Annotated in this window: 110 protein-coding genes and 1 pseudogene (2 of these 111 running past the window's edge); 65 read left to right on the top strand and 46 right to left on the bottom strand. The window is 70.9% G+C overall.

Going from position 1 to position 112,465, the window contains the following annotated elements:
• Positions 1-351 carry the 5' portion of a PAC2 family protein gene (locus ABZU43_RS19580; protein ID WP_030332815.1) on the bottom strand. Its footprint begins 519 nt before the window's first position, so only the first 351 of its 870 coding nucleotides appear in the window; the start codon lies at positions 349-351; the stop codon falls past the left edge of the window.
• Positions 352-612: 261 nt separating this feature from the next.
• On the opposite strand from ABZU43_RS19580, the gene metH reads away from it, so the two are divergent.
• Positions 613-4,128, top strand: a complete 3,516-nt coding sequence (gene metH / locus ABZU43_RS19585) for a methionine synthase (protein ID WP_355007910.1) — start codon at positions 613-615, stop codon at positions 4,126-4,128.
• A 272-nt stretch (positions 4,129-4,400) separates the two neighbouring features.
• On the top strand, positions 4,401-5,027 hold the full coding sequence (locus tag ABZU43_RS19590) for a DUF2625 family protein (protein WP_355007911.1): 627 nt from the start codon (positions 4,401-4,403) through the stop codon (positions 5,025-5,027).
• Positions 5,028-6,252: 1,225 nt separating this feature from the next.
• Here the strand turns inward: ABZU43_RS19590 and ABZU43_RS19595 are convergent.
• On the bottom strand, positions 6,253-6,786 hold the full coding sequence (locus ABZU43_RS19595) for an SUKH-4 family immunity protein (protein WP_355007912.1): 534 nt from the start codon (positions 6,784-6,786) through the stop codon (positions 6,253-6,255).
• 200 nt (positions 6,787-6,986) lie between these two features.
• Here ABZU43_RS19595 and ABZU43_RS19600 point away from each other — a divergent pair, with 200 nt between their 5' ends.
• The gene (locus ABZU43_RS19600) at positions 6,987-7,469 is read left to right on the top strand and encodes a hypothetical protein (protein WP_355008029.1); all 483 of its coding nucleotides are present in this window, start codon (positions 6,987-6,989) and stop codon (positions 7,467-7,469) included.
• Between the two features lie 209 nt (positions 7,470-7,678).
• Here the strand turns inward: ABZU43_RS19600 and ABZU43_RS19605 are convergent, their stop codons facing one another.
• Positions 7,679-8,071, bottom strand: coding sequence for a VOC family protein (locus tag ABZU43_RS19605; RefSeq protein WP_355007913.1), 393 nt, complete (start codon positions 8,069-8,071; stop codon positions 7,679-7,681).
• A gap of 678 nt (positions 8,072-8,749) precedes the next feature.
• Here ABZU43_RS19605 and ABZU43_RS19610 point away from each other — a divergent pair.
• A complete protein-coding gene (locus tag ABZU43_RS19610) occupies positions 8,750-9,502 on the top strand; it encodes an MBL fold metallo-hydrolase (RefSeq protein WP_355007914.1) in 753 nt (250 codons plus the stop codon).
• 5 nt (positions 9,503-9,507) lie between these two features.
• Here the strand turns inward: ABZU43_RS19610 and ABZU43_RS19615 are convergent, their stop codons facing one another.
• Positions 9,508-10,404 carry an aminoglycoside phosphotransferase family protein gene (locus tag ABZU43_RS19615; RefSeq protein ID WP_355007915.1) on the bottom strand — a complete coding sequence of 299 codons (897 nt, stop codon included), beginning with the start codon at positions 10,402-10,404 and terminating at the stop codon, positions 9,508-9,510.
• A gap of 130 nt (positions 10,405-10,534) precedes the next feature.
• On the opposite strand from ABZU43_RS19615, the gene ABZU43_RS19620 reads away from it, so the two are divergent.
• Complete coding sequence (locus ABZU43_RS19620) at positions 10,535-10,975, top strand: VOC family protein (RefSeq protein ID WP_355007916.1); 441 nt, start codon at positions 10,535-10,537, stop codon at positions 10,973-10,975.
• A gap of 14 nt (positions 10,976-10,989) precedes the next feature.
• Here ABZU43_RS19620 and ABZU43_RS19625 read toward each other — a convergent pair whose 3' ends face one another.
• Positions 10,990-11,709 carry an SDR family oxidoreductase gene (locus ABZU43_RS19625; protein WP_355007917.1) on the bottom strand — a complete coding sequence of 240 codons (720 nt, stop codon included), beginning with the start codon at positions 11,707-11,709 and terminating at the stop codon, positions 10,990-10,992.
• Positions 11,710-11,878: 169 nt separating this feature from the next.
• On the opposite strand from ABZU43_RS19625, the gene ABZU43_RS19630 reads away from it, so the two are divergent.
• Positions 11,879-12,793, top strand: a complete 915-nt coding sequence (locus ABZU43_RS19630; protein ID WP_355007918.1) for a LysR substrate-binding domain-containing protein — start codon at positions 11,879-11,881, stop codon at positions 12,791-12,793.
• Here the strand turns inward: ABZU43_RS19630 and ABZU43_RS19635 are convergent.
• Entirely contained in the window at positions 12,761-13,678 is a 918-nt protein-coding gene (locus ABZU43_RS19635) for an NAD(P)-dependent oxidoreductase (protein WP_355007919.1), read from the bottom strand. The two genes, ABZU43_RS19630 and ABZU43_RS19635, sit on opposite strands and share 33 nt — an antisense overlap.
• Positions 13,679-14,022: 344 nt before the next feature.
• On the opposite strand from ABZU43_RS19635, the gene ABZU43_RS19640 reads away from it, so the two are divergent.
• Both ABZU43_RS19640 and ABZU43_RS19645 read left to right on the top strand, forming a co-directional pair.
• Positions 14,023-14,607: a hypothetical protein gene (locus tag ABZU43_RS19640; RefSeq protein ID WP_355007920.1), complete on the top strand. Its 585-nt coding sequence runs from the start codon at positions 14,023-14,025 to the stop codon at positions 14,605-14,607.
• Between the two features lie 29 nt (positions 14,608-14,636).
• Positions 14,637-15,581, top strand: coding sequence for an acyltransferase domain-containing protein (locus ABZU43_RS19645; protein WP_355007921.1), 945 nt, complete (start codon positions 14,637-14,639; stop codon positions 15,579-15,581).
• On the opposite strand, the gene ABZU43_RS19650 is transcribed toward ABZU43_RS19645, so the two are convergent.
• Positions 15,578-15,964, bottom strand: coding sequence for a nuclear transport factor 2 family protein (locus ABZU43_RS19650; protein WP_355007922.1), 387 nt, complete (start codon positions 15,962-15,964; stop codon positions 15,578-15,580). The genes ABZU43_RS19645 and ABZU43_RS19650 overlap by 4 nt on opposite strands.
• Before the next feature lie 80 nt (positions 15,965-16,044).
• Here ABZU43_RS19650 and ABZU43_RS19655 point away from each other — a divergent pair, with 80 nt between their 5' ends.
• Positions 16,045-16,812 (top strand): helix-turn-helix transcriptional regulator, encoded by a 768-nt coding sequence (locus ABZU43_RS19655; protein ID WP_355007923.1) that lies wholly within the window; start codon positions 16,045-16,047, stop codon positions 16,810-16,812.
• A 50-nt stretch (positions 16,813-16,862) separates the two neighbouring features.
• Here the strand turns inward: ABZU43_RS19655 and ABZU43_RS19660 are convergent, their stop codons facing one another.
• The gene (locus tag ABZU43_RS19660; RefSeq protein WP_355007924.1) at positions 16,863-19,700 is read right to left on the bottom strand and encodes a PQQ-dependent sugar dehydrogenase; all 2,838 of its coding nucleotides are present in this window, start codon (positions 19,698-19,700) and stop codon (positions 16,863-16,865) included.
• A gap of 88 nt (positions 19,701-19,788) precedes the next feature.
• On the bottom strand, positions 19,789-20,976 hold the full coding sequence (locus ABZU43_RS19665; RefSeq protein WP_355007925.1) for a ThuA domain-containing protein: 1,188 nt from the start codon (positions 20,974-20,976) through the stop codon (positions 19,789-19,791).
• A gap of 304 nt (positions 20,977-21,280) precedes the next feature.
• Here ABZU43_RS19665 and ABZU43_RS19670 point away from each other — a divergent pair, with 304 nt between their 5' ends.
• Positions 21,281-21,439 carry a hypothetical protein gene (locus tag ABZU43_RS19670; RefSeq protein WP_355007926.1) on the top strand — a complete coding sequence of 53 codons (159 nt, stop codon included), beginning with the start codon at positions 21,281-21,283 and terminating at the stop codon, positions 21,437-21,439.
• 42 nt (positions 21,440-21,481) lie between these two features.
• Here ABZU43_RS19670 and ABZU43_RS19675 read toward each other — a convergent pair whose 3' ends face one another.
• From ABZU43_RS19675 to ABZU43_RS19685, 3 genes are all read right to left on the bottom strand, one after another.
• Positions 21,482-22,195, bottom strand: coding sequence for an alpha/beta hydrolase (locus ABZU43_RS19675; protein WP_355007927.1), 714 nt, complete (start codon positions 22,193-22,195; stop codon positions 21,482-21,484).
• 103 nt (positions 22,196-22,298) lie between these two features.
• Positions 22,299-23,114 (bottom strand): type II CAAX endopeptidase family protein, encoded by an 816-nt coding sequence (locus ABZU43_RS19680; protein WP_355007928.1) that lies wholly within the window; start codon positions 23,112-23,114, stop codon positions 22,299-22,301.
• Between the two features lie 37 nt (positions 23,115-23,151).
• Positions 23,152-23,895 (bottom strand): methyltransferase domain-containing protein, encoded by a 744-nt coding sequence (locus ABZU43_RS19685; RefSeq protein WP_355007929.1) that lies wholly within the window; start codon positions 23,893-23,895, stop codon positions 23,152-23,154.
• 62 nt (positions 23,896-23,957) lie between these two features.
• Here ABZU43_RS19685 and mug point away from each other — a divergent pair, with 62 nt between their 5' ends.
• Positions 23,958-24,527 (top strand): G/U mismatch-specific DNA glycosylase, encoded by a 570-nt coding sequence (mug, locus tag ABZU43_RS19690; RefSeq protein WP_355007930.1) that lies wholly within the window; start codon positions 23,958-23,960, stop codon positions 24,525-24,527.
• On the opposite strand, the gene ABZU43_RS19695 is transcribed toward mug, so the two are convergent.
• The gene (locus tag ABZU43_RS19695; protein ID WP_355007931.1) at positions 24,524-25,027 is read right to left on the bottom strand and encodes an SRPBCC family protein; all 504 of its coding nucleotides are present in this window, start codon (positions 25,025-25,027) and stop codon (positions 24,524-24,526) included. The two genes, mug and ABZU43_RS19695, sit on opposite strands and share 4 nt — an antisense overlap.
• Entirely contained in the window at positions 25,024-25,386 is a 363-nt protein-coding gene (locus tag ABZU43_RS19700; RefSeq protein WP_355007932.1) for a metalloregulator ArsR/SmtB family transcription factor, read from the bottom strand. The genes ABZU43_RS19695 and ABZU43_RS19700 overlap by 4 nt, the downstream gene beginning before the upstream one ends.
• Before the next feature lie 112 nt (positions 25,387-25,498).
• Between ABZU43_RS19700 and ABZU43_RS19705 the strand changes: the two genes are divergently transcribed.
• Positions 25,499-26,599, top strand: a complete 1,101-nt coding sequence (locus tag ABZU43_RS19705) for an ionic transporter y4hA (RefSeq protein WP_112673580.1) — start codon at positions 25,499-25,501, stop codon at positions 26,597-26,599.
• A gap of 137 nt (positions 26,600-26,736) precedes the next feature.
• Here ABZU43_RS19705 and ABZU43_RS19710 read toward each other — a convergent pair whose 3' ends face one another.
• Positions 26,737-27,993, bottom strand: a complete 1,257-nt coding sequence (locus tag ABZU43_RS19710) for a sigma-70 family RNA polymerase sigma factor (protein WP_355007933.1) — start codon at positions 27,991-27,993, stop codon at positions 26,737-26,739.
• A 3-nt stretch (positions 27,994-27,996) separates the two neighbouring features.
• Positions 27,997-28,389, bottom strand: a complete 393-nt coding sequence (locus tag ABZU43_RS19715; protein ID WP_238680394.1) for a YciI family protein — start codon at positions 28,387-28,389, stop codon at positions 27,997-27,999.
• Positions 28,390-28,590: 201 nt separating this feature from the next.
• Here ABZU43_RS19715 and ABZU43_RS19720 point away from each other — a divergent pair, with 201 nt between their 5' ends.
• On the top strand, positions 28,591-28,794 hold the full coding sequence (locus ABZU43_RS19720; RefSeq protein ID WP_355007934.1) for a hypothetical protein: 204 nt from the start codon (positions 28,591-28,593) through the stop codon (positions 28,792-28,794).
• Positions 28,795-28,800: 6 nt separating this feature from the next.
• On the opposite strand, the gene ABZU43_RS19725 is transcribed toward ABZU43_RS19720, so the two are convergent.
• A complete protein-coding gene (locus ABZU43_RS19725; RefSeq protein ID WP_355007935.1) occupies positions 28,801-29,166 on the bottom strand; it encodes a hypothetical protein in 366 nt (121 codons plus the stop codon).
• 318 nt (positions 29,167-29,484) lie between these two features.
• Between ABZU43_RS19725 and ABZU43_RS19730 the strand changes: the two genes are divergently transcribed.
• Together ABZU43_RS19730 and ABZU43_RS19735 are read left to right on the top strand one after the other, a co-directional pair.
• Positions 29,485-30,228 (top strand): neutral zinc metallopeptidase, encoded by a 744-nt coding sequence (locus ABZU43_RS19730; protein WP_355007936.1) that lies wholly within the window; start codon positions 29,485-29,487, stop codon positions 30,226-30,228.
• A 121-nt stretch (positions 30,229-30,349) separates the two neighbouring features.
• The gene (locus tag ABZU43_RS19735) at positions 30,350-31,000 is read left to right on the top strand and encodes an HAD family phosphatase (protein ID WP_355008030.1); all 651 of its coding nucleotides are present in this window, start codon (positions 30,350-30,352) and stop codon (positions 30,998-31,000) included.
• 59 nt (positions 31,001-31,059) lie between these two features.
• Here the strand turns inward: ABZU43_RS19735 and ABZU43_RS19740 are convergent, their stop codons facing one another.
• From ABZU43_RS19740 to ABZU43_RS19755, 4 genes are all read right to left on the bottom strand, one after another.
• Positions 31,060-33,615 carry an FtsX-like permease family protein gene (locus ABZU43_RS19740; RefSeq protein ID WP_355007937.1) on the bottom strand — a complete coding sequence of 852 codons (2,556 nt, stop codon included), beginning with the start codon at positions 33,613-33,615 and terminating at the stop codon, positions 31,060-31,062.
• Positions 33,615-34,382 carry an ABC transporter ATP-binding protein gene (locus tag ABZU43_RS19745; RefSeq protein ID WP_030332873.1) on the bottom strand — a complete coding sequence of 256 codons (768 nt, stop codon included), beginning with the start codon at positions 34,380-34,382 and terminating at the stop codon, positions 33,615-33,617. The genes ABZU43_RS19740 and ABZU43_RS19745 overlap by 1 nt, the downstream gene beginning before the upstream one ends.
• Positions 34,383-34,733: 351 nt before the next feature.
• Entirely contained in the window at positions 34,734-35,420 is a 687-nt protein-coding gene (locus ABZU43_RS19750) for a response regulator transcription factor (protein ID WP_355007938.1), read from the bottom strand.
• A 370-nt stretch (positions 35,421-35,790) separates the two neighbouring features.
• A complete protein-coding gene (locus ABZU43_RS19755; protein ID WP_355007939.1) occupies positions 35,791-36,708 on the bottom strand; it encodes a PD-(D/E)XK nuclease family protein in 918 nt (305 codons plus the stop codon).
• 77 nt (positions 36,709-36,785) lie between these two features.
• Here ABZU43_RS19755 and ABZU43_RS19760 point away from each other — a divergent pair, with 77 nt between their 5' ends.
• Genes ABZU43_RS19760 through ABZU43_RS19770 form a run of 3 tightly spaced genes read left to right on the top strand, consistent with a single transcriptional unit; the run spans position 36,786 to position 39,557 of the window.
• The gene (locus ABZU43_RS19760; RefSeq protein ID WP_355007940.1) at positions 36,786-37,940 is read left to right on the top strand and encodes a site-2 protease family protein; all 1,155 of its coding nucleotides are present in this window, start codon (positions 36,786-36,788) and stop codon (positions 37,938-37,940) included.
• Between the two features lie 44 nt (positions 37,941-37,984).
• Positions 37,985-38,938 carry a tRNA (adenine-N1)-methyltransferase gene (locus tag ABZU43_RS19765; protein WP_355008031.1) on the top strand — a complete coding sequence of 318 codons (954 nt, stop codon included), beginning with the start codon at positions 37,985-37,987 and terminating at the stop codon, positions 38,936-38,938.
• Positions 38,939-38,984: 46 nt separating this feature from the next.
• Complete coding sequence (locus ABZU43_RS19770) at positions 38,985-39,557, top strand: hypothetical protein (RefSeq protein ID WP_355007941.1); 573 nt, start codon at positions 38,985-38,987, stop codon at positions 39,555-39,557.
• Between the two features lie 49 nt (positions 39,558-39,606).
• Here the strand turns inward: ABZU43_RS19770 and ABZU43_RS19775 are convergent, their stop codons facing one another.
• Entirely contained in the window at positions 39,607-39,900 is a 294-nt protein-coding gene (locus ABZU43_RS19775) for a ferredoxin (protein WP_266242041.1), read from the bottom strand.
• 178 nt (positions 39,901-40,078) lie between these two features.
• Between ABZU43_RS19775 and arc the strand changes: the two genes are divergently transcribed.
• Positions 40,079-41,863, top strand: coding sequence for a proteasome ATPase (gene arc / locus ABZU43_RS19780; RefSeq protein ID WP_030332887.1), 1,785 nt, complete (start codon positions 40,079-40,081; stop codon positions 41,861-41,863).
• Positions 41,864-41,927: 64 nt separating this feature from the next.
• Here the strand turns inward: arc and ABZU43_RS19785 are convergent, their stop codons facing one another.
• Positions 41,928-42,332 (bottom strand): GtrA family protein, encoded by a 405-nt coding sequence (locus ABZU43_RS19785; RefSeq protein WP_355007942.1) that lies wholly within the window; start codon positions 42,330-42,332, stop codon positions 41,928-41,930.
• Positions 42,333-42,452: 120 nt separating this feature from the next.
• Between ABZU43_RS19785 and ABZU43_RS19790 the strand changes: the two genes are divergently transcribed.
• From ABZU43_RS19790 to prcA, 8 genes are all read left to right on the top strand, one after another.
• Positions 42,453-44,060: a DUF2142 domain-containing protein gene (locus ABZU43_RS19790; protein ID WP_355007943.1), complete on the top strand. Its 1,608-nt coding sequence runs from the start codon at positions 42,453-42,455 to the stop codon at positions 44,058-44,060.
• Positions 44,061-44,097: 37 nt separating this feature from the next.
• Complete coding sequence (gene dop / locus ABZU43_RS19795) at positions 44,098-45,615, top strand: depupylase/deamidase Dop (RefSeq protein WP_355007944.1); 1,518 nt, start codon at positions 44,098-44,100, stop codon at positions 45,613-45,615.
• A 113-nt stretch (positions 45,616-45,728) separates the two neighbouring features.
• The gene (locus tag ABZU43_RS19800) at positions 45,729-46,289 is read left to right on the top strand and encodes an acyltransferase (protein ID WP_355007945.1); all 561 of its coding nucleotides are present in this window, start codon (positions 45,729-45,731) and stop codon (positions 46,287-46,289) included.
• Between the two features lie 3 nt (positions 46,290-46,292).
• The gene (locus tag ABZU43_RS19805; protein WP_355007946.1) at positions 46,293-46,967 is read left to right on the top strand and encodes a hypothetical protein; all 675 of its coding nucleotides are present in this window, start codon (positions 46,293-46,295) and stop codon (positions 46,965-46,967) included.
• 108 nt (positions 46,968-47,075) lie between these two features.
• Entirely contained in the window at positions 47,076-47,291 is a 216-nt protein-coding gene (locus tag ABZU43_RS19810) for a ubiquitin-like protein Pup (RefSeq protein ID WP_030332902.1), read from the top strand.
• 6 nt (positions 47,292-47,297) lie between these two features.
• The gene (locus ABZU43_RS19815) at positions 47,298-47,969 is read left to right on the top strand and encodes an endonuclease VII domain-containing protein (protein WP_355007947.1); all 672 of its coding nucleotides are present in this window, start codon (positions 47,298-47,300) and stop codon (positions 47,967-47,969) included.
• The gene (gene prcB, locus ABZU43_RS19820; protein WP_355007948.1) at positions 47,888-48,727 is read left to right on the top strand and encodes a proteasome subunit beta; all 840 of its coding nucleotides are present in this window, start codon (positions 47,888-47,890) and stop codon (positions 48,725-48,727) included. Before ABZU43_RS19815 ends, prcB begins: the two co-directional genes overlap by 82 nt.
• Positions 48,728-48,785: 58 nt before the next feature.
• Positions 48,786-49,625: a proteasome subunit alpha gene (gene prcA / locus ABZU43_RS19825; RefSeq protein ID WP_355007949.1), complete on the top strand. Its 840-nt coding sequence runs from the start codon at positions 48,786-48,788 to the stop codon at positions 49,623-49,625.
• A gap of 49 nt (positions 49,626-49,674) precedes the next feature.
• Here the strand turns inward: prcA and ABZU43_RS19830 are convergent, their stop codons facing one another.
• Genes ABZU43_RS19830 through rfbB form a run of 6 tightly spaced genes read right to left on the bottom strand, consistent with a single transcriptional unit; the run spans position 49,675 to position 54,954 of the window.
• Entirely contained in the window at positions 49,675-50,703 is a 1,029-nt protein-coding gene (locus ABZU43_RS19830; protein WP_355007950.1) for a glycosyltransferase family 2 protein, read from the bottom strand.
• The gene (locus ABZU43_RS19835) at positions 50,700-52,010 is read right to left on the bottom strand and encodes a polysaccharide biosynthesis protein (RefSeq protein ID WP_355007951.1); all 1,311 of its coding nucleotides are present in this window, start codon (positions 52,008-52,010) and stop codon (positions 50,700-50,702) included. The genes ABZU43_RS19830 and ABZU43_RS19835 overlap by 4 nt, the downstream gene beginning before the upstream one ends.
• Positions 52,007-52,708: a glycosyltransferase family 2 protein gene (locus ABZU43_RS19840; RefSeq protein ID WP_355007952.1), complete on the bottom strand. Its 702-nt coding sequence runs from the start codon at positions 52,706-52,708 to the stop codon at positions 52,007-52,009. The genes ABZU43_RS19835 and ABZU43_RS19840 overlap by 4 nt, the downstream gene beginning before the upstream one ends.
• Positions 52,701-53,072 carry a DUF2304 domain-containing protein gene (locus tag ABZU43_RS19845; RefSeq protein WP_112587313.1) on the bottom strand — a complete coding sequence of 124 codons (372 nt, stop codon included), beginning with the start codon at positions 53,070-53,072 and terminating at the stop codon, positions 52,701-52,703. The genes ABZU43_RS19840 and ABZU43_RS19845 overlap by 8 nt, the downstream gene beginning before the upstream one ends.
• Entirely contained in the window at positions 53,069-53,956 is an 888-nt protein-coding gene (rfbD, locus tag ABZU43_RS19850) for a dTDP-4-dehydrorhamnose reductase (RefSeq protein ID WP_355007953.1), read from the bottom strand. Before rfbD ends, ABZU43_RS19845 begins: the two co-directional genes overlap by 4 nt.
• Complete coding sequence (gene rfbB, locus ABZU43_RS19855; RefSeq protein WP_355007954.1) at positions 53,953-54,954, bottom strand: dTDP-glucose 4,6-dehydratase; 1,002 nt, start codon at positions 54,952-54,954, stop codon at positions 53,953-53,955. Before rfbB ends, rfbD begins: the two co-directional genes overlap by 4 nt.
• Before the next feature lie 85 nt (positions 54,955-55,039).
• On the opposite strand from rfbB, the gene rfbA reads away from it, so the two are divergent.
• From rfbA to ABZU43_RS19875, 4 genes are all read left to right on the top strand, one after another.
• On the top strand, positions 55,040-55,930 hold the full coding sequence (rfbA, locus tag ABZU43_RS19860) for a glucose-1-phosphate thymidylyltransferase RfbA (RefSeq protein ID WP_355007955.1): 891 nt from the start codon (positions 55,040-55,042) through the stop codon (positions 55,928-55,930).
• A complete protein-coding gene (gene rfbC / locus ABZU43_RS19865) occupies positions 55,927-56,550 on the top strand; it encodes a dTDP-4-dehydrorhamnose 3,5-epimerase (RefSeq protein ID WP_355007956.1) in 624 nt (207 codons plus the stop codon). The genes rfbA and rfbC overlap by 4 nt, the downstream gene beginning before the upstream one ends.
• 68 nt (positions 56,551-56,618) lie before the next feature.
• Positions 56,619-57,977, top strand: coding sequence for a Pup--protein ligase (pafA, locus tag ABZU43_RS19870; RefSeq protein WP_210781723.1), 1,359 nt, complete (start codon positions 56,619-56,621; stop codon positions 57,975-57,977).
• A 79-nt stretch (positions 57,978-58,056) separates the two neighbouring features.
• Entirely contained in the window at positions 58,057-58,251 is a 195-nt protein-coding gene (locus ABZU43_RS19875; RefSeq protein WP_355007957.1) for a hypothetical protein, read from the top strand.
• Between the two features lie 102 nt (positions 58,252-58,353).
• Here the strand turns inward: ABZU43_RS19875 and ABZU43_RS19880 are convergent, their stop codons facing one another.
• Both ABZU43_RS19880 and ABZU43_RS19885 read right to left on the bottom strand, forming a co-directional pair.
• Positions 58,354-59,439: a DUF3866 family protein gene (locus ABZU43_RS19880; RefSeq protein WP_355007958.1), complete on the bottom strand. Its 1,086-nt coding sequence runs from the start codon at positions 59,437-59,439 to the stop codon at positions 58,354-58,356.
• Positions 59,440-59,488: 49 nt separating this feature from the next.
• Positions 59,489-60,493, bottom strand: coding sequence for a cation diffusion facilitator family transporter (locus ABZU43_RS19885; protein ID WP_355007959.1), 1,005 nt, complete (start codon positions 60,491-60,493; stop codon positions 59,489-59,491).
• A gap of 117 nt (positions 60,494-60,610) precedes the next feature.
• Here ABZU43_RS19885 and ABZU43_RS19890 point away from each other — a divergent pair, with 117 nt between their 5' ends.
• The 6 genes from ABZU43_RS19890 to ABZU43_RS19915 all read left to right on the top strand — a co-directional run bounded on the left by ABZU43_RS19890 (position 60,611) and on the right by ABZU43_RS19915 (position 65,460).
• Positions 60,611-61,609 (top strand): WYL domain-containing protein, encoded by a 999-nt coding sequence (locus ABZU43_RS19890; RefSeq protein WP_355007960.1) that lies wholly within the window; start codon positions 60,611-60,613, stop codon positions 61,607-61,609.
• The gene (locus ABZU43_RS19895) at positions 61,606-62,655 is read left to right on the top strand and encodes a YafY family protein (RefSeq protein WP_355007961.1); all 1,050 of its coding nucleotides are present in this window, start codon (positions 61,606-61,608) and stop codon (positions 62,653-62,655) included. Before ABZU43_RS19890 ends, ABZU43_RS19895 begins: the two co-directional genes overlap by 4 nt.
• A gap of 10 nt (positions 62,656-62,665) precedes the next feature.
• A complete protein-coding gene (locus ABZU43_RS19900) occupies positions 62,666-62,911 on the top strand; it encodes a hypothetical protein (protein ID WP_355007962.1) in 246 nt (81 codons plus the stop codon).
• Positions 62,912-63,070: 159 nt separating this feature from the next.
• The gene (tatA, locus tag ABZU43_RS19905) at positions 63,071-63,385 is read left to right on the top strand and encodes a Sec-independent protein translocase subunit TatA (protein WP_124776013.1); all 315 of its coding nucleotides are present in this window, start codon (positions 63,071-63,073) and stop codon (positions 63,383-63,385) included.
• Positions 63,386-63,403: 18 nt separating this feature from the next.
• Positions 63,404-64,354: a twin-arginine translocase subunit TatC gene (gene tatC / locus ABZU43_RS19910; protein WP_355007963.1), complete on the top strand. Its 951-nt coding sequence runs from the start codon at positions 63,404-63,406 to the stop codon at positions 64,352-64,354.
• Between the two features lie 164 nt (positions 64,355-64,518).
• Positions 64,519-65,460 (top strand): diacylglycerol kinase, encoded by a 942-nt coding sequence (locus tag ABZU43_RS19915; RefSeq protein ID WP_355008032.1) that lies wholly within the window; start codon positions 64,519-64,521, stop codon positions 65,458-65,460.
• On the opposite strand, the gene ABZU43_RS19920 is transcribed toward ABZU43_RS19915, so the two are convergent.
• Positions 65,423-66,340 carry an EamA family transporter gene (locus tag ABZU43_RS19920; protein ID WP_355007964.1) on the bottom strand — a complete coding sequence of 306 codons (918 nt, stop codon included), beginning with the start codon at positions 66,338-66,340 and terminating at the stop codon, positions 65,423-65,425. The two genes, ABZU43_RS19915 and ABZU43_RS19920, sit on opposite strands and share 38 nt — an antisense overlap.
• Before the next feature lie 100 nt (positions 66,341-66,440).
• On the opposite strand from ABZU43_RS19920, the gene ABZU43_RS19925 reads away from it, so the two are divergent.
• Positions 66,441-66,749: a hypothetical protein gene (locus ABZU43_RS19925; protein WP_355007965.1), complete on the top strand. Its 309-nt coding sequence runs from the start codon at positions 66,441-66,443 to the stop codon at positions 66,747-66,749.
• Between the two features lie 95 nt (positions 66,750-66,844).
• Here ABZU43_RS19925 and ABZU43_RS19930 read toward each other — a convergent pair whose 3' ends face one another.
• On the bottom strand, positions 66,845-67,603 hold the full coding sequence (locus ABZU43_RS19930) for an HAD-IA family hydrolase (protein ID WP_355007966.1): 759 nt from the start codon (positions 67,601-67,603) through the stop codon (positions 66,845-66,847).
• Positions 67,604-67,689: 86 nt separating this feature from the next.
• Between ABZU43_RS19930 and ABZU43_RS19935 the strand changes: the two genes are divergently transcribed.
• Complete coding sequence (locus ABZU43_RS19935; RefSeq protein WP_355007967.1) at positions 67,690-70,491, top strand: DEAD/DEAH box helicase; 2,802 nt, start codon at positions 67,690-67,692, stop codon at positions 70,489-70,491.
• Between the two features lie 165 nt (positions 70,492-70,656).
• Entirely contained in the window at positions 70,657-71,541 is an 885-nt protein-coding gene (locus ABZU43_RS19940) for an MHYT domain-containing protein (RefSeq protein WP_355007968.1), read from the top strand.
• A 76-nt stretch (positions 71,542-71,617) separates the two neighbouring features.
• Here ABZU43_RS19940 and ABZU43_RS19945 read toward each other — a convergent pair whose 3' ends face one another.
• From ABZU43_RS19945 to ABZU43_RS19955, 3 genes are all read right to left on the bottom strand, one after another.
• A complete protein-coding gene (locus ABZU43_RS19945) occupies positions 71,618-72,505 on the bottom strand; it encodes an endonuclease/exonuclease/phosphatase family protein (RefSeq protein ID WP_355007969.1) in 888 nt (295 codons plus the stop codon).
• 135 nt (positions 72,506-72,640) lie between these two features.
• Positions 72,641-73,579, bottom strand: coding sequence for a superoxide dismutase (locus ABZU43_RS19950; RefSeq protein ID WP_355007970.1), 939 nt, complete (start codon positions 73,577-73,579; stop codon positions 72,641-72,643).
• A 160-nt stretch (positions 73,580-73,739) separates the two neighbouring features.
• Positions 73,740-76,073 (bottom strand): beta-L-arabinofuranosidase domain-containing protein, encoded by a 2,334-nt coding sequence (locus ABZU43_RS19955; RefSeq protein ID WP_355007971.1) that lies wholly within the window; start codon positions 76,071-76,073, stop codon positions 73,740-73,742.
• Between the two features lie 685 nt (positions 76,074-76,758).
• Between ABZU43_RS19955 and ABZU43_RS19960 the strand changes: the two genes are divergently transcribed.
• Both ABZU43_RS19960 and ABZU43_RS19965 read left to right on the top strand, forming a co-directional pair.
• A complete protein-coding gene (locus tag ABZU43_RS19960; RefSeq protein ID WP_355008033.1) occupies positions 76,759-78,534 on the top strand; it encodes a family 43 glycosylhydrolase in 1,776 nt (591 codons plus the stop codon).
• A 340-nt stretch (positions 78,535-78,874) separates the two neighbouring features.
• Entirely contained in the window at positions 78,875-80,260 is a 1,386-nt protein-coding gene (locus tag ABZU43_RS19965) for an endo-1,4-beta-xylanase (protein ID WP_355007972.1), read from the top strand.
• Positions 80,261-80,354: 94 nt separating this feature from the next.
• On the opposite strand, the gene ABZU43_RS19970 is transcribed toward ABZU43_RS19965, so the two are convergent.
• The 3 genes from ABZU43_RS19970 to ABZU43_RS19980 form a co-directional block, all read right to left on the bottom strand.
• The gene (locus ABZU43_RS19970; RefSeq protein WP_355007973.1) at positions 80,355-83,228 is read right to left on the bottom strand and encodes a glycosyl hydrolase; all 2,874 of its coding nucleotides are present in this window, start codon (positions 83,226-83,228) and stop codon (positions 80,355-80,357) included.
• A 157-nt stretch (positions 83,229-83,385) separates the two neighbouring features.
• Positions 83,386-83,760, bottom strand: coding sequence for an MmcQ/YjbR family DNA-binding protein (locus ABZU43_RS19975; RefSeq protein ID WP_355007974.1), 375 nt, complete (start codon positions 83,758-83,760; stop codon positions 83,386-83,388).
• Between the two features lie 40 nt (positions 83,761-83,800).
• Positions 83,801-84,496: a DUF1223 domain-containing protein gene (locus ABZU43_RS19980; protein ID WP_355007975.1), complete on the bottom strand. Its 696-nt coding sequence runs from the start codon at positions 84,494-84,496 to the stop codon at positions 83,801-83,803.
• Positions 84,497-84,652: 156 nt separating this feature from the next.
• On the opposite strand from ABZU43_RS19980, the gene ABZU43_RS19985 reads away from it, so the two are divergent.
• Positions 84,653-84,955 (top strand): GNAT family N-acetyltransferase, encoded by a 303-nt coding sequence (locus ABZU43_RS19985; protein ID WP_355007976.1) that lies wholly within the window; start codon positions 84,653-84,655, stop codon positions 84,953-84,955.
• A 9-nt stretch (positions 84,956-84,964) separates the two neighbouring features.
• Here the strand turns inward: ABZU43_RS19985 and ABZU43_RS19990 are convergent, their stop codons facing one another.
• On the bottom strand, positions 84,965-85,555 hold the full coding sequence (locus ABZU43_RS19990; protein ID WP_355007977.1) for a TetR/AcrR family transcriptional regulator: 591 nt from the start codon (positions 85,553-85,555) through the stop codon (positions 84,965-84,967).
• 122 nt (positions 85,556-85,677) lie between these two features.
• Between ABZU43_RS19990 and ABZU43_RS19995 the strand changes: the two genes are divergently transcribed.
• Positions 85,678-86,394 (top strand): isocitrate lyase/phosphoenolpyruvate mutase family protein, encoded by a 717-nt coding sequence (locus ABZU43_RS19995; protein ID WP_355007978.1) that lies wholly within the window; start codon positions 85,678-85,680, stop codon positions 86,392-86,394.
• 136 nt (positions 86,395-86,530) lie between these two features.
• Here the strand turns inward: ABZU43_RS19995 and ABZU43_RS20000 are convergent, their stop codons facing one another.
• From ABZU43_RS20000 to ABZU43_RS20020, 5 genes and pseudogenes are all read right to left on the bottom strand, one after another.
• The gene (locus ABZU43_RS20000; RefSeq protein WP_355007979.1) at positions 86,531-87,310 is read right to left on the bottom strand and encodes an SDR family oxidoreductase; all 780 of its coding nucleotides are present in this window, start codon (positions 87,308-87,310) and stop codon (positions 86,531-86,533) included.
• Between the two features lie 189 nt (positions 87,311-87,499).
• Complete coding sequence (locus ABZU43_RS20005; RefSeq protein ID WP_355007980.1) at positions 87,500-88,573, bottom strand: hypothetical protein; 1,074 nt, start codon at positions 88,571-88,573, stop codon at positions 87,500-87,502.
• Positions 88,574-88,898: 325 nt separating this feature from the next.
• Positions 88,899-90,248, bottom strand: coding sequence for an NAD(P)/FAD-dependent oxidoreductase (locus ABZU43_RS20010; RefSeq protein ID WP_355007981.1), 1,350 nt, complete (start codon positions 90,246-90,248; stop codon positions 88,899-88,901).
• 121 nt (positions 90,249-90,369) lie between these two features.
• Positions 90,370-90,690, bottom strand: a pseudogene (locus tag ABZU43_RS20015) (TcmI family type II polyketide cyclase); the annotation flags it as partial.
• A gap of 129 nt (positions 90,691-90,819) precedes the next feature.
• Positions 90,820-91,617, bottom strand: a complete 798-nt coding sequence (locus tag ABZU43_RS20020) for a BTAD domain-containing putative transcriptional regulator (RefSeq protein ID WP_355007982.1) — start codon at positions 91,615-91,617, stop codon at positions 90,820-90,822.
• 423 nt (positions 91,618-92,040) lie between these two features.
• On the opposite strand from ABZU43_RS20020, the gene ABZU43_RS20025 reads away from it, so the two are divergent.
• From ABZU43_RS20025 to ABZU43_RS20075, 11 genes are all read left to right on the top strand, one after another.
• The gene (locus ABZU43_RS20025; RefSeq protein WP_355007983.1) at positions 92,041-92,379 is read left to right on the top strand and encodes a TcmI family type II polyketide cyclase; all 339 of its coding nucleotides are present in this window, start codon (positions 92,041-92,043) and stop codon (positions 92,377-92,379) included.
• A complete protein-coding gene (locus tag ABZU43_RS20030; protein ID WP_355007984.1) occupies positions 92,376-94,124 on the top strand; it encodes an acetyl-CoA carboxylase carboxyltransferase subunit alpha in 1,749 nt (582 codons plus the stop codon). Before ABZU43_RS20025 ends, ABZU43_RS20030 begins: the two co-directional genes overlap by 4 nt.
• Positions 94,121-94,651 carry a biotin/lipoyl-containing protein gene (locus tag ABZU43_RS20035; protein ID WP_355007985.1) on the top strand — a complete coding sequence of 177 codons (531 nt, stop codon included), beginning with the start codon at positions 94,121-94,123 and terminating at the stop codon, positions 94,649-94,651. Before ABZU43_RS20030 ends, ABZU43_RS20035 begins: the two co-directional genes overlap by 4 nt.
• Before the next feature lie 19 nt (positions 94,652-94,670).
• Entirely contained in the window at positions 94,671-96,101 is a 1,431-nt protein-coding gene (locus ABZU43_RS20040; protein ID WP_355007986.1) for an acetyl-CoA carboxylase biotin carboxylase subunit, read from the top strand.
• On the top strand, positions 96,098-96,853 hold the full coding sequence (locus tag ABZU43_RS20045) for an SRPBCC family protein (RefSeq protein ID WP_355007987.1): 756 nt from the start codon (positions 96,098-96,100) through the stop codon (positions 96,851-96,853). Before ABZU43_RS20040 ends, ABZU43_RS20045 begins: the two co-directional genes overlap by 4 nt.
• Positions 96,846-97,241 carry a cupin domain-containing protein gene (locus ABZU43_RS20050; protein WP_355007988.1) on the top strand — a complete coding sequence of 132 codons (396 nt, stop codon included), beginning with the start codon at positions 96,846-96,848 and terminating at the stop codon, positions 97,239-97,241. The genes ABZU43_RS20045 and ABZU43_RS20050 overlap by 8 nt, the downstream gene beginning before the upstream one ends.
• On the top strand, positions 97,238-98,512 hold the full coding sequence (locus ABZU43_RS20055) for a beta-ketoacyl-[acyl-carrier-protein] synthase family protein (RefSeq protein ID WP_355007989.1): 1,275 nt from the start codon (positions 97,238-97,240) through the stop codon (positions 98,510-98,512). Before ABZU43_RS20050 ends, ABZU43_RS20055 begins: the two co-directional genes overlap by 4 nt.
• A gap of 156 nt (positions 98,513-98,668) precedes the next feature.
• Complete coding sequence (locus ABZU43_RS20060) at positions 98,669-99,943, top strand: beta-ketoacyl synthase N-terminal-like domain-containing protein (protein ID WP_355007990.1); 1,275 nt, start codon at positions 98,669-98,671, stop codon at positions 99,941-99,943.
• Positions 99,940-100,257 (top strand): antibiotic biosynthesis monooxygenase family protein, encoded by a 318-nt coding sequence (locus tag ABZU43_RS20065; RefSeq protein ID WP_355007991.1) that lies wholly within the window; start codon positions 99,940-99,942, stop codon positions 100,255-100,257. Before ABZU43_RS20060 ends, ABZU43_RS20065 begins: the two co-directional genes overlap by 4 nt.
• A 237-nt stretch (positions 100,258-100,494) precedes the next feature.
• Positions 100,495-101,322, top strand: coding sequence for a M55 family metallopeptidase (locus tag ABZU43_RS20070; protein ID WP_355007992.1), 828 nt, complete (start codon positions 100,495-100,497; stop codon positions 101,320-101,322).
• A 325-nt stretch (positions 101,323-101,647) separates the two neighbouring features.
• A complete protein-coding gene (locus tag ABZU43_RS20075) occupies positions 101,648-102,997 on the top strand; it encodes a class I adenylate-forming enzyme family protein (RefSeq protein ID WP_355007993.1) in 1,350 nt (449 codons plus the stop codon).
• Here ABZU43_RS20075 and ABZU43_RS20080 read toward each other — a convergent pair.
• Positions 102,925-103,611 (bottom strand): 4'-phosphopantetheinyl transferase superfamily protein, encoded by a 687-nt coding sequence (locus ABZU43_RS20080; RefSeq protein WP_355007994.1) that lies wholly within the window; start codon positions 103,609-103,611, stop codon positions 102,925-102,927. The genes ABZU43_RS20075 and ABZU43_RS20080 overlap by 73 nt on opposite strands.
• A 15-nt stretch (positions 103,612-103,626) precedes the next feature.
• Between ABZU43_RS20080 and ABZU43_RS20085 the strand changes: the two genes are divergently transcribed.
• The 10 genes from ABZU43_RS20085 to ABZU43_RS20130 all read left to right on the top strand — a co-directional run.
• Positions 103,627-103,893, top strand: coding sequence for an acyl carrier protein (locus ABZU43_RS20085; RefSeq protein ID WP_355007995.1), 267 nt, complete (start codon positions 103,627-103,629; stop codon positions 103,891-103,893).
• Positions 103,893-104,138, top strand: coding sequence for an acyl carrier protein (locus ABZU43_RS20090; RefSeq protein WP_355007996.1), 246 nt, complete (start codon positions 103,893-103,895; stop codon positions 104,136-104,138). Before ABZU43_RS20085 ends, ABZU43_RS20090 begins: the two co-directional genes overlap by 1 nt.
• Positions 104,131-105,234 (top strand): beta-ketoacyl synthase N-terminal-like domain-containing protein, encoded by a 1,104-nt coding sequence (locus tag ABZU43_RS20095; RefSeq protein ID WP_355007997.1) that lies wholly within the window; start codon positions 104,131-104,133, stop codon positions 105,232-105,234. The genes ABZU43_RS20090 and ABZU43_RS20095 overlap by 8 nt, the downstream gene beginning before the upstream one ends.
• 152 nt (positions 105,235-105,386) lie before the next feature.
• The gene (locus tag ABZU43_RS20100) at positions 105,387-105,833 is read left to right on the top strand and encodes a beta-ketoacyl synthase chain length factor (protein WP_355007998.1); all 447 of its coding nucleotides are present in this window, start codon (positions 105,387-105,389) and stop codon (positions 105,831-105,833) included.
• Entirely contained in the window at positions 105,830-107,446 is a 1,617-nt protein-coding gene (locus tag ABZU43_RS20105) for a class I adenylate-forming enzyme family protein (RefSeq protein WP_355007999.1), read from the top strand. Before ABZU43_RS20100 ends, ABZU43_RS20105 begins: the two co-directional genes overlap by 4 nt.
• Positions 107,443-108,681 carry a beta-ketoacyl-[acyl-carrier-protein] synthase family protein gene (locus ABZU43_RS20110; protein ID WP_355008000.1) on the top strand — a complete coding sequence of 413 codons (1,239 nt, stop codon included), beginning with the start codon at positions 107,443-107,445 and terminating at the stop codon, positions 108,679-108,681. The genes ABZU43_RS20105 and ABZU43_RS20110 overlap by 4 nt, the downstream gene beginning before the upstream one ends.
• Before the next feature lie 75 nt (positions 108,682-108,756).
• A complete protein-coding gene (hppD, locus tag ABZU43_RS20115) occupies positions 108,757-109,848 on the top strand; it encodes a 4-hydroxyphenylpyruvate dioxygenase (RefSeq protein WP_355008001.1) in 1,092 nt (363 codons plus the stop codon).
• A 55-nt stretch (positions 109,849-109,903) separates the two neighbouring features.
• Complete coding sequence (locus ABZU43_RS20120; protein WP_355008002.1) at positions 109,904-110,833, top strand: phytanoyl-CoA dioxygenase family protein; 930 nt, start codon at positions 109,904-109,906, stop codon at positions 110,831-110,833.
• Position 110,834: 1 nt separating this feature from the next.
• The gene (locus ABZU43_RS20125; RefSeq protein WP_355008003.1) at positions 110,835-111,626 is read left to right on the top strand and encodes a DUF3050 domain-containing protein; all 792 of its coding nucleotides are present in this window, start codon (positions 110,835-110,837) and stop codon (positions 111,624-111,626) included.
• Positions 111,623-112,465 carry the 5' portion of a thiamine pyrophosphate-dependent dehydrogenase E1 component subunit alpha gene (locus ABZU43_RS20130; protein WP_355008004.1) on the top strand. Its footprint extends 129 nt past the window's final position, so only the first 843 of its 972 coding nucleotides appear in the window; its start codon is at positions 111,623-111,625; its stop codon lies off the right edge, out of view. Before ABZU43_RS20125 ends, ABZU43_RS20130 begins: the two co-directional genes overlap by 4 nt.

Here is a 112,465-nt window from a genome sequence, read left to right on the forward strand (position 1 = left end):
GCTGTGGCAGATCTCCAGCACCTGCTCGCAGAACGTCCGCCAGCGCATGCTCGGCTCGATGCCGCGGATCAGCACCACGTCACGGTCGGTGCCCTCCGGGCTGGCCACCATGAACCGGGTCGTCGGCCACTCCACCCGCCGGGTCTCCCCGTCGGCCATGGTGATGGTGGGCCGGCTGACCTGGAAGTCGTAGAAGTCCTCCGGATCCAGCTCGGCGATCTGCCGGGCGTTCCAGACCTGCTCCAGGTGCTCGACCGCGGCGGTGGACGCGTCGGCGGCGTCATTCCAGCCCTCGAACGCGGCGATCGCCACCGGGGACCGCAGCACCGGCAGTCCGTCGAACTCGGTCACGCCGTCACCTCACCCTGCTCGTCGCGGCTGGCGCCGGGACCGCGCCCGGTCGTCATACCGTGTGGCACGGTGGCGTCCCTGTTGTCCTTCACGTCCGCCAGCCTACGTGCAGGGCGAGGGTGCGGCCCGTCGGCCGCGCCGGTCAGCCGCTCCGGCAGCAGGTCATACCCGAACGAACCAGACAGCGTGATCCCCGTGACACAATAGGGGATAGCACGTGGATGGTCGTGGAGTCCGGCGGAATCGCACTAACCTGAACGGGTGCGGACTTCATTGATGGATGTGCTGGCTGATCGCATTCTCATCGCCGACGGCGCGATGGGCACGATGCTTCAGGCCGCGGACCTCACGCTCGACGACTTCGACGGGCTCGAGGGGTGCAACGAGATCCTCAACGTCACCCGCCCGGACGTGGTGCGCGGGGTGCACGACGCCTACCTGGCCGTCGGCGCAGACTGCGTGGAGACCAACACCTTCGGGGCCAACCTCGCCAACCTCGCCGAGTACGACATCCCGCACCGCATCCGCGAGTTGTCCGAGGCGGGAGCCCGGATCGCCCGGGAGGCCGCCGACGCGGCCAGCACCCCGGAGCGGCCCCGTTTCGTGCTCGGCTCGATCGGGCCGGGCACCAAGCTGCCCACCCTCGGGCACGCCGCCTACTCGACCCTGCGCGACGCCTACCAGGAGAACGCCGCGGGTCTGATCGTCGGCGGCGCGGACGCGCTGATCATCGAGACCTGTCAGGACCTGCTCCAGGTCAAGGCGGCGGTGGTCGGGTCGAAGCGGGCGATGGCCGAGCTGGGCCAGACGGTGCCGATCATCTGCCACGTGGCGGTGGAGACCACCGGCACCATGCTGGTCGGCAGCGAGATCGGGGCGGCCCTCGCCGCGATCGAGCCGCTCGGCGTGGACCTGATCGGGCTCAACTGCTCCACCGGCCCGGCCGAGATGAGCGAGCACCTGCGCTACCTGTCGCAGCACTCCCGCATCCCGCTGTCGGTGATGCCGAACGCCGGCCTGCCGGTGCTGACCGCCGACGGGGCGTACTTCCCGCTGACTCCCGTGGAGCTGGCCGAGGCCCTGGAGCGGTTCATCAACGAGTACGGCGTGGGGCTGATCGGGGGCTGCTGCGGCACCACCCCGGAGCACATCCGGGTGCTGGCCGAGCGGCTGCACGGCGTCACCGCCCCGGCCCGGGAGCCGCGGCACGAGGCGGGCGTCTCCTCGGTCTACCACCCGGTGCCGTTCGCCCAGGACGCGTCGGTGCTGATGGTGGGGGAGCGGACCAACGCCAACGGCTCGAAGGCGTTCCGGGAGGCGATGCTCGCCGGCGACTGGCGGGCCTGTGTGGAGATCGCCCGCAGTCAGGCACGGGACGGCTCGCACCTGCTCGACCTGTGTGTGGACTACGTCGGCCGCGACGGCACGCAGGACATGCGGGAGCTGGCCGGTCGGTTCGCCACCGCGTCCACCCTGCCGATCATGTTGGACTCCACCGAGCCGAACGTCATCGAGGCCGGCTTGGAGATGCTCGGCGGCCGCTGCGTGGTCAACTCGGTGAACTTCGAGGACGGCGACGGCCCGGAGTCCCGCTACGGGCGGGTGATGCCGGTGATCCGGGAGCACGGTGCCGCAGTGGTGGTGATGTGCATCGACGAGGAAGGGCAGGCGCGCACCGCAGCGGACAAGGTCCGCATCGCCTCGCGCACCATCGACGACCTGATCGGCCGATGGGGGATGGACCTGTCCGACATCCTGATCGACACACTGACCTTCCCGATCGCCACCGGGCAGGAGGAGACCCGCCGCGACGGCATCGAGACGATCGAGGCGATCCGGGAGATCTCTCGCCGCTACCCCGGTGTCAACTTCACCCTCGGCATCTCGAACATCTCGTTCGGGCTCAACCCGGCGGCCCGGCAGGTGCTCAACTCGGTGTTCCTGCACGAGTGCGTGCAGGCCGGCCTGACCTCCGCGATCGTGCACGCCAGCAAGATCTTGCCGATGTCGAAGATCCCCGACGAGCAGCGCGAGGTCGCGCTGGACATGGTCTACGACCGACGCCGCGAGGGGTACGACCCGTTGCAGCGCTTCCTCGAACTCTTCGAGGGTGTTGACGTGACGAGCGCCCGGGCCAGCCGGGCGCAGGAGTTGGCGGCGTTGCCGCTCGACGAGCGGCTCAAGCGGCGGATCATCGACGGTGAGCGCAACGGCCTGGAGGCCGACCTGGACGAGGCGATGGCCGGCGGCCGGTCCCCACTGTCGATCATCAACGACATCCTGCTGGACGGCATGAAGGTGGTCGGTGAGCTGTTCGGCTCCGGCCAGATGCAGCTGCCGTTCGTGCTCCAGTCCGCCGAGGTGATGAAGACCGCGGTGGCCTACCTCGAACCGCACATGGAGACCATCGAGGACGGCGGCAAGGGCCGCATCGTGCTCGCCACAGTGCGCGGCGACGTGCACGACATTGGCAAGAACCTGGTCGACATCATCCTGTCCAACAACGGCTACGAGGTGGTGAACATCGGCATCAAGCAGCCGATCAGCGCCATCCTGGACGCCGCAGAGCAGCACCGCGCCGACGCGATCGGCATGTCTGGGCTGCTGGTCAAGAGCACTGTCATCATGAAGGAGAACCTGGCCGAGATGGCCACGCGCGGGGTCGCGGAACGCTGGCCGGTCCTGCTGGGTGGTGCGGCGCTGACCCGCGCGTACGTCGAGGACGACCTGCGGTCGACGTTCCCCGGGCAGGTGCACTACGCGCGGGACGCGTTCGAGGGTCTGTCCCTGATGGACCGGGTGATGACGGCCAAGCGCGGCGGCGCCCCGGTGATCGACCCGGAGCGGGAGGCGGCTCTCGCGGCCCGGCGGGCGCGCCGGGAACGGCAGCGCTCCATGGTCACCACGTCGCTGCCGGAGCTGCACGACTCCTCGGTCCGCTCCGACGTGGCCGCCGACGTGTCGGTGCCCACCCCGCCGTTCTTCGGCACCCGCGTCGTCAAGGGCGTGCCGATGGCCGACTACGCGGCGCTGCTCGACGAGCGGGCCACCTTCTCCGGGCAGTGGGGGTTGCGCGGCGCCCGGGGTGGCAGCGGACCCTCCTACGAGGAGCTGGTCGAGACCGAGGGCCGGCCGCGTCTGCGGTACTGGCTGGACCGGCTGATCGCCGACCAGGTCCTTGAGGCAGCCGTGGTGTACGGCTACTTCCCCGCGTACTCCGAGGGCAATGACCTGGTGGTGCTCGACGAGAACGGGCACGCGGAGCGCGCCCGGTTCTCCTTCCCGCGGCAGCGGCAGGAGCGGCGGCTCTGCCTGGCGGACTTCTTCAGGCCCCAGGGCGACCAGCTCGATGTGGTCGCGTTGCAACTGGTCACCGTCGGCCAGCCGGTCAGCGAGTACGCGGCGAAGCTGTTCGCCCGCAACGAGTACCGCGACTACCTGGAGGTGCACGGTCTCTCTGTGCAGCTCACCGAGGCTCTTGCCGAATACTGGCACCAGCGCATCCGCGCCGAGATGACCCTGCCCGACGGCCGCCCGCTGGGGCACGACGACCCGGCGGACCTGGCCGGCATCCTGCACAACGACTACCGGGGCTGCCGGTACGCGTTCGGCTACCCGGCCTGCCCCGACCTGGAAGACCGGGCGAAGATCATGGATCTGCTCGGCGCGGACCGGATCGGGGTCGAGCTGTCCGAGGAGTTCCAGCTCATGCCGGAGCAGGCCACCGACGCGATTGTCGTCCACCACCCGGAGGCCAACTACTTCAACGCCAAGTAGCGGGCGCAGGGGTCGCTGACCTGCGATTGCGGCATTCCCGAGGGTCGCTGAACCATGATCATGCCGTCTTCAGGCCGTCGAGGGCTTCCGGAACGTCCTCGGCGGCCTGGTCCTCACCGAGGGCCGCGTCAATGGCCTGGCGCATGCGGTCCTCGCTGTCGGCAGGAGATGCCGGCGATGTCGGGCTCCACCGATGCGTCACGCATCGCTGTCACTTGATCCGCGACATGTCCGTCTAGACGATCTTGCCTGTCTTCAGGCAAGCTACGGCCGTGGAGCAGTCAGCATGGACCGAGGTGTCTGCGGCGGTGGCGGTGGCCCCATACCCGGTTGACGTGCTTCCTGCCGATCCTGCTTCTGCGGAAGCCTGCCTGGCGACGCTGGGGATCACGACTCGTTCGTGGCTTGGTGCGATTGTCGCCAACACAGGAGGGCTGCTGGTAGACCACGGTTGGCTACGCGTCCTCGGTAGCGGTCACGATGGGCTGCCGGACGTAGCAACGGAGTCGGACCCCACTGGTCCCTGGATCGTCGTCGGTTACGACGTCATGGGCGGCCAGTTCGTGTGGGTGCCGGCACAGCCCGGCGGTACGCCGACCGTCCATTACTTCGGTCCAGATGATCTTGAGTGGCTGGACCTCGGCCAGGGGTACGCCGACTGGCTGTATGCGGTCCTCGCTGGTTCGCTGACTCAGTTCTATGACACTCTGCGGTGGCCTGGGTGGAAAGCGGACGTCGATGCGCTCGCCGCCGACCAGGGGATCAGCGCATGGCCGCCGCCGTGGTCAGAGGAGGGGAAGGATCTGTCCTCAGCCTCCCGGAAGGCGGTACCACTGCCGCAGCTGGTGTCGTACTACCAGGAGGCAGCGCGCCAGATGGCATCGGGAGAAGAGCGTTAGCGGCGCCCATCCACTTCCTGACTCGTCCTCGTCTCTCCCACCAGCCATCCGCAAATGTCACCCACCAAGTGGGCCACCGCGTAACGCATCAAGCGAAGTAGGACAACGGCCAGCCGGCGAAGTGGTCCCAACCTTCCACGTCTCCAAGGCGGCCCTGAACGGGCCGCTCACGCCGCCGCCTGGGCGCGCGCCGCCGGGGCGTTGCATGGCTGGGGTGGGGTGCCATCCCGTCCACCGTCGATCCGGGCGAAGCCGAGCCGACACCGCCCGAGGCGCCAGCGTCCGTACGAGCGTCAAGGCCCGCTTGTCAGGGCGCCCCGGGCACCGGCCAGCTCCACAGGCGTGCGCGTCGACGGCGTACGGGATGGCGCAAGCGGTCCAGGGCTACCCGCTCGAATCCAGCTCATCGGCTTCATCCCTGACGGGCAGGAAGCGTTCGGGCGCTATCTCGCCTTGCAGTAACACTTGAGCCAGGACGGCGGCGAGGCCCAGCGGACGACGCGCCCAGAACTTCCAAGCGAGGGGTCGCCGGCCTGGTGGGTGACGAACTGAGTGACAACGGCAGCGTCCGGCTGTGGACATCCACGGACTTTGGCGGACCGTTCCCGCAGCTCAGCGCTTGTATGTGAGCAGGTCGGCGCTCCCTGATCGTTCGTTCGGGACGAACGAGTCAAGTACCGGCCGGCCGTTCCAGTTGTCGACGAGCATCCCGCCACAGACGCTCGAACTCTCCGGAGGACAGGCTTTCCAAGGCAGGTTCCAAGGCGGAACCGGGTGGAGGAAACGGGCCATCCGGCACAACCCCGTACCGCCGTTCGTACTCGGTTACCGCGCCTACGGTGCCTGAGTCACGAGCGATGAGCATCTCTGCAAGCGACGCCGCCGCCAAGAAGATTCTGTCCGATCGACGTAGCTCAACGTGGCGCAGCGCCCACCGGTCAGCATCCAGCTCGTCGTAGTTCCAAGAGTCGTCATCGGACCGGTACCAACGGACGTAGGTGAGCACGCGGCCATTGTCGCGAAGCCGGTGGTGGTTGCGCGCCCGGCGGGGCTGGGGCACACAGGGGGCACAAGACAGCATTCCAGGGCCTCACCGAGCTCTCATTCGTCGGCTTCCAGCCAGGCGCAGGAGTGGCGAGGGACCAGGGCGGCAGCCCGTTCGGGAGTGCTCGCGGCGTAGCCAAAGGCGACCCCTGATGGCTGTGGAAGACGATGGCTGCATCGGTCAGTAGAGCCACCGGTCGAGCACCCCGGGCCAGAAGTGGGTTGTGTGGTCGCCGTCCCCGAACGCGGGCGGGTCAAGGTCCCTGATGCCTGCCAACAGGTCGGCGAGCTCCGCGAGCGCTTGCTCCTCGGCCCGTCCGTCCTCGTCCCAGCGATCGATGACGGTTGAGTTGGTGAGCCACGTACCAACCATGTGCAGCGAACACAGCCAGTGGACGATGGTGGAGTTGACGAATCCGGCGCTGCCGTCCGGCGACCATATCTGCACCTCGCCGGTCCCCGGCGCGGCACCGTACACCGAGAGCGGGTCGTCGGAGTTCGCCAACCGGTACATCGTCGGCTCTGCGTCGAATGACACCGCACCGACAAGGCCATCGATCAGCGGTACACCACAGGAGACCAGTGCGGCCTTCTGCTGCTCGGGAAGCCACCACTTCGCCACATCCAGCTCGGTGGCACGCACCACCCGCCCGGTACCAGCCCAGGCAGCCACCGCTTCGAACGCGGGAGGCAGCGGAAGGTCATCAACCGGCACGCCGACGAGGGTAGTCCGGCAGAACGTCTCGTCGTCGGCAACCTGTCGCCCCTAATTGACGGGCATCTGTCGTACATCACCTGGCGAGAACGTGTCGCATGTCGACCGTCGAATCACAGCCGAACTGCCGACTACGTGGTTCAACTCCTCTGCTCGACCGTCCCGGCCAGACGGTGTTCCAGCGGGTGGTAGAACGGGGCATGGAGTTCGCGCAGCTCAGCCAGGCGTTGGATGACATCTTCGATGACGCGATCGTGCATCACGGGTACACCGACTACATCCGCGATTACGAAGTCATCGCCTACGTCACCGCGGACCCGCATACCGGCATCCCACCCGTCCACCTCCGCTACCTCTTCAAGTACTGCGTTGCAGCCGAGGTGCAGACGGAGGTGACTCCCGATACCTGGCGTTGCTCGCTCGACGAGCGACTGACTGACCGGGAGATCGGCCCGGACCTGGACGGCTTCGTGTGGGCGGTGCGTTGGCAGCCGCTCTACCCAGGTGCGGAGGTGGTGGCAGACTCCGAGCGTGCCCGGTCGTGGGCTGAAAAGATCGGCATCCCCTTTCACGAGGTCCGCCTCAGAATGAACGCTCACGTCGTCACTCTCATTTTCAGTGACCTTGACGTGACGGAGGTGGGGGAGGGCTACGCGCCCTTCACAGTCACCGACGACGACTGATGCAAGGATCTTGCAACTCGCCCTGGTGACTGATCTGAGTGACGATCGGGATGGACGCCAGCGGACGAGACGCAGGTAGCCGGCAGCGGTGGAGGAGTCGTCCCAGGTGGGGACGGTCCGGCCTCCATGTCTGCGCAGCAGATGGCGTCGATGACCGCGGTTTCTTCCCGAGGAAACTCGGCGGCCAGGGCCTCACCGAGCCCGGTCGGTCAGCCGAGCTGAGTTGGTGTAGCGGTGGCCTCCCAGGTGGTCAGGCAGAACGGGTGGCCCGCCGGGTCGGCGTAGACGTAACACTGGTCGCTGTTGGGCTGGAAGTCGTACTTTGTCGCTCCGGCAGCGAGCACGCGGGCGTCGGCGGCGTCTCGGTCCACGACCATGAAGTCGAGATGCATCATGATCGACGAGGTGGGGTCGGGCCAGGTGGGTGGCGTGTATCCGGGCACAGTCTGGAAGTTGATCCGTCCGGCCGGGCTCAGCACGCATGCCCAGCCGTCCCCGGCGTGTGTCAGGGTGCCGCCGGTGATGCTGGCGTAGAAACCCGCCAAGGCGACGGCGTCCGGGCAGTCCAGGGTGACCGCGCTGAGCCTGATCTCGTCCGACATGTCTCCTCCTGTGGCCCGTGCCGGCCGTTGCTGGACGCGCCCGCACCGATACGACGACCAGCACGACGGCGCGCTCGACAAACTGGACGACGTAACCTAACGCACGGTGGTCGAGCACGCTGATCTAGCCGCGGCCCGCACTCTCGGCTGTTTTCCGTACGTCTTCAAGCTGGCCCGAGACGGGGCCGAACGCGCCGCCGCCTGAGCGCGTGGCGGACCCCTCCCTTAGGGCCAAGATCATGCCGTTGCCAGGCATGGGCTTGTCCCACTGTCGTACCGCAGGCAGGATTCAATACGTGGGAGCGATCGGTAGCCCGTGGTGGCAGACAGCCAAAACGCCCAGGCAGGGGTTCATCCTCGGGGGCGTCTGGTCTTTACTTGCTGTGGCGTACTGGGTGTTCGCCATCGGGGAGCCGATCAGTTGGTCCGCGATCATCGCCGTGCTGGCAGCACTGCTTGGCGTTGGCTACCTGGTGACAGCCGTGCTGCTGCGTCGGCGGCAGCGCTCAGGTCACCAGTTACCAAGAGCTACGCCGTAGCGGGCCGACAGCAGGTCACGGCGATGCTGGTCCGGGACCAGAGTCGCCGTTCAGCCGGTGCGGCTCCCGGAAGCTCACGGCGGGCGGCATCCCATACCAGCGGTGCCCATCCCAGCTGAGGCGATGACAAGCTGTGCGGATGCGACAGGTCACTGTGCTCGGCAGTTGCGGTGCCTTTCCCGAGCCAGGCCGTGCCTGTAGCGGCTTCGCTGTGGACTGGAACGGCTACCGCGTGGTGCTCGACCTGGGCTACGCCACACTGCCGCGGTTGCTCCGGCACTGGCCCGATGGTGCGGTGGACGCCGTCGTCATCACCCACGAGCACCCGGATCACTGCGTCGACCTGCACGGTCTGTTCAGGATGCGGTTCTACGGTCAGCCCGGCGGCCCACGGCTGCCGTTGTTCTGCCCGCCCGGTGTGCTCGACCGGCTCAGCAGCCTGGAGCCCGATGTCGACCTGCGCACGGTTTTCGACCTGCACCCACTACCCGGCAGCTACCGGGTCGGGCCGTTCGACCTGACCGGGCTGTCTCTGCCGCACTTCGTGCCCAACGCCGGCATCCGGCTTGTGGCCGACGGAATCGTGGTGGCCTACTCCGGGGACACTGGTCCGACTCCCGCGCTTGCCGAACTGGGCCGCGACGCCGACCTGTTCATTGTCGAGGCGACGGACCACGACGGCGAGAGCGGTCGTTCCCGCCGGAACCTCATGACCTCCACCGAGGCCGGGCTGTGGGCACGCCGGGCGGGTGCCCGCCGCCTGATGCTCACCCACTTCTGGCCCGGCAATGATCGCGCAGCCGCGGTGGCAGCCGCGGAGTTGGAGTTCGGGGGTGCGGTGTTGGCGGCTGAGGAGGGGCTCGCAGTGATGCTTGGGATCCCAGCCAACTGACCGCCTCAGACCTTCGTGTTCGCCACGACCCGGTCAAGGACGAGACGGCCCATCTGGTACATGACGGGGTTGGTCTCGACGTAGTACCAGATGGCACCGAGAGCCTGCTGGAAGCTCCATGCCTTGCTGCGCTCCCACTCCAGCTCGTCGCAACCCAACTTGTCCCGGAACACCGCTCGGGACGCATCGTCGAAGAAGTACCAGCCACACATGGCATCAAGGGCGGGATCGGCCGGCGCGAAGTCGCCGGTGTCGAGCACACCCACCAGCCGGCCGTCGGCCACCAGGACGTTCAGCGGCTGCAGGTCGCCATGGGACATGACGTCGGCCGACGTGCGCGGCAGTTCCCGGAAGTGACTCCACAGACGCCGAAGCGTCGGGACGTCGAGCAGACCCTCGCTCTTTCCGAAACATTCCTCGACCCACTCGTCGTGGTCGGGTAGGTCGCCACCACGGTTGTCGCCCTGAAACCGGCGGCCCTGGGTGTCGGTGGCCCGAAGCGCGCTGATCAGGTGGGCCAGGTCACGGGCGAGTTCCACGGACCCGTCGATGTCAACGGGGGCGATGCTTCCCGGTACCCACGACTGCACCGACCACGGCAGGGGGTAGTCCTTCCCGGGCTGGCCGATCGCGATCGGCCGGGGAGCCGGGAACGGGCTGCGTTCGGCGAAGCGTCGGGAGGCCTCGGCCTCCCGCTCGAGGAGCTCGGCGGCCACGGCGACATCGCGTGGCCGCAGCAGGAACCGGGCCGCCACATCGTCGCCGATGCGGAAGATGGCGTTCACGGTGCCGTTCGACGCGACGCGCCGGACCGGCGCCGTCTCCCACCGAGGGAACTGATCCGCGATCAGCTCGCGGACGACGTCATCGGTGATGGCTAACTCGTCGTCGTGCATGGCCATGCGGAAGATCTCCGATTCTGGTCGGCGGGACGGCACACAGTTGGTCAGCCTGGATGTCGAGAACGCTGACGTGGCTCCGTCTCAGGGAGGATGCGGCAACGGCGACCGCACCAGACCAGGGAGATTCAGCATGGCGATCCAGCGGATGGACAACGTCCTCATCGTTGTCGAGGACCTCGACGCCGTCATCGGGTTTTTCGTCGAGCTCGGCATGGAGGTGGAGGGTCGGGGGCCGGCCGAGGGGCGCTGGGTGGAGCGTGTGATCGGGATCGACGACGTCCGGCAGGAGGTCGCGATGCTGCGGACCCCGGACGGCCACGGCAAGGTCGAGTTGGCGATGTTCCACCGACCGGCGGCGATCAGGGCGGAGCCGAGGAACGCGCCGGCGAACACGCTCGGCATTCGACGCATCATGTTCGCCGTCGACGACATCGACGACGTGATCGCGCGGCTGCGCGGCCACGGCGCCGAACTCGTCGGGGAGGTGGAGCGGTACGAGGACATCTTCCGGCTCTGCTACGTCCGGGGCCCCGAAGGCATCATCGTCGGCCTGGCCGAACAGCTCCGCTGACGGGTGCGGCGGGCTCAGGAAACCAGGGTGCCGCCGTCCACGGTCACCACCGTGCCGGTGGCGTAGGTCGCCCGCAGGAGGTAGACGAACGCCTCCGCGACCTCCTCGGGTTCGCCCACCCGGCCGAGCGGAAGCGCTTCGCTGAGCTGCGCGTACATCTGCTCCCGGGTTTCGGTGGGCAGGGAGTCCCAGAGCGGTGAGCGGATCACCCCGGCGGAGACGGCGTTGACCCGGATCGGGGCGAGTTCGACGGCGAGCGCGCGGACCAACGCGTCGATCGCCCCGGTGATGCTGGCCGCGACGGACCAGCCGGCGCTGGGTCGGTGGTTGGCGGTGCCGGTGGTGAGGGTGATCGACCCGCCGGGGCGCAGGTACGGCAGTGCCGCGTTGACTGCCGACAGGGAGCCGAAGTAGCGCAGGTCGAAGGCGGCCCGGGCAGCAGTGAGGTCGAGGGCGTCGACTGACATCAGCGCGAGAGGTTCGCCGGCGGTGTAGACGAGGTGGTCGAACGAGCCGAGATCGTGGAACAGCCGGGACACGGCGTCCGGGTCGGTGAGGTTGGCGACGTACCCCTGGGTGGTGGTCGGCAGGGTTGTCAGGGCGCGGTCCACGCTGCGCTGGTTGCTGGAGGCGACCACGACCTGGGCGCCCTCGCGGGCGGCGCGGGCGGCGGTGGCGAGGCCGATCCCCGAGGTTCCGCCAAGTACGACGACGCGCTGGTCGATGAGGGTCATGATCGTGTCCTTCCGGATCGTGTGGTGGAGACGGTTACCACCGTGCGCCGCCGGGCACGCTCGCGTCCAAGACCTCTTTCACCTCCTGTAATGCCCGTTGGATATCACTCCATTCATACCCGGCGGGTATCTTGGATACCGCCCGCAGCGGCAACCGGACGGGGGCAGGGTGGACGTCGATCTGCGCAAGCTCCGCTACTTCGTGGCGGTCGCGGAGGAGCTGCACTTCGGTCGGGCCGCCGCCCGGCTGCACATCGCCCAGCCGGTCCTGTCGCGTCAGATCCGGGCCTTCGAGCACGAACTACGCGCCACGCTCTTCGTTCGGGACCGCCGCTCCACGGTGCTGACCGACGCCGGCCGACAGTTGCTGACCGACGCCCGTCCGCTGCTCGCCTCGGCCGACGCCCTGCGGCGGCGGGTGCAGCGGGCCGCACACGGCCGGCCGACGTTCACCATCGCGTTCATGCCCGGCCTGCTCGTCACCGCCGAGGCCCGCGCCATCGGCCAGCGGCACCCCGACCTGGCCGTCAACGTCGTCCGTACGTCCTGGGACGACCAGGCCGACATCGTCCGCGAGGGGCGCGCGGACGTCGGCTACGTTCGGCTCCCGGTCGACCAGCGTGGGCTGTGCCTGCGGCCACTGTTCACCGAACCCCGGGTCGTCGTCCTACCCACCGATCACCGGCTGGCCGGCAAGGAGTCGGTCGACCTCGCCGAGCTGATCGAGGAACGGCTGTTGCAGGACCCGGACGCGGTGCCGGAGTGGCGGGACCTGCCGAACCGTCCCACCGACCCCGATCCCCGACCTCGGCCCGAGCTGAACTCCGTCGAGGAGAAGCTGGAACACGTCGCCGCGTACGCCGGGATGGTGATCCTGCCGCTGTCGACGGCGACGTTCTACACGAGACCGGACGTCAGCCACGTGCCCGTCGCCGACCTCGGCCCCAACCAGGTGTGTCTGGCCTGGGCCGAGGACAACCGGTCTCCGCTGGTGCAGGAGTTCGTCGAGATCGCGGCCCAGCAGGCCGGTCACGGTCGACCCCGCGAGGGGTCAGGTGGCGCGGATCGGGAAGGTCTCACGTAGGGCCGGATCCAGCGGCCGGCCGGTGGTCGGTTCGATGAACAGGTCGGCCAGCAGCAGGTCGGGGAGGTGGCTGGGGTTGATGCCCGACTCCTTGCGGCCGAGGGCCTGCGCCGCGCCGCCGAGTCGCAGCGCGGCCCGCGCCGCGCCGGCCGGCAGACGACCGACCCGGCGGGGTCGGCCCACCGCCGCGGCGATGCGGGCGATCATGTCGTGCCAGGTGAGGTTCTCGTCGGCGACCGGGAGGTCCGCGCCGCTGGCCTGCTCCAGGGCGTCGACCGCGACGTCGGCCACGCTGCGCGCGGAGGCCGCGGCGCTGCCGCCGGTCGGGGCGACCAGCGGGGTACGCGAGCGGGCCCACCGGTCCAGCGGACCGGCCCAGTTGGGCAGCCGGTCGCCGGCCCGACCGAAGACGAAGGGCAGTTCGAGTACGGCGACCGGCAGGCCCTCGCCGGCCGCCGCCCGCCCTTCCCGGGCCTGCTCCAGGCGGCAGCGGATGTACGTGTGCCGTTCGGCGAGGCGCCACTGGGGGTGCAGCCGGTCGAAGTAGGTGTAGTAGGAGCCCATCACCACGCCCCGGGTGAGACCTTCCAGGCGGGCGGCGGTGAACAGGCGTACCACCGGGTCGACGTTGTCTCGACGGAACTCGGGATAGATCGGCTTGGGTAGCGGCCGTTGCTCGTCGGTGCGGGTGGCGTAGACGACGCCGTCGTGACCGGCGAGCAACTGCCGCAGTTCGTCGACCGGGGCGGACCCGACGTCGAGCAGGTGGTCGATGCCCGGCTGGGCGGTACGCGCCACTGTGGTAGCGGCGTGACCACGCTCCCGCAGCACGTCCACGACGTGCGCGCCGATCAGGCCACTGCCACCCACCACAAGAATTCGCACTGTGGCATCGTCCACTCTGGAACCGGTGTCCTGTCAACCCGAGAGTGTCACCGAGGTGAACTCCTTGGCCGACCAGGCCGTGCAGTGGCTCGCCCTCGGTAGCCTGCGGCTGCACGACGGTGACGGCGGCGAGCAGCGTGACACCGGCCGAGCCGAATCCGAGCGTGCTTCGCACGGGACCTCCTCGGTGGGCGGCGCGGCCGATGCGTTCCGGCGTCCTGGAACAGACGCTAGGCTCGGATGGAGGGTCCACAGTAGGCATGTTGCACACGGTCAGTGACGGTTGCCTGACTGGGTGATGCGCCACCGTGTGTCCGAGAATTTCTCACAAACGGGGGTTGAGGATGCCGGATCCGCGCGCCTTCTGGCTGGACGAGCAGTTCGACCGTGAGCACGGCACCGACGGGCGTGGCCGGTACGAGGCCGAGGTGTTTCGCCGGATCGACGAGTTCGCCGACACCTGGGGTGACTTCGCGCCCGTGGCGTTCGCGGTGACCGCCTGGCGGCTGGCCACCGAGCTGTCGCCGGGTTTCGTGCGCTGGCACCGGCGGATCATCTCGGCGACCTGCGCGCGTAGCCCGTGGGACGGCAGCCTGGTCTGCGCGGTGACAGTGGCCTCCCGCTGGCCGGCCGAGCTGACCTGGACCAAGCAGTGGCAGCGCGACCGTGGTTGGCAGGACTGGCCCCGGCTGTTCGGCCAGTTCACCACACCAACCGAGCAGGACCAGACGCGCCGCCCGCATCTGCGCGCGCTGCTCCAGGTGGAGGCGCCGGTCCCGCTCGACGACCTGCCGCCGACGCCCGACGGCCCGGACGACGAGGTTGCCGCGGCGGCGCGCCGGGCCGTGGCGGTGCTGGCCCGGGAACTCAACGACCTCCTCGCGCCGATGATCGGGCAGCTCGACGCCGGAGTTCCGGCGGGCTCCTGAAACGCTCGCCCACCGGTAGGGTCGTCGGCGTGAATCTGGACGACATCGCCGGCCGGCTCGGAGTGCCCGTCGAGGACGTCGACCGCGTGCACCGGCTCGCCGGTGACGGTCCGTCAGCTCCGTTGCCGGCCAAGGCCGACGCACCAGCGATCCTCGACCGGCTCACCGTGCCTCCGGAGGACGCCGCCGAGATCCTGGCGGGCTGGCCCGACCCCGGCTCCGCCCTGTGGACTCCGGAGCTGCGCTGGCTGCTCGACCGCTCGATCGCCCTGGTCCGCGCCGACCTCTCGGGCTACGACTGGCTCCCGCCCGGTCCGGAGCTGCCCCGGGAGCGCGGGCCTGCCTGGCGCCACCTCTACGTGTACGCGTACCTGGCCCTTGTCGACGTGGTCCGCGGGTACCACAGCGACCACGGCATCCCCGACGCCGTGACCTGGGTGACCCTGGCTGACCTGGGCCGCAACCTCGCCATCGACCGGCGGATGCGCGGCGAGGGCTGGCCGATCATGCAGAGCTGGCTGACGCTGCACTCGCGCGGCAGCGTCTACGAGCTGGGCCGGCTACAGCACCAGCGCGGTGACGGCGCGATCGGGCTGCACGTCCCCGATTCGGGGCCGTTGACCCCGGAGGCGGTGGCGTCGTCCCTCGATGAGGCCCGCGCGTTCTTTCCCCGGCACTTCCCCGACGAGCGCTACACCGCGTTCTCCTGCGCCTCGTGGCTGCTCGACCCACAGCTGCGGGAGTACCTCCCCGAGGACTCCAACATCGTGCGGTTCCAGCGCCGGTTCGAGGTGGAGCCCTACGACGAGGCCGCGGGGCCGGACGCCGACATCGAGGTCCTGCGGTTCGGGTTCCGAACCCTGACCACGCCGCTCGACGAACTGCCGCGCCGCACGGTGCTCCAGCGCGCGATCATCGACCACCTGCGGGCCGGCGGCCACTGGCACTGGCGCCACGGCCGCTTTCCGATCTAGGCATCCGCGTCCCACCACGCGTCGTTGGCGGCGGCCTTGGCCGCCGGTTCGATGACTTCCCACACCTGCGCGATCAATCCGTCGGCTATCCGCAGGACGTCGACCACCACGATCTCCGGCCCTCCGTCGGGGAGTCGGCGTCGCGAGTGCACCACGACGTGGTCACCGTCGGCCAGCAGGTGCAGGATGTCGACCCGCATGCCGGTGGTCGGGCCGAGCGCGGCGCTGACCGCGGCGAGCCACTGTGCCCTGGTCGAGGTCGTCGAATCCGAGCGGTGATGGGTGAAGTCCTCGCTCAGGTACGAGGCGAGCGTGTCGACGTCGCCGGTGTCGACAAGCCCCGCCAACGCACGTCCGACGATGCTCTTGTTCTCGGTGGTCATGGGCGCAAGTGTTTCCCCGGCCCGGACGGTTGTCGATGACATCGCACTTCATGGCGTCCCGAGCGAGGATGAGTAGGGTCATGATCGTGTATGCGGTCGGGGAACTCCTGCGGCAGTGGCGCAAGCGCCGAGGGCTCAGCCAACTCGACCTGGCGATCGCCGCCGACGTCTCGGCTCGGCACGTTAGCCTGGTCGAGACCGGCAAGTCCACGCCGAGCGCCGACATGATCCTCCGGCTGGCCGAGCAGCTCCACGTTCCGCTGCGTGACCGCAACCACCTGTTGCTCGCCGCCGGCTTCGCGCCCCGGTACGCGCAGCGCCCGCTCGACGACGCCGCCCTGTCGGGTGCCCTCGGCGCGGTCCGCAGGGTGCTCCGGGCGCACGAACCGTATCCGGCGCTCGTCTTCGACCGTCGGTGGAACATCCTGCTGACCAACCGTGCGGTCGACCCGTTCTTCGCGTACGTGGCCCCCGACCTGTTGCGGCCACCGGTGAACCTGGTCCGGCTCGGCCTGGACCCGCGCGGGCTCGCCTCGCTGGTCGTCAACCTGGCGGACGTGCGGGCGGTGTTCCGCAGCCGGATCTCACGCCAGCTCGCCGCAGCTCCGGACGCGGCGCTCGCCGCGCTCTACGAGGAACTGCTCAGCCCCCAGCCCGAGGAGCCGACGAGCCACCGCCTCGACGCCGACGTGGTGCTCCCGATGATCCTCCGGGTCGGTGACCGAGAGCTGCGGCTCTTCTCGACCATCACCACGTTCGGCACCCCGACGGACATCACGATCGAGGAGATCGCTGTCGAATCCTACTACCCCGCGGACGCGGAGAGCGCCGCCTACTTCACACGGTAGGGCCCGGCCTGGTCGGTTACCAGGCCGGGCCCTACCGTGCACATTCCCGGTCAGCCGGTGGTCAGGATGAACCTCTCCCAGGCCCCGACCGACGTGCGGTTGGCGATCAGGGATCCGGCCCCGGCGTTCTCGGCGCACACGATCTGGTTGTTGACCGTGGCGCGCAGGCTCACCGTCCCATCAGAGTTGCTGATGAGCTGGAACGTCTCCCACGACCCGATCGCCGTGGCGCTGGCGACCAACGGGTTGGCACCCGCGTTCGCGGCCGAGACGTAGAGCCCGTTGGCGCGCGACCGCAGCGCGATGTTGCCGTTGCCGGCGTCCACCCGGTCGAACTGTTCGGTCGTGCCACCGACGCTGGCCTTGTTGGCGATCAACGCGGTGGTGCCGACCGCCGACACGTACTGGTTGTTGACCTGCGCCCGCAGCGTGCTCACCGGCGTGGTGCTACCGGTGCCGGTCGCGAAGGTGAACGCGTCGACGTCGAACAGGTAGCCGGACCCACCCTTGAACACCAGGTACAGCGTCGTCGACGCGGTGGGCGGGTTGCTGATCGTGGCGGACGCGTCGACGAACGTCTCCCAGTTGCCGGTCACCGGCACCGTGACGGTGCCCAGCAGGGAGCCGGTGGCCGACCCGGCCCGGACCTCGATGGTGCCGCCCGCGCCGGCCGACGACGCCCGCACGGTGATGCGGTTGGCGTTGGCCAGGTTGTACGGCTGGTACGAGATCCAGTCGTTGTTCTCGATGAACCCGGCGGTGCGGCCACCCTCGGCGCTGGTGTGGTCGGTGGCCTGGACGCCGGACTGAGCGCCGAAGTGCTCACCCTGGCGGTGCTTGGGTTGCAGCGTCTTGATGCTGTGCGTGGTCAGCCCGCCGTTGTCGGTGTAGGCGGCGTCGAAGACCCCGTAGATGTTCGCCGCCGAGTCGTGCTCGCCGTCGGTCGGTAGGGTGATCGAGCCACTGCACCCGTTCTTCGAGGTGATCTGGTGGGCGTGGCTGTCGTGGCCCAGCGCGTACGTCAGGCTCACCTTGGAGCAGTCGATCGTGCCGTCCTGCGGGTCGCTCACCGAGATCTGGTACGACACCGTGTCACCGAAGTTGAACAGTTGCCCGTCGGCGGGCGAGGTGAGCGTCACCGTCGGGGCCGTGTTGCCCACGGTGATGACCAGGCTCGCCGTGCCGGTCAGGCCATTCGGGTCGGTGACCCTCAACGTGGGGGAGTACGTGCCGTTCGTGGTGTACGTCTTGGTCGGGTTCGCCGCCGTCGACGTGGTGCCGTCACCGAACGTCCACAGGTAGCTCAGCGCCCCACCCTCGGGGTCCGAGCTGCCGGCCGACGAGAAGTTGACCGTCAACGGGTTGGCCCCGGACGTCGGGTTCGCCGAGGCGACCGCGATCGGATTGCGGTTGCCGCCGCCGATGTACTCGATCCGGAACAGCGCCTGGTTGTTCGACCCGGTGCCGTAGTCCAGCACGTACAACGCGCCGTCCGGGCCGAAGGCCATGTCCATGACCTGGGTGCCGGACCACGGGAAGTTGGAGATCTCCCCGCGGGAGCCGTCGGAGTTGACAGCGATGGCCTTGATCCAACGGCGACCGTACTCGCCGGCGAAGAACTGACCGTTGAGCGACTGCGGGAACTTGATGCTGGAGTTGAGCGACGCGTCGTACCGGTAGACCGGCCCGCCCATCGGCGACTCCGAGCCGCTGCCGAACTCCGACGGAGAACCGGAGTCGCCGGCGTACTTGATCCACGCTGCCCTCGCCGCCGGCAGCGTGCCGAGCCCGGTGTTGCGGAACGAGTTGTTGGTCGGCCCGCCCGAGCAGTTGTACTTGGACTGCGACGGCCCCGACGGGAAGGTGTATTCGTTGTACGTTTCCGAGCTCGTGTTGGCGCCGGTGCAGTACGGCCAACCGTAGTTGCCGGCCGACGCGATGCGGTTGAACTCGACCTGACCCTGCGGACCCCGGCTGGAGTTCGTGCTGCCCGCGTCCGGGCCGTAGTCGCCGAGGTACACGACTCCGGTGGCCTTGTCGACGCTCATCCGGAACGGGTTGCGCAGACCCATCGCGTAGATCTCCGGCCGGGTGTTGGCCGTGCCGGGGGCGAACAGGTTGCCCGACGGGATGGTGTACGTGCCGTCGGACTGCGGCTTGATCCTCAGCAGCTTGCCCCGCAGGTCGTTCGTGTTGCCCGCCGTGCGCTGGGCGTCGAACTGCGGGTTGCGGTTGGTCCGCTCGTCAAGCGGCGCGTAGCCGGACGACTCGAACGGGTTGGTGTCGTCGCCGGTGGTCAGGTACAGGTTGCCGGCGGCGTCGAAGTCCAGGTCGCCGCCGACGTGGCAGCACTGCCCACGGTCGTTGGCGACCTGGAGCACGATCTTCTCACTGCCCAGGTTGAGCGTGTCGTCGCTGTTGAGGGTGAACCGCGACAGCCGCAGGTGCCCCTTCCACCGGTCCCAGTCCGACTGCGAGCCGGTGGTCGGCGCGTCCCCGGACGGGGTGCTCAGCGTGGGGGAGTAGTACAGGTAGATCCACCGGTTGGTGGCGAAGCCGGGGTCCACTGCGACGCCCTGCAACCCCTCCTCGTCGTGGGTGTAGACCGACAGGGTGCCGGAGGTCTTGGTGTTGCCGGCCACGTCGGTCACCCGCAGGACGCCGTTGCGGGCGGTGTGCAGCACCGAGCGGTTGGGCAGGACGGCCAGGGACATGGCCTCACCCAGCTCGGCCGAGCCGGTGGCGAGTTTGACCTGTTGATAGTCGCTGGCGGGAATCACCACGGCCTGGGCGGCGGTGGGGGCTGCGGCCACGGCCAGGGCCACGCTCGCGACGGTGGTGACCGCCGCGACCAGGGCCCGGGACCAGCGCCGGGGGTAGGAGAGCATGATCGTCCTTTCTCGACGACCGGGGGTGCGGGCGCGTGGGGGCGCACCACGACCAGGTGGGGGTGGTGAAGAACGGGCGGGGAGCAGGTCAGCTGGTGGTGACCAGGTCGAACTTCTCCCACTGGCCGATGGAGGTCCGGTTGGCGATCAACGGGGAGGCGCCCGCGTTGTCGGCGGAGACGTACCGGCTGTTCACAGTGGCCCGCAGGCTCACCGTGCCGTCGGAGTTGCGGACCAGTTGGAACGTCTCCCAGGCGCCGGCGCTGCCCCGGTTGGCGATCAGCGCGGCGGCCCCGGCGTTCTCGGCCGCGACGTACTGCGAGTTGCTCTTGGCCCGCAGCGCCACGTTGCCGTTGGCGAGGTTGACCAGGTCGAACCGCTCACTCGTGCTCACCGAGGTCTTGTTGGCGATCAGAGCGGTGGTCGAGTTGGGCGCGCTGACGTACTGGTTGTTGGCGCGGGCCCGCAGGGTGGAACCGCTGACGGTGGGCGGCGGGGTGGTCGTGCGCGGCGAGCAGTCGGCGGTCACGGAGCCCGCGGCGACCTGAAGGCCACCGAGAAGCATCCGGGTGAAGTTCGGGTCGGTGTACGACGCCTCGGTGTGCCCGAGGCCGGTGTACCAGGCCCGTCCGCCGCCGTACGCCTTGCACCAGGTGATCGGGTGGTCGCCGCTCATGTTGCCGCCGCTGTAGGACGACTCGTCGAGGTTGGCCAGGACCCGCGCGGTGGACCGGGGGTTGGTGCGGTAGTTGTACCACTCGTCGGAGCGGACCCAGGTGGCCCCGAGGTGCGCCGTCGACGGGTTGGTGTTGTCCTCGATCCGCACTGTGGCGTTCTGGATCGCCGGGTGCGAGTCGAAGTACGCGCCGACCAGTTGGCCGTACCACGGCCAGCTGTACTCGGTGTCGGCCGCGGCGTGCACGCCGACGTAGCCGCCACCAGCGGCGATGTACGACTCGAAGGCCGTCTGCTGGCTGGCGTTGAGGACGTCGCCGGTCGTCGACATGAACACCACCGCCTGGTACTGGGCCAGGTTGGAGGTGGTGAACTGGGCAGCGTCCTCGGTCGACGTCACGGTGAAGCCGTTGGCCGAGCCGAGCTGCTGGATCGCGGCGATGCCGTTGGGGATCGACGAGTGCCGGAAGCCGGCGGTCTTGCTGAACACCAGCACCTTGGTCAGTGGCGCCGCCGAGGCGGGTGTCGGCAGGGCGACCAGACTGGCCAGCATGACTGCCAGGCCGGTGACGAGTGCCAACAGGCGGGGACGGGAACGCATGGTGTTGCTCCTCTGCTGAGCGTCGACCTCAGGCCGGTGCGCATGGGCAGGCCAGGGGCCATGGTGGCGGTGGTGCGGAAGCCGGGCCGCCGATGCTCGGCTGAGGTGCTGCGGGGTGGTGGGGTGATGGAGGAGTGGTGGGGTGGAAAGAGTCGATGACCTCGCCGAAACACTGTGGACGGTCAAAATTCATCGATTGGTATCGCTGACGCAGTAAACCTCCGATGTATGCGCCCCGTCAACCCCACCGGTTGCGGCCCGGGTGCGCCCGCGCACGGCCCACGTCACGCTGGAGGTGGGACGTGTGGTCGCCTGGCCTGATCGCGACTACTACGACGGTGAGCTCGGGATCGACCAGGGTCTGTGGGAGAACGGCCGCTGCCTGTCGTGCGACATCGAAGTCACCTCGAACGCCAAGCGCGCGTTCTGCCCGTACTGCGGATCCGCGTGCGCCCTGACCTGACCTGCCCAGACGACCGGGCGTGGCACGGTTGGCGCCGGTCACCTATGCGGGCCCGCTGGTGCCAGTGGTCGCCATGAGGATGAGGTCGGCGATCGTCTCCGGGTGGGTGACCATGGCGAGATGCGACGACTCGACCTCGATGGTCGTGGCGTTCATCCGGTCGGCCAGAAACCTCTCCAGCTCCGGCGCGGTCGTGCGGTCCTGCGTGGAGATCGAGTAGTAGCAGGGCCTGTCCCGCCAGGCGGCCGTCGTCGTGCGGCCCGTGAAGAGGTCGTCGGCGATCGGCCCCTGCACCGCGTACAGAGCGCGGGCGCGGGCCTCGTCGACACCACCGGCGAAGTCGCTCAGGAAGGCGTTCTCGCTCAACTGTGCGTACCCGTCGTGGTGCACGAGGCCGGCGTTCGCCGGCGGCGTGGGGAACTTCGCGGCGAGCGCGGCGTAGTCCTCCCCGGCGTCCGGCGCGCGGGCCGCGACGTACACCAGAGCGGTAACCGTCGGATGATTGCCGGCCTCGCTGATGATCGTGCCGGCCCAGGAATGGCCCGCCAGCACCGTTGGCCCGTCCTGCCGGTCGAGGGCGCGGTTGGTGGCCGCGACGTCGTCGGCCAGCGAGGTCAGCGGGTTCTGCACAGCGGTGACCGTGAGCCCGGCCCGCTGCAGGATCGGGATGACGTCGGACCAGGAGGAGCCGTCGGCGTACGCGCCGTGGACCAGGACGACGTTGCGGGCCCTCTGGACCGAAGACGTGTCGCTCATCCGAAAACCTCCGCACGACGCCGTGCCGTCGCTCGCTCGTCGACAGCTCTCGTCCGCCACTCTTCCGCACGCCGGTCGGACCGGTGGGTCGAATGCCCAGGCTTCAGCCGCTCTGCGCCGGCTCCGGTGCGAGGGCGTTCCAGTTCAGGTGGTCGCGGTAGCGGTGTCGCAGGACGATCCAGCTGACCGAGAACGGCACGACCCCCATGGCCACCACGCCCAGGACGTTCGCGCCGACCACGTCGAAGACCGCCCCGACGTCGCCGAACAGCTGAGCGACCGTCTGGAACGCGACGTGCAGGCCGATGCCGGCCCAGATGTCGCCGGTGGCGGCACGGAAGGCGCCCAAGAGCAACGCGAAGACGAAGAACAGCGCCAGCCGGTCGACGGATCTGGCCGCCCCGATGAGGAACCCGAAGACTGTGAACAGCACCGCCTGCCCGATGACCGCCTGCCAGGCGGGCAGCCGGGTGGCGAGGTGGTGTTGCAGGTACCCACGGAAGACCAGCTCCTCCGGCAGCGCCTCCTTGAGCAGGACCAGCACGACCAGCAGCGCCGCCACCCGCAGCACGTCTGCGACGGACGTCCGGACACCGATCTCCACCCAGCCGAGACCGAGGCAGAGCGCGAACCCCGCCGCGGCGGGGACGAGCCAGCAGGCCATCCCGAACAGCAGACGCCGCCAGCCGGCGCGCAGCGACGGCAACCCGAGGCCGGCCCAGGGCCGACGGTCCAGGACACGACGGGCGACGACCACCAGGGGTACGACGACAGCGGTGGTGAGGACCGCCCCGATCGCATGGGTCAGTCGGTCGTAGTCCGGGCCGAGCAGAGCGCCCAGGACCAGCCACACCAGCACGGCGGCGCCGGTCACGACGAGGATCCGCCAGGGCAGGGCGGGGCGAGGTCCGGCGCTCACCACGCGCAGCGTAGCCAGCGGCGTCAACTGTCGACGGTCAGCGGCCGAGGACGAGGTAGCCGAGGCCGAGGACACCCCGGTAACCGCCGACGTACTCGCGCAACCGGTCGTCGAGCTCCGCGCGGACCTCGGCCGCACGGGGATCCTCCGGGTACGCCAGCAGCCACTCCTGCCGCCCGGCGAGCCAGGTGGACTCGAAGTCGTCCCACTCCCGCTGATCGGCGGTGCTCAGGTGCAGCAACCGCCAGCCCCGCTGGCGGGCGGCATCGACCAGCCCGGGCAGGGTCGGGACCTCCGGGCCGAAGACCTCGGCGATCTCCGCCGTGGGGGACCGCTCCCAGTACGCGTCGCCGAACAGCAGCCGCCCACCGGGTCGGACCACGGCGGCGAGGGCGTCGAGGGCGGCCTCGGTGCCGCCGAAGGCGTGTGCCGAGCCGATGCAGAGGACCCGGTCGGCCGGCTCCTGCCAGGTCGCCGCTTCCCCCATCACGAAGGCGACGTGCCGGTTCAGCGACCGCCCCGCGGCCAGCCGCCGCCCTCGGTCGAGCGCTGCCTCATCGGTGTCGACGCCGACGCCGCGCGTCGGAACCGGGCCGGAAACACCACCGGCGGCCACCGCCCGCAGCAGCAGCTCACCCCAGCCGCAGCCGAGGTCGAGCACACGCGCGCCGGGCCGGACGTCGAGCCGTTCCAGCAGCAACGCGGCGTGCTCCGGCGAGAGTGGAGTGTTCCAGCGCATCCGCGCGTAGCGGCTGGCGGTGAGGTGGTCGGTTGACTGCATCCGTTGAGGGTGTCAAAGCGTGCGCCGGGTCCGGCACCGGGGCGTACGGCAGGATCGGTGGGGTGGACGCGCAGAGACCGGGGCCGGCGCGGCGGCCGACCCCGCAGGAGGTGGCCGCGGCGGCCGGCCGGGGTCTGCCGGACATCATCGGTCCCGGGCTGCGCGTGCTGTTCTGCGGCTTCAACCCGGGCCTCTACTCGGCCGCCGTGGGGGAGCCGTTCGCCCGCCGGGGCAGCCGATTCTGGCCGGCCCTGCACGGGGCCGGCTTCACCGACCGCCAGCTGCGCTCGTGGGAAGGCGACGAGCTGCTGCGGCAGGGCCTGGGCATCACCAGCCTGAGCAACCGGGCCACCGCCCGCGCCGCCGAGCTGACCTCGGAGGAACTGGTGGCCGGGGTGACCGGGCTGGCGGTGAAGGCCGAGCGCTACCGGCCGCGCTGGGTGGCGATTCTCGGGGTGAGCGCGTACCGCATCGCCTTCGCCCGACCGAAGGCCGGGCTGGGCCCGCGACCGGACCGGCTGGGGCCGGCCCAGGTCTGGGTGCTGCCGAACCCCAGCGGCCTGAACGCGCACTTCCCGCTGCCGGCGTTGACCGCCGAGTTCGCCAGGCTGCGGCGGGCCCTCGACCCCTAGCCGGCCACGGCGACCAGCCCCTGGTAGTACTGCTGCATCGCCGGGTGGTAGTCGTCGAACTCGGGGCGGGGCGAACCGTCCCGGGAGGCGACCAGCATGTCGAGGTAGTACTCCCAACCGGCGCCCACCTCGGCGATGCCCTCCACGCTGCTCAGGTGCTGCACGAACCGCAGCTCGGTGGTGCCGTCGGTCTCGGTCAGCGACAGCTCCAGCAGCCAGCTGCCGTGGTCGTCGACCATCGACACGGCGAGGCGCTGCCGCGGTTCGCACGCGTCGATGCGCATCTCGCACCAGGGCTGCTGCTCCTCGTACGCCATCTGGACCCGGATGGTCCGCCCGGGGCCGGCGTCGCCCTCCCACGGGCCGAACCAGCGGGCCGTACGCGCGGGCTCGGTCAGGCTGGCCCAGACGTCCGCTGCCGGAGCGCGGAAGGTTCGGGTGAGGACGAGATCGTGGCCGGTGTCGGTGTGAAACAGGCGTCCGGCGGGTGTGCGGGTCATGCCGTGTGCTCCCTTCGGTGCTCCGCCGGGCCGCGGCCGCGGCGCTCTCGGCGGGTGCGATAGACCTCGGTCTCCAGCGCGTTGAGGTGCCGCTCCCACCGGTCGGTGGCGGCGAGCGCGGCGAGCCAGTCGACCAGCGGGGCGAGCGGGCGCGGATCGAGTCGGTAGATCCTCTGTCGGCCGACCATCTCGTCGTGCACCAGACCGCTCTCGCGCAGAAGCCGCAGGTGGCGGCTGATCGCGGGTCGGCTGATCACGAATCGCTGGGCGATGTCACCAGCGGACAACGGCTCGTCGCGCAGCAGGGTCAGGATGTGCCGTCGTACCGGGTCCGCGATCGCGGTGGCCACCTCGTCCACCCGGAAAGCGTAACCTAGGCGTTACGGGTTGGCGTGGTGAAGCCCACTGACCGCCGCATTTCGCCGCATCGATGGTGGGCACATGATCACTTGACCTGGCACTCTTTATGGCATGGCCGCCCTCCTTCGCTCCCGCCTGACCGACTGGACGTTCGTCGTACCTGTGCTCGCCGTCCTGATATTGATGGTCACCTGGGGGCGGAGCCTGCCTGGGCCCGTCATCGTGGTTGTCGCGGTGCTGCTGGGCGGCGCGGTGCTCGCGGCGGTGCACCACGCGGAGGTGGTCGCCCACCGGGTGGGAGAGCCGTACGGGTCCCTCGTGCTCGCCGTCGCGGTCACCGTGATCGAGGTGGCCCTGATCGTCACGCTCATGATCAGCGGGCCGGAGAAGACCCAGTCACTCGCCCGGGACACCGTCTTCGCCGCCGTCATGATCACGTGTAACGGAATACTGGGTCTGTCCCTGCTACTCGGGGCGCTGCGCCGCCGCGTCGCGGTGTTCAACCCGGAGGGCACCGGCGGAGCCCTGGCCACCGTGATCACCCTGGCCACCCTGAGCCTGGTCATCCCCAGCTTCACCACGGCTCGCCCGGGCCCGGAGTTCAGCCCGGCCCAACTCGTCTTCGCCGCCGTCGCGTCGCTGGCCCTGTACGGGCTGTTCGTGCTCGTGCAGACCGGCCGGCACCGCGACTACTTCCTGCCAGTCGACAGCCGGGGCAAGGTCATCGAGACGGAGGAGCACGCCAAGCCGCCCACCACCCGCGCGGCGATGGTCAGCCTGGGCCTGCTGCTGGTGGCGCTGGTCGCGGTGGTCGGCGACGCCAAGACGGTCTCCCCGACCATCGAGGCCGGGGTCGCGGCGGCGAACCTGCCACACGCGTTCGTCGGCGTGATAATCGCCCTGCTCGTGCTGCTGCCGGAGACCCTGGCCGCCGCCCGCGCCGCCCGCCGAGACCGGGTCCAGACCAGCCTGAACCTCGCGCTCGGCTCCGCGATGGCCAGCATCGGCCTGACCATCCCGGCCATCGCGATCGCCTCGATCTGGCTGGACGGCCCGCTGCTGCTCGGCCTCGGCGGCACCCAGCTCACGCTGCTCGCGCTCACCGCCGTGACCGCCGTCCTCACTGTGGTGCCCGGCCGGGCCAACGTGTTGCAGGGCGGCGTACACCTGGTGCTGATGGCCGCCTTCGTCTTCCTGGCCGCCAGCCCGTGACCCGCACGGCCCGCCGGCTCAGCTCGTGACCCGCACCGCCCCGCCGGCTCAGCCCGTGATCCGCACGGCCCGCCGGCTCAGCCCGTGACCCGCACCGCCCTGCCGGCTCGTTCCGTGACCCGCACAGCCCGTGCGGGTCAGCCGGCGGGCGGCGGGTCGCCCGGGAGGCGCTCCGCGCGGGCGTTCAGGTAGCGCTGCTGCGCCAGGTTCGTCGAGCGCGCCGCCGCCATCCGGTACGCCGCCCGCGCGGCGACCCGCTCACCCTCCAGCTCCCACAGGTGGGCGCGAGCGGCAGGCAGTCGAGGGTCGTCGGCGAGGCGGGGGTCGTCGGCCAGGTCGGCGAGCAGCGCCAACCCGGCCGGCGCGCCCCGGCTCATGGCCACCGCCACCGCGTGGTTGAGCGCCACCACCGGGTTGTCGGACATCCCGAGAAGCACCTCGTACAGCGCGGTGATCTGTGCCCAGTCGGTGGCCGCCGCGCTGGGCGCCTCGTCGTGCACGGCCGCGATGGCCGCCTGGAGCTGGTAAGCCCCGACCACCCCGCGCGGCAGTGCCCCGGTGATCAGATCGACCCCTTCGGCGATCTGGTCGGCCCGCCACCGGGAGCGGTCCTGCTCGGCCATCGGCACCAGCTCGCCGTGCGGGCCGATCCGCGCCGGCGCGCGGGCGTCGGTGAGCAGCATCAACGCGAGCAGCCCGGTGACCTCGGGGTCCTCGGGCGCCAGCCGGCGCACCAGCCGGGTCAGCCGAATCGCCTCGGCGGTCAGGTCGGCGCGCAGCAGACCGGGCCCGGCGGTGCGGGCGTACCCCTCCGTGAAGATCAGGTAGAGGACGTGCAGCACGGCGGCGAGCCGGTCGGCGCGCTCCGGGCCGGTGGGCGGCGCGAACCGCAGCCCACTGTCACGGATCCGCTGCTTACCCCGACTGATCCGCCGGGTCATCGTCGCCTCCGGCACCAGGAACGCGCGCGCCACCTCGGCGGTGCTGAGCCCGCCCACCGCCCGCAGGGTGAGCGCGATCTGCGACGCCGCCGACAGCGCCGGGTGGCAGCACAGGAACAACAGGATGAGCGTGTCGTCGGCGTCCGCCTGCGGACGGTCGGCGGCGGGGGCGCTCCACTGCTCCGGCAGCACCCACCGGGCCACCGTGTCCTCCCGTCGCATCCGGGCCTGTTCGCGACGCAGCAGGTCGGTCAGGCGGCGGGACGCCACGGTGATCAGCCAGCCACGCGGATTCTCCGGTACGCCGTCGCGCGGCCAACCGTGCGCGGCGGCGATCAGCGCCTCCTGCACCGCGTCCTCGGCCGTGTCGAAGTGCCCGTAGCGGCGAACCAGCGCGCCGAGGACCTGCGGCGCCAGCTCGCGCAGCAGGTCCTCGGCGGGAGTCTCCGGCACCGGTCAGCCGGCCAGGTCCTCGACACCGTCGAGCACCGGGCGCACGTCCACGTACCCGCCGGGGGCGTCCGGGTCGACCAGGCCGGCGGCGATCTCAGTGGCCCGGTCGAAGCTGGCGCACTCCACGATGGTGTAACCGGCGAGGACCTCCTGCGTCTCCGGGTACGGGCCGTCGGTGACCACCGGCGCCCCCTCGCGCACCTGCACCCGGCGGGCGTGTACCGGCTCGCTCAGGCCTCGGGCGTCGACCAACTCCCCGGACTCGGCCAACGCCTGGTGGAAGGTCTCCATGTGCTGGTGCATCGCCGCGATCTGCTCGGCCGACATCGCCGGCCGGTCCGAAGCCCGCCCCGACAGCACGTCGTAGTCCTGCTGCGACCCGTAGAGCAAAATCATGTACTTCACGATCTCTCCCCTCCTCCGCGAGGCACCACCCCGGCACCCGACGAAACGTCGAACCCAACCCCCACCCTCCGGACACACCACCCCAACCCGAATCGGTGATCATGAAGTTAGCGTCACGACACGCCGAGCGGGTTGACGCTAACTTCATGATCACCGGGGTCCGGGGTGGTGGGTGGGGCTTAGGTTGGCGGCATGACTGTGGTGTGGGTGGTGCTGGGGGGTTTCGTCGTCGCGGCGGGGGTGGCGTACGGCGTTGTGGCTCGGCGGGGGCGAGCGGACGCCGGGGACGATCCGGCGGCTGGGCGGGAGGCTCGGAGTCGCCAGCACAGGTACGAGGCCGAGCGGCACGGTGACCAGGGTGACACCTGGCATCGCGGTCGGGATTCGAGCGGTTGAGCGACGCTACTGACCGTACGAGCGGCGGAGCCGGTCGTTGATCAGGTAGTTGAGGCGGTGGCGTAGGTGCCCGAGGGTGCTCTCGCCCGGTAGGTCGCCGTCGGTGGTCAGCGTCCAGCGCAGCGTGCAGTCCCCGCCGGGCTGTCCGGCCGTCAGGTCGACGCGGATCCGGTCCAACGGTCGGTGCGGCCACAGCGACGACCACACGAGCAGCACGGGCGCGTAGCCGGCCACCACCCGGGGCGGCACCTCGTCGTCGCGCAACTCCAGCCAGGGCCGGCTGCCGGCCTCGTACGGGTCGCGCAGCGACCTCCACAGGACGTGCGCCGGCGCCGGTTGACGTCGGCTGCGACTACCCAACTCGTGCACCACGACCGGCCCCTCCCTCCCCGGACGGATACATCCGCCCGCTGGCATTCTGCCGGCCCGGCACCGCCCCCCCGAGTAGGACCCCGCCGCCCCTGTGCCGCGCAAATCCGCCGCCCTGTGCCACGTAAACCCGCTGCCCCTTCGCCGCGCGAACCCGCTGCCCCTGCCCGCGCGAACCCGCCGCCCCCGGCGCCGCCAGAACAGCACCGAGCTGATCGGCGTGAACCGTCCGTCCCCACCCTGCGTAGAACCGGTGATGGGCGTGGCGGTCGTATCGTCGGGGTACATCGCAGCGCGAGCACCGATGTCTGGGGAGGCACAGTGGGGGCACGGTTCGGACGCGACGCGCGGGGCCCGGTGGCGGGCCTGCTGATCGCCGCCCTGGTCTCCCTCGCCTGCGCTGGCGGTGGGCTGGCCGAGCCGGAGGCCGAGCGCCCCGGGGCGAACCCGCCGGCAGCGTCACCGGGACCGGGCACCACCCGGGCCGACAGCACCACCAGCGTCGCCGAGTTCGAGCAGGACGTCGCCGACGCGCAGGCGATCGCCGAGCGGTACTGGGCGGCCCAGTTCAAGGAATCCGGGCAGCGGTTCCGACCGATCCGGCGGATCATCCCCTACCAGCGTGACGGCGAGGTGTCCTGCGGCGGACAGGCGTTGCCCCGCAACAACGCCGTCTACTGCTCGCAGGGCGACTTCATCGCGTACGACGTCGCCTGGTCGGTGGCGGCGTTCCGTGAGGTCGGCGACGCGTTCGTGTTCTACCTGCTCGGGCACGAGTACGCGCACGCCATCCAGGTGCGGCTGGGCATCAACTACAGCTTCACCATCCAGCAGGAGTTGCAGGCCGACTGCATGGCCGGGGCGTACCTGGGCGACTCGGTGCGCTCGGGGACCCTGACCCTCGCCGAGGGCGACCTGGACGAGTTCCGGGAGGGCGTGGCGGCGGTCGGCGACGACCCGGACCAACCGTGGTTCGCGGAAGGGGCGCACGGCACCGCCGAGCAGCGCACCGACAGGTTCTTCCGGGGTTACGAGGGTTCCCTGAAGGAGTGCGACCTGGGCTGAACGGGGTTGCCCGGATCACCCTGACGCCCGTTGCCGCCACCGGCCCCTGCGGCTGCTGGCAGGATCGCCGGTGTCGGTCACGACCCTGGAGGTTCCGCTGAGCAGCCATCACCCCGCCGCTGTGCTCTTCGACATGGACGGCACGTTGGTCGACAGCGAGAAGCTGTGGGACGTCGCGTTGCAGGAACTCGCGAAGGAGTACGGCGGGGAACTTTCCGTCGACGCCCGCCAGTCGATCATCGGCACCGCCATGGCCGAGTCAATGCGTATCCTGCACGACGACCTGGGGCAGCCCGAACGGGATCCGGAGATCAGCGCGGCGTGGATCAACGCCCGGATCGTGGAGCTGTTCCGCACCGGTCTGCCGTGGCAGCCGGGCGCGTTCGACCTGTTGGGAGCGGTCCGCGCTGCGGGAATCCCCACCGCGCTGGTCACCTCCAGCCCTCGGGCGCTCGTCGAGATCGCCCTGGACACCCTCGGTCGGGACAACTTCGACACGGTGGTCGCCGGCGACGAGGTGGTGGCGGCCAAGCCGCACCCCGAGCCGTACCTGACCGCCGCTCGGCTGCTGGGTGTGCCGATCGAGCGGTGCGTGGCGATCGAGGATTCACCGACGGGGGTGGCCAGCGCGCTCGCCTCGGGCGCGGCGGTCCTGGCCGTACCGGCGGAGGTGGCGTTGCCGAGCACTGTCGGCGTACACCAGGTGGAGAGCCTGACCGGCGTGGACCTGGCGCTGCTCGCGGCGCTGTTGACCGATCGGGCCGCTGCCTGAACAGAAAGGAGAGGCCCTGCTGACGCGACCGCGTCAGCAGGGCCTCCCTTTTTGTCCGATCAGTCGTGGGCGATGGCGCCCAGGACGTTGATCCGGGCCGCCCGGACGGCCGGGAGCACCGCGGCCACCACGCCGATGATGGCGGCCAGACCGAGGAAGACACCCATCTGCCCCCAGGGCAGGATCAGGTCGGTGATGCCCTCGTCCTTGAGGGCCTCGACCACAGCGGCGCCGAGGCCGGTGCCCACCACCACGCCGAGCAGCGCGCCGAACACCGAGATCACCACCGCCTCCACGGTGATCATGCCCATTGTCTGGGACCGGCGCAGGCCGATCGCCCGCAGCAGACCCAGCTCGCGGGTCCGCTCCAGCACCGACAGTGCCAGTGTGTTGATGATGCCCAGCACGGCGATCACGATGGCCAGCGCGAGCAGGATCTGGATCATCGTGAGCAGCCCGTCGAGCGAGCTGGTCTGCTGCTTGATGAACGCGTCCCGGTCGGCCACCGACACCTCGGGGCTGTCCGCGAGCAACGCCTCCACCTGCGGCTGGACGTCGGACACCCGGGTGCCCGGGTCCAGTTGGATGAAGCCCTGGATGGGCTGCGGAATGGCGAAGTCCTTCGCCGCGGTCGCCGGCAGCGTCACCGGGTTGGTCAGCTGCGACGACTCGTAGATGCCGCTGATCGTGTAGGTGCGTGCCTCGCCCCGGGTCAGTTGCACGTTGACCGTCGAGCCCACCGACCAGCCACGGGACGTGGCCGTGTCCGAGCTGGCGAGCATCTGGGTCGGCCCGAGCCGGTCGATGTCACCGGCGGTCGGCTTCGCGCCGAAGATCTGCCGCAGCGACGCGATGTCGCTGCTCGCCGCGACCCAGGTGCTCTCGCCGTCGATCCGCCCCATGTCGCCGTACTCGCCGTCGACCAACCGCACACCGGGCAGGGTCTTGGCCTGGTCCAGCACACCCGGGTCGAAGGTCGGCGGACGCGGGCCGCCCTGCTGACCGGCGATCACCAGCTCGGCCTTGATGGTGTCCTGGGCGAGCGCGCTGATGCTGCCCTTGGCCGAGTCGAGGATCACCGTGACGCCGGTGACCAGCGCGATGCCGACCATCAGCGCGGCGGCGGTGATCGCCGTACGACGTGGGTTGCGCCCGGAGTTGAGCCGGCCCAGCTTGCCCGGCACCGACCAGGAGAAGATCGCCCCGAGCAGGCTCACCACCGGCCGGCTGATCAACGGGGTCAGCAGCGCCACCCCGATGAAGGCGAACAGCACGCCACCGAGGATGGTCGACAGCGTCTGACCGCCGGCGTTGCCGCTGAGCCCGAGGAACAGCAGCACCGCGCCGATGCCGGTGACCAGCGACCCGGCCACCGTGACCTTGGTCAACGGCCGGTCCGGGGTGGCCACGTCCTGCATGGCCGCGATCGGCGGGATCCGGGACGCCCGCAGCGCCGGCAGCAACGCCGCCACCACGGTGATCACCAGACCGACGGCGAACGAACCGATCACCGCTGCCGCCGGCACGCCGATCCCGGCCAGGGTGAGCCCACCGGCGAGCTTGCCGAACAGGAACGCCAGCAGCGCGCCCACCCCGATGCCGGCGGCGAGGCCGAGCACCGACGCGATCAACCCCACCGCGATGGCCTCCAGCACCACCGAACCGATGATCTGCCGGCCGCTGGCCCCGATGGCGCGCATGAGCGCCAACTCCCGGGTCCGCTGCGCCACGATGATCGAGAAGGTGTTGAGGATCAGGAAGGTGCCCACCAGCAGCGCCACCGCGGCGAAGCCGAGCAGGATCTTGTTGAAGAAGGACAGCCCCTCCTTCAGACTGGCCGAGGCGTCCGCTGCCACCTGCTCGCCGGTCTTCACCTCGAAGTCCGCGCCCAGGGTGCGGGCCACGTCGTCGCGAAGCTTCTCGTCCGAGACCCCAGCGGCGGCCTGAACGGTGATGCTGCTGAACACGTCCGGCTCGCCCAGCATCAGCCGCTGCGCCACCGGCGTGGTGAAGAAGACCTCGTTGACCCCGCCGATCGAGTCCCGGTCACCGCTGTAACCGAAGACGCCGACCAGTGTGAAATCCCGCTTCTTCGACTCGAACGCGGTCAGCACGCCGACCTTCTGGCCGACCTGCACCTTCGCTGCCGTGGCCAACGCCTTGTTGATGACGATCTCGTCCTCGGCCTGCGGCGCGCGCCCCTCACGCAGCTTCAGCAGATCGCTCTCGCCGGTCCAGTTCTCGCCCAACTGCGGCGGGCCGAACGAGGTGACGACCTTGCCGTTGCTGCCGATCACCCGGGCGCCGTCGGCGTTGACCACACCGGTCGCCGAGGTCGCCCCCGGCACCTGCTTCACCCGGTCCACCAGGGCGGCCGGCAGCGGGGCGGCGGTCTGCTCGCCCTCCAGCTCGTTGACCTGCACCTTCGGCTTCGCCGCGACGTTCACGTCGATCTCGGAGAAACCGTCGGCGAAGACCGAGTCGAAGGAGCGACCCAGCGTGTCGGTGAGCACGAACGCGCCGGAGACGAACATCACCCCGAGCACCACCGCCAGGCCGGACAGGATCAGCCGGACCTTACGGGCCAGCAGACTCTTCAGCGTCGCGCGGAACATCAGTTGCCCACCTCGGCCGGAGTGTCCAGCTTCTTCATGGTGTCCAGCACCGTCTCGGCGGTCGGCTCGATCAGCTCCGAGACGATCTCACCGTCGGCGAGGAAGACCACCCGGTCGGCGTACGCGGCGGCCGTCGGGTCGTGGGTGACCATCACGATGGTCTGGCCGTGCTCCCGGACCGAGTTCCGCAGGAAGTTGAGCACCTCCGCGCCGGAGCGCGAGTCCAGGTTGCCGGTCGGCTCGTCCGCGAAGATCACCTCAGGGCGGGAGACCAGCGCCCGCGCGCACGCCACCCGCTGCTGCTGCCCACCGGAGAGCTGCGCCGGCCGGTGATCCAGCCGGTCCTTCAGCCCCACCGTCTCAATCACCGTGTCGTACCAGGCCGGGTCCGGCTTGCGTCCGGCGATCGACAGCGGCAGCAGGATGTTCTCCTTGGCGGTCAGCGTCGGCAGCAGGTTGAACTGCTGGAAGATGAAGCCCACCTTGTCGCGCCGCAGCTTCGTCAGCCCCGCGTCGCCCAGCCCGGTGACGGTCGTCTCACCGATCGACACCGTCCCCCGGGTCACCGAGTCCAGACCGGCCAGGCAGTGCATCAACGTCGACTTACCGGAACCCGACGGGCCCATGATCGCGGTGAAGCGGCCACGTTCGAACTCCGCGCTGACCCCCCGCAGCGCGATGACCTGAGCCTCGCCGCTGCCGTACACCTTCCACACGTCGTTCGCCCGGGCCGCGGCCTGCGCCTGCTGGCCTACCGTCGCGGTCACGTCATCTACCTCTTCCGTCTGTCCGAAAATGCACGCCGCCCCCCGATGGTCCGGCGCGACTGTTCAATCATCGGTGCCGAATACGCCCGCCCCGTCCGACCCTGGGGGGACCCGGAGCGGATTTCCCGCTGCGGGTGCACCCCCATATCGCATCAGGGTTGCCCCTGAGTCGACGGCCGGTCGACCGTTTTTCCACACAGCGGCGGCAGCACCGACACTTGCACCTGACGCCACAGGAGGGTCAACCGAACCGGGCCGTCTCCGGTCACGGTAGGTGACGACTGCAACGCCGGCCGTCCCCCCACGGAGGGATCTTCGAGTACGCCGGGTGAGGTACCTCAGCCGGCGCAACTACGCCCGGGGGCGGACCAGCCCCGACTCGTACGCCAGCACCACCGCCTGCACCCGGTCGCGCAACCGCAGCTTGGTCAGCACATGCCCGACGTGCGTCTTGATGGTGGTCTCGCTCACCGACAGGACCGTCGCGATCTCGGCGTTGGACAACCCTCGGGCGACCTGCACGAGCACCTCGCGCTCCCGGTCGGTGAGCGCGTTGAGCGCCGCCGCCGGCGTCGCCGCCGGGTCGGGCAGCAGTTCGGCGAAGCGGTCCAGCAGGCGCCGCAGGATCCGAGGCGACACCACCGCGTCCCCGCCGGCGACAGTGCGGATCGCCGCGATCAGATCCTCGGCCGGCACGTCCTTGGCCAGGAACCCGCTGGCGCCGGCCCGCAACGCGCCCACCACGTACTCGTCCAGGTCGAAGGTGGTGAGGACCAGCACCCGTACCGGCAGCCGGGCGTCGACGATGGCCCGGGTCGCCGCCACCCCGTCCATCCGGGGCATCCGGATGTCCATCAGTACGACGTCGGGCAGCAGCCGGCGGGACAACTCCACCGCCTCCACGCCGTCACCGGCCTCCGCCACCACGTCCAGGTCGCTCTCGGCGCCCAGCACCATCCGGAACCCGGTCCGCAGCAGCGGCTGGTCGTCGGCGAGCAGGATCCGCACCGGCCGCGCCGAGGGCGCCTGATCGCTCATCTGCTCTCCCGTCCCGCCGACGTCCTGGCGCGCACCGGTCATCCTCGCGCACCGGAGCCGGTGCGTCGCGGATCACCGTAGAGGCCAGCCGGTCGTCCTGTCCCGACCGCGGCGGCACCATTGCTGTCGGGTCGTTGCACGTGCGGCAGGCGATCCCGGCGGCCTGAATCGCCGCGCCGGGCGTACACGTCGCTCAGGGCCTGTGTCAAAGCCCCTGGCCGGCCTGCGGCGGGCCCAGGCGACGACCGGCCGCGTTGGAGATTCGTTCGGATGCAACACCGGTATCCGAACGAATCTCCGCCTCGCCGGACCGCCGCCTGGACTCCACCTCGGCTCGACCGAGGACTTTGACGCAGGCCCTAGGAGGCCGTCACTCGTCGGCACCCGGCGCGACCGGAGTGGCCGCCCGGGAGTCGCGCAGCGGGCCGGCGCCCGCCGCCGCGACCGGGAACGGCGGCGGTGTGCCGCCGAAGCTGGGACAGAGCGCCTGGTGGCTGCACCAGTCGCAGAGCCGGCTCGGCCGGGGCCGGAAATCCTGCCGGGCGGTGGCCTGCTCGATCGCCCGCCACAGCGCCACCACGGTGCGTTCGAAGCGGACCAGCTCGTCGGCGTCCGGGGTGTAATCCAACACCTCGGCGTCGCGCAGGTAGAGCAGGCGCAGCACCCGGGGCACCACCCCCCGGGTGCGCCACAGCACCAGGGCGTAGAACTTCAGCTGGAACAGCGCCCGCGCCTCGAACGCCTCCCGCGGCGCACCCCCGGTCTTGTAGTCGACCACCCGCAGCGCGCCGTCCGGAGCGACGTCGAGCCGGTCGAGGTAGCCCCGGATCAGCAGCTCCTCGTCGACGACCGCGGAGATCAGGCTCTCGCGTTCGGCCGGCTCCAACCGGGTCGGGTCCTCCACCGCGAAGTAACCCTGCAACAGCCCGGCGGCGGAGCGGAGGAACTCCACGGGGCCGGCCGGCTCCGCGCCGTCGAAGATCCCGGCCAGCTCGGGCTGCTCGGTGACCAGCCGGTCCCACTGGGGGGCCACCAGGTCGCCGGCCGCCTCCGGCGTGCGGCCGGTGGCCGGCAGGTCGAACAGGCGCTCCAGCACCGCGTGCACCAACGTGCCCCGGGCCTGCTCGATGGTGGTGCGCTCGGGCAGCCGGTCGATGCTGCGGAACCGGTAGAGCAGCGGGCAGGTCTTGAAATCCGCCGCCCGCGACGGGGACAGCGAGGCCCGCACCGTCGGCGGCGCCTGCGCCGCGGGGGAGGGCTGGGGGGTGGTGACCGATTCCGCCGTCATGTCGGCAAAGGTTAGGGCACCGGTGTGACACCGACCGCCGCCCGCCCCGCCCAGCGACGGTCCGTAGCATCGTGGCGATGGAGCAGACAACCAGGCCGCCGCGCCGACCGGACCGACGTCTCGGCCTGAACGTCGGCAAGGTGTTCGGGGTGCCGCTGTACCTCAACGGCTCCATGGTCCTGCTCGCGGTGCTCATCGCTGTGCTGTACGGCGAGTTCGCCCGCCGACAACTGGACCTGTCGCAGCTCAGCGGCTACCTGATCGGCTTCGGGTTCGTCGTGTCGCTGCTCGGCTCGGTGCTGCTGCACGAACTGGGCCACGCCCTCACCGCCCGGCGGTACGGCATCGGTGTGCGCGGGATCACCCTGGAGCTGCTCGGCGGTTACACCGAGATGGACCGCGACGCCCCATCGCCCCGCGTCGACCTGCTGGTCTCGTTGGCCGGCCCGGCGGTCTCCGCTGTGCTCGGCGTCCTGGCGGTCGCCGCCACGCTCGCCCTGCCCGAGGGGACCGTGGCGCACCAGCTCGCCTTCCAGCTCGCGGTCAGCAACGTCATCGTGGCCCTGTTCAACAGCCTGCCCGGGCTTCCGCTCGACGGCGGCCGGGCGCTGCGCGCCGCGGTGTGGGGGCTGACCCGCGACCGGCACCTCGGCACCGAGGTCGCCGGGTGGGCCGGCCGGATCGTCGCCGTCGGCACCGCGGCCCTGGTGGTGCTGCTCACCGTCGAGCGGCGGCTGGCGCCGCTGGCGCTGCCGCTGATGCTCCTGGTCGCCGTCACCCTCTGGCGTGGCGCCGGGCAGTCGATCCGGGCGGCCCGGGTCAGCCGCCGGTTCCCGCTGATCGACCTCGCCCGGCTGGCCCGTCCGGTCTGGCCGGTGCCCACCGGTACGCCACTGGCCGAGGCCCAGCGCCGCCGCGCCGAAAGCGGGCAGCCCGACGCCGCGTTGGTGGTCACCGACTCCACCGGTCGACCGGTGGCGCTGGTCGACCCGGCCGCCGCCGACGCGGTGCCGGTCGAGCGCCGACCGTGGTTGGCGGTCGACGCCGTCGCCCGGTCGCTGGGCACTCTTCCCACGTTGTCGCTCGGGTGGGACGGCGAGCGGGTGATGGAGGCCGTACAGACCTACCCGGGCGCACAGTACGTGGTGTCGTCAGGCGAAGATGTCGTCGGCATTCTGCACATCGCGGACCTGGCACAGCTCCTTGAACCCAACCGGAAGATGACACCGTGACCGCAACTCCCTCCACCGTCGCCGCCGACCCCGCCAATCCGGCGCTGACACCCGTGCACCGTGGGCCGTTCCGGCCCGGCGACCGGGTCCAGCTGACCGACCCCAAGGGGCGGATGCACACCGTGACGCTGGAGCCCGGCAAGGAGTTCCACACCCACCGCGGCATCCTGGCCCACGACGCGCTGATCGGGCTCCCCGACGGCAGCGTGGTGACCACCTCCGGTGGGGGCACCGCCTTCCTGGCCCTGCGGCCGCTGCTGTCGGACTACGTGCTGTCCATGCCGCGCGGCGCCCAGGTGATCTACCCGAAGGACTCGGCGCAGATCGTGGCGATGGGCGACATCTTCCCCGGCGCGAAGGTCCTCGAGGCCGGCGCCGGCTCCGGCGCGCTGAGCTGCTCCCTGCTGCGAGCAGTCGGCACGGAGGGCGAGCTGCACTCGTTCGAGCTGCGCGACGACTTCGCCCAGATCGCCAAGCGCAACGTCGAGGCGTTCTTCAACGGGCCGCACCCCTCGTGGAACCTGCACGTCGGCGACGTCGCGCAGTGCCGGGAGACCGGCTTCGACCGGATCATCCTGGACATGTTGACCCCCTGGGAGACCCTCGACATGGTCGAGCGGGCGCTGGTGCCCGGTGGGGTGTTCATCGGCTACGTCGCCACCACACCGCAGCTGTCCGAGCTGGTGGAGGCGCTGCGCGAGCGCGGCGGCTGGACCGAGCCCCGGGCCTGGGAGTCCCTGGTGCGCGACTGGCACGCGGAGGGCCTCGCCGTCCGTCCGGACCACCGGATGATCGCGCACACCGCTTTCCTGGTGTCCGCCCGCAAGCTGGCCCCGGGGGTCACCGCGCCGCCGCGCCGCCGCAAGCCCAGCAAGGGCACCGAGGCGTACGCGCAGCGCCGTCAGGACCTGCGTGAGGCGGAGGCGGCCCGACAGGCCGCCGCCGCGCAGGCGGCGGGCGCGCAACCCAACGGTGCGGGGGAGATGGACAGGCCGTGACCATCGAGCTGGGTGTCGGCAGCGCCGAGCAGGGGGAGACGCTGGCATGAGCCGACCGGGCTACGGCGGTGGAGACCTCCCCGCGGTCTTTCCCGACTGGTCGCCCTACCAGGACCTGGAGTCGGCGGCGCGGGCCTACCTGCGCGACCCGGACGTCGCCCTGGAGGCGCTCGGCGGCGTGCTGCGCGGCGCGTCGGTGCTCGGCTTCACCCTGGAACGCTTCGTCAACGAGGTCAACGGGGTGTGGCAGGAGGTCGTGGTCTGCGACGGCAGCCGGCTCATCCTCTGGCACGGTGAGGACGTACCGCCGGAGGAGGGCCCCCCGGGCTCGATGACCTCGTCGCTGCGGGTGGTGCCGGTCTCCACCGTCACGGAAGTGGGCTGCCGGCGGCGGCTCAACCGTGCCGAGAGCGGCGAGATCCGGGTCGACAGCATCGACGTCTATCTGCTGCTCACCTCGTTGGACGAGGCGCCGCCGAGTGAGGAGATGCCCGGCACGCCCCGGCACGACGCGTTGCGCTTCGGCAAGACCCTCGACGACGGCGGCGCCGGGCAGATCGCCCGGTTGGAGGAGTTCGCTCGGTTGGTCGCCTCGGTGGTCGGCCGTCCGATGCTCTGAGGCGTACCCCGGTTCTTAACCGGCCGGGCCGCGCGGCCCGGCCGGTGGGTCAGTCGTCCTCGGCGTCCGGGCCGGCGACCTCGACGCCGTCGCCACGCACCACGTGGATGCAGTCGCCCGGGCACTCCTTCGCGGAGTCGATCACCTCGAGTCGCAGGTGCGCGGGGACGTCGACCCGGCTGCCCGGTGCCATCCGCAGCTCACCGTCGACGCCCTTGACGTAGGCCAGGCCGTCGATGTCGAACTCGAACACCTCCGGCGCGTACTGCACGCAGAGCCCGTCGCCCGTGCAGAGGTCCTGGTCGACCCAGACCTGCAATTCGTCGGTCGCGACCTCGGCCACCTGTGCACCCCCCATGTTCTCCCGTCCCACGCTCCGACGGTACCCGAACGCCGGTAACGGCCCGTCAGGCCACCCTTGGCGATCAAGGTTCGGTGACGAGGGTGTTGCGTGGGACCGAATCGGCCTCATAGCGGCTAGTGTTAGGGCAGAACGTTCAAGCCCCCCGGGGAGGTGGGACGTGGCAGCACGTAGCGACGACGCGGACTCGCGCGCCGCACGGTGGGAGAAGGAAGCCCACGATCTCTCCACGCAGGTCGCGTTCCTGCAAGAGGAACTCGCCCTGGTGCGGCGCAAGTTGACCGAAAGCCCCCGACACGTCCGGCAGCTCGAAGAGCGGCTGGCGGCCACCCAGGCACAGTTGGCGCGGCTGACCGAGAACAACGACCGGCTGGTGAGCACCCTCAAGGAAGCTCGCACGCAGATCGTGACGCTCAAGGAGGAGATCGACCGGCTCGCGCAACCGCCGAGCGGTTACGGAGTCTTCCTGGCCAAGCACGAGGACGGCACGGTGGACGTCTTCACCGGTGGCCGCAAACTACGGGTCGCGGTCTCGCCCTCGCTCGATGTGGGTGACCTGCGGCGCGGCCAGGAGGTCCTGCTCAACGACGCGCTCAACATCGTCGACGCGTTCGGTTACGAGCGGGTTGGCGAAGTGGTGATGCTCAAGGAGATCCTGGAGGGGCCGAACGGCGGGCCGGGCGACCGGGCGCTGGTGGTCTCCCACTCCGACGAGGAGCGCATCGTGCACCTCGCCGAGACGCTCATCGGCTCGGCGATCCGGGCCGGTGACTCGCTCATGATCGAGCCCCGTTCGGCGTACGCGTACGAGCGGATCCCGAAGAGCGAGGTCGAGGAGCTGGTCCTGGAGGAGGTGCCCGACGTCGACTACGGCGACATCGGTGGCCTCCAGTCGCAGATCGAGCAGATCCGCGACGCGGTGGAGTTGCCGTTCCTGCACGCGGACCTGTTCCGTGAGCACCAGCTCCGCCCACCCAAGGGCATCCTGCTCTACGGCCCACCCGGCTGTGGCAAGACGCTCATCGCCAAGGCGGTGGCCAACTCGCTGGCCAAGAAGATCGCCGAGCGGCAGGGCAAGGAGAAGCACACCAGCTTCTTCCTCAACATCAAAGGCCCGGAGCTGCTCAACAAGTACGTCGGTGAGACCGAGCGGCACATCCGGCTGATCTTCCAGCGCGCCCGAGAGAAGGCCGGCGAGGGCACGCCGGTGATCGTGTTCTTCGACGAGATGGACTCGATCTTCCGAACCCGTGGCTCCGGTGTCTCCTCCGACGTGGAGAACACCATCGTTCCGCAGCTGCTCAGCGAGATCGACGGCGTGGAGGGGCTGGAGAACGTCATCGTCATCGGCGCCTCCAACCGGGAAGACATGATCGACCCGGCGATCCTGCGCCCCGGTCGCCTTGACGTGAAGATCAAGATCGAGCGACCGGACGCCGAGGCGGCCAAGGACATCTTCTCCAAGTACATCCTCTCCGGGCTGCCCCTGCACCCGGACGACCTGGCCGAACACGGCACCGACCCCCAGGCCACCGTAGCGGCGATGATCGACGCCGTGGTGCTGCGGATGTACTCAGAAACCGAGGAGAACCGATTCCTCGAGGTCACCTACGCCAACGGTGACAAGGAAGTCCTCTACTTCAAGGACTTCAACTCCGGCGCGATGATCCAGAACATCGTCGACCGGAGCAAGAAGATGGCCATCAAGGAGTTCCTCACCTCGGGTCGCAAGGGGCTGCGCCTTCAGCACCTGCTCGACGCCTGCGTCGACGAGTTCCGCGAGAACGAAGACCTCCCCAACACCACCAACCCCGACGACTGGGCGCGCATCTCCGGCAAGAAGGGCGAGCGGATCGTCTACATCCGCACGCTCGTCTCCGGCGGCAAGGGCGCCGAGGCCGGCCGGTCCATCGAGACCGCCAGCAACACCGGCCAGTACCTCTGACCCCAGCAGCGAGGGTGCCCACCATCCGGTGGGCACCCTCGCTGCGGGTATTCCAGAGCGGCGGTCAGGCAGCGAAGATCCACCGCTTCGACACCACGTAGTTCGCCGCCGACAGCGACGCCGTCACCAACAGCTTCGCCAGCAGGTACGGCGTGCCCGCCCAGGTCAACGCGGACACCAGCACCACGTTCGCGGTCAGGTTCGCGAGGACCAGCGCGAAGTAGCGCCCCACCTGCGGCACCATCTGGGCGGACGAGCCGAACGACCACGCCCGGTTCAGCCCGAAGTTGACCCAGAACGAGGTCAGGAACGACATCCCGGCCGCAACCGGCAGGACGATCCGGAGAACTCCGTGGTACACGAAGAGTGATCCCGTGTCCACGGCGACGCTCAGACCCCCGACGACCAGAAACCGCACAGCGCTGTGTCGGGACAGGTGGCGGACGGACTCGGCAACAGGTGACAGCAAAGAGTTCTCCAAGGGGGGACCCGGAGCGGTGAGGACGACGAGGGAGTCTATCGTCTGTCCATCTACCCAGCGGGGCCTGCCCGCGCGAGCCGCGAGGTTGACGTGCCTGATCCCGGAAGAGTGACGTTGCCGGCCACCAGCGGAAGCCCGGCGGCCACCATCAGCACAGGCCGACGACACTGGGCCCTCGCCTTCGCCGCATTCTTCCTGATCATTTTCGCCTGGTCGATGGCCGCCCCGTACGACGGCACCCCGGACGAGCGGGAGCACATCGTCCGAGCGGCCGGCGTCGCCGCCGGGCAGATCGCGCCCCCGCCCGCCGACGCGAAGAAGGGCACCGGCGCCTTCCAGACCGTTCCCGGTGGTCTCGTCCGCGAGCAGTGCTGGCAGTTCAAGAAGGAAGTCTCGGCGGCCTGCGCCCAGCCCCCCGGCAGCGACGACACACCGACCCGCGCCGGCACCGGGGCCGGTCGTTACTTCCCCGCCTACTACGCCCTCGTCGGCGCACCCACTGTGCTCTGGCCCGGCTGGTCCGGCGTCCTGCTCGCCCGCATGATCAGCGCCCTGTGCTCCGCCGCGCTGCTCGCCTGCGCGTACGTCGTGATCCGCAACCGGTCCCGCCGCGGCCTCATGATGGGCGCCCTGCTCGTCGTCACCACCCCGATGGCCGTGCACATGGCCAGCGCGGTCAACCCGAACGGCCTGGAGATCGCCGCCGGCATCGCCTTCTTCAGCGCGGTCATCCCCCTGCTCCTCGGCCCACCCGGCCCACGGCGCGGCCTCATCGTCCTCGTCGGCATCAGCGCGCTGCTCCTCGCTGTGCTGCGTCAGACCGGCCCGCTCTGGCTGGCGACCGCCTTCATCGCGTTCGCCTTCCCGCTGCGCCGCGGCAACCTCCTCGGCCTACTGCGGGACCGGGCCGCGCAGCTCTGGGCAGGTGGCATCGTCCTGTCCACCCTCGCCGTGCTCGCCTGGTCCGTCCGCCAGCAGACCTCCGACCTCGGCAACTACTCCGCCGACCGGCTCACCTACGGGCAGGCGGCCCTGCGTGAGGCCGACCGGTGGCGGGGATACCTCGACCAGATCGTCGGGGTCACCTCCTGGCTGGACACCCGGATGCCCGCCCCGCCCTACCTGATCTGGCAGCTCGTCGCCGGAGCGCTGCTGCTCATCGGGGTCGTCTGGGGCAGCACGCTCGACCGGTGGCGCCTGCTCGTGCTGCTCGGCGGCGGCGTGGCCGTCCCCTCCCTCATGCAGATCGCCCTGGTCAACGAGAGCGGCTTCGTCACCCAGGGCCGCTACATGCTGCCCATGCTGGTCGGCGTTCTGCTCTACGCCGCGTGGATCGCCGAACAACGCGGCTTCGAGGTGGCCCGGGCCCGCTCGTTCACCCGACTCGCTGTCCTGCTCCTCCTGCCGATCCAGCTGTTCTGCCTGGCGTACACGATGGTCCGCTGGCAGAACGGCCTGCCCGCCAACATCGGGCTGAGCAGCCTCAACCCCCTCGCCGGCGACTGGCACCCGGTGGTCGGCTCGGTGATCCCGCTGCTGAGCGCAAGCGTCGGCCTGGTGCTGTTCGGGTGGCTCGTCTGGACCACCGGCTCCGCCGCGACCGACGACCTGACGCCGCCCGCTGAGCATTCCGACACCGAATCCAGCGAACTGTCGCGGCCCGCCGGCACTCACCTACAGAGTGCAGGTGCTCAGGGCGGACTACGCTCGACCTGACGGTGGACCGGGTCGGGCGAGCGAAGCGGGTAGGTCGATGAGCGTAAGACGGATCATGGGCACCGAGGTCGAGTACGGCATCTCCGTGCCCGGGCAGGCCGGAGCCAACCCGATGGTCACCTCATCGCAGGTGGTCAACGCATACGGGGCACGCCCGGAACTCAACCGGGGCGGCCGGGCCCGGTGGGACTACGAGGAAGAGTCGCCGCTGCGCGACGCCCGCGGCTTCACCTACTCCGGTGCCGCGTACGACCCCGCCGAGGCCCTCGCGGACGAAGACCTGGGCCTGGCCAACGTGATACTCACCAACGGCGCACGGCTCTACGTGGACCACGCGCACCCCGAATACTCCACTCCCGAGGTCACCACCCCCAGGGACATCGTGCGCTGGGACAAGGCCGGCGAGCGGGTGATGGCCGAGGCTTCCCGCCGGGCCGCCACCATCCCGGGCACCCAGCCGATCCACCTCTACAAGAACAACACCGACAACAAGGGCGCCAGCTACGGTGCCCACGAGAACTACCTGATGCGCCGGCAGACGCCGTTCGCCGACATCGTGGCGTACCTGACGCCGTTCTTCGTCACCCGGCAGATCGTCTGCGGCGCCGGTCGGGTCGGCATCGGCCAGGACGGCGGCCAGAGCGGTTTCCAGATCTCCCAGCGTGCCGACTTCTTCGAGGTCGAGGTCGGCCTGGAGACCACCCTCAAGCGGCCGATCATCAACACCCGGGACGAGCCGCACGCCGACGCCGACAAGTACCGCCGGCTGCACGTCATCATCGGCGACGCCAACCTCTCCGAGATCTCCACCTACCTCAAGGTCGGCACCACCGCGCTGATCCTCACCATGATCGAGGAGAAGGCCCTCGGCGCCGACCTCGGCATCGCCGACCCGGTCAGCGAGCTGCGCGCCGTCAGCCACGACCCCGCCCTGACGCACCGCATGCGACTGCGCGACGGCCGCCGGCTCACCGCCCTCGACCTGCAATGGGCGTACCTGGAGCGGGTCCGGTCCTTTGTCGACGACCGGTACGGCACCGACGCCGACGAGCAGACCATCGACGTGCTCGACCGCTGGGAGAGCGTCCTGGACCGGCTCGGCCGGGATCCGATGCTCTGCGCCGACGAGTTGGACTGGGTGGCCAAGCTGCGGCTGCTGGAGGGCTACCGGGAGCGGGAGAAGCTTGGTTGGGGCTCGCACAAGCTCCAGCTCGTCGACCTTCAATATTCCGACGTCCGGACGGAGAAGGGCCTCTACCACCGCCTGGTCAGCCGGGGGGCGATGAAGACGCTGCTCACCGACGACGAGACGCGCAGCGCGATGACCGAGCCACCGGAGGACACCCGGGCCTACTTCCGCGGTCGCTGCCTCGCCCAGTACGCCTCCGAGGTGGTCGCCGCGAGCTGGGACTCGGTGATCTTCGACGTGGGCCGGGAGTCGTTGGTCCGGGTGCCGATGATGGAACCCGAGCGGGGCACCCGCGCGCACGTCGGGGCGTTGTTCGATCGCTGCGCCAGCGCCAAGGACCTGTTGGAGACGTTGACCGGGGGCTGAGATCCGGTGCCTCCGCCGGGAATCGGCCTGTGGCATGCTAGGCCGTCCCCCGATCCGTCGACCCACACGGTGACGCGATGCTCCCCTCAGCCCGGCAGGTTGGCCTGCGTGCGATGACCGTTGTACCGCTGTCGAACGCGTACGCCGGGCGTGCCAACAGCTTCGGCTTCCTGCGGCTCTGCTTCGCCGTCGCGGTCGTTCTCGCGCACACCGCGGTGATCGGGTACGCCCGACCGTTGACCGAGGTCGTCGACGTGGCCGGTCTGGGGGTGGCCGGCTTCTTCGGCATCTCCGGCTTCCTCATCACCCGCAGCGCCCGGCGGGCCAGCCTGCCCCGCTACCTGTGGCACCGTGCCCTGCGGATCTGGCCGGGCCTCTGGGTGTGTCTGCTGTTCATCGGCTTCGTGGTGGCCCCGATCGTCTGGTACGCCGATCGCGGCAATCTGGACGGCCTGTGGCGGCACCCGGCCGGCGTGGTCAACTTCCTGCAGGCGAACTGGTGGGGTGGCTACCGCCAACAGGGGATCATGGACGTCTTCCGGGACACGCCGTACGGCGACCTGGTGCGTAAGAGCGTCCTCGACGGCTCACTCTGGACGCTCAGTTACGAGATCTTCTGCTACCTGATCGTGGCTTCGCTGGCCGTGGTGGCGGTGCTGCGCCGTGCCCGATAGCTGGTGCTCGCGGCCGCCGTTCTCGTCTTCGGTCTGCTGCTCTGGAACCAGTACGAGGCGCTGCGCTTCGGCGGATCGACATACTTCACCAGCGGCTCCGTCGGCACGTTGCCGCTGCTCGGCACACTCAGCAAGATCTGGTTCCTGCGGTTCGGCTTCATGTTCCTGGTGGGCGCCGTGGCGGACCTCTACAGCGACAAGCTGCCCATCAGCGACGTCCTGGGCGTGCTCGCCATCGTGGTGACCGGTTGGCAGACCCTGGAGGGCCACCTGTTCGGCCCGGCGTTGCTCGCCTACGAGTACGCCATCCTCTACCTCGCGGTCCGGTTGCCACGGCTGCTGCACCGCGTGGGCCAGAAGAACGACTACTCGTACGGCATCTACATCTATTCCTTCGTCGTGCAGCAGATGCTGGCCTGGCTGGGGGCGGCCGCCTGGGGGTTCGTCGGCTACTTCGCGGTGGTCATGGTCTTCACCGTCGTCCTGGCGTTCCTGTCCTGGCATCTGGTGGAGAAGCAGGCGTTGCGGTTCAAGGACTGGACACCCCGCCTGCGGCGCGGGGCACCTCCGGCGGAGGCGTCGGAGGAGGAGCAGCGTGAGCCGGAGCGGGTCCCGGTGCCGGTGCCGGTGCCGGTGCCGGGCCCGGCACCGGCAGACGCCTCGTCTCCTCGGAGCTGACCGCTCCACGGCAATTGAAGGCCCCCGACCCGAACACGGCGGACGTGAGGGCTTTCTGTCGTCTGCACGGGGTAGATTTCTTCTCAGACGATCGTGGAGGAGACAGCCATGGCCACTCATGACAGCGGCGGCCAGTCGCAGTCCGGCAAGTCCCGTCAGGGCGAGGAAATCGAGGACGTCACCACCGAGGCCAACCCCGAGGTGGCCGAGCGGCACGCCGAGATCACCGAGGACGTCGACGACCTGCTCGACGAGATCGACTCCGTCCTCGAAGAGAACGCAGAAGAGTTCGTGAGGGGCTATGTCCAGAAAGGGGGTCAATAGGGGTATATGTCCGATTCACTGGGCCTCCCGGACAAGACGTGTCCGCAGTGCAGGAGAACGCTGGCCGGTACGGAGTTCCACCGTGACCGCCGCCGGGTAGATGGTCTCGCCTTCTACTGCAAAGCCTGTGCCGCCGTCCGGTCCGAGGCGAGCCGGCGCAAGCGCGGCATCGCCCCACAGCGAAAGTCGCCCACGCCCGTCGGTGAAGGTCTCAAGTGGTGTCCGGACTGCGAGCAGATCAAGGCTCTGGACGACTTTCCCACCACCACTACCAAGGCCAGCGGCCGGCACAGCTACTGCAAACCCTGCCATAATGCCCGTGGCAAGGAGGCGGCGCAGCGACTCTACGGCGGGACGCGCGAGTACCACCTGCAGCGTCGGTACGGCGTGGGTGAGAAGGAGTTTCAGGAGCTCCTGGCCGAGCAGGGCGGGGTCTGCCCGATCTGCGGCGGTGCCGACCCGCAACATCTGGACCACGATCATCGCACCGGATGGGTGCGCGGGATACTCTGCTTCAACTGCAACGGTGGTCTTGGCCAGTTCCGTGACAGTCCCATGAGGCTGGCCAGGGCGATCACGTACCTGAGAGGAACCACGTGGCAGCGGGCTTTGATCCATCCGGGCGTCTTCCAGATGTGTTCACCAACGCGGGGACGTCCTCCTTCACGACGTTTCTGAGTCGGGTGGCCCCCGAGATGTTGCCCGGTCGGCGACCGCTGCCGCCGGGCATGGCCGCCGACCTGGCGCCCCACGCGACCACCATCGTCGCCATCGCGGCGGCCGAGGGTGTGGTGATGGCGGGCGACCGACGGGCCACCATGGGCAACCTGATCGCGCAGCGCGACATCGAGAAGGTGCACCCCGCTGACGCGTACTCGCTGGTCGGCATCGCGGGCACCGCCGGTATCGGCATCGAGCTGATGCGACTGTTCCAGGTGGAGCTGGAGCACTACGAGAAGATCGAGGGCGCGATGCTCTCGTTGGACGGTAAGGCCAACCGGTTGGCCTCGATGATCCGGGGCAATCTGGGGGCGGCCATGCAGGGGTTGGCCGTGGTGCCGCTCTTCGCCGGGTTCGACCTGGCCGCCTCCGACCCGGCGCGAGCCGGTCGGATCTTCAGCTTCGACGTGACCGGTGGCCCGTACGAGGAGACCGGCTACGACGCGATCGGGTCTGGGTCGCTGTTCGCGAAGTCCGCGTTGAAGAAGCGGTTCCGGGCCGGGTTGTCCGTCGAGGACGCGACGCGGCTGGCGGTCGAGGCGCTCTACGACGCCGCCGACGACGACACCGCGACCGGTGGGCCGGATCTGACCCGCCGGATCTACCCCGTGGTGATGACCGCGACCGCCGAGGGCACCCGCCGGTTGACCGACCCCGAGACGGCGGCGATCGCCGAGGGCGTGGTTGCCGGCCGGATGGAGAACCCGGGCGGTTGAGACCCGCACCTCACCAGTCAGCAGTCGTCAGCACAGCGCCGTAAGGAGAACCGCCGACGTGGCCATGCAGTTCTACGCCTCTCCCGAACAGATCATGCGCGACCGCTCCGAGTTGGCCCGCAAGGGCATCGCTCGGGGTCGCAGCGCGGTGGTCCTCAGCTACTCCGGCGGGGTCCTCTTCGTCGCGGAGAACCTTTCCAGCGCCCTGCACAAGGTGAGCGAGATCTACGACAGGATCGGGTTCGCCGCGGTCGGCCGGTACAACGAGTTCGAGAACCTGCGCCGCGCCGGAGTCCGCATGGCCGACCTGAACGGGCTCAGCTACGACCGGCGTGACGTCACTGGTCGGGCCCTGGCCAACGCGTTCGCGCAGACCCTGGGTGCCATCTTTACCGAGCAGTCGAAGCCGTTCGAGGTGGAGATCTGCGTGGCGGAGGTCGGTGCCACCCCGGAGGCGGACGAGCTGTACCGGTTGACCTATGACGGTTCGGTGAACGACGAGCCGGGGCGGATGGCCATGGGTGGTCAGGCCGAGGCGATCACCGGTGTGTTGAAGTCGCAGCATCGGGCGGACATGTCCCTGGCCGAGGCGGTCAGGGTGGCGGTGCAGGCGTTGAGCAGCGTCGGTGGTGAGGGCGGTGCCGCCCGGACGATCGCCGCGAACCAGCTCGAGGTGGCGGTCCTGGACCGTCAGCGGATCGGACGCACGTTCCGGCGGATCACCGGTGCCGCCCTGACGGCTCTGTTGGACGGGGACGCGGCGGCCGAGGGGCAGGCGGCGGACGCGGCGGGCGGTCCCGCCGAGCCGGTTGTGCCGACCACGGAGGGGCACAAGCCGACGTCGTCGGCCGGTTCCGCGGACCTGGAGGACCGGCCCGCGGAGGGCGGCGAGCGTTAGGGTTCTGCCCGCCTGTGCCGGCCCCGTGTTCCGGGGCCGGCACCAGCGGTCATCCTCGGCGCAGCAGGGGCCGGGCCAGGGCCCAGTAACCGCCGGCGACGGCGTTGAACGCTCCCAGGCCGGGTGTGGTCGGCACCCCGGAGGGCGTGACCCGACCGGTCATCAGCTTCGCGATGACCCCGTCCGGCACCCGGCGTTCAGCCTGTAGCTGCCGTCGACGGCCGCGAACCCAGTCGCGGTTGCGCCACAACCAGCCCCAACCCCGCAGCTTCTGCCGGGACCAGCCTCCGGCGACCGCGGCGGTGAGCATGGCGGCCTCGGTGAGCAGCAGCGCCGGGGCGAGCACCACGAGTGTCCGCGCCTCGTAGGCGGTGAGCAGGGTGACCAGCCGGTTCCGCTCGACCAGGTAGAGCTTCAGGGCGTTGCGGGAGAACTCGTAGTGGTGCCGCACGACGGCGTCCGGCACGTACTCCAGTCGTAGTCCGCGCTGCCACAGGCGCAGGCTGAGTTCGGTGTCCTCGTGGTACGCGAAGTATTCGGCGGCGAAGCCGTCGAGCTCGCGCCAGAGCTGTCGGCTGATCACGAAGCAGCAGCCGCTGAGGGAGGGTACGGCCCGGCGTGCGGCGTGCTTGCTGGCCGGCTCGCCGTTGCCGCCGGCCCAGGAGAGGCCGGTGAAGTGCAGCGGGTTGCCGCTGGTGTTGATCAGCTCGGGGGTGTCTGCCAACCGGATCGACGCCATGGCCGCGCCTACGCCCGCTTCGGCGGCCACGGCGGTGGTCTTGGCCAGGGCGTCGGGTGCGACGACGGCATCGGAGTTGACGAACGCGAGCCAGTCACCGGTGGCCTCGGCGGCGCCGACGCGGCAGCCGCCGGAGTAGCCGGTGTTCTCCTCCGGTCGGATCACCCGCACCCCGGGCAGGCCCTTGACGATGTCGATGCCGTCGCCGGTGCAGCCGTTGTCGACGACGATGAGGTCGACCTCGACGTCGGTGCTGGCCAGCACCGCCTGGGCGGCGTCGACGAGGTAGGGCTCCGGGCCGTAGGCGAGCATGACGGCGCTCACCCGGGGTCGGGTCATCGGATGCCTCCGGATGCGGCAGGGGCAACGGCCTCGGCGAGCGGCCGGGCGGGGGTGGTGGGTCGGCTGAAGCCGCCGCGCAGCAGCATCGCCATGGTGGCGGCCACGATGACGGAGCCGATGGTGTACGCCAGTTCGACTCGCAGGGTGACCGGAGCCGGGATCAGCGTCACGGCGATCAGGGCGGCGACGCCGGCGGTCCAGGCGAGGGCCTGGGCGCGGTGCCGGTCGAGGGCGAGCAGGGCCTGACCGAGCACCATCGCCCAGAGGTAGGCGAGCGTGGCGGCCGCCAACCAGGCGAAGTCGCCGTGGCCGAGAACGCCGGGTGCGTCGAAGAGGGTGCCGACCAACCATGGGCCGAGCAGCACGGCGCCGAGGGCGCCGGTGAGGCCGAGCGCGGTGACGATGCCGAGCGCCCGACGCAGCAGGCTGTGGAAGCCTTCCTGGTCGCCGGTGGTGGCGGTGGTGGCCAGGCCGGGCAGCAGTGACGCCTGTAGGGAGCCGAAGACGAACAGGGGGATGCGGACCAGCACGAGGGCGGAGAGCAGTGCGCCGGCGGCTGCCGCGTCGGAGGGGGAGAGCAGCTGTACGTTGATCACCCCGATGTTCACCACGACCTGGGAGAGCAGGCTGGAGGCGGTGAGCAGGCCGAGGCCGCGTAGCAGCGTGGCCCAGGCGACCGGCGGGCCTCCGCCGATGGCGCGCAGCACCGGTGGCAGGGTGAGGAGGACGCTGACCAGGGGGGCGGCGACGAGCACGAGCCCGTACCAGACGGGCGACGTCACTCCGGCCAGCCCGAGCAGGGCCACCATGATGATCCGCAGGCCGCCGTCGATCCCGAGTTGAGCGCCGTACCAGGGGAACAGTTGCAGGCCGGAGAGGACGCCACGGGTGGCGTAGGCGACGGCCATCGCGGCGAGTGCGCCGATCAGCACGGTGACCAGGTTGCCGTCACCGGCGAAGAGCTTGTCGGCGAGCGGCTGGCGGCCGATGGTGACGGCCAACACCAGTACCGCGAGCATCACGGCGGCGACGGTGACGCCGCGGGCCAGCACCGGCCCGGGCGGCAGCCCCTGGCTGTGTCGGGCGGCGACGACCCGGGCGACCTCCTGCTCGATCGGCATGAACACGCCGATGCCGAGGGTGAACACGATCGACCAGAGCACCGACAGGGAGGAGTAGTCGGCCTGGCTGAGGCTGTGGCCGGCGACGGCGAGGTGAACGTAGGAGGCGAGCCCGAGAAGGGCCAGCCCGGCACCGACAGCGACGGTGCCGGGCGGGACCAGGCTCAGTAGCCGTCGGATCACCGGCGGATGAGCGCCAGCGTGAGGACGGCGAACGCGCGGCCGAGGTAGACCATCGCCTTGGCGGGGGAGTGGCTGGGCGTGCCCGCCATCCGCTTGCGCATGGCGACCGGCACCTGGCGGATGCGGAAGCCGCGGCGAGCGGTGTGCACCAGGGTCTCCACCGTGTCGCCGAGGTATTCGGCCGGGTACCAGCTGGCGAACATCTCGATGACCCGCCGGTTGGCGGCCCGGAAGCCGGAGGTGGTGTCGGTGAGCTTGGTGCGGGCGACCCGGGACAGCACGGCGGAGAGCATGACCATCGCCCAGCGGCGGGGGCCGCGGACGTTGTAGTCGCCCTCACCGGCGAAGCGGGCGCCGATGACGAGGTCGTTGTCGTCGAGCAGGTCGACGAGCTTCGGCACGTACCGGGGGTCGTGCTGGCCGTCGGCGTCGATCTGGATGGCGACGTCGTAGTCGTGGTCACGGGCGTAGCGGTAGCCGAGGCGCATGGCCCCACCGACGCCGAGGTTGTACGGCAGTTTGGCGACCAGGGCACCGGCGGCGGCGGCGACGGCGGCGGTGCGATCGGTGGAGCCGTCGTCGACGACGAGCACGTCGACGCCGGGCAGTTCGCCGCGGACCTCGCCGACGACGTCGGCGATCGAGCCCGACTCGTTGAGAGCCGGGATGATGATCAATGTGCGCTTGCCGTTAACCATCGGTCGACACCAGTTCGTCTCGGGCTGCCCGGTCCGCGTCGATCTCAGCGCGGAGCAGGGCGAAGTCTTCGGCCAGGGTGCGGGTCTCTTCTTCCAGAGCGCTGACCTCCCAGCTCAGGTGCACGCACACCAACAGCAGGAAGACGATGCCGAGGAAGAGCACCAGGCTGACACCGGAGGCGACGCCGAGGAGTTCGGCGACGTTGTCGAGCAGCCGGGGGAAAAGGGACAGCGGAATCACAATGATCAGTACGGCGAGCCAGAGCATGCCGTACTTCTCGCGCAGCTGACGGCGGCGCAACAGCTCGACGATGGTGCCGAGGAGCAGCAGGCCGGTCAGGCCGGTGACGAGGGTGAGCTTCATGCGACCTTCCACGGGGCGGGTGGAGCGGGGGAGTGGAACGCGTCAACCAGGGCGCTGTGCCAGTCTGGAAGCGGGGGTAGACCCACGGCTGCCCAGCGGCTGTGCCCTAGCACACTGTACGCAGGCCGTGGAGCGGGACGCGGATACCGGTCGCTGGTGGTGGGTCGGATCCGGTCCGGGTCCAGTCCGGCCAGCGTGAACGCGGCGCGCGCCAACCCGTACCAGGTCGTCTGCCCGGCGCAGGTGCCGTGGTAGACGCCGGGCGGCGCGTGACCGGCCAGCGCCGCGTCGGCGAGCGCGACGAGCCGTTCGGCGAGCGCGTACGACCAGGTGGGTTGGCCGTGTTGGTCGTCGACCACGTCGAGGTGTTCGTGCTGGGTGGCGAGTCGGAGCATGGTGGCCACGAAGTTCGGGCCGTGCGCGCCGTAGAGCCAGGCGGTGCGTACGACGTACCCGGTGTCGGGCAGCAGCCGCGCGACGGCCTGTTCGCCGACCAGCTTGCCGCGGCCGTAGGCGTTGACCGGCGCGATGGGCGCGTCCTCCGGGTACGGGGTGTCCGCGTTGCCGGCGAGGACGTAGTCGGTGGAGATCTGGATCAGCCGTGTTCCGTCGGTGGCGCATGCCGCGGCCAGGTTGGCCACGGCGTGGCCGTTGACGGCCGTCGCCGCGGCCTCGTCGGCCTCGGCGGCGTCGACGTTGGTCCACGCGCCGGCGTTGATCACCAGGTCGTGCCCAGCGACGGCGGTGCGGACCGCGGCGGGGTCGGTGATGTCGAGGTCGGCGCGGGTGGCGGCGGTCACCTTGAGGTCAGGTCGTGCACCCAGCACGGCGACCAGGTCCCGGCCGAGCATCCCGCCCGCGCCGGTGACGAGGAGTCGGGTCATGCGGTCGGCGCGGACTTGAGGGGTTCCCACCAGGTGCGGTTGTCCCGGTACCAGCGGACGGTGTCGGCGAGGCCCTGGTCGAGGGTGATGCTGGGGTGGTAGCCGAGCTCTTCGCTGATCTTGGTGATGTCGAGGGAGTACCGGCGGTCGTGGCCCTTGCGGTCGGTGACCGGGACGACCCGGTCCCACCCGGCGCCGCAGGCGTCCAGGAGTAGGCCGGTGAGTTCCTTGTTGGTCAACTCGGTGCCGCCGCCGATGTTGTAGACCTCACCGGCACGGCCCTTCTGCTGGACGAGGGCGATGCCCCGGCAGTGGTCGTGCACGTGCAGCCAGTCACGGATGTTGCCGCCGTCGCCGTAGAGGGGGACGGTGCCACCGTCGAGCAGGTTGGTGACGAACAGCGGGATGACCTTCTCGGGGAACTGGTACGGGCCGTAGTTGTTGGAGCAGCGGGTGACGACCACGTCCATGCCGTGGGTGCGGTGGTACGACAGCGCGAGCAGGTCGGAGCCGGCCTTGGATGCCGAGTACGGCGAGTTGGGGGCGAGTGGCCAGGTCTCGGTCCAGGAGCCCTCGTCGATCGAGCCGTAGACCTCGTCGGTGGAAACGTGCACGAATCGTCTGGTGCCGTGGCGCAGCGCCGCGTCGAGCAGCGTCTGGGTGCCCAGCACGTTGGTGGTGACGAACGGCGCGGCGCCCGCGATGGAACGGTCGACGTGTGACTCGGCGGCGAAGTGCACGATCACGTCGTGCTCGGCCACCGCCTCGTCGACAACCACCGGGTCACAGATGTCGCCCTGCACGAAACGCAGTCGCGGGTCGTCGCGGACGGGCTCGAGGTTGGCCAGGTTGCCCGAGTAGGTCAGCTTGTCCAGCACGGTCACGACGGCCGGCTCGAGCGTCGGCACGCTCTCCGCGCTGCCGAGGGGCTTGCCCAGCAGCAGGCGAACGTACTCCGACCCGATGAATCCGGCTCCGCCGGTGACGAGGATCCTCACGGGTCCGGAAGTATACGCGACGGACGGGGCGGCGCCCGGTGTGTGACCCCCGCACGACGTGTCCGGGTGCGGCTAGGCTTCCCCGATGCGCGGAATCCTACTTGCCGGCGGCACCGGGTCCCGGCTCTGGCCGATCACCCGGGCGGTCTCGAAGCAGCTGATGCCGGTCTTCGACAAGCCGATGATCTATTACCCGCTCTCCACCCTGGTGATGGCCGGGGTCCGGGAGATCCTGGTGATCACGACTCCGGACGATCAGGACCAGTTCCGTCGGCTGCTCGGCGACGGCAGTCAGTTCGGGCTGCGGCTGGAGTACGTCAGTCAGGAGCGCCCGGAGGGCATCGCGCAGGCGTTCATCCTCGGCGCGGACTTCATCGGCGCCGAGTCGGTGGCGTTGGTCCTCGGCGACAACATCTTCCACGGCGTGGGTCTGGGCGGGCAGCTCGCCGACCACAGTGACCTGGTCGGCGGGCGGGTCTTCGCCTATCAGGTGGCCAACCCGCAGGAGTACGGCGTGGTCGACTTCGACGCCGATGGTCGGGTGCTCTCGATCGAGGAGAAGCCGGCCCGGCCGAAGTCCCGCTACGCGGTTCCCGGCCTCTACTTCTACGACAACCGGGTGGTGGACATCGCCCGCAAGCTCACCCCGAGCGCCCGCGGCGAACTGGAGATCACGGCGGTCAACGAGGTGTACCGGGAGACCGGGGAGCTGGCGGTGACGGTGCTGGATCGGGGCACCGCCTGGCTGGACACCGGCACGTTCAGCTCGATGATGCAGGCCGCCGAGTTCGTCCGGGTGGTCGAGGAGCGGCAGGGGCTCAAGATCGGTTGCATCGAGGAGGTCGCCTGGCGGGCCGGCCTGATCGACGACGCGCAGCTGCGCGCGCTCGCCGAGCCGCTGACCAAGAGCGGCTACGGCACCTACCTGCTCGGTCTGCTCAGCGATCAGGCCGGCAACGACGGGGGTTCCTGGTGAAGATCCGGGAGCTGAGCATCGAGGGCGCCTGGGAGATCATCCCCCAGCAGCACGGTGACCCGCGCGGCATGTTCATGGAGTGGTACCGCTTCGACAAGCTCGCCGAGGTGGTGGGGCATCCGCTCCGGCTGGCCCAGGCCAACCTGTCGGTCTCCGCGCGCGGCGTGGTGCGCGGCGTCCACTTCGCCGACGTCCCGCCCGGGCAGGCCAAGTACGTCACGTGCGTGCGGGGCGCTGTCCTCGACGTGGTCGTGGACCTGCGGGTCGGCTCGCCGACCTTCGGTCGTTGGGAGGGCGTCCGGCTGGACGACACCGACCGTCGGGCGGTCTACCTCAGCGAGGGGCTGGGGCACGGGTTCTGCGCGTTGACCGACGACGCGACGTTGAGCTACCTCTGCTCGACCACCTACAACCCGACCGGCGAGCACGCCGTGCACCCGCTGGACGAGGAGTTGGGCATCGAGTGGCCCGCCGACGTTCCACTGCTGTCCGCGCGCGACGACGCGGCGCCGACTCTGGCGCAGGTCCGCGAGCGGGGCCTGCTCCCGGAGTACGACAGCTGCCGGCAGTTCGCGGCGAGCCTCGGCCCGGACGGAATGTCGCACTCAACCGGTATGTGACCGCGCTCGGGGCACGACCTGTGGTCTGACAGTGACGAACCGGGCCTCCGGGCGGCTAATGTCTCACCATGGAGCGGCGAATCTTCGGCCTCGAGACCGAGTACGGCGTCACCTGTACCTATCGCGGGCAGCGGCGGCTGTCCCCGGACGAGGTCGCGCGGTATCTGTTCCGTCGCGTGGTGTCCTGGGGCCGGTCGAGCAATGTCTTCCTACGCAATGGGGCCCGGCTCTACCTGGACGTCGGGTCGCATCCGGAGTACGCGACACCGGAGTGCGACTCGGTGACCGATCTCGTCGCCCACGACCGGGCCGGCGAGCGGATCCTGGAGGGCCTGCTCGTCGACGCGGAGAAGCGGCTGCACGACGAGGGCATCGCGGGTGAGATCTACCTGTTCAAGAACAACACCGATTCGGCCGGCAACTCGTACGGCTGCCACGAGAACTACCTGGTCTCCCGACACGGCGAGTTCGGCCGGCTCGCCGACGTGCTCATCCCGTTCCTGGTCACCCGGCAGTTGATCTGCGGGGCCGGCAAGGTCCTGCAAACCCCACGCGGCGCGGTCTACTGCCTCTCGCAGCGGGCCGAGCACATCTGGGAGGGCGTCTCCTCGGCGACCACCCGCAGCCGCCCGATCATCAACACCCGCGACGAGCCGCACGCTGACGCCGAGCGCTACCGACGGCTGCACGTGATCGTCGGCGACTCCAACATGAACGAGGTCACCACGCTTCTCAAGGTCGGCACCGCCGACATCGTGCTGCGGATGATCGAGGCCGGGGTGGTGATGCGCGACCTGTCCCTGGAGAACCCGATCCGGGCCATCCGGGAGGTGTCGCACGACATCACCGGCCGGCGCAAGGTGCGGTTGGCCAACGGCAAGGAGGTCAGCGCGCTGGACATCCAGCAGGAATACCTCGCCAAGGCCACCGAGTTCGTCGAGCGACGCGGCGGCGACCAGGCCGCCAAGCGGGTCGTCGAGCTGTGGGGCCGGGTGCTCAACGCGGTGGAGAGCGGCGACCTGGAGCCGGTCTCCCGGGAGATCGACTGGGTCAGCAAGTTGCGGCTGATCGAGCGCTACCAGCGCAAGCACGACCTGCCGCTGTCGCACCCCCGGGTGGCGCAGATGGATCTGGCCTACCACGACGTGCGCCGCGGCCGGGGCCTCTACGGGCTCCTGGAGCGCCGTGGCGACGTCGACCGGGTGGCCACCGACCCGGAGATCTTCGAGGCCAAGGAGACCCCACCGCAGACCACCCGGGCCCGGCTGCGGGGCGAGTTCATCAGGCACGCCCAGGAGAAGCGCCGGGACTTCACCGTCGACTGGGTGCATCTGAAGCTCAACGACCAGGCGCAGCGCACCGTGCTCTGCAAGGACCCGTTCCGGGCGTACGACGAACGGGTGGAGCGGCTGATCGCCAGCATGTGACCGGTTGCCGGCCCCGTCGACGCGCTGCGTCGACGGGGCCGGTCAGCCCGGCGCACCGAGCGGTTAAGCTGAGCGCGCCATGACGACTTCTGGACCTTCCGACCGCCCCGAGCGCGGCACCGAGCGGCAGAACTGGATCGAACGCCGGCGGGAGAAGATCCGCGCCGAGGTCGACCGTAACCGGCGCGGTGACTACACAGTGCCGACGTGGGTGCTGGCCCTGGCGCTGGCGCTCATCGTGGGCGGCTGGCTAGCCCTGATCTTCCTGGCCTGACCCGGACGCACCCTCTTCAGCCCGCGATGATCATGGGGCTATTGCCATGACACGCCGAGGCGGAGCGCAATAACTTCATGATCGACGCGGACTGGGCGGGGGTCAGGGGAGCAGGGTTGCCGCGTGGCGGCCGGCGGCGGCTGCTGCCAGGAAGTAGGCGTGGTCGGCGTCGAGGCCCCGACCCATCGTGGACAGCGGCACCGCGCTGGCCCGCAGCGCGGCGTCCAGACCGTCGGTGAGCACGCGGACGATCCGGTGCCGGGCCGCCAGGGGCGCCAGCGCCGCGTCCACCTCGGCGGCAAGGGCCGGGTCCAGGTCGTCGGGCACCACCAGCTCCGCCGCGGCGAGCGCCACCCGGCCGTACGCGGTGAGGCTGTGGTGTGACACGCCCCGGTGTCGGGGGCGGAGGTCGGCGTCGGAGATGCGCAGCGAGCCGACCGGCTTCCCGCCCAGCGTGGCGATCGCGTTGACCGCCTCGCCGACGGCGACGCCGGAGAAGCCCCACCGGGTTCCGGTGCCCAGGTTGCCGGGCCCCTGGGCCACGATCGCCACGTCCGCGTCGAGTACGTGGCGGGCGGCGAGCAGACCACCGTGCAGGGTGGTGGCCTCCAGGTCGCCACCGAATGCCTGCCCGACGGTGATCGTGCCAACCAACTCGCCCCGCAGCCCGGCGAGGGTACGGGAGAACCAGGCGGGCAGCGCCCCACCATCGGTGAGCAGGTACGCCACCCGCGCCTGCGGGGCGTCGGCCCGGATGCCGGCCAGGATCGCCGGGAGCGCCGAGTGCAGGTCGGCGGTGACCACCGGCAGGCCGCCCAGGTCGTCCGCGTCGGCCAGCACGTCGCGGTGCGGGGAGGCCTCCTCGTCGACGCCGAGGAGGATCGGCTGCAACGGCGTGTAGCGGGCCTTGACCAGATGCCCGGCGTCGCGGGTGTCGGCTACCTCCGGCGGGTCCGGCGGCAGTCGGTCGGGCAGGGCGACCACCAGGGCGTACCCGCCGGTGCCCAGCCCCATCAGCAGCGCGCCCGCGTTGAGCAGCACCCGGTCGCCGGGCTGGGGCGTGCCGACCAGCTCCGGGTACGCGAGGGCCCGCATCCGCGTGCCGTCGGGCAGCTCGACGTCCAGCTCCACCGCCCCGGTCCACTGCCGTCGCAGCGTCGCCACCGTCCCCGTACGCCATCGCACCATGACGGGCACGCTAGCCGCGCGGGCGTGGCGGCCCGCGCCCGGGTGCGGGTCAGGCCGGCTCGGGGCCGCCGGCGTCCGGGCTCGGCCCGGCCTGGGTGTGCCGGGCGGTGCCGGTGGCGCCCGGCATCGAACGGGTCGGGTCGAGGAAGACGAAGCGAATCTCCGGGTACCGGTTGGTGAGCCGCCGCTCGGCCTCGTCGGCGCTGGCCTCGATCTGCGCGCCGGTGGCCTCGTCGCGGAAGTCGACCTTCGCGGCGACCAGGATGTCCTGCGGGCCGAGCTGCATGGTCAACAGGGTGTCGATGCGTTCCACCTCGGGCAGTCCGGCCAGATCCTGCTCGATCTCGTGTCGCAGCCGCTCCGGGACGGCCCGGCCGACCAGCAGCGACAGGTTGTTGCTGGCGAGGATCCCGGCGACGGTCAGCAGCAGGAGCCCGATCAGGATCGACGCGACGCCGTCCCACACCTCGTCGCCGGTGGCGTGCGACAGACCGACGCCGAGCCCCGCCAGCACCAGACCGATCAGGGCCGCGCTGTCCTCCAGGAAGACCGCCTTGACTGTGGTGTCGGCGGTCAACCGCAGGAACCGCCGAGGCGTGGTCCGCCAGCGCCGCGACTCGCGGCGGACCTGCCGCACGGCCCGGGCCAGGGAGACCGACTCGATGACGAAAGACACCCCGAGCACGATGTACGAGATCAGGTAGTCGCCGCTGTGCTTGTGCACCAGGATCGTGGTGACGCCGTGGGTGACGGCGAAACCGGCGCCGGCGACGAACGTGAACATGGCGGCGAAGAACGCCCAGACGTAGCTTTCCTTGCCATACCCGAAGGGGTGTCGCTGGTCGGCCGGGCGGGCGCCGCGGCGCAGCGCCTGGAAGAGCAGCACCTCGGTGGTGGTGTCGGCGATCGAGTGCGCCGCCTCGGAGAGCATCGCGGCTGATCCGGAGATCAGCCCGGCGATCAGCTTGGCGACCGCGATGGCGAGGTTGGCCGCCCCGGCGACGACGACGGTGCCGACGCTCTCGCTCTCGGGTCTGGCCTCCGCTTGCGACATGAGGATCACCCTATGACCGCTGACGGCGACGCGCCGGGGGAGGCCCGATCCGAACAAGTGTGCGGCACGCCCGCGCGGGTGCGCGGTGTGGGCGGGTCGGCTGCTAGCGTCTACCGCGTGTCGCGGACCCGCACCGAACGCCTGGTCAACCTGGTGATCTGCCTGCTGTCCACGCGACGGTTCCTGACCGCCGCGCAGATCGCCGCGACCGTGCCCGGTTACGAGCACGATCCGGACGACGCGCGCGACCACGAGGCGTTCCAACGCAAGTTCGAGCGGGACAAGGCCGAGCTTCGCGAGCTGGGTGTCCCACTGGAGACCGGCACGGCGAGCGCCTTCGACGCCGAGCCCGGCTACCGGATCGCCCACCGTGAATACGCGCTGCCCGACATCCTCCTCGAACCGGACGAGGCCGCCGCGGTCGGCATCGCCGCCCGGCTGTGGCAGCACGCCGGGTTGGCCGCCGCCGCGTCGTCGGGGCTGGCCAAGCTGCGCGCCGCCGGAGTGGACGTGGACCCGCAGGCGACCCTCGGCCTGGAGCCGATGGTCACTGTCGACCCGGCGTTCGCGCCGCTGACCGCCGCCGCCCGGGACCGCCGCGAGGTGGGATTCGACTACCGGGTGCCCGATCGCGACGCGCCCACCCGGCGACGGTTGCAACCGTGGGGCGTGGTCTGCTGGCGCGGCCGGTGGTATGTGGTCGGCCACGACCAGGACCGTGAGGCGACCCGCTGCTTCCGGCTGTCCCGGGTCGTCGGCGCGGTCCGGGTGACCGGCGCCCCCGGCGCGTACGAGCCGCCGGCCAACGTCGACCTGATCAGCCACGTGGCCCGCTGGTCGGGTCCGGCGGAGCGCACCGGTCGGGCCACCGTGCTGGCCGCACCCGGGCGGGCCGCCGGGCTGCGCCGTTGGGCGGTGGAGGTGACCGCTGGGCCGGACGGCGACTGGCTGGTCCTGCCGTACGCCGAACCGGACGGGCTGGCCGGTCATCTTGTCGGCTACGGCCCGGACGTGCGGGTCATCGACCCACCGGAGGTCCGCGAGGCGGTCATCCAACGACTCAAGGAGATCGCCGTGCGCCACGACGAGCTGGCCGTCGGCGGGGGTGCCCGGTGAGCCGCCCGGCCGCCCGCAACGGCTCCCGCGCGTCCGCCGACCGGCTGGCCCGACTGCTCAACCTGGTGCCCTACCTGCTGGCCCGGCCCGGCATCGAGATCGCCGAGGCGGCCGGTGACCTGGGCGTCACCGAGCGCCAGCTCCGGGAGGATCTGGAGCTGCTCTGGGTGTGCGGGCTCCCCGGGTACGGCCCCGGTGACCTGATCGACATGGCGTTCGACGGTGACCGGGTGACCATCACCTACGACGCCGGCATCGACCGGCCGTTGCGACTGACCCCCGACGAGGCCCTGGCCCTCGTGGTGGCGCTGCGCATGCTGGCCGAGACGCCCGGGGTGGCCAACCGGGAGGCCGTCGAACGGGCCCTCGCCAAGATCGAGGCCGCGGGTGACCTGGTGGGTGCGCCGGTGGCGGTCCGGTTGCCCGGGGACGCCCCGCGGGTCGAGGCGTTGCGCGGCGCAGTGGAGGGCGGCAGGGCCCTGCGGATCACCTACTACACGGCCGCCCGGGACGAGACCACCGAGCGGGTCATCGACCCGCTGCGGATGCTGATGGTCGGCGGGCGGGCGTACGTGGAGGCGTGGTGTCGGCGCGCGGAGGCCGTCCGGCTGTTCCGCGCCGACCGGATCGACGCGGTCACCGAGCTGGACGAGCCGGCCACGGTGCCGCCGCAGGCCGTCCCGCACGACCTCACCGAGGGCGTGTTCCGCCCCTCGGCCGACCTACCGTTGATCACCCTGCGCATCGGTCGGGGCGAACGGTGGATCACCGAGTACTACCCGTGCGAGCGGGTCGAGGCCGGCGACGGCGACCAGTGGCTCGTCTCCCTGCGGGTCACCGACCTGGGGTGGGCCCGCCGTTTCGTGCTGGGCCTCGGCCCGGAGGTGACAGTGGTCGCCCCAGTGGAGTTGGCCGAGCAGGTGCGGGCGACGGCGGCCGCCGCGCTGGATGCGTACGCCGTGCCCGCGGCCGTACCCCGGCTGCCCGAGGTCGACCCGGAGCGCGCGCCGTCGGGTGACCCGGCGGTGGCCGGCCGCACCCAGTAGGCTGACCGCCGTGCTGATCTGGATCGTGCTCGCGGTGGTGCTGCTACCCCTCGTGGTGCTCGCGTTGGCCGTGCGCCCGCTGCTGGCCCGGCTGCCCCGACTGCGCCGCGCCGCCGTGGCGTTGCAGCGGCGTGCCGCCGAGGCCGAGGCGCTGCGGGACACCGCCGAGGCGCTGCAACAGCGTGCCGAGGAAGTCCAACGTCGGCTCGACACCACGTCCCAGCGACTCGCGGTGATCAAGGCCAAGCGCGGCTGATCGGGTACGCGCCCGGCGATGGTTGACGGATCATCGCGGGTTGGTCAAGACTTCACCCTCCCGCCCAGACCACCACCACCCAGTGGGTGGCGGGCAGCCGATCCGCACGTACGATGGGCTGCGTACCACCCCCCGGACACAGAGCGACTGGAGCTTCTCATGGGTGCCCTCAAGCCGTGGCACATCGCTGTTCTCGTGGTTGTGCTGATCCTGCTCTTCGGTGCGAAGCGGCTCCCCGACGCGGCCCGTTCGCTGGGTCGGTCGCTGCGGATCATCAAGGCCGAGACGAAGAGCCTGCAGGATGACGACCGCGACCTCGCCGAGAAGGCCGACGCGCAGGCCGGCTACCAGCCGCTGCCGCCGCACGCCGGGCAGCAGGCGCCGTACACCGGCCAGCCGCAGCAGGCCCCGTACCAGCAGGCCCCGCCGCAGCAGCCGGTCGTCGACCCGGTGCACCGCGTCCGCGACAACTGACCGAAGGGCCCCACTCCCGTGGCCTTCGCACTGCGTAAACGCGGCCCCAAGTCGTTCGAACGGGCCGCCGACGGCTCGATGACGCTCATCGAGCACGTTCGTGAGCTGCGCAACCGTCTGTTCCGCGCGTCCGTGGCGATCCTCATCGGGTTCGGCTTCGGTTTCTGGTTGGCCAAGCCGGTGCTGCACCTGCTCCAGCAGCCCTACTGTGACCTGCCGCAGGCCCGATATGTCGACGGCAAGTGCGAGTTCGTGCAGCTCGGCCCGGCCGACCTGTTCCTGCTCAACCTGAAGGTCGCGCTCTGGGTCGGGTTGATCGTGGCCGCGCCGATCTGGCTGTACCAGCTCTGGGCGTTCATCGCGCCCGGCCTGCACCGGCACGAGCGGCGCTACGCGTACTTCTTCACTGCCCTCGCCGCGCCGCTGTTCGCGGCCGGTGCGGTGCTGGCGTACTTCGTCACGGCCAAGGGCCTGGAGTTCCTGCTCAGCATCTCGGACAGCGAGATCAGCACGACCTTGGAGATCACCAAGTACATCTCCTTCGTCACCAACCTGATCCTGTTGTTCGGCGTGGCCTTCGAGTTCCCGCTCGTCGTGCTGATGCTCAACTTCGTGGGCATCGCCAGCGCGAAGCGGTTGCTCAGCTGGTGGCGGGTGGCGATCTTCGTGTTCTTCGCGTTCTCCGCCGTGGTCACCCCGACGCCGGACCCGTTCGGAATGACGGCCCTGGCGATCTGCCTCTCCGCTCTCTACTTCGGTGCGGTGGGCGTCGCCTTCCTCAACGACAAGCGGCGTGGGCGCGGCAAGGAGATCTACGCCGGCATCGACGACGACGAGGTGTCGCCGTTGGAGTTCGACGCGGACCCGGTCGTGGCCGGGCAGCGGGTCGACTCGGCAGCGCCGATCGGCGAACCCGAGCCGATCGCCAAACCGGCGCCGATCGAACGCCGCTACGACGACATGACCTGACGGCTCCGCGCCGACCGGTCCACCGACGCCGTCCCCGTCTTTCGGGGGCGGCGTCGTCGCGTCACCTGCCGCGCAGGCGGCGGAACTGTTGGTGACGGCACCTGCCCCTGGGGAACGGCGGGTGTCCGACCGGTACGGTGCTGCCCGTGACCGAAGACGACCACCTGCCCGGCCCGGTCGCCGGCGAACCCGTCGACCGCGCCCCGCTCGCCGGTGGGCCGGTGGCAGTGCTCACGAACCCGTCCGCCGGTCGGGGACGGTACAGCGCACTGCTGCCCCGGTTGTTGGACGGGCTGGCCGACGCGGGTCGGCCACTTCGAGTGCTGTCGGCGTCCACCCCGGGCGAGGCGGAGGCGGCATGCCGTCAGGCGGTCGCGGACGGCGCGGGTGCGCTGGTGGCGGTCGGTGGGGACGGCACCGTGCACCGCGCGTTGCAGGCGGTCGCCGGGACCGACGTGCCGTTCGGCCCGATCCCGGCCGGCACCGGCAACGACTTCGCAGTGGACACCGGCTTTCCGGCCGACCCCCTCGCTGCGGCGGCGGTGATCGCCGAGGCGGTACGCGACGGCCGCAGTCAACCGGTCGACCTGGCCCGGATGGTGGGAGTCGACGGCGTCGAGCGCTGGTACGGGGCGGTCCTCGCGGCCGGCTTCGACGCGATCGTCAACGAGCGGGCCAACCGGATGCGCTGGCCCCGCGGCCCGCGCCGATACGACCTGGCGATCCTGGTCGAGCTGGCCCGGCTGCGCCCACGCCGCTACACGCTGCGCCTCGACGGGGTGCCGCACGACCTGGACGCAGTGCTCGTGGCGGTGGGCAACTGCCCCACGTACGGCGGTGGGATGCGGATCTGCCCCGACGCCGACCCGACCGACGGGCTGCTCGACGTGGTGGTGGCGGGTCGGGTCAACCGGCGCACCCTGATCCGGGTGAAGCCGCGCATCTACCAGGGCACCCACATCAGTCATCCGCTGGTGCGCAGCTTCCGGGCCCGCACGGTGGAGTTGGCGGCCGAGGGCATCACGTCGTACGCCGACGGGGAACGCTCCCTGGAGCTGCCGGTGACGATCAGCGCGGTTCCGGGCGCCGTGCGGCTGCTGCGTTGACCCGTACCGCGCCGATGCTGGCGGCGATCACCAGCACGATGGCGGTGCACTCCAGCACTGTCAACTCCTGCCGCAGCACCAGCCAGCCGGCGAGGGTGGCGACGGCCGGGCCGAGGCTCATCAGCACGGCGAAGGTGGCGGTGGGCATCCGCCGCAGCGCCATCAGCTCCAGGGTGTAGGGCAGCCCGGAGGCGAGCACGGCGAGAGCGGCGCCGAGGGCCAGCACCTGCGGGTCGAGCAGCGCCGCGCCGCCGTCGACGATGCCCAGCGGCAGGGTGACCAGCGCGGCGACGGTCAGCGCCAGGGCCAGCCCGTCCGCGCCGGGAAAGCGGCCGCCGACCCGGGCGCTCAGCACGATGTACGCGGCCCACATGGCGCCCGCGCCGAACGCGAAGGCCACCCCGACCGGGTTCAGCCTGTCAAAGCCGCCCTGCCCGAGCAGCGCCACCCCGGCCAGCGCGAGCCCCGCCCAGCCCCAGCTGGTCAGTCGGCGGGCGGAGAACACCGACAGCGCGAGGGGGCCGAGCACCTCGAGCGTCACCGCCGGGCCGAGCGGGATGCGTTCGATGGCCTGGTAGAACAGCGAGTTCATGCCGGCCAGCGCCAGCCCGAACGCGCCGGCCGCCAGCCAGGCCGACCGGTCGTGTCCGCGCAGGCGGGGCCGGCACACGACGAGCAGCAGCACCGCCGCGATGGTCAGCCGCAGGGTCACCGCGCCGGCCACCCCGGTACGCGGGAAGAGCAGCGCGGCCACGGCGGCGCCGAACTGCACCGACAGGGCCCCGCCGAGCACCAGCCCCACCGCGACGACGCCACCGCCCCGGGCTGGTGGCGTTTCTGCCGGTGCCGTCGTGGGCAGCAGGATCTCGGTCACGGGCACGACGGTAGGCCGTCCGCCCTGGCCAACCTGCGGCGGCATCCACCCGCCGACACAGCGGTGGTGTTCGCCGACACGGTGCTACCGACGTACGGTCCCTGGTATGACGAGCGCGATGCGGAAACTATCGATCTCTGTGTCGCCGGACGTGGCTGAGCGCCTGGAGCGGGAGTCCAACGCCAGCGCCTACATCACCCAGGCTGTCCGCGACCGGATGCGGCTGGACGCCCTGGACGCGGAGCTGGCCCACCAGGGCATCCCGATCACCGAGCAGGGTGTGGCCGAGGCTCGCGCCCGCCGGGCGGCAGTGGAGGCCGACTGGTCGCCGGAGCGCCGCAGCGCCCTTCGTGAGCGGGCCCGCCAGCACGCGCTGGGTACCGCCGCCGCGACGACCGAACAACCGGCCGCGTGAGCCACGACGCTTCGATCCTCACCGGGGAGGCTCGGTACGGCGATGGCCAGCTACCGGTGATTCACATTGCCGACTGACGGCACACACACCGCCGGTCAGCCTGGCAGGGCGAGGTCGAGCACCGCGCCCAGCCCGTTCTCCCGGCCCGGCTCGGCTGCCGGGAGCACCAGCGCCGAGCAGCCGGCGGCCACCGCGCCCGCGTCCGCCGGGGTGTCACCGACCATCAGGGTCTGCTCCGGGTCGACGCCCAGCATGCCGCAGGCACGCCAGAAGATCGCCGGGTCGGGTTTGCAGCGCCCCACCTCGTACGAGAGCACGAACGCGCCGACCAGGTCGGTCAGCCCCCAGGCGTCGAAATGTGGCCGCAGGTCGAAGCCGATGTTGCTGACCACCGCCACCGGCACCCCGGCATCGCGTAACGCGGTCAGCGTGGGGGCGGTGTCGGTGTACGGCAGCCAGCCCTCGGTGGTCAGCAGCCGCTCGTAGAGCGCGTCGGCGAAGCCGTCGATGCCGGCGTCGACGGTCTCGGCCAGGCCGGTGTACGCGCCCCGGTGGGCGTGTTGGTAGAGGTCCCGGTCGGCCCACAGTTCGGCGAGTCGGGGCGGCACCCGTGCCGGCAGTGGCCCGCCGGCGCGGCCCGCGGTGAGCAGTCGGTCGGCCAGCGAGGTGGCGCGGACGCGGTCCAGTGTGACGCCGCACGACGCCGCGGCCTCCGACACCCACCGCTGGGGGTCCTCCACCTGAGCCAGGGTGCCGTGGAAGTCGAAGAGCACCGCCTTGACAGGGCGTCGGGACGCCCGGCGCTCGGTGGTGCCCGGCGGACTGGTCTGGGGCGGTTCGGCATGGTCCGGCACGCCGTGCACCCTACCGACCGCCCCCGACCGCGCCTCCGGACGGCCTTGTGGGGTGACATGACGCGGCACGCACTAATCTTGGTGCCATGTCGAGCCCCGCCGAGCGGTACGCAGCGGCGCGCCGCAAGGCCGCACAAGCCGCACAGTTTCCGGCGCTGGACGAGTTCGCCCTCGAGTTGGGGTTCGACCTCGACGACTTCCAGCGGGAGGCGTGCCAGTCGCTGGAGCGGGGCAGCGGTGTGCTGGTCTGCGCTCCCACCGGCGCCGGTAAGACGGTGGTCGGGGAGTTCGCCGTCCACCTCGCGTTGCGGGGTCGACCCGACGACCCGGCGCCCGCCGCCGACGCGACGACCCCACCGGTGCGACGCAAGTGCTTCTACACCACCCCGATCAAGGCACTGTCCAACCAGAAGTACCACGACCTGGTCGCCCGGTACGGCGCCGAGCAGGTCGGCCTGCTGACCGGCGACAACGCGATCAACGGCGACGCGCCGGTGGTGGTGATGACCACCGAGGTGCTGCGCAACATGCTCTACGCGGGCTCCAGCACCCTCCAGGGCCTCGCGTACGTGGTGATGGACGAGGTGCACTACCTGGCTGACCGGTTCCGCGGTGGGGTCTGGGAAGAGGTGATCATCCACCTGCCGGCTTCGGTAACCCTGGTCTCGTTGTCGGCGACGGTCTCCAACGCCGAGGAGTTCGCCGACTGGCTGGTCACCGTGCGCGGCGAGACCGCCGTGGTGGTCAGCGAGCACCGGCCGGTGCCGTTGTGGCAGCACATGCTGGTCGGCAAGCGGATGTTCGACCTGTTCCACGACTCCGACGCCGCCCGCAAGCACGACGTGCACCCGGAGTTGCTGCGCTACACCCGGGAGACCGCGCGGCGGCTGGAGTTGGGTGAGGGGCGCAGCGCCGGACCCGGCGCCGGCCGGCGCGGCCCGCGTTGGCGTGGCCCGTTGCGCCCGGACATCGTCGACCGGCTGGACCGGGAGGGTCTGCTACCGGCGATCCTGTTCATCTTCAGCCGGGCCGGTTGCGCCGCCGCGGTGCAGCAGTGCCTCGCCGCCGGGCTGCGGCTCACCTCGGCGGAGGAACGGGCCGAGATCCGCCGGGTCGTCGAGTCGCGGGTCACCGCCATTCCCGGCGAGGACCTGTCGGTCCTGGGCTACTGGGAGTGGCTCGACGGCCTGGAACGCGGCCTGGCCGCCCACCACGCCGGCATGCTGCCGGTCTTCAAGGAGGTCGTCGAGGAGCTGTTCGTCCGCGGCCTGGTCAAGGCGGTCTTCGCCACCGAGACGCTGGCGTTGGGCATCAACATGCCGGCGCGCTGCGTGGTGCTTGAACGGCTGGTCAAGTACAACGGCGAGGCGCACGTCGACCTGACCCCGGGGGAGTACACCCAGCTCACCGGGCGTGCCGGCCGCCGAGGCATCGATGTGGAGGGGCACGCCGTCGTGGTGTGGTCCCCGGAGACCGACCCACGGCACGTGGCCGGGCTCGCGTCCACCCGCACCTATCCGCTGCGCTCCAGCTTCCGGCCGTCGTACAACATGGCGGTGAACCTGGTCGGGACGGTCGGCGCGGAGCCGGCCCGGGCGCTGCTGGAGTCCTCGTTCGCCCAGTTCCAGGCGGACCGGTCGGTGGTCGGCCTGGCCCGGCAGGTGCAGCGCAACACCGAGACCATCGAGGCGTACGGCGCGGAGGCGGCCTGCCACCACGGCGACTTCGACGAGTACTTCGCGCTGCGGGTGGCGATCGCCGATCGGGAGAAGGCGATCGCCCGGCAGGGGCAGACCCAGCGCAAGGCCGCCGCGGTGGCCTCGCTGGAGCGGCTGCGGGTCGGCGACGTGATCCGGGTGCCGTCGGGCCGGCGGGCTGGGCTGGCCGTGGTGTTGGACCCGGCGACCGGTGGGTTCGGTGAGCCCCGTCCGTTGGTGCTCACCCAGGACCGTTGGGCCGGGCGGGTCAGCCCCGGCGACTTCACCACTCCGGCCGAGGTGTTGGCCCGGATCCGGGTGCCCAAACACTTCAACCACCGGTCCCCGGGCGCCCGGCGGGATCTCGCCGCCGAGGTCAGCGGCACCGGCCTGGATCGGCACGCGGGCCGACGCGGGGGCCGTTCCCGGGAGGCGACCGGCGAGGACCACCAGATCACCCAGCTCCGCAGCGAGCTGCGTCACCACCCCTGCCACGCCTGCCCGGAGCGCGAGGATCACGCCCGCTGGGCGGAGCGGCGTCGGCGGCTGGAGCGCGACACCGAGGAGCTGCGCGAGCGAGTCAGTGGCCGTACCGGGTCCCTCGCGCGAACGTTCGACCGGATCGTGGCGCTGCTGACGGAGCGTGGCTACCTCGCCCGCGACGGCGCGGTCACCGACGCCGGTCGGATGCTGGGCCGGATCTGGACCGAGGCGGACCTGCTGGTCGCCGAGTGCCTGCGCCGGGGGGTGTGGAACGGGCTGTCCCCGGCCGAGCTGGCCGCGGCGGTGTCGGTGGTGGTGTTCGAGGCGCGCCGCGATGTCGACGAGAGGGCGTCGCTGCCGCGCGGGCCGGTGGCCGACGCGGTGGACGAGACGCTGAAGCTGTGGGGGGAGATCGAGGCCGACGAGGCTGCGCGAGGGCTGACGGCGACCCGGGAGCCGGATCTCGGTTTCGCCTGGCCCGTCTACCGGTGGGCCCGGGGGGAGGCGCTGGCGAAGGTGCTCGGCAGCGGTCACGAGATCGATGGTGAGATGCCCGCCGGTGACTTCGTCCGGTGGGCCCGACAGGTCGTCGATCTGCTCGGTCAGATTGCCGACTCGGGTGGTGCCGCAACGGAGCTGCGGTCGACAGCCCGACAGGCTATAGCGGCCGTCAATCGAGGCGTTCTCGCGTACCACACGTCAGCGTGATAGTTACACCCAGTAACTTCTGTCGGGTAAATCGACGCAGCGGACGGTTACCTGAACGGCACCCCTCGAATAGCCCGGGGGGCCTATTGCGCCTGATCAAAGCACCCCTGATCATTGCCGGGGCGTCTTGTTGACGCATCGGTAACGAATGGGGAGAAAGCCGCCGTGGCGGAAATCAATCACTTTGAGTACGGGTGGATCACGCCCGCGTTGAGTTACGCGCTGTCCGTGCTCGGCTCGATCCTCGGCCTGGTCTGCGCCGGGCGCATCCGTACGGCCCGGACGAACGGCCAGCGGGCGTGGTGGGGTCTGCTGTCGGCCTGGGCGCTGGGCGGCACCGCCATCTGGGCGATGCACTTCATGGCCATGCTCGGCTTCGCCGTCGAGAACACCCGGATCCGCTACGACGTGCCGCTGACCGCGGCCAGCACGGTCATCGCCGTGGTGGCGGTCGGTATCGGCCTGGCCATCGTGGGCACCGGCCGGCTGAACCCGGTACGACTGATCGCCGGCGGTGTCTTCACCGGCGTCGGCGTGGCCTCCATGCACTACACCGGCATGGCCGCCATGCGTCTCAACGGCACCCTCGGCTACGACACGGTCCGGGTCGTGCTCTCGGTGGTCATCGCCGTGGTGGCGTCCACCGTCGCGCTGTGGCTCGCGATGACCGTCCGGCGGGGGTTGGCGATCTTCGCCTCCGCGCTGGTCATGGGGATCGCCGTCAACGGGATGCACTTCACCGGCATGAGCGCCCTGTCGGTGCACCGCCACGAGCGGGCGGGCGAGGTGACCGGCGCCGGGGTGAGCACCCTGCTGGTGCCGATCGTGCTGGCGGTGATCTTCGGGGTGGTCGGTCTGCTCTACGCGCTGCTCGCCGCTCCGACCGACGACGACCGGGCCGCCACCGCGTACCTGAACGGGCTGCGGCTCTCGGAGCCGCCGGCCCCGGCGCCCACCCCTGCTCCCGACCCGGTCGGGTTGCGCGCCCGCTCCACCCTCGGCCAGCCCGGTACTCCCTTCCCGTCCCGCCGGGACACGCCGCCGCGCTGACGCTGTGCGGCCGGCCCGCGCCGCGTTGCTGGCGACCTCGGGGATCCGGCCGTCTCCGTGCCCGAACGGAGGCGGATCAGGCCGGCCGCCGGACGGGACGGCTGCTGTTGATCGTGAGGGTGACCAGCAGCCCGGGGTGGTCGGTCGTCCCGTCCATGGGCACCTGGCTGCGACAGCAGAGGGTGATGTCGGCGGTCGACGTGACGTGTTGCAGTCGGCCATCGTCGACCCGCTGATGGCCAGGTGGGATGCAGGACCGCACGTCGCGGTCGGGGCCGGCGCGCAGGTTGAGGTCGCCGCCGAGCACGGTCGGCTCGTACCCGGCGTCGCGGCTGATCGTCGGCAGGATGGTGCCGAGCAGGTGCTCGCACTGCGCGAGCGCGACGCGGTAGCCGCCGCTGGCCGACAGGTGCGTGGTGCAGGCGAGCAGGGCGCGGTCGACGTCGACGCAGAGCCAGGCGCGTTCCTCGGGGTCCGCGAGGTCCTGCGTGGGATGGGTTCCGGCGTACACGGTGCTCGGTGTGCCCGGCGTCCGCAGGTGGGCCAGTAACCCGATGCCGAACCGTTGGCCGTTGCGGCAGCGGGTGTCGTCGCTGCTCGGGCGGTCGCCGGCTGCCTGGAACGCGGCCACCACGCGCTGGCCAGGGTGGACGGTTTGGAACACCCGGCGCAGGGCCGGCAGGTCGCCCGCGCAGATCTCGTTGAGGGTGACCAGGTCGGGCGCCTCGGCGGTGATCACCTCCGCGGCCCTGGCCATCGCGCGGCCGGTGTAGCAGCCGGCGAGGCCACTGTTGCAGAGGTTCATCTGCAGCATCCGCAGGACCGTGGGCTGCGCGACGCCGGTGGGCGCGGCCGGCGGTGCGACCGGCGGTGCGGCCTGCGGGTTGGCGGGCAGTGCGGCGGCGGCGAGGATGCAGCCCACGGCCAGGGTTCGGCGCAGGAACCGGTACGGACGGGCGGCCACACAAACTCCGGGGTGCACGAGGCGACAGTCGTCGCCGAGGTGCCAGTGATCCTACTGGCGGCCGAATCGACGATCGAGATCCCAGGAGCGGTGGGCCGAGGGGGCACCCGTGCGGCGGGTGCCCCCTCGGGTCGCTCAGTGGGCGCGGACCGCGACCGCCGTGTAGGGCGTGGTGGGGGTCGGCGGTGTGGTGAACCGGGCGTTGGGCAGGTAGAGCCGGCCCAGCGCCTCGGCCACGGTGGTGGGTACGTCGAAGTGCGGATCGGTGATGGTGCCGGTCAGCGCTCCGGCGGTGCCGGCGTGGTTCAGCCGGACCACCGCGATCTGGTTGAGGCGGTTCTGCACGACGTAGAGGGTGCGGCCGAGCAGGAGAAGCCCGTCGCCGTTGGTGAAGGTGTGGCCCGGCACGTCCACGACGGTGCTCGCCCCGGTCGCCGGGTCGACACGGTACAGCGTGCCGGTGGAGGACTGGACGACGAGCAACGCCCGGCCGTCGGGTGTGGTGGTGATGCCGTTGAGGTTCACCCCCGTGCCGACCTGCGCGTACGCGCCGGTCAGCGTGATCGTGGTGAAGGCGTCGGCGGGCGGCAGCGCGCCACCGCGACCGAGCGGCAGCCGGTAGAGCACCGGCCGGTTCGAGTCGGTGAAGTATGCCGCGTCGCGGGTCAGCACGACGTCGTTGACGAACGTCGGGGCGGTGGCGAACTGGTAGCGGGCCAGCACCTCGCCGGTGCGGGTGTCGAGCACGCGAGCGTCGCCAGCCGTGCCACCGGAGACGAAGAGCCGGCCACGTGTGTCGACCTTGAGGCCGAGCGACGGCGTGCCGGTGGCCGCGCCGATCGTCGTGCCCCGGCCGGTGACCAGGTCGACGCGCTGGATGGCACCGGTGGCGCGGGAGCCGAAGTAGGCGTACCGGCCGGCGGTGGCGATGCCCTCGGGCTGGAACCCGTCGGGGAGGGCGAGGACGGCCGGCGGGCGCCCTGCGGGGTGCGCCTGCGCCGGCGCGACGGCGACGGTGACCAGCATGACAGCGGTCAACGCACCGCCGAGCGTGGTGCGGAGGGGGCGGTTCACTGTGCTCCTTCCGGGCGGAAGCGGCACGAGCCGGCACGTCCGCCACGTTCACTGGGGCCAGGACCCTCCCCACTGTACGGCCGCTGGCGGGCGCCCGCCCGGCGTCACCGGCGCGGCCTTCGGGTGACCGCGCCGGTGAGCCCGTCGAGCGGGGCGGAGGTCAGGCGTTGCGGACCAGCCTCCACCGGTTGTCCGCGCTGCCGTTGTCCGGATCCTGCACGGCCTGCGCTCCCCAGGCGGTCGACCCGTTCAGGATTCCGAGCAGCTTGTTGCTGTTGACGTTGCGGATCTTGTAGGTGCCGTCGCCGTTGTCCACCAGGATCCACCGGTGATCGGCGGTGCCGTTGTCGGCCCACTGGAGGACCCGGGCGTTGTCGGCGGTGGACATGTTCTCCACGCCCAGGACCTTGCCGCTGTTGACGTTGCGGAACCGGACGGCGTTGCCGTCGGTGATGACCACCCAGTTGTGGTCCGCGGTGCCGCTGTCGCTCCACTGCACGGCCAGGCCACCGTCGGCGGTGGACATGTTCTGGATACCGAGGACCAGCCCGGTGCCGACGTTGACCAGTCGGTAGCTGCCGCCGGTGCCGCCGCTTCCGCTGGTGTTCCAGTAGACCGTGTAGTTGAAGCCGTGGGCGTCGTGGAAGGGGCCGAGGTTCACTGTGGACCCGTTGGCGCTCGCGGAGAACGCGAGTGAGCTGGTGCTGGTCCGGGTGATCGAGGAGACGGTGATGGTCGGCGGGGCGCTCAGCGCCGTGTTGCCGTAGTTGCCGGCCAGCACCGCCGGGCCGTACATGATCGCGCCGATGGTGGCGTTGTCGTTGGCGGCCCGGACGGCGACCTGCATCGGCAGCCGAACGGTGATGGTGTCACCTGCGGCCCAGGTGCGCGTGACAGTGGCGTAGCTGCCCGGGGTGGTGGCCACGTTCTCCACAGTGCCGTTGACGGCGATCGTCGCGCCGCTGGTCCAGGACGGGATCCGCACCCGGATGCTCCACGAGCCGCTCATCGAGCCACTCAGGGTGAGGGTGCTGGTGTCACTGACCGGGAAGTTGGTGCTCTGGGTGACAGTGATGCCGCGTTGCGTCCAGTCCAGCACCGACGGCGCGAACAGGTTCACACTCAGCGTGGTCCCGTTGTAGAAGTAGATGGAGTCCATCAACCTCGTGTTGATTTCCAGGCCGGTGCCCTGGCAGCACCAGAACGAGTTGTAGTCGGTGCTCCAGGTGCCGCCACCCCACGCCGGGCCCACGCCCCGACGACCGCCCGGCCGCAGCGGGGTGAAGTAGGTGATGTGGCCGTGGCTGTCGGCCGGGTTCTGCCCGCCGATCAGGTGGTTGATCAGCGCGCGCTCGTAGAAGTCGAAGTAGTCCGCCCGGCTCGGGTCGAGCAGCCACAGCTCCCGGGTCAGTTTGAGCATGTTGTGCGTGTTGCACTGCTCGCAGGTGTCGTTGCTGAGGTAGCCGGCGATGGCGTTCGGTGCCCGGAAGTGCTCCGCCTGGCTGTTGCCGCCGATGGCGTAGGTGTGCGCGCCCACGGTGATGCGCCACGCGTTGCTGGCGATGTCCCGGTAACGGGTGGTCCCGGTGGCCTTGTACTCCCGGGCGGCGCCGATCCACTTGGGCACCTGCGTGTTGGCGTGCAGCCCGTTGAGCTGGTCCTGGTTGGCGGCCAGGGGATTGAACACGGCGGCGTGGTCGAACCGCTGGGCGGTGGCGAGCCACCGGGAGTCGCCGGTCTGCTGGTAGATGTCGGCGAGCACGTCGTTCATGCCACCGAACTCGGTGCCCAGCATCGATTGCATCTGGCTGGAGCTCAGCCGGGCCGTCCGGGTGTCGACCCAGCCGGCGAGGGACAGCAGCACCGTACGGGCCTGCGTGTTGCCGATGTAACGCCAGACGTCGAGGAGACCGGCGAGGGTCTTGTGGATGCAGTAGTAGGGCACGTTGCCGTTGGACAGCGTCCGTGCCTCCAGCGCGGTGAAGTCGGACTCCGGAAAGCCGGAGAGGTAACCCGCGCCGAATCCGGCGGCACCGTTGTTCGCCTGGCACTTGGCCAGCTCGGCGACCATGTAGTTCGCCTTGTCCCGGCAGGTGGTGTCGCCCAGCACCGCGTACGCGTACGCCCAGGCGCTCAGGAAGTGACCCTGCATGTGGGTCCGGAACGGGAAGTTCGGCGCGTCCCAGCCCCCGTTGGTGGCGGCGCCGTTCGTGGACAGCCGGTGGTTGGCGCGGAAGTTGTAGAGCATCCGGTCGACGTCGACGAACCGCAGGTAGTTCAGCGTTCGTGTCTGGTTGTCCATCCAACGGCCGGCGGTGAGTCGTACCTGGCCCGGGTCGAATCCGTACGCCGAGACGCCGATGTCGGACCGGGCCGGGGGCACGATGGCGGCGGACGCGCTTGCGGGGGAGACGGCGACGCCGGTCGCGGAGACCACCACGGTGGCTCCGGCGGCCTGAAGCAGGTGGCGGCGGCTGAGGGGCAGGGATGGCATGGGGAACCTCCAGGTGGCCGGGTACGTCGGGGCCGCCATCGATGGCGGTGGGTCGTCGGCGGCAAAAGGGGCCGACGCCGGGTGCGGTGTGGTGGGTGGGACGTGGGTCGCCGTGGACGCCGGGTGCCCACCCCTGCGCTTATCGCGGCACATCGATGTGATCGCTAACATAGTTCGTCGTTAACACGCCCGCAACCCCCGGAGTGTCTGGTCGACCCATTTTCGCGACGACCTGGCCCGTGGTCGTCCGGTCCGGTGGCGGTTGTGGTCCGAAACGGACATCCATCGGGCTCGCGATCATCGGAGCGTTGCGGTGAGTGACCGTTGCCGGTGGCTTCCCCTCCGTTGACGCCCGTCCGGTCGCTCAGTACCGTGCATCGTAAATCTTCGATGTCCACGTTGATACCTCAATGCTGCGATGGGGTTACGACGGTCATCCAGCGCCACGAAAAAATCCAGGCCAGATAGGGGAGGGAGGCATTGGCGAAAAGCTGTTAGCGCTAACACGGCCGCCGGTCGTGCTTCCCGGCGCGCGAACCACAAGCCCGTTCGAGCGGCCACCACAGCGGTGGCTCCCCCCGTCAAGCACCGCGCACTCTCTGTGGGAGTAATCGTGAACGTGAAGGATCGAACCGCAACCCCGGCCGCTCGCCGGACCAGGCGAGCCGTCGCCTGGCTGGCCAGCATGGCCTGCCTCCTCGCACTGATCCCGGGTACGGCCAGGGCCGACAACCCCATCGTCCAGAACATCTACACCGCCGACCCGGCGCCGATGGTGCACAACGGTCGGGTCTACCTCTACACCGGACACGACGAGGACGGATCCACCTACTTCACCATGCGCGAATGGCGGGTGTACTCGTCCGCCGACATGGTGAACTGGACCGATCACGGCTCGCCGATGAATCTGGCGACGTTCGCGTGGGCGGACGCCAACGCGTGGGCCGGGCAGGTTATCGCGCGTAACGGAAAGTTCTACTGGTACGTGCCGGTGCGTCAGCGCTCCAACGGGCAGATGGTCATCGGCGTCGGTGTGGCGGACAGCCCGACCGGGCCGTTCCGCGACGCGCTCGGCCGGCCGCTTGTCGGCAACAACGAGATCGACCCGACCGTCTTTGTCGACGACGACGGGCAGGCGTACCTGTACTGGGGGAACCCGGGTCTGTGGTATGTGAAGTTGAACCCGGACATGATTTCGTTCTCCGGCAGCGCGACACGCATTCCACTCACTACCGCGGGGTTCGGTACCCGTAACGGTAATGCGAGTCGGCCGACGCTGTACGAGGAGGGGCCGTGGGTGTTCAAACGCAACGGGTTGTACTACAACGTGTTCGCGGCGGAATGCTGCTCCGAATTCATCGCGTACTCCACGGCCACGGGACCGACGGGGCCGTGGACATATCGGGGAACGATCATGCCGCGGCAGGGAGCCAGTTTCACCAATCACGCGGGTGTGATCGACTTCCAGGGCGGTTCGTATTTCTTCTATCACAACGGGGCGTTGCCCGGTGGTAGCGGTTACACCCGTTCGGTAGCGGTGGAGAAGTTCACCTACACCAGCAGCGGCATGTTCCCGACAATCAACATGACCACCACTGGGGCGCCGCAGGTGGGCACCCTGAACCCGTACGTGCGGCAGGAGGCCGAGACGATCGCCTGGGGCTCGGGGATCGAGACCGAGGTGTCCAGCGAGGGCGGGATGAACGTCGGCTGGATCGAGAACGGCGACCACATCAAGGTCAAGGGTGTCGCGTTCGGCGCGGGTGCGACCTCGTTCAGCGCCCGGGTCGCGTCGGCCACCAGCGGCGGGCGGATCGAGGTCCGCCTCGACAGCGCCAACGGCCCGACCGTGGGCACCTGCACCGTGGGGGGCACCGGCGGCTGGCAGACCTGGAGCACCACCACCTGCGCGATCAGCGGAGCGACCGGCACCCATGATCTCTACCTGCGCTTCGCCGGCGGCAGCGGCAACCTGTTCAACATCAACTGGTGGCAGTTCGGCGGTACCGGCGGCACCGTCACCAACCTGCTCACCAACGGCGACGTGGAGAACGGCACGACGGGCTGGGGAGTGCACGGCAGCGGCACGCTCTCCCGCAACACGAGCGTGGCGCACGGTGGCAGCGGGTCGCTGTCGATCACCGGCCGGACCGGTGCCTGGAACGGTCCCGGTCAGGACGTGACCGCCAAGCTCACCAACGGCAGGAGCTACACCACGAACGTCTGGGTACGCGCACAGGGCGGCACCCCGTCGGCGAAGGCGACACTGTCGCTGACCGCGAACGGCACGACGAACTACCTCCAGCTGACGCCGGCTGTGGGAGTGAACGTCAACGGCTGGACCCTGCTCACCGGCACCACGACAGTGTCGTGGAGCGGCACGCTGACCAGCGCGACCTTCTACGTCGAGACGGCCGAGGGCACTGACAGCCTCCTGGTCGACGACGCCTCGTTCCAGTGACTGTCGCTGCCGGGGCCGTGCTCGGCACGGCTCCGGCAGCACGGCGACCGGCCGACCACCATGACGGAGCGACAGGTTTCCCGGCGCTGTTGGTTACGACTTGACGAACGGCATGTTATCGCTCACAGTCGATGGTTGAGGGCAGCCGCACCTGTGGTTCACCGGGCGAACCTGCTGTGGCACCTCGACCCGTGACGTCCGCCCAGGGCATGCCGGACGTCGGGTCAGGACTCCCCGCACCGCTGCCGCGACGGCGATCGTTGCTGACATCCCCCCGTGTCGCAGGAGCGGCTCCGGGCGTGCGTCTCCATCGCTGCACCACCACAGAGAAGGAATCCGCATGAATCACAGAAGAGCCCTGCGAGCGGCGGTGACCATCGCCGTTACCGGCGCCCTCGCCGCAGGCATGACGATGACGCTGACCTCCACGGCCAGCGCCGGCACGACCCTCCGGGCCTCGGCGGCCGAGAAGGGCCGTTACTTCGGCGCGGCCGTCGCGACGAACAAGCTCTCCACCAGCGTCTACACGACCATCCTGAACCGTGAGTTCAACAGTGTCGTGGCCGAGAACGAGATGAAGTGGGACGCCACCGAGCCCCAGCAGGGTCGGTTCAGCTACACCGGTGGTGATCGTCTGGTCAGTCACGCGCAGGCCAACGGCATGAGCGTGCGGGGTCACGCGCTCTTGTGGCACCAGCAGGAGCCGGGTTGGGCCCAGGGTATGTCGGGCAGCGCGTTGCGCAGCGCGATGATCAACCACGTTACGCAGGTGGCGACGCACTTCCGCGGGAAGATCTACGCCTGGGACGTGGTGAACGAGGCGTTCGCCGACGGCGGCAGCGGCGGGCGGCGTGACTCGAACTTGCAGCGCACCGGCAACGACTGGATCGAGGCGGCCTTCCGGGCGGCGCGGGCGGCGGATCCGGGTGCGAAGTTGTGTTACAACGACTACAACACCGACGGGGTCAACGCGAAGTCGACCGGGATCTACAACATGGTGCGGGACTTCAAGTCCCGTGGCGTGCCGATCGACTGCGTGGGTTTCCAGTCGCACCTGGGCACCTCGCTGGCCGGTGACTACCAGGCCAACCTCCAGCGGTTCGCCGACCTCGGCGTGGACGTCCAGATCACCGAGCTGGACGTGATGACCGGCGGCAACCAGGCCAACATCTTCGGTGCCGTCACCCGCGCCTGCATGAACGTCTCGCGCTGCACCGGCATCACGGTGTGGGGTGTGCGGGACTGTGACTCGTGGCGTGGTTCGGACAACGCGCTGCTGTTCGACTGCAACGGCAACAAGAAGGCCGCGTACACCAACGTTCTGAACGCCCTCAATGCGGGCCCGGCCATCCCCACCACGCCGCCGCCGACCGACCCGCCGCCGACGACGCCCCCGCCCACCGACCCGCCGCCCACGACCCCGCCGCCGACCACCGGGGGTTGCTCGGCGTCGGTGTCACTGAACTCGTGGAACGGCGGGTTCGTGGCCACCGTGAAGGTGACCGCCGGCTCCGCCGGCACGAGCGGGTGGAACGTCGGTGTCACCCTCGCGAGTGGTGCCAGTGTCACGAACACCTGGAGCGCGACGGCCAGTGGCTCGACCGGCACGGTGCGGTTCGCCAACGTGGACTACAACGGCCGCCTCGGCGCGGGTCAGGTCACCGAGTTCGGTTTCCAGGGCACGGGCAGTGGGGCCGGCATCACGCCCACCTGCACCGCCTCCTGACAACGACTGACTGACCGCACAGCGTCGGCCGGTGTGCGGGACCGATCCTGGTCCCGCACACCGGCCGACGTCGTGTGGCGTTCGATCCAGCCGATCAGGAGTACGGAAGCCGCAGCACCGACTGGTTGCCGATGCCCAGCGTGGTCGGGTTGTTGCCGATTGCCGACCAGACCTCCACCCGGACCGTGCCGTTGCTCAGCGCGCCCAACGTGCCGGTGGCCGAGGACAGGCCGGCGTTCTGGGTGTAGTGCTCGTAGCCGGTGACCGGGTCGGTGGCGAAGTAGCGCAGCGTCTCGACCCGTTCCCAACTACCGTTGCCGGTGAGGTCGTAGGAGATCCGCACCTGCACGCCGTTGCCGACCGCTGTCCCGGCGTCGACGAACAGGTCGAACGCCGTCTGCCCGCCGGCGTAGGCGAGGTTGAGGCCGGTCGCCGTGAAGACCTGGGCGTTGGTGGGCGTACCGTCGTGGTTGCCGTTCGCCGCCGCGACCGTCGTCGTGGCCGCGCTGCCGGCGCCGCCCAACCCACCGCCGGGCAGCAGGTAGCGCGTCGGCCCGCCGGTGGACGGCGGCGGGGTGGTCGTCGGCGGCGGGGTGGTCGGCGGCGGCGTCGTCGGGGGAACGCCGCCGGCCGCGTTGCCACCACTCCAGGTGTACGCCCCGGTGGTGGCCGTCTTGCCGGCACCCACGGCGAGCGTGGTGCCGTTGGAGAACGTCACGGTGATCGGCGTCGCCGTCGGGTTCGACGCCACGTAGGTCCGGGCCCCGTTGCGGGAGAAGACCGCGGACAGCGGATGGTTGCCGGTCACCGTCGTGTCGACATTGCCGAGGGCGGCGAGGTTACGGATCCAGTGGAACGTGTGCGCCCGGCTCTCTCCCTCCTCCGGTGTGTAGCCGGGGTTCGCACGCAGGTTCGCCAGCGCGGCGTCGGCGTCCCCGAGGGCCTGGAACTGCCAGAGGATGTCCTGCCACACCGTCGGTTGTCCGCCGTTGTTGCGGACGAGTTCGGCGTAGTTGGTCCGCACGTACGCCGGGTTGTTACCGAGGTAGAGGTGACCGCCGGTGACCGGCAGCAGGTTGATGCCCTGGATCATCTCCGGCTCGGCGCTGAACCAGGTGGCGTACGCGCCGCCGTCACCCCAGACCATGCCGACCGTCGAGTGCCCGAAGGCGGCGGGGAAGTTCTGGTCGCTGACGTCGAACCAGTACTCCTGGATCGCCGCGGCCTGCGTGGTGTAGAGGAAGACACCCGCGTCGCGGACGGCGGTGTCGCCGGTCGTCTGCCCCCACTGGATCAGGGCGCTCGCGAAGTTCATCCCCTCGGACGAGGACTCCTGGTTGTTGCCGGAACCGAACGAGCCGTGCCCGGACGCCCAGTCGTGCCCGGCGTAGATGTCGAAGTCCCGCAGGTACGGGAAGCGGGTGTCGTCGCGACGGTAGTTGTTGGCGTCCCGGATCAGCAGGTCGACCATCCCGCCGTAGCGGCTGGTGGCCGCCCAGGCCGGGTCGAACTTCGCCAGGGTCGCGGCGGCGGCGATGTAGTAGCCGTAGTGGAAGTGGTGGTCGTTGAGCTCCTGGTCGGACCCGTACGACGCCGGGTAGCCGATCAGCGTGCCCCAGTTGTTGTCGTAGTAGAAGACCCGGCTGGTCTTGCCGCTGGACGCGGTGAACCAGTCGGTGAGCGTGCTGCGGATCGCGTTCAGCGCGCTGTCGCGCGTCGTGGTGTCGTTGACCTGGTCGGCGATCTCGGCGATCCGCGCGGCCCGGCCGAGCCCCTTGCCGGTCCAGTAGGTGTCGTTGCCGCGTTGGTCCATCGGGTTGGCGCGGGTGGCGGCCAGGTGCCCGGTGAGCGTCGACAGGTCACCACCGCTGCCGTCGCCGACGGCCGGCAACTCCGGCAGGATGCCCTGGAACTTCATGGCGGTGCGGAACTGGTTGACGCCGGTGAGCACCTTCATCCGGCCACGCGCCGACGGGTAGGTCGGCGTGATCGCTGTGGAACCGCTCAGCGACTTCCACTGGTGCGGGTAGAGGCTGACCACCGTCTGCGTGGCGGTGCCCTCCCGGGCGGTGGTGGTGAACGCGTACGTGGTGGTCAGGCCGCTGGTGGCGGGGTTGTAGGCGTACGAGACCTGGGTGCCGGTGACGTGGGCGTGCGCGTACTGACCGTAGGTCGCTGCCAGCGCGGCGCGCTCCGTCGCGCTGGACGTCGGCGGCAGCAGGGCGATGGAGAAGTAGCCGCGTCCGGCCAGGGTGGACGAGATCCGGCCGGACGCCACGGTCCAGGTGGCGCCGCTGGGCGCGAACCCGACGTAGTCGTGGCCGTTGACCCGGAAGCCGATGGTGGCACCACTGTTGGACCACACGTCGGGGGTGCCGGCGGTGCTGATCTGCGCGTTCCCGCCGGTGGTCTGGAAGTACGCGAAGGGCAGACCGTGGCCGATGGTCGCGCGCATGGTCCGCGTGCCGTCGCTCCAGTGCGGGCTGACCGTCCAGTCCGTCCAGCCGTCGACCTTCACCAGGGGTGCGGCGAGCCCGGCCACACCGACCCGGATGTCCTGCACGTACGGGTAGTGGAACTCACCGACGCCGGTGGCGGTGCCGCTGATGGCGGGCGTGGAGGTGGCGGAGAAGCCGAGGCCGTCGCCGAAGGTGTCGTACGAGATCGGGTGGGCGTGCAGCGGCTCACTGAACGAGCAGTCGGTGCGCTTCCACAGCAGCGAGGACCACCAGTCGTTGGTGGGGATCGGCCCGGCGGGCGCGTTGGCGGTGGCGAACTGCCGGGGGTTGCTGGTCATCGCGCCGCAGCCGCTGGGCAGCGGGCCGACCGGTGTGGTGGTGTAACTGCCGGCGCCGACGGGTGCGGCCTCGGCCGCGCGGGTGACGGGGATGGTGAGGCCGCCGACGACCAGGGCCAGCGCGGTGGCGGCGGCCAGGGCCCATCGGCGGTGGGGGACGGGAGGTTTCATCGTGCCTCCATCGCGCGCGCCGGGTGCGGCCCTTGCCGGGTCCAGCGCTTTGCGTCTGAATTGGGGAGAAGGTCGGGTGAGAGAGCGCTCTCTCGGCCACGGTAATGGAGCACCGAGATCCCCGTCAATGTGTCCAACGCGTTGCGTGCTGATATCGCTATTTGCCGGCGCCCGCACTGTCGCTCAACAGCGAGTCCGGCACGCGCATCCGCCACGCGTCGGTCACCAGCTCGGTCAACCGGTCCAGGTCGACCGCCGCCAGGCGCAGCAGCACCAGGGGCAGGCCCTCGTAGCCGGGCGTGGTGAAGAAGATCTCGGGCTCCCCGAGCAGGAGAGCCTGCTTCTCGGCCTCGTCGCCGACGAACAGCACCGCGATGTCGAGCCGGATCACCCGGGGCTTGCCCGGTGTCCGCTCCGGATAGGACCAGACGAAGCCCTTGTCGGCCACCCGGAAGTCGAAGCCGTCACTGGCGATCTCCGTCGTGTGCGGCAGGGCCAGCGCCACCCGGCGTACGTCGTCCGCGTCAGCCACCGGATCCCCTCACACCGCGCACCATCCGCATGGGCTGAGATTACGCGGTGGACAGCTCGATGGCCGTGGCGCCGACGATCGCCCGTTCGCCGTTCTCCTGGACGTAGCCGACCACGCTGGCGCGTCGCGGATCGAGACCAGGTGGCGTGGCCAGCTCCAGCTGCCCCCGCTCGGCGTCCAGGCCCACCGACCTGAAGGCGCGTACGACGTTGTCCTGCCGCAGCGTCCGCCCGGCGTTCTCCCCCCGGGCGATGTCGCTGGTCAGCTCCCGTTCCACGACCGCCACGTGCACCACCGCGCGCTCCGGCGGCTGTTCGGTCCGATAGTCCACCATCACCCGGTCATTGCCCAGGTTGGCGATGGAGAGCGCCAGTGGTGTGGCGGCGGTCGAGGCCATGGCGGACATGATCGCGGCGGCTGCCCGCCGGCGATCGGAACCGACGAACTCGACGGTGCCGTTGACGACCATCTGCGGAGTGTAGAGACCCCGGGTGCCGAACGCGCGGGCGTACGCCTCCTGGCGCGCGGTGTACGAGGCGTCCGCGAACTGGTCGGGCCAGCCCAGGTCGTCCCAGTAGTCGACGTGGAAACCGAGGGCGAAGACGTTCTGGCCCCGGTCCCGGGCGTCGCGCTCGATCTCGCTCAGCAACTCCTCCGCGGGCGGGCAACTGTTGCAGCCCTGGGACGTGAACATCTCGACGACGGCGAAGCCGCCGTCCGTCGATGGATTCGTCATGGTGCGTGTCTCCTCCCACGGTCTGCCCGACGGCGTTGCGTTCCCCCGGTGCCCGGCGGCGTTGCGTTTCCCGTTCCGGCCGAGACAATGCGCGTGGGGTCGCGTCCCTGCCGGCCTCGCGGCGAGCGCCGTCGGGCCGGGTGGTTGGATGGTCGGGTGCAGTTCACCGTGACAGACGCGCCGGCGCGGGAGCGTTTCGAGGCGCGCGACGAGGCGGGCACGGTCGTCGGGTTCGTCACCTACCAGCTGACCGGCTCGATCATCGCCTACACCCACACCGAGGTCGATCCGGCGTACGAGGGCAAGGGCGTCGGGTCGACGCTGGCGCGGGCCGTGCTGGACGACGCGCGGGGCAAGGGCCGGACCGTCGTGCCGATCTGCCCGTTCATCGCCGACTGGGTGGTCAAGCACCCCGAGTACGAGAGCATCGTGGTGCGGTCCACCCGCAAGATCAAATAACAGCTGGTGTCAGGCGTCCGGTAGGAGCTTGGCGGCGAGGGTGCGGGCCGTGGCGGTCAGGGTGTCGATGTCCAGCCCCGTCCGCCCCATGAACACCAGCCCCTGCTGCGCGGCGAGCAGCGCGCGCGCCGTCTCGACCGGGTCGAGGTCGCGCGGCAGGTCGCCCTCGTCCTGGGCCCGCCCGACGCTCTCGGCGACCAGGGCGGTCGTCGCCTCGTAGGTACGCCGCGCCTCGGCGAGGACGTCCGGATCGCTGGTGGCGAGTTCGTACGTGCTGTTGGCCATGAGGCAGCCGCGTCGGGCGGCAGCACCACCCGTGTCGTTCACCGGTGCCATGACGAACGCGCGCAGCGCGTCCAGGGCGCGGGGAGCGGAGGCGAGCATCTCGCGCAGGTAGCCGCCGCTGGTGTCGGTGTATTCCCGCAGCGCCCGCAGGAACAGCCGGTGTTTGTCGCCGAAGGCGCCGTAGAGGCTGCCCTTGCCCAGCCCGCTGACGCGTACCAGGTCCTCCAGGGAGGTCGCCGCGTAGCCGGCGTCCCAGAACTGGTCCCGGACGGCGCGGATCACCTGCTCCTCGTCGAACTGCCGTGGCCTCGCCATCTGACCAGCGTAACAATTGTTGACCGCGCGGTCCACCAAACGTAGGGTGGTCCGATGCGCGTCGCGGCGAAGATGCCGCCCGACAACGGCCGGATCATCACCATCGGCGGGAGACCACAACGATGACAGCCTCCACCTTCCGCGCCCTGCACCACGACCGTGCCGTCGGTGACCCGCTCGTCCTGCCGGGCCCCTGGGACGCGGCCAGCGCCCGGGTCCTGGCCGACGCCGGTTACCCGGCGCTCGCGACCCCGAGCGCGGGTGTGGCGGCCTCGCTCGGGTACGAGGACGGCGCGACACCGCCGGACGAGATGTTCGCGGCGGTCGCGCGCATCGTCCGCGCCGTGTCCGTTCCGGTGTCCGCCGACGTCGAGGGCGGTTACGGCCTCGCCCCCCGCGAGCTGGTCGGACGGCTGTTGGAGGCCGGCGCCGTCGGCTGCAACCTGGAGGACTCGGAGGGGGACGCCACCCTCAAGGACCCCCGGCGGCACGCTGACTGGCTGGCCGAGGTGCGCGCGGAAGCGGGCGACGCTCTCTTCGTCAACGCCCGCGTCGACACGTTTCTGTTCGGAACGGGTGACCCGGCCGACGCGGTGGAACGTGCCCGCCTCTACGTGGCCGCCGGCGCCGACTGCGTCTACCCGATCCTGGCGCCGCCGCAGGTGCTTCCGCGGCTGCGGGAGGGCATCTCCGGGCCGATCAACATGGCCGCCGGACCGACCCGGGAGTCCGTTGCCGAACTGGGCCGGCAGGGCGCCACACGCATCACCTTCGGGCCAGGAATGCAGCGGTACGCGATGGCGTCGATCGGCGACCTCGCGGCCGAACTGCGCGCCTGAGCCTGCCCGTCAACCCTGCGCCCCACCGCAGCTTCGGCGCGGCGGCCCGGAGGATCGGGCGCAGCGCCTTCCGGCTTGCGCCGCAAGATCGCGCGACATCGACGGTGACCGTTCACATGGTTGACCGAACGTGGCGCTAGATGACGGGGAGTTCACCACCGTCGACTGTCAGGCTTACTCCGGTGACCCACTGGGCCCGGTCCGATACGAGGTAGGCGACTGCCTCGGCGATGTCGCGCGGGTCTCCGGGACGACCCAGAGGGATGCCCGCTGTGGTGGCGGCAAGCGCGACCTCCATCGCGTCGGCGAAGTTCTGGCGGATCGCGTCGGCGCCGGGCGTGAGCACATTGCCGGGAATGATCGTGGTAACGCGGATTCCGGCAGGCGCGAGCTCGGAAGCGAGCGCTTTGCCGTAGGCGTTGAGGGCGGCCTTGGCGGCGCCGTAGTGCGCCAACGGCGGTGCCGGCGTGAGGGACGCTCCCGACGAGATGTTGACGATCACACTGCCCGACCCGGCCTCGCGCAGCGCCGGTAGCAACTCGTTGTTGACTCGCACGGCGGACAGGTAGTTGAGGTCGAGCGCGTCGATCCACTCCTCATCGGGGATGGATGAGATACCGCCGATGTGGGCGCGTGCCGCCGCCGCGTTGTTGACCACGATATCGACGCCGCCGAGTTCGTCGAGCGCTGCCGCAGTGAATGCCCGCACGCCCGCGAGCGTGCCGATGTCGCCCTGAATGAAGGTCGCGGCTTCCGGCGTCTCGTCGGAGGCGTTACGCGCCGTGGTGACGACCGTCGCGCCGCCGTCGAGCAACCGCTGCACGATGGCAGCGCCGATCCCGCGAGAACCTCCCGTGACGACCGCGCGCTTGCCGGCGAACTCGGTGGGATCCGGCGGGGCAGGAGCCTTGAACATGAACTCACAGTAGCGAGTGCCAAGGTGCTCGGCGGGCTGATCGTCAGCACGCATCGCGGGCTTGGCGCGACCTCGCCGACCTGGCCGTCGGACTGAGCAAGCGCGGCGCGGCAATTGCCGATTCAGCGACGGCCGAGCCCCCGGCGCGCCGTCGTGATCAACGGCTGCCGGGGGCTCGAACGCAGTCGGTCAGGCCTGGTTGCCGTTCGGCAGCACCACGGCCATCTCGTCGCCGGCGCCGGCGAGCACGCGTGCCTGCTGCGGCCAACTGGCCAGCCCAGGTGCGGCGCGCAGGCCGGCGGTCCGGATCAGGTCGCGCAGGGCCGGCTCGTCCAACCCGCCGAGCTGGTCGTACGTGCGCACGCCAGCGTCCTGCAACGCGGCCGCCATCTTCGGCCCGATCCCCTGGATCCGGCGGAAGTCGTCGCCAGGGCCCGTCGGGTCGGCCTCGACGCTGCTGATCGTCGTGTCGACGGCAGAACGGACCGGAGGGGTCGCGGCGGGGGTCGGGCGGACCGGAGACGCGGCCACCGCCGACTGGTCGGCCTCCGTGGAGGCAACCGCAGGCTCAGCGTCCACGGAATCGGCCCGCGCCGGCTCAGCATCGGACGGGCCCGGGGTTCCCAACGCCTCTGCCGGCGTGGCGTCGACCGCCGTGGCCTTGGTCTCCACGTCGTCGGCCGGGCCACCGGGGGCCGCCACGTCGTCGGCCGGCTTGTCCGCGACCGGCGCATCGTCGATCGAAGCGTCGTCGGCCGGCGTCGTGTCGAGCGGTGCGGTGTCGGCGGGCGGGAGGTCGTCCGCCGGCTGGCGGGGGGCGACCACGGCCGCCGGGGCGGGCTGCTCGTCGGCCGGGACCGGCTCGAGGGCCGAGTCCACGCCCGAGTCCTGCCGCAGCTCGGCGGCGTCGGGCTGCTCGGTGGCCGGTACGGGCGGCGGGTCCTCGGTCAGCGCCATGTCCGCCGGGTCGACGGTGCTCGGGGCGTCCGCCGGCACGGGCACCGGGGTGGGACCGTCCGGTCCGGTCACTGCGGCCGGCGCGCTGACCGTGTCGACCGGTACCGGCTCGTCGGCTACCGCGGTGGGTGCCGGGTCGACGGCGGCGGCGGGCTGGGCCTCGTCGGTGGTGGCGGCCGGCGTGGGCGTGGAGATCACGGCCAGACCGGCGACGGGGTCACCATCCACAATCGATTTGCCCTGTACGCCCCGCCGGCCGCGCAGCAGCCACCCGGCGGCCAGGCCCAGCAACAGTGCAAGTACCACTATCAGCGAGTGTCCGAAAGACCACGCCACGGCGAACCTCCCTCTCAGGTCGTTGGAAAAGTCACGAGAAAAACTCGCCGCAGCTTCGCACACGCGTATTGCCGACGACAGGCAGGATCGGCCGTCAGCGTTGCGGGTGGGACAGCCACCTCAGCCGGTGCCTGCCGGGTGACACAGCGTCGCCCGATCACACCAGCACCCGGCCCGATGAGACCCGGGTCGGGCACGGAGCGGGTCAGGTGTGGCTCGGTCGGATGGAGCGCTCCGGACGCGATGAGACCCGGGCCCGGCGAGGACGCCGAGCCCGGGTCGGGTGATGCCGGGTTCAGTCCCGGTCGCCCTCGTAGGTGTGGAATTCGTCGACGAACCGGCGACGGAGCCGTGGTACCCGGCTGGTCACTCCGAAGTAGCCGCGCGCGCCGAGCAACGCGAGTCGACCCACCACCGGCCGGTACATCCGGTCGTCGCCGCTGGTGCCGCTGCGGTTCAACGATTCGGCGACCCGGGCGAAGCCGTACGGCGCCATCACGGCCTCGTAGTCGGCGACCGCCTGGAGCAGCGTCTTGTCGCCGGCTGTGGCGCGGCTGAGTTGTGCGCAGAGCAGGCGGGCGTCGCGCAGCGCGGTGTTCGCCCCCACGCCCCGACCCGGGGTCATGGTGTGGATGGCGTCGCCGAGCATGGTGACGGTGCTGCTCTTCCAGGGCGGCACCGGCTCGGATGTGGACACTTTGATCGGTAGGGCGCTGGCCGGGTCCGCGTGGGCGAGCAGTTCCCGCAGGTGCGGGTGCCAGTTCGCGGTGAGGTCCAGGGCGACCTGCACCAGGTCCTCACCGCGGCGTTCCATGATGTCGGTCGGGAACCGGTTGGCCGCACTCCAGATGATCAGGTTGATGTTGTCGGTGGTGGTGTCGTGGGCCAGGCCGGGCCAGTCGCGGAGCAGGGCGGCGTCGGGCTCGCTGACGCCGGGCTTCATCGCGCGTTCGGCGTCCCACTTGAACTCCATGACGTGCAGCACGCCCATCATCCCGCCGACGCCGAAGATCAGCGAGATGCCCTGCTGGACCCGCTCCGGAATGAGACCGCGGGTGTGCGGGGTCAGCGGGATGCGGGTGGCGATGTTGATCGTCCCGGCGTCGCGGGTGACGGCGTGTGGCAGGTACTGGCGGCGTACTGCGGAATGGGTGCCGTCGGCCGCCACCAGCAGGTCGCCGGTGGCGCTGGTGCCGTCGGCGAAGTGCGCGGTGACAGTGCCGTCGTCGCGCTGCTCGTACCGGGTGAAGGTCTTGTCGAAGTGCACCACGTCCTCCAGGCCGGTCAGCAGCACCTGGCGCAGCACCATCCGGGCCACCGAGTGTTCGGTGCGGACCGGGTCGGCGGTCGGCCGCAGCGCGAACGACGCGGTCTGGCGCAGCCCCTGGGTGACGACGTTGAAGTAGTGCGGCGGCCGGGCGCAGGTGGCCAGGAAGGTGGCGAACAGCTCCGGGGGCAGGCACTCCTTCAGCGCTCGGCTACCGGTGGGGCCGATGCCGACCCGGTAGCCGAGCAGCCCCTCGGCGCGGTCGCGGTGCCGTTCGTAGACGGCGACGCTGATCCCGGCGCGGCGCAGGCCGTGCGCCAGGCACAGCCCGCCCGTGCCCGCGCCGATGATCAGGACGTGCGGCGGCGCGGCGGACATGTCAGCCGGCCGGGTGCGCGGCGGGCGCCTCGGTGACGGCCGGGCGCGGAGCGGGTGCCTCGGTGCTGGCCGGCCGCGGAGGGGTTGCGTCGGTACCGGCCGGCCGCGCCGCGGGCGCCTCGGCCGCGTCCCACCGGTAGAAGCAGCCGGCGATCGCGTCCCGGGGGGAGCGCCAGGTCGGCAGGTACGGCGACGTGTGCGCGGAGAGCCGCTCGTTGACCTGTCGGAAGAGCGGGTGGTTGCGGGCCGCCGCGAGCGCGTCCGGGTCGACGTCGTCCGATGTCTCCAGCAGGTGTACGTACAGGTCGTGCAGGCAGTACAGGGATCGGTGCGTGACACCGGTCAGGCCGGGCAGTTCGGTGGCGTCGGACTCGGCGAAGATCTGCGCGACCCGCCCCTCCGCTCCCGGGATGATCCGGCTGACGATCAGTAGACGACTCATGGGACCCCTTCCGCCGGTGGCCTGCCCGACCCCTCGGGGACCGGTGCCACGTGCTCTGTGCGCCCACCGTGCCGCAGTGCCTGTCACATCACCGTCACGTGGGCCGAACGGGCGGTGACGGCCGCGTTGTCACGTACGCCGGACGGCGGGTGACGGGCGGTCGGCGACGGCCTCGCGGCTGGCCTGGCGGATCGGGGCGAGGGTGTCGTCGAGCAGGGCGCTCATGGCTGGGCTCGGCTCCAGCCGCAGCTCCCGGCGCAGCAGGTCCCGGTAGACGTAGAAGGCGTGCACGGCTTCGAAGGCGTTGCCCTCGGCCAGGTGGATGCGGACCACCAGCCGGTGTGGTGTCTCCCGTAACGGCTCGGCCGCCATCGCCTCCAACGCGGCTTCGAGGGCCTCGCCGTGCCGCCCCGCGGTCAGGTGGTGCCCGGCCACCTGTTCCAGCATGTGCAGGCGGAGTTGGCGCAGGCGTTCCCGGTCCAGCAGCACCCAGTCGTCGTACCAGCCGGGCAGGAGGTCGTGCCGCCCGGCGGCGAGCGCGCCGGCCGCGGTGCGCGGGTCGTCGCCGTCCCGGACCCGGGCCGCGGTGCCGACCAGGTCGTCCACGTCGAGCCGGACGGCCGGGCCGAGGCGTACGGTGTCGCTGGCCACTGTCATCGGGCAGCACGGGTCCTGTCGCAGCCGCCACAGGGCGGTACGCAGGGAGGACAGCGCCCGTTCCTCCGACGCGTCGGGCCAGAGCAGCCCGGCGAGCTGGCTGCGGGTGGCGCCGGGGCGGAGCCCGATCAGCGCGATCACCCGTTGCAGCCCGCGCGGCACCACGACCGGCACCGCCTCGCGGAGGAGCCGGAAACCTCCGAGCAGGTGCAGTGAGACGCCCTCCTCGGGCGGGTCTCCGGCGGTCGGCACGGACGAATCAGCGGCCACGGCGGCACCCCCTGCGGAACGCTCGTCCCGACTGTCTGCTGTCCCGGATCGGTTGCCCTCGACGCCACTGTCGACCCCGCCGATCGCGGCGTGGCCGGGCGCGGCCCCGCCCGCCGAGGCCGCCGGGCTGACCACGCTGAAGATTATCAATAGCGGTCACGTTGCGTCAACGCCAACGTGGACGTTCTATTGGCGACAGCCAACCCGAAATCGGTTCTGAACTGCATAAACATCAGCGCGTCGAATACGCCCGGCACATAGCTGATACACAGGTTGCGTCAACGCAGCGTCACCATCATTCGTCGCTGGCCGACCTGGCACGGTGACGCCGCCGTGACGAGGATCGGCGCATCGTGTCGGCAGTCGTCCAGCGCGTCCGGGGGCCACCCGTCGCCGGCCGGACGCCGTGGGGGGAGGCCCAACATGGACCGATCGCTGATCATCGCGAAGGTCGATCCGACCGCCGAGGAGCGGGTCGCCGAGATCTTCGCCGAGTCGGACGCGACGGAGCTGCCGCGCCTGGTCGGTGTCCGGCACCGCTCGCTGTACCGACTGCACGACCTCTATGTGCACCTGCTCGAGACCGCCCAGCCGGCGGAGGGCGCGGTGGAGGCCGCGCGTGACCACCCCGAGTTCATCCGGGTCAGTGACCGCCTGCGCCCGTACGTGTCGCCGTACCTGTCGACCTGGCGCTCGCCGCGCGACGCCATGGCGCGGTGCTTCTACCGGTTTGATTCCCCGGACACCGGGCGGCGGTCGTGACGGCCACCGCGCCGCGCGAAGAGCAGCTCTGGTCCCGCTGCGCGGGCTGCGCGACCCTGCTCTACCGCAAACGGCTGCGCCGCAACCTCGACGTCTGCCCGGAGTGCGGGGAGCATGCCCGACTCGGCGCGCCGGAACGCCTGCGCCAACTGGTCGACCCGGGTTCGCTGCGCCTGCTGCCCGACCGGCTGCCGGGGGCGGACCCGCTCGACTTCGTCGACGTGCTGCCGTACCCGCACCGGCTCACCGGCGCGCGGGCCAGCACGGGTCTTGCCGAGGGGGTCGTCTGCGCCACGGCCACCATCGGCGGGAACCCGGTGACCCTGGCGGTGATGGACTTCCGCTTCCTCGGTGGCAGCCTGGGCTGCGCGGTCGGCGAGCTGATCACCCGGGCCGCCGAACGGGCGCTCGACGACCGCACGCCGCTCGTCCTGATCACCGCGTCCGGCGGGGCGCGGATGCAGGAAGGCGCGCTGTCGTTGATGCAGATGGCGACCGTCAGTCAGGCCATCGCCGCGTTGCGCGAGGCGGGACTGCTCACCGTGAGCGTCCTCACCGACCCGACCTACGGCGGAGTGGCCGCCTCGTTCGCCACCAACACCGATCTGGTGCTCGCCGAGAGCGGCGCGCGGATGGGCTTCGCCGGCCCCCGGGTGATCCGTCAGATCACCGGGAGGGCACTGCCGGAGGGCTTCCAGACCGCCGACTTCCTGCTCCGACACGGGCAGGTCGACATGGTGGTGCAGCGCCGGTCGCTGCGTGGACGGCTGACGGCGCTGCTCGCCGCGACCCGCGCCGGCCGTCCGGCGCATCCGCCCGTACCCCGCCAGGAGCCGGCGTCGCACCGCGAGCGCCTTGCCGACGACGGCGCCGTCCTGACGCGGCCGACGGACCCGGCGGCCGAGGGAGACGCCGGCAACCCGGCGGTACGCGACGCGTGGGACACCGTCCGGATGGCGCGGCACCCGGGGCGGCCCACCACACTGGACTACCTGGACTCGGTCTTCGACGGGTTCGTGGAGCTGCACGGCGATCGGCTCGGCGCGGACTGCCCGGCCATCGTTGGTGGGGTGGCGCGGTTGGCCGGCCGGCACGTGATGGTCATCGGTCACCAGAAGGGGCACACCACCGCCGAGCTGGTCGCCCGCAACTTCGGCATGGCCAGCCCGGCCGGGCACCGCAAGGCGCTGCGGCTCATGCGCCTCGCGGCCCGCCTCGGCCTGCCCGTGGTCACCCTGGTGGACACCCCCGGCGCCGACCCGGGGGTGAGCGCCGAGGAGCACGGCCAGGCGGCGGCCATCGCCGAGAACATCCTCACCCTCACCGTGCTGCCCACCCCCGTGCTCGCGGTGATCACCGGCGAGGGCGGCAGCGGCGGCGCGTTGGCGCTGGCGGTGGCCGACCGGGTGCTGATGCTGGAGAACGCCGTCTACTCGGTGATCAGCCCCGAGGGGTGTGCGGCGATCCTCTGGCCGGACCGGTCGGCGGCCCCGCAGGCCGCCCGCGCCCTGCGACTGACCGCGCCCGACCTGCGCCGGCTCGGGGTGGTCGACGAGGTCGTGTCGGAGCCGTCGAGCGCCGCGCACGACGACCCGGCGGAGACCGCCCACCGGTTGCGTGCCGCCCTGCTGGCCAACCTCCTGCCGCTGCTGGACGTGCCGCCGGCCATGCTGGTCCGGCTGCGCCGGCAACGCTTCCGACGGTTCGGCGCGAACCGCGTCGGCGCTAGGGCGGGCCTGCGATGACGGCCGGCGACGGAGGGCTGTCGACAGTCGACGCGTCCGACGACGTCGGGGTGGACGGCGAGGAGGCCCTCGCCGGGCTGCGCCGGCAGGCGCAGCACCTGATCGCCGAGCTGGCCGGGCCGGTGCGCCGGATCCGACTGCGCAGCGGGCCGGCGGTGCTGGAGGTCGAGTGGCACCCCGAGGAGGCGACCCGAGCGGACGTACCCCTGCCCCGGGCCGAGTCGGCACCGGCGGTCGGTCCGACGCCCAACGCCTCCCCTGCGGTGCTCCGGCCGCCGGTGCCGGGGCGTGCCTCGGTGCGGGCACCGATCGTCGGCACCTTCTACCGGGCGCCGGAGCCGGGCGCGCGGCCGTTCGTCGCGGTGGGCGACCTGATCCGCCCCGGCCAGCCGGTGGCCATCGTCGAGGCGATGAAGCTGATGAACGAGGTGACCGCCGACCGGGCCGGCCGGGTGGCCGCGATCCTCGTCGAGGACGGCCAGCCGGTCGAGTACGACCAGCCGCTCGTCGAACTGGATCCGGCATGACAGCGCGGGGTGGTTGACCATGTTCGAGACCGTGCTGATCGCCAACCGGGGCGAGATCGCGCTGCGGGTGCTGCGCGCCTGCAAGGAGCTGGGTGTCCGGACGGCGGTGGTCTACTCCGCCGCCGACGCCGACTCGGCGGCGGTACGCCTCGCCGACCAGGCCGTCCGGATCGGACCGGCGTCGAGTCGGCGCAGCTACCTCAACGCCGCCGCCATCGTGGAGGCGGCCCGGCAGGTGGGGGCGCAGGCCGTGCACCCCGGCTACGGCTTTCTCTCCGAGGACGCCGACTTCGCCGAGATCTGCGCCGACAACGGGCTGACGTTCATCGGCCCGCCACCGGCGGTGATGGCCGCGCTGGCCGACAAGTCCTCGGCCCGCGCACTGATGAGCCGCGCCGGCCTGCCGCTGTCGCCGGGCAGTGTCGCGCCGGTACCGACCGCCGCCGCGGCGGCCGAGGTGGCCGACGCCGTCGGCTACCCGGTGATCGTGAAAGCCGCCGCCGGGGGCGGGGGCCGGGGGATGACAGTGGTGCGCACCCCGGGCGAGCTGCGCCGGGCGTACACCCGGACCCGGGCCGCCGCGCAGGCAGCCTTCGGCGACGACCGGGTGTACGTCGAGCGGTACCTCACCGAGGCGCGGCACGTCGAGGTGCAGGTGCTCTGCGACGCCCACGGCAACGGGGTGCACCTGGGCACCCGGGACTGCTCGGTGCAGCGCCGGCACCAGAAACTGGTCGAGGAGGCGCCCGCGCCGGCGCTGCCCGCCGCCGTTCTCGACACCATCGCCGAGACCGCCCTGCGGGGTGCCCTCGAGGTCGGTTTCGTTGGCGCCGGCACGCTGGAGTTCCTTGTCGACGCCGAGGAGAAGTTCCATTTCCTGGAGATCAACTGCCGGATCCAGGTGGAGCATCCCGTCACCGAGATGGTCACCGGGATCGACCTGGTGCACGAGCAACTCCACATCGCCGCCGGCGTACCGCTGCGGTGGCGGCAGAAGGAGATCCGCCTGCACGGCGTCGCTGTGGAGTGTCGGGTCAACACCGAGGACCCCGGGCGCGGCTTCGCCCCCACCCCCGGCCGTCTGGAGCGGTTCACCCCACCCGGTGGCCCGTTCACCCGGGTGGACACCCACGCCAGCGCCGGTTACCTGGTCGGTCCCTGGTACGACTCGCTGCTCGCCAAGGTGATCGTCTGGGCGCCCGACCGGGAGCTGGCCCTCAACCGGCTGGAACGTGCCCTGGACGAGTTCGACGTCGCAGGTCCGGGCGTGCACACCACCATCCCGTTCGTCCGGCGGGTGCTCGACGACGCCGCATTCCGCAAGGGCCGCTACACCACCGGCCTGGTCGACCGTCTGCTCTCCGCGCCCGCTCCGGGGCCGACGGCCACCCCCGCACCCCGCACCGCGCCCGCCGCAGATCCCGACGCAACCCACAGGAGGACCCGATGACCGTCACCCATGGTCGCCCGATGACCGCCGAGATCACCGACATCCTGGTGGCGCACTGCGGGCTGGACGCCGACGCCGCGGCCCGCGCGCCCGCCGCGTCGCTGGAGGAGTTGGGCATGGACTCGCTCGCCCTGCTGGAACTGTCGGCGGTCGTCGCCGACCGCTGGCAGGTGGCCATTCCCGAGCAGGCCGGACAGCTGAGCATCCCGGCGGTGGCCGACCTGGTCGCCCGCCGCGCCGACCCGCCCGGGCACACCGAGAACAGCGTGGTCATCGACGCGCCGCTGGGGCTGGTCTGGGAGGTCACCAACGACGTGGCGAACTGGACCGAGCTGTTCACCGAGTACGCCGTGGTGGAGATCCTGCACCGCGAGGCGCACACGGTGCGGTTCCGCCTCACCATGTACCCCGACGAGAACGGGGTGTCCTGGAGCTGGGTCAGCGAGCGCACCGCCGACCCGGTGAGCAGGCAGGTCCGGGCGCACCGGGTGGAGACCGGGCCGTTCGAATACATGCGCATCCACTGGCGCTACACCGAGGAGGCCGGTGGCACCCGGATGACCTGGACGCAGGACTTCGCTATGAAGCCGACCGCGCCGGTCGACAACGCCGCGATGACCGAGCGGATCAACACCAACAGCGTGATCCAACTCGCGGTCATCAAGGACCGGGTGGAGCGGATCGCCTGGCAGCGCGCCGACCAGGGCACGCCGACCGCCAGCGACGCACCGACGGGAGCCGACGATGAGTGACCTGAGCACCCGCCCGATCGCCGCCCGGGACGTACCCGCCGACCGCCGTCGCGGCGGTGAGCTGCGGGTGCTGCTCGGCCCCCGCACCGTCGGCAGCACCTCGGGTTTCCTCGGTGTGGCAACCCTCGAGCCGGGGGAGCGGATCGCCGAGCACTACCACCCGTACAGCGAGGAGTTCCTGTACCTGGTGCGGGGCGCGATCACCGTCGACCTTGACGACCAGCCGACGTTGCTGGCCGCCGGTGAGGGGCTGTTCGTACCGGTGAACGTACGGCACCGGCTGCGCAACACCGGCGTCGAACCGGCCGAGGTGGTCTTCCACCTGGGCCCGCTCGCCCCCCGGCCCGAACTGGGCCACGTCGACACCGAACTGGTCGAGGCACCATGACCGGGCGCCGCACGGTGGTGACCGGGATCGGGGTGGTGGCCCCGGGCGGCGCCAGCCGGGACTGCTTCTGGAAGACCATCACCGAGGGGCGAACCGCCACCCGGCGGATCAGTTTCTTCGACCCGTCGGCGTTCCGGTCGCAGATCGCGGCGGAGTGCGACTTCGACCCGGTCGCTGCGGGTCTGAGCGAGGCCGAGCGACGCCGGGCCGACCGGTACGTGCAGTTCGCGCTGGCCTGCTCCGCCGAGGCGGTGGCCGACGCCCAGTTGGAGCTCACCGACGCGCAACGGGACCGGGCCGGAGTGGTGCTGGGCACGGCGGTGGGCGGCACGATGGCGTTGGAACAGGAGTACGTCACAGTGAGCGAGCACGGCCGACGGTGGTTGGTGGACGGGACGCGCGGTGGCCCGTACCTCTATCAGGCGCTGGTTCCCAGCAGCCTCGCCGCGGACGTGGCCTGCCGGCACGGGCTGCACGGCCCGGCGCAGGTCGTGTCCACCGGCTGCACCTCCGGCATCGACGCCATCGGGTACGCCCACCAGATGATCGTGGACGGTGAGGCGGACGTGATGCTGGCCGGCGCGTCCGACTCGCCGATCTCGCCGGTCACTGTCGCCTCGTTCGACGCGATCAAGGCGACCAGCCCGGACAACGACGACCCGGCACACGCCTCCCGCCCGTTCGACGCCGACCGGCACGGGTTCGTGCTGGCCGAGGGTGGGGCGGTGCTGGTGCTGGAGGAGGCCAGCCACGCCCGGCGTCGGGGAGCGCACATCTACTGCGAGGTGGCCGGCTACGCCAGCCGCAGCAACGGCTTCCACATGACCGGGCTGCGGCCGGACGGGCTGGAGATGGGCCTCGCCGTCACCGACGCGCTCCGGCAGGGCCGGATCCTGCCCGAGCAGGTCTCCTACATCAGCGCCCACGGCTCGGGCACCCGGCAGAACGACCGACACGAGACGGCCGCGTTCAAGCGGGCGCTGGGCCAGGCCGCGTACCGGATCCCAATCAGTTCGATCAAGTCGATGGTCGGGCACTCGCTCGGCGCGATCGGGTCGATCGAGATGGCCGCGTGCGCCCTCGCCATCGAGTTCGGTGTGGTGCCGCCGACGGCGAACTGGAGCACCCGGGACCCGGAGTGCGACCTGGACTACGTACCCAATGAGGCACGGGAGGTGCCGGTGGACGTGGCCCTCTCGGTGGGCAGCGGTTTCGGAGGTTTCCAGTCGGCGATGGTCTTCCGTCGGATGCTCGGCGCGGTGGCGGCGTGAGCGAGCGTAGCGAGCGAACCATCAGGCACAGCAGCGCGGCGTCTCACGCCGGCGCGGAGCGAAGCGGAGTGCTGGCGTGAGCGAGCGTAGCGAGCGAACCATCAGGCACAGCAGCGCGGCGTCTCGCGCCGGCGCGGAGCGAAGCGGAGTGCTGGCGTGAGCGCCGCTTCGCACAGTGGCGGCGCGACGGCCCGGGCGGTGGTGACCGGCATCGGGGTGGTCGCACCGAGCGGCATCGGCGCGGACGCGCACTGGCGCACGGTCCTCGCCGGCACCCGCCGGACCGGGCCGATCACGTTGTTCGACCCGGCCGGCTATCCGACCCGCTTCGGCGGGGAGGTGCCCGGCTTCACCGCCGACTCCTACGCCGACAGTCGACAGTTGGTGCAGACCGACAGGTGGACGCACCTCGGCTTCGCCGCCACCCGGCTGGCGCTGGCCGATGCCGGCCTGCCCGACCGGGCCCCCGACCCGTACGGCTACGCGGTGACCCTGGCCAGCTCGTCCGGGGGCAACCTGTTCGGTCAGCGGGAACTGCAACGGCTGTGGGGTGGCACCTCGCGGACGGTTGGGGCGTACCAGTCGATCGCCTGGTTCTACGCCGCCAGCGTCGGGCAGCTCTCCATCCACCACCAGTTCAAGGGCCCGAGCGGGGTGCTGGTCGCGGAGTCGGCCGGTGGCCTGGACAGCCTGGCCCACGCCGCCCGAGCGGTGCGCCGGGGCACCCCGGTCGTGATCGCCGGGGCCACCGAGTGCCCGTTGAGCCCGTACGCGCTCGCCTGTCAGCTGCGCTCGGGGTTGCTCAGTGACGTCGCCGACCCGGAGCGGGCGTACCGGCCGTTCGACGCCACTGCCAGCGGCTACCTGCCGGCCGAGGGTGGAGCGGTGTTCGTGGTGGAGGAGCTGGGGCACGCCCTGGCCCGGGGCGCCCGCGTCTACGGCGAGGTGAGCGGGTGGGGCTCCACCCACGACGCCGCGCACACCACTGCGGAGAGCAGCGGCGACCCGGCCCAGTACGCGCGGGCGATGCGGCTGGCCCTGGACCGGGCGGGCGTCGCCGCCGCCGGAATCGACGTGGTGCTGCCCGACGCTCTCGGCGTGCCCCGCTACGACCGCAGCGAGGCCGAGGCGCTGCGGGCAGTGTTCGCCGACCGGCCGCCCCCGGTGACCACGCAGAAACCGCTGACCGGTCGGGCGTACCAGGGCGGCTCGGCGTTGGACGTGGCCACCGCGCTGCTCGCCTTCGCCCACGACACGTTGCCCGCGTCGGCGGGCCCGGACGAGGTGGCCGAGGGCTGCGAGCTGGACTTCCTGCGCGAGCACCGTCGACCGCGCAGTCGACTCGCCCTGATCTGCGCGCGGGGCTTCGACGGGTTCAACAGTGCGCTGGTCCTGCGCGGGGCCGCGCCGATGAGGGGAGAGGCGTCATGAGCGACAAAAGGGCACGGGTGGTCTTTCTGGTACGGGTGCCGGTGCCGCGCACCGAGGCGTTCCTCGCCGCGTACGAACAGGTGCGGCACCTGGTCGCCGGCGGTGTGCCGGGGCACCTGGTCGACCAGGTGTGCCGGTCGTCGACCGACCCGGAGCAGTGGCTGATCACCAGCGAGTGGGCGAGCCTGGCCGACTTCGAGGAGTGGGAACGCAGCCCCGAGCACCGGAACCTCGTACGCCCGATGCGGGAGTGCTTCACCGACGCCCGTTCGCTGCGCTTCCACATCCACGCCCAAACCCCAGCCCTGCCCTGAGGCTCCCCGCGCCCCCCGCCAGCCCGCTTCCCGCGCCGCCCCCGTCGATCATGGAGTTGTGGTGGGCAACAAAGCGCCCCCTGTCCCCGCGATCTTGCACTTGCTGTCGCGACATAGGGGTCACTCTGCACATATCGACGACCGAAAGTGCAAGATCGGCGCGGCGGGGCGGGCCGATGCCTTGGCTGCGCCGCGCGGTGTCGACATCGGGGCAGGAGCGCGTAAGGTCCTGTAGCCATGAAGGTGCTGATCTCGGTGGACATGGAGGGCGTCTCGGGGATCGTTCACCCCACCGAGACGAACCCGGATCGGTACGACTACGAGCGAGGCCGGGCGTTGATGACGGCCGAGGCGAACGCGGTGATCGCCGGGGTCCTCGATGCCGAACCCGACGCGGTGGTGTGGGTCGCCGACGCGCACGGAACGTTTCGGAACATCCTGCCGGAGGACCTCGACCGGCGTGCTCACCTAGTGCGGGGCAAACCCCGCCCGCTGGGCATGCTCGCGGGGTTGGACGAGCAGACGGATGCCGTTCTGCTCATCGGCTATCACGCTCGGGCTGGTGCCGGGCCCGCCGTGCTGGCCCACACGATAAGTGACGCCGTCCTCGACGTGCGGGTGGCCGGCCGATCGTTGGGCGAGATCGGCCTCAACGTCGCCATGGCCGGACACCTGGACGTGCCCGTCGTTCTGCTCAGCGGAGACGACACCGCCTGCGCGGAATTCAGCGCGCTGGTGCCCTCGGCGGTCACCGTCGCCGTCAAGCAGACCCTGGGTCAGGCCGCCGCGGTGGCCCTGCATCCGCAGGAGGCACGGGAGCGGCTGCGCCACGCCGCCGCCGACGCGATCGCCCGGCGCGCCTCGATCCCACCGGCGACGATGGCCGGGCCGTTGGACGTCGAGGTCGATCTGTACGGGCCGTACATGGTCGACCTCGCGGTTCTGGTGCCGGGTGTTACCCGCGTCGGTGGCGGCCGGACGGTCGCCTTCCACGCCGTCGACGTCGCCGAGGCGTACCGGCTGGTTCAGCTGCTCGTCCAACTCGCCAGCATCAAACCGAGCTAGGGCCCGAGAACCGTCTCGCTCGGCCGGCGACCTCGCCGCCATCGGCCGTCCGGCTGAGGACGCGCGACGGTTGTACGAGGGGTCATGCCTCGGTGACGTTCTGCCGAATCACCCGCCCGATCATGCCCGCCGAACGGGCTGTCGGCAATCCGGCTGGCCGCTGCTTTTGATCCATCCATTCGCATCTAGCAATGGCCACGTGGGAGTCGTATGGTTCCCCGCAGCACCCCGACAAGCGTACGTGATGGGCGGATTCGCCCTCTTTCATGCTGGGCGGTGAACGGCAGTGACGGCAGAAGATCCTACGGCGACAGACCCCGGCTGGGTGGACGAAGTCCTCTTCGCCGGCCACCCGACCGACGTTTGTCTTCGTCTGCCCGAGCCCGTCGACCGGGCCACCCTGCACCGGCTGGTCACCGCCGCGCAGGAGCGGCTGACCACCGCCGGACTGCGCCCCGGTGGCGCCGCGGCGCTGCGGTTGCCGCCGTCGCTGGCGTACGTCGTGAACCTGCTGGCCACCTGGCGCGCCGGGGGGCAGGCGATCCTGCTCGACCACCGGCTCACCGACCACGAGGTGGACCGGGCGCTGACCCGGTTGACCCCGCAGGTCGTGGTCGCTCCGGTACGGACCGGTGGCGGCGCGCTGAAGATCTTCGTCGACGTCACCGAGGGCGTCACCCGGTACGCCGACCGCCCGGCGGTCAGCGGCCACGCCGTGATCCAGCTCAGCTCCGGATCCACCGGCCCGTCCAAGGTGATCGGCCGCACCGCCGCCGACCTGGTCGCCGAGGTGCACCGCTACACCCGGATCGACGGGGTGGCGCTGCCCGGCGAGCGGATCATCCTGCTGCCCTCGATGGTGCACGTGCTCGGCCTGGTCGGTGGCCTGCTCTACGGGCTGCACGCCGGGGTCGAGCTGGTGCCGCCGGAGCGGCTCAGCGGCGACGCCGTGCTGGCCGCGATCAGCGCCGCTGCCACACCCGCCACCGTGCTGGGCGTGCCGTTCCACATCGGACTGCTCGCCTCCACCCGCCCGACCGGTCCACTGCCACAGCTACGGCGGATGACCACCGGGGGTGAGCTGGTCCCGGCCGCCGTCGCCCGGGCGTTCACCGACCGGTACGGCGTACCCCTGGGCAACATGTACGGGATGACCGAGGTCGGGGTGATCGGCACCGACCTGCACGGGTCGCACCGGCCGTCTATCGCCCCCGCGCCCGGGATCGAGGTCCGTGAGTCGGGCGGTGAGCTGTGGGTGTCCTGCCCGGCGTCGCCGTACGTCGGGCTGAGCGACCCGACCCGCTGGTCCGACGGCTGGCTGCACACCCGCGACGCCGGGACCGTCGATGACGACACCGGCCTGGTCACGGTGCGCGGTCGACTCGACTCGCAGGTCTCCGTCGGCGGGATGAAGGTCGACCTGACCGAGGTGGAGGCCACCGTCGCCGAGCTGACCGGGGTCGCCGCCGCCGTGGTGATCTGGGACGACGGCATCACCGCGTACGTCCAACCGGACGGCCCGTTGTCGGAGGAGACGCTGGACAAGCTCCTCGCCGAACGGTTGGCCGGCTACAAACGGCCCAGGGCGTTGCACCTGCTCGATCAGTTGCCCCGTACCACCACCGGCAAGCTGGTCCGCTCGACCGATGCGCTGCGCTCGGCGGTCACCCCGTGACCGGGCCGCTGCACCACCTCGACGTCGACCTGCTCGCCCGCGTGCGCGGCGACCGCCAGGACGAGGCTCCCGCCCAGGTGCGGGTGGCCGACCCGCAGCAGCCCGGTGCCGGGCACCGGCCGCAACGGCAGCCCCGGCTGCGGCATCAGCCGGCGCAGCCCGCCGTCGCGCAACCCCTGCCCGAGCGCCTTGCCGACCGCCTCCTTGGCGGTCCACAGCCGCAGGAAGTCCACCGTCCGGCCGGCCTCGGGCCGATCGCCCAACCAGGCCAGCTCGGCGGGCGGGAACCAGCGGCGGGCCAGCGCGAGCGCCGGCAGCGGGCGGATGCGCTCCACGTCCACCCCGACCGCGCCGGCTTGACGGGCGGCGACCACCACCAGCCCGGCGGTGCGGCTGACGCTCACCGCCAGCTCGACCGACCCGGTCACCTCGTCGACCCGGACGACCGGCCGTCCCTCGCGGTCGTGCGTCAGCACCAGCTCGGCGTCCGGGCGACCGAGCAGCAGAGCACCCGCCCGCCGCAGCAGCACAGCGGCCGGATCCGGCTGACCGCCGGTGTCCCGGCCGACCCACACGTAGGCGGTGTCCCGACCGGACACCGTCAGCTGAGCCACGCAGAAAGGGTATCCATGAGAGCCGAGGTCCGCGCCTTCGTCGTCGAGCAGCTCGCCGACATGAACTACGACGTCGAGGGGCTCGACGACGACACCACGCTCGGCCCCTCCGGCGTCGACCTGGAGTCACTCGCGCTGGCCGACCTGTCCGTCCGGGTCGAGGACCGGTACGGCCTGACGTTCGCCGACGACGAGTCGGAGCAGCTTGCCCTGATGACGGTCGGAGAGTTCACCACAATGGTCGCCGATCGTGTCACCGAGGCGACGAGCGACAAGAGCTGATGGGCGGTCAGCCCGATCTGGGGCGAGCTGACCTGATGACCATGCTCGCCGAACTCACCGCGAAACCGGCTGCCGAGGTGTCCGACCGGATCGGCTCGATGGAGCTTGCCTGGCTGGTGCACCTCGTCGAGCAGCGCTACGAACGCCGGCTCGACCTCACCGACGACGAACTGGCCGGCATCCGCACAGTCGACGACGCCCTGGTGGTGTTCCAGGCGTCGCTGACCGCCTCCGCAGATGGTTGAGGCGCGCGTCGCCCAGCTCACCGGTGTGTACGCGGTCAGCGCCCTGGGGCGGGGCGCCGACGCGCAGCTCGCCGGGGTGTTGGCCGGCGTGCCGGCGTTCGGACCGGTGGACCGGTTCGACACCGCCGCCCGCCGGGTCACAGTGGCGGCCACCCTGCCCGAGGTCGCCACCCTCCCCGACGAGTTGGCCACCGCGATCGACGCGGCCTGCCGCGCGGCCGGTCTCAACCGCGCGCAGCGCGCCGGGTGCGCCCTGCTGCTCGCCGTGCACGGCGGCCCGGCCGTGGGCCCGCCGCCGGCCGTGCTCGCCGGTCAGCTCGCCGCGCGATGTGGACTGTCCGGTCACACCCGGGTCTACACCAGCGCCTGCGTGTCGGCCAGCACGGCGGTGGCCGACGCCGCCGCCCGGATCACCCGGGATGATGTCGAGCGGGTGGTGGTCGCGGCCGGCTACCTGGTGGAGTCCGACCAGTACGCGCTCTTCGACGCCGGCCGCGCCCTCGCTGTCGACGGGGCGGTCCGCCCGTTCAGCACCGGCCGTCGAGGGTTGCTGCTGGGTGACGGCGTGGCCGCGGTGGTGCTGGAGTCGAGCGCCGTCCGACGACGCGGTGTCGCGCCGGTGGCCACGGTGGTCGGCTGGGGGCGGGCCGGCGACGCGTTCCATCCCTGCCAGCCAGAACCCGGCGGCACCGGGCTGGCCCGCGCGGTCGACGGCGCGCTGCGTCGGGCCGGGCTGCCACCGCAGTCCGTCGGCTACGTCAACGCCAACGCCACCGGTACCGCGCAGAGCGACGCCGCCGAGGCCGCCGCCCTGCGTCGGGCTCTCGGCGGTCATGCCGCCCGGGTCCCGGTCAGCTCGACGAAGTCGGTGCACGGGCACGCGCTGGAGGCGTCCGGGTTGCTCGAACTGGTGGTCACCGCGCTCGCGCTGCGCCACGGCGACCTGCCGGTCAACGCCGGCTGGCTGGGCCCCGACGACTCCTGCCCCCTGAACGTGGTCAAGGACCGTCCTCAGAAGACGGAGGCCACCCACGCCCTGACCCTCAACGCCGCCTTCGGCGGCGCCAACACCGCTCTCCTGGTCGGCGTCGGATGACCGCCCCCCACTCGCCGCGATCTTGCACTTTCGGCCCCGACGAATCCGACCAAACACGCGAAGCGACGACCGAAACCGCAAGATCGCCGGGGGAGAGGGTCGGGGAGAGGGCTCGGGCTCTCTGGCCCGAGGGCGGGGACGTCGGGGCCACCGTGGCGGGGGTGCCGGGGTTCGTGCACTCGGACTTCGCGCCGGTGGTGGTGGCCGTCGCGGAACGGTGCCTGCGGCGGGGATACGGGTCGGCGGGAGTGCCCGCCGGGGTGCGGACGGGAATCGTGCTGGTCAGCGCCAGCGGTGATCTCGCCAGCGCTCGGCACGTACGGGCCACCGTCGAGGCCGGCGGGCGGATCGGCCCGCTGTTCTTCTTCCAGTCCGTGCCCAACAGCGTCGCCGGGCACCTCGCGGCCCGCTGGAACCTGCGAGGACCGGTGGTCTGCCTCAGCCCGACCGGCGACCCGTACACCGACGGTGTCGCCGAGGCCGACCTGCTGCGCGACGACGGCGACGCCGACGAGGTGTTGCTGATCCTGATCGAACAGGCACCCGACGGGCCGACCGAGGCGGTCGCGGTGCTGCTGGGGGGAGGAGCACGACCATGAGGACACGGGGACTGCGCGGCGCACTGGCCGCCGACACCGAACTGGGCGCGGGCAACGTCCTGGCCCGGGTGCTGGCGCACGGCGCCGACCCGGACGGGCCCGGCCTGACCTTCGACACCGCCGTCGACGGGCACCCCGCCGAGACGCCGCTGACGCTGGGCCGGCTCGACGAGCGGGTCGCCGCCCGCGCCGCCTGGCTGCACGAACAAGGAGTACGCCCCCGCGACCCGGTTGCCGTCTGGGCCACCGCCGCCGCCGACATGGTGCTCAGCTTCCTGGCACTGGCCCGGCTCGGGGCGATCCCGGCGCTGATGAACGGCAAACTCCGCCCGGAAATCGCCGCCGAGTACATCCGCCGCCTGCGGGGCGTCGGTGTGCTGGCCGACGACGCGCACACCGCAATGCTGGCCGGGCACGACCTCGGCGTACCCCTGCTCGGCACTCCCGCGCAGGCCGGCACGGGTGACCCGGCCGCGGCCCCGGCGCACTACCGGCACCACCCGGACGACCCGATCGTGATCACCCACACCTCCGGGACGACCGGGGTGCCCAAGGCGGTGCTGCACTCGCACGCCAGCCTCTTCGCGGCCACCCGACACCTGCTCACCATGCCGCAGGCGCAGGGCACCACCCGGATCCTCAACGCGCTGCCCGCACCGCACACCGCGACGGTGCTGATGGTCAACCAGGCGCTGGGCAACCGCGCGCAGATGTTCCTGCTCTCCGAGCAGGGCGGCGAGCAGGTGCTGGACGCCATCCAACGCTGGCGCCCCGACGGGGTGTTCGGTTTCTCGGTCACCTGGGCGGAGCTGGCCCGCTTCGACCTGTCCGGGTACGACCTGGACTCGGTGCGGCTGTGGTTCAACACCGGCGACGCCTCGCACGAGCCGCACATCCGCCGGCTGGTCGCGGTCGGTTGGCGCGACACCATCACCCGCGACGGGGTGGCGAAGGTGCCCGGCTCGGTCTTCATCGACGGGTTGGGCTCCAGCGAGATGGGGCACTCGATGTTCCACATCACCCACCGCGCCGACACCGACCGGTACGGCCGCTGCATCGGCCGCCCGTACCGGTTCGCGAAGGTGGCGGTGCTCGACGCCGACGGTGAGCCGGTGCCGGTCGGCGAGGTGGGTTTCCTGGGCATCGACTCACCGTCGCTGTTCCGGGGCTACTGGAACGACTCGGTCACCACCTACCGCTTCCGCCAGCGCGGCTGGTACCTCACCGGTGACCTGGTGCGCGCCGACACCGACGGGCGCTACTACCACCTGGACCGGGCGGTGGACTCGGTAGACGCCGGTGACGGGCGGCGGTTCTTCACCGCGCTGTCCGAGGAGCGCATCCTCGCGGCCTGCTCGGACGTCACCGACTGCACCGTGGTGATCGTCGCCGAGGCCGGAGCGGTCGTCACCGACGTGCTGCTGGAGTTGGCCGCCGGCGCCGACGAGGCCGAGGACCGCACCGAGCGGGTCCGCGCCGCCCTCGGCCCGGACGTCGGCGCCACACTGCGCCGGGTCGTGCCGGTGCGCTCCGCCGACATCCCGGTCACCGTGACCGGCAAGGTCCGCAAGGTGGTCCTGCGCGAGCGCTACCTCACCGAGGCACGCTCATGACCGCGTTGATCACGGGGATGGGTCTGTTCACACCGGTCGGTCGGGGCGTCGAGGAAACCTTCGACGCGCTGACCACCGGCCGGTCCGGGCTGACCCGCCCGCCCGAGGGGCACCCGGCGAGCGCGTCGCTGGACGTCGCCGGCCTGCTGCCCGACATCGACCCACGTACCGTCGCGTCCGGGCCGGAGACCCGGGTGCTGGACCGGATCGTCGTCCTCGCCCTGCTCGCCGCCGCCGACGCTCTCACCGACGCCGGCATCGAGGTGGGCCGCGACGTCGACCCCGACCGGATCGGTGTGATCGTCGGTGGGGTCGGCGGGATGGCCACCCTGGAGTCGCAGGTGCTGGCCCGGGCGGCCCGGGGCCGGGCGGCGGTCAGCCCGTACCTGCTCACCGGGATCCTGCCGAACATGCCGGCGGCGCGGATCGCCATCGCGCACGGCATCCGTGGCTACAGCTCGTCGGTCGGCACGGCCTGCGCCTCCGGCGCCCAGGCGGTCGCCGACGGGGTGCGGCTCATCGCGACCGGCGAGGTCGACGTGGTGCTCTGCGGGGCCAGCGAGGCACCGCTCTTCCCGACCTTCGCCGACACCTTCGGCAACGCGCGGGCGTTGGCGCGCGCCGGCACCGACCCGGGCCGGGCGAGTCGGCCGTTCGACACCTCCCGCAGCGGGTTCGTCCTGTCCGAGGGCGCCGCGCTGCTGGTGCTCGAACGCGCCGAGCACGCCGCGGCCCGCGGCGTCGCCGGGTACGCCGAGGTGGCCGGGCACGGCGCGACGACGGACGCGTACCACCCGACCGCCCCCCGCCCGGACGGCGCCGGCGCGGCGGCGTGCATCCGCCGGGCGCTGCGCAGCGCCGGTGTGCCGGCGGCGGCGGTCGGATACGTCAACGCGCACGGCACCGGCACGAAGCTCGGTGACATCGCGGAGACCACGGCGCTGGCCGACGTCTTCGGCGTCGGCGGTGTGCCGGTCAGCTCCACCAAGGCGCTCACCGGTCACCTGCTCGGTGCCTCCGGGGCGCTGGAGGCGGCGGTCACCGCGTTGGCGCTCGGTCGGGGCCTGCTGCCGCCGACGTACCACCTCGACGATCCGGATCCGGCCTGCCCAGCGGACCACATCCGTGGCACGGCCCGCAAGACAGACCTGGAGTACGCCGTCACCAACTCGTTCGGGTTCGGCGGCCAGAACGTGAGCCTGCTGCTGGCGCGCGTCGCCGAGCCGAGGGGGTGATCGAGGCGGCATCCCGGGCGGGGTGTGCCCGGACGGCAACACAGGGGGAATCGGGTGGGAAGGGTTTCAGGCGACATGGACATCCGTGGTATCGACCACATCGAACTCTACGTGGGGGACGCCCGACAGGCGGCCTTCTACTTCAGCACCGCCGTCGGCTTCGAGATCTGTGGCCAGGGTGGTCCGGAGACCGGGCTGGCGGGGCAGCGCTCACTGCTGCTCTGCCACGGCGACATCCGGTTGCTGCTCACCTCCGGGCTGAGCGCCGAGCATCCGGCGTCGCGGTACGTGCAACGCCACGGTGACGGCATCGGGGTCGTCGCCGTCGAGGTCGACGACGTGCCGGCCGCGTACGCCGAGCTGGTGGGTCGGGGCGCGACAGGGGTGACGCCGCCGACCACCCGCACCGGCGCGGACGCCGAGGTGGTGACCGCCGAGGTGGACGGCTTCGCCGACGTGCGGCACCGGCTGGTGCAGCGCCGGGGCGAGGGGAGCGAGTTCCTGCCCGGCGCCATCACCGCGGCGGCGTCCACGACGGACGGCCACCCGCCGGTGCTCGCCGAGATCGACCACCTGGCGGTCTGCGTGCCGCCCGGCCAGCTCGACGAGACGGTCCGGCACTTCGAGGCGCTGTTCGACTTCGCGCAGATCTTCGAGGAGCACATCGAGGTCGACGGACAGGGCATGAACTCCAAGGTGGTGCAGAGCCCGTCCGGGCGGGTCACTGTGGTGCTGCTCGAACCGGACCGCAACCGGCGACCCGGGCAGATCGACGCGTTCCTCGACCAGCACGCCGGTGGGGGAGTGCAGCACCTGGGGCTGCGCACCGACGACATCGTCGGCGCGGTCGAGGCGCTGGGCCGGCGCGGGGTGCGCTTCGCCGGCACCCCCGCCAGCTACTACGACGCCCTGGAGGCGCGGGTCGGTCGGATCGACGCCCCACTGCACCGGCTGCGCGAGCTGGGTGTGCTCGTCGACTCCGACCACGACGGCCAGCTGCTGCAGATCTTCGCCGAGTCGATGCACGTGCGTCGCACGCTGTTCCTGGAGCTGATCGAGCGACGCGGCGCGCGCGGCTTCGGCAGCGGCAACATCAAGGCCCTTTACGAGGCCAAGGAGCGGGAACTGGCCACCGCGGTGGCCACACCACAGGGGGTGGGGGCGTGAGCGCGAGGAGTGAGCCGGGTTTGCGAGCCCCGCAGTCGCGAACCAAGGAGGCGCAGTGACCGCGACCGACTACGAGCCGACGTTGACCGCCGAGGAGCAGGCGCTGCTGCCGTCCGACGACGACGTGCGGCACTACGCCGAGCACGGCTGGTACCTGTCGAAGAAGGTGTTCACCGACGACGAGGTGGACGCCCTCGCCGCTGCCACGCAGCGCTACTACGACGGGGAGCGGGACCGGCGGCTGCCGGTACGCCCACCGAAGCTGGCCTACTGGGAGCAGTCCTTGGGCCCGGTGCAGCGGCACAACGACTACGTCCACCACGAGCACGACGGGCTCGGCGCGATTCTGCGCAAACCGCTGCTCGGCGCGGTCGCCGCCCGGCTCGCCCGAGCCGACGAGATCCGGGTCTTCCAGTCCACGCTGATCTACAAGCCGCCGATCTCCGGCGAGCCGAGCAACATCGTGCCCTGGCACTTCGACAAGCACTACTGGGCGTCCTCGTCGTCGGAGAAGATGCTGACCGCGTTCATCCCCTTCCACGACTGCGGGGAGGAGATGGGCACCATCACGATGGTCGACGGTTCGCACCGGTGGAAGGAGATCGGCGCGGACGACACTGTGGTGCGGCACTTCGCCGACCGGGACCGCAGCCAGCTGGAGGAGATGCTGGCCGAGAACGCCGCGTACAACGGCGCGGAGATCCGCAAGATCCCGATGGTGATCCCCAAGGGACACGTGAGTTTCCACCACTGCCGCACCTACCACGGCAGTGGCCCCAACGTCAGCGGTCGCCCCCGCCAGGCGATCTCGCTGCACCTGCAGGACGGCGACAACGCCTGGCGGGAGTATCCGCTCTCCGACGGCACATTCGCTTCGTACAACCACGACGTGCTGGTCCGCCGCACCCACGACGGGCGGCCGGACTACGCGGACCCCGATTACTGCCCGGTCATCTGGCGCCACCGCGCCCAGCAGGGAGGCTGACATGTCACGGTACGACTGGGGTAAGACGCACCCGGGCATCGAGCGGTTGGAGCGGGCGGTGACCGACCGGCGCGACGCCGTGGTCAAGCACCCGCTCTACGCCAACCTCGACACCCACGACGCGCTGGTCACCTTCATGCAGCACCACGTCTTCGCGGTCTGGGACTTCATGTCCCTGCTGAAGTCGCTGCAACGGCAACTGACCTGTGTCACGGTGCCGTGGATCCCGACCGGCCCGACCGGCAGCCGCCGCCTCATCAACGACATCGTCATGGTCGAGGAGAGCGACGAGCTGGGCGGTGGCTACATCAGCCACTTCGAGCTGTACGTGCGGGGCATGGCCGAGGCCGGCGCGGACACCACGGCGGTGAACGCGCTCATCGACCTGCTGCGCGCCGGCCGACCGGTCACCGAGGCGCTCGCCGAGGCCGGGGTGCCGGCTGCGTCGGCGAGGTTCGCCGCGACCACCTGGCAGATCATCGAGTCCACACCGGTGCACTGCCAGGCGGCGGCGTTCGCGTTCGGCCGGGAGGACCTGATCCCGGACATGTTCACCCAGGTCGTCTCGGTCAACGAGGTCAGCAACCGGCTGCACACCTTCGTCGACTACCTGGAGCGGCACATCGAGGTCGACGGCGAACAGCACACTCCGATGGCCATGCAGATGCTCGCCGACCTGTGCGGCGACGACGACACCAAGTGGCAGGAGTGCGCCGACACCGTCAACACCGCCCTCGCCGCGCGGGCAAGGCTCTGGGACGACATCCTGGCCGCCATCAAGGGGCCCGTGTGACCGACGCCGACCCGGTCCGGCTCTACCGCACGGTCCGGCTGATCCGCCGGTTCGAGGAACGGGCGGTGGAGATGGTCCACGGCGGGCAGATCGTCGGCGGCATCCACCCGTACCTCGGTCAGGAGGGGATCGCCGCCGGCGTCTGCGCCGCGCTGGGCGCCGACGACGTGCTCGCCGGCACCCACCGTGGGCACGGGCACGTCCTGGCCCGCGGGGCCGACCCGGCCCGGATGCTCGCCGAGCTGTGCGGCCGGGTCACCGGCCTCAACGCCGGCCGGGGCGGTTCGATGCACGCCGCCGACCTGAGCATCGGCGTGCTCGGGGCCAACGCGATCGTCGGCGCCTCGGGGGCGATCATCACGGGTGCGGTCTGGGCCCACCGCCGCCGGGGCCGCGACACCGTCGGGGTGAGCTTCTTCGGCGACGGCGCGGTCAACGAGGGGATGCTGCTGGAGGCGTTGAACCTGGCCGCGCTCTGGCGGGTGCCGGTGCTGTTCGTCTGCGAGAACAACGGTTACGCGACCACCATGCCGGTGGCCGGCGCGGTGGCCGGCAGCATCGCCGGCCGGGCCGCCGCGTTCGACATCCCGGCCGTCCAGGTCGACGGCCAGGACCCCGAGACGGTACGCGTCGCCGCGTGCGCCGCCGTCGGCCGGATGCGCGCCGGCGGCGGCCCCGAGCTGATCGAGGCCCGGACTTACCGCTTCGACGTGCACCACACCTTCGAACACGCGGTACGCCTCGACTACCGGCCACCCGACGAGGTGACCCGTGGTCGGGCCCGGGACCCGGTGCGCATCCAGGGTGAACGCCTCACCGACACCGACCGCGCCGCCGTG

The organism is Micromonospora sp. NPDC005205 (genome assembly GCF_040608275.1).
Lineage (GTDB): Bacteria > Actinomycetota > Actinomycetes > Mycobacteriales > Micromonosporaceae > Micromonospora.

Coding starts and splice junctions, on each gene's coding strand:
- ABZU43_RS19600 (WP_355008029.1), top strand. CDS start 6,987: ATGGAGTTCGCGCAGCTCAGCCAGGCGTTGGATGACATCTTCGATGAC.
- ABZU43_RS19605 (WP_355007913.1), bottom strand. CDS start 8,071: ATGTCGGACGAGATCAGGCTCAGCGCGGTCACCCTGGACTGCCCGGAC.
- ABZU43_RS19610 (WP_355007914.1), top strand. CDS start 8,750: ATGCGACAGGTCACTGTGCTCGGCAGTTGCGGTGCCTTTCCCGAGCCA.
- ABZU43_RS19615 (WP_355007915.1), bottom strand. CDS start 10,404: ATGGCCATGCACGACGACGAGTTAGCCATCACCGATGACGTCGTCCGC.
- ABZU43_RS19620 (WP_355007916.1), top strand. CDS start 10,535: ATGGCGATCCAGCGGATGGACAACGTCCTCATCGTTGTCGAGGACCTC.
- ABZU43_RS19625 (WP_355007917.1), bottom strand. CDS start 11,709: ATGACCCTCATCGACCAGCGCGTCGTCGTACTTGGCGGAACCTCGGGG.
- ABZU43_RS19640 (WP_355007920.1), top strand. CDS start 14,023: ATGCCGGATCCGCGCGCCTTCTGGCTGGACGAGCAGTTCGACCGTGAG.
- ABZU43_RS19650 (WP_355007922.1), bottom strand. CDS start 15,964: ATGACCACCGAGAACAAGAGCATCGTCGGACGTGCGTTGGCGGGGCTT.
- ABZU43_RS19655 (WP_355007923.1), top strand. CDS start 16,045: ATGATCGTGTATGCGGTCGGGGAACTCCTGCGGCAGTGGCGCAAGCGC.
- ABZU43_RS19660 (WP_355007924.1), bottom strand. CDS start 19,700: ATGCTCTCCTACCCCCGGCGCTGGTCCCGGGCCCTGGTCGCGGCGGTC.
- ABZU43_RS19665 (WP_355007925.1), bottom strand. CDS start 20,976: ATGCGTTCCCGTCCCCGCCTGTTGGCACTCGTCACCGGCCTGGCAGTC.
- ABZU43_RS19675 (WP_355007927.1), bottom strand. CDS start 22,195: ATGAGCGACACGTCTTCGGTCCAGAGGGCCCGCAACGTCGTCCTGGTC.
- ABZU43_RS19685 (WP_355007929.1), bottom strand. CDS start 23,895: ATGCAGTCAACCGACCACCTCACCGCCAGCCGCTACGCGCGGATGCGC.
- ABZU43_RS19695 (WP_355007931.1), bottom strand. CDS start 25,027: ATGACCCGCACACCCGCCGGACGCCTGTTTCACACCGACACCGGCCAC.
- ABZU43_RS19705 (WP_112673580.1), top strand. CDS start 25,499: ATGGCCGCCCTCCTTCGCTCCCGCCTGACCGACTGGACGTTCGTCGTA.
- ABZU43_RS19715 (WP_238680394.1), bottom strand. CDS start 28,389: ATGATTTTGCTCTACGGGTCGCAGCAGGACTACGACGTGCTGTCGGGG.
- ABZU43_RS19720 (WP_355007934.1), top strand. CDS start 28,591: ATGACTGTGGTGTGGGTGGTGCTGGGGGGTTTCGTCGTCGCGGCGGGG.
- ABZU43_RS19740 (WP_355007937.1), bottom strand. CDS start 33,615: ATGTTCCGCGCGACGCTGAAGAGTCTGCTGGCCCGTAAGGTCCGGCTG.
- ABZU43_RS19750 (WP_355007938.1), bottom strand. CDS start 35,420: ATGAGCGATCAGGCGCCCTCGGCGCGGCCGGTGCGGATCCTGCTCGCC.
- ABZU43_RS19755 (WP_355007939.1), bottom strand. CDS start 36,708: ATGACGGCGGAATCGGTCACCACCCCCCAGCCCTCCCCCGCGGCGCAG.
- ABZU43_RS19760 (WP_355007940.1), top strand. CDS start 36,786: ATGGAGCAGACAACCAGGCCGCCGCGCCGACCGGACCGACGTCTCGGC.
- ABZU43_RS19770 (WP_355007941.1), top strand. CDS start 38,985: ATGAGCCGACCGGGCTACGGCGGTGGAGACCTCCCCGCGGTCTTTCCC.
- dop (WP_355007944.1), top strand. CDS start 44,098: ATGAGCGTAAGACGGATCATGGGCACCGAGGTCGAGTACGGCATCTCC.
- ABZU43_RS19800 (WP_355007945.1), top strand. CDS start 45,729: ATGACCGTTGTACCGCTGTCGAACGCGTACGCCGGGCGTGCCAACAGC.
- ABZU43_RS19810 (WP_030332902.1), top strand. CDS start 47,076: ATGGCCACTCATGACAGCGGCGGCCAGTCGCAGTCCGGCAAGTCCCGT.
- ABZU43_RS19815 (WP_355007947.1), top strand. CDS start 47,298: ATGTCCGATTCACTGGGCCTCCCGGACAAGACGTGTCCGCAGTGCAGG.
- ABZU43_RS19830 (WP_355007950.1), bottom strand. CDS start 50,703: ATGACCCGACCCCGGGTGAGCGCCGTCATGCTCGCCTACGGCCCGGAG.
- ABZU43_RS19840 (WP_355007952.1), bottom strand. CDS start 52,708: ATGGTTAACGGCAAGCGCACATTGATCATCATCCCGGCTCTCAACGAG.
- ABZU43_RS19845 (WP_112587313.1), bottom strand. CDS start 53,072: ATGAAGCTCACCCTCGTCACCGGCCTGACCGGCCTGCTGCTCCTCGGC.
- rfbD (WP_355007953.1), bottom strand. CDS start 53,956: ATGACCCGACTCCTCGTCACCGGCGCGGGCGGGATGCTCGGCCGGGAC.
- rfbA (WP_355007955.1), top strand. CDS start 55,040: ATGCGCGGAATCCTACTTGCCGGCGGCACCGGGTCCCGGCTCTGGCCG.
- pafA (WP_210781723.1), top strand. CDS start 56,619: ATGGAGCGGCGAATCTTCGGCCTCGAGACCGAGTACGGCGTCACCTGT.
- ABZU43_RS19875 (WP_355007957.1), top strand. CDS start 58,057: ATGACGACTTCTGGACCTTCCGACCGCCCCGAGCGCGGCACCGAGCGG.
- ABZU43_RS19880 (WP_355007958.1), bottom strand. CDS start 59,439: ATGGTGCGATGGCGTACGGGGACGGTGGCGACGCTGCGACGGCAGTGG.
- ABZU43_RS19885 (WP_355007959.1), bottom strand. CDS start 60,493: ATGTCGCAAGCGGAGGCCAGACCCGAGAGCGAGAGCGTCGGCACCGTC.
- tatA (WP_124776013.1), top strand. CDS start 63,071: ATGGGTGCCCTCAAGCCGTGGCACATCGCTGTTCTCGTGGTTGTGCTG.
- ABZU43_RS19925 (WP_355007965.1), top strand. CDS start 66,441: ATGACGAGCGCGATGCGGAAACTATCGATCTCTGTGTCGCCGGACGTG.
- ABZU43_RS19935 (WP_355007967.1), top strand. CDS start 67,690: ATGTCGAGCCCCGCCGAGCGGTACGCAGCGGCGCGCCGCAAGGCCGCA.
- ABZU43_RS19955 (WP_355007971.1), bottom strand. CDS start 76,073: ATGCCATCCCTGCCCCTCAGCCGCCGCCACCTGCTTCAGGCCGCCGGA.
- ABZU43_RS19960 (WP_355008033.1), top strand. CDS start 76,759: ATGGCCTGCCTCCTCGCACTGATCCCGGGTACGGCCAGGGCCGACAAC.
- ABZU43_RS19965 (WP_355007972.1), top strand. CDS start 78,875: ATGAATCACAGAAGAGCCCTGCGAGCGGCGGTGACCATCGCCGTTACC.
- ABZU43_RS19970 (WP_355007973.1), bottom strand. CDS start 83,228: ATGAAACCTCCCGTCCCCCACCGCCGATGGGCCCTGGCCGCCGCCACC.
- ABZU43_RS19980 (WP_355007975.1), bottom strand. CDS start 84,496: ATGACGAATCCATCGACGGACGGCGGCTTCGCCGTCGTCGAGATGTTC.
- ABZU43_RS19990 (WP_355007977.1), bottom strand. CDS start 85,555: ATGGCGAGGCCACGGCAGTTCGACGAGGAGCAGGTGATCCGCGCCGTC.
- ABZU43_RS19995 (WP_355007978.1), top strand. CDS start 85,678: ATGACAGCCTCCACCTTCCGCGCCCTGCACCACGACCGTGCCGTCGGT.
- ABZU43_RS20000 (WP_355007979.1), bottom strand. CDS start 87,310: ATGTTCAAGGCTCCTGCCCCGCCGGATCCCACCGAGTTCGCCGGCAAG.
- ABZU43_RS20010 (WP_355007981.1), bottom strand. CDS start 90,248: ATGTCCGCCGCGCCGCCGCACGTCCTGATCATCGGCGCGGGCACGGGC.
- ABZU43_RS20025 (WP_355007983.1), top strand. CDS start 92,041: ATGGACCGATCGCTGATCATCGCGAAGGTCGATCCGACCGCCGAGGAG.
- ABZU43_RS20035 (WP_355007985.1), top strand. CDS start 94,121: ATGACGGCCGGCGACGGAGGGCTGTCGACAGTCGACGCGTCCGACGAC.
- ABZU43_RS20040 (WP_355007986.1), top strand. CDS start 94,671: ATGTTCGAGACCGTGCTGATCGCCAACCGGGGCGAGATCGCGCTGCGG.
- ABZU43_RS20045 (WP_355007987.1), top strand. CDS start 96,098: ATGACCGTCACCCATGGTCGCCCGATGACCGCCGAGATCACCGACATC.
- ABZU43_RS20050 (WP_355007988.1), top strand. CDS start 96,846: ATGAGTGACCTGAGCACCCGCCCGATCGCCGCCCGGGACGTACCCGCC.
- ABZU43_RS20055 (WP_355007989.1), top strand. CDS start 97,238: ATGACCGGGCGCCGCACGGTGGTGACCGGGATCGGGGTGGTGGCCCCG.
- ABZU43_RS20065 (WP_355007991.1), top strand. CDS start 99,940: ATGAGCGACAAAAGGGCACGGGTGGTCTTTCTGGTACGGGTGCCGGTG.
- ABZU43_RS20070 (WP_355007992.1), top strand. CDS start 100,495: ATGAAGGTGCTGATCTCGGTGGACATGGAGGGCGTCTCGGGGATCGTT.
- ABZU43_RS20085 (WP_355007995.1), top strand. CDS start 103,627: ATGAGAGCCGAGGTCCGCGCCTTCGTCGTCGAGCAGCTCGCCGACATG.
- ABZU43_RS20090 (WP_355007996.1), top strand. CDS start 103,893: ATGGGCGGTCAGCCCGATCTGGGGCGAGCTGACCTGATGACCATGCTC.
- ABZU43_RS20095 (WP_355007997.1), top strand. CDS start 104,131: ATGGTTGAGGCGCGCGTCGCCCAGCTCACCGGTGTGTACGCGGTCAGC.
- ABZU43_RS20105 (WP_355007999.1), top strand. CDS start 105,830: ATGAGGACACGGGGACTGCGCGGCGCACTGGCCGCCGACACCGAACTG.
- ABZU43_RS20110 (WP_355008000.1), top strand. CDS start 107,443: ATGACCGCGTTGATCACGGGGATGGGTCTGTTCACACCGGTCGGTCGG.
- hppD (WP_355008001.1), top strand. CDS start 108,757: ATGGACATCCGTGGTATCGACCACATCGAACTCTACGTGGGGGACGCC.
- ABZU43_RS20125 (WP_355008003.1), top strand. CDS start 110,835: ATGTCACGGTACGACTGGGGTAAGACGCACCCGGGCATCGAGCGGTTG.